Raw genomic sequence first — 109,885 nt, 5'->3', positions numbered from 1 at the left:
CTCGGCGACGCTGGTGCCGGCGATGGTCCCGGCCGCGGTGATGACCACCAGCGGGTGTGCGTCGTCGGGGGCGGGCAGCGCGTACCACGCCGAGGCGAGCTTGCTCTCCTGTTGCGCCGCAGTCGAATACGAACCGGCGACCGGAACCTTCGCGGGGTCCAGGCCGTAGGGCAGGGGCACCGTCGACCCGTTCACCCCGGGCCGGGACAGCTTGACGGGCCGGTTCCAGTCGTAGTCGGTGCCCGGCTGCGGATTGGTGATCCGAATCGCCTCGGCGATGATCTTCTCCGGAACCCCGTTGGGGGAGAAGCCCGTCGGCGTCGCGCCGCCCAGCGGGCCCAGCGGACCGTAGTCGCCGGGCATCGGCTGCAGGAATCCGGCGTTCGAATCCGGTTCCACCAGAACGTCGTCGGCGAGTCCGCAGCCGCCGGCGAAGGCCCGCACGTTGGCCCACCCGTTGGAGTAGGTCGGGTACTGGCGCACCACGCCGATCGCCATCGACGCGATGAACACGAACACCATGAAGCCCGCGGCGATCGGGATCGGCGCCGTGGTCAGCACCCGCACCAGGCGCGGTTCGCGGCGCGGCCGCACGTGCAGCCAGAACGCCCACAGCGCGGTCAGCACGAACAGCACGAAGAACACCGTGCTGACGCTCACTCCGCCCAACTGCGGCACCGAATTGTTGAACGGCGCACCGAAATTCGAGACGTACCACCAGCCGTTGGTGGACGCGAAGCACAGCGCCAGCACGAAGAACACCAGCGCCAGGAACGTCATCCGGTTGCGCGCCGAACGCAGCACCACCGGCGACACCATGACCGTGGCCAGCGCCGCCATCGCGCCGCCCACCGCGGCGAACAACCCGAAGTGGTGGATCCACTTGGTGGGGGTGAACATCAGGAAGAAGATCGTCGCGAAGATCACGCCCATCAGCCGCCACGCCGGCCCGCGGGCCACGCCGGGAACGCGCTTGCGGCGCAACATCATGAACAGCGACGGGAACAGGCACATCGCGGTGAACAGGAACGCCACCCGCCGCGAGATCGCGGCGTCGGTGGTCGGCAGGATCAGGTAGTAGTACCGCAGGTTCTCGGTGTACCACTCCTGGCTGGGCCCGATCGCGGTGCGAATCCTGGTGGCTTCCAACACCGTTGCCAATGTCTGATCGGCGAACACGACGGTCAGCACCACGGTGCCGGCCGCCAGCAGCGGCGCCACCAGCGGCCAGGTGCCGACCAGCGCGCGGCGCCGCATCAGGATGCGCAGGATCGGCCGGCCGCCGGCGACCAGCGCGGCCACCGCGATCAGGCCGGTCGGCTGGATACCGAGGGTGAACGCCGCGGTGGTGATGGCCAGCGCGGCCGGGGTCAGCCTGCCGGAGGTGATGGCCCGCTCGATCAGCACGTAGGTCACCAGCGCGCCGGTGGCGATCTGGCCCTCGGGGCGCAGCCCGTTGTTGAACGGCATCCACGCGGCCAGCAGCACGAAGCCGGCCGCCCACATCGCCGCCCGGCTGCCCGACACGGCGGGGCCCAGGCGCGGCAGCACTTCGCGGGACAGCAGCAGCCAGCACAGCAGCGCGCAGATCAGGTCGGGTAGCCGGATCCAGATGCTGGCGTCGCTGACGTGGGTCATCAGCGCCAGCACGTTGTAGTACCAGCCGAACGGATCCTCGGGGCTGCCGAACCAGCGGAAGTAGTTCGACATGTAGCCGGCGTGGTCGGCGACCCGGGCCATCGCCAGGATGTAGCCGTCGTCGCTGCTGTTGGCACCGATCACGTACCAGAGGGCGAAGCCGCCGACCACGACGCCGTCGACGGCGCTGACGGTGCGCCACCGCTCGGGGATCAGCCGGTGCATGCGGTGCCCGTCGAGGCGGTCCAGCCGCCACAGCGCGAGCAGCGCGATCACCGTCGACACGATCGCCAGCAGCATCGCGGCGAGCTTGAGCGCGCTGGGATGGCTGGTGAAGCGGGTGTCGATGGTCGCCGAGAACGTCAGCCCGGGGGGTGCGGGCCCGACGAGGTCGGTGAACACGCCGACGATCGCGGGCCGCAGGTTCGGGTCGGCGTATCCGCTGCGCTGCGGGGAGCCATCGGCCTGCCGGAGGCCGACGAAGTCGGCGAAGGTGCCGTCGTGCGAGGACGTGATGTCCAGGCGCTGGCAGCCGGGCCCGGCGACGCGGTCGCGGTTCACCGAGGCCACCACGACGTTGCGCACGATCACGTCGACCCGCGAGGAGGTGACGTTGACCAGCATCGCGTTCAGCGCGGCGTCGCGGCCCTGGGCGGGTGCGGTGCCCAGCAGCAGGCCGCCCTTGGCGGGCATGCCGCGCACCACCGCGCACGGGATCGAGGCGTTCAGCGTGACGGGGGCCTGCGAGATCAGCGGCGCGGTGACGTTCTCGAACCGGCCCTGCTGGGGCCAGTTCAGCGTCGCCGTGGTCTGCGTGACGGGCAGCAGCGGGGTGGCCACCGCCAGCACGAAGCCCAGCAGACCGGCGATCGTCGCGACCCAGCGCGCCATCTTCACGTCGTTCACGGCAGGGCCCTGATCGGTCCGCCGCGATTCCAGCCGAACACGCGGGTCGATCCTTCCTCGACGACGGCGTCGGGCGCCTGGTCACGCGGCACCACGCGGATATAGCGCTCCAGCGATCCCCAGTCGCGGTACCAGTCGCCGTTCAGGTACGTCGGGATCGTCGCGGTGCGCAGCAGCGCCTGGATGAAAAGGAACGGCCCGCCGTCCTGGGCCGACTGCCACTGGTTCGACGACGCCACCATCTGCTTGAAGTTCGGGATGATCCGGTACTGCGGCAGTTCGGCGATACCCAGGTGTTCGGCGAACGGCCGCTGGCACGGGAAGTTGGCGGCGGTGGCGATGTCCATCAACACCGGGGTGTCGGAGCCGAGGAACTGCTCGGCGGTCTGCAGCACCGGCACCCGCGGCGGGGTGAACCCGAACCACTGGTCCTCGGACAGGTTCGGGTCGTCGGCGACGATGCGCGCGACGTTGGCCTCCGGCGGCGCCGTGGTCAGCGGGAAGCGCAGGTTGCGCCACGCCTTCTGCTGGAAGATGTCGATCGGATAGACCTCATTGAGGGCCTGGTAGGACCCGTCTGGCCGGTGCACGCCCCACTGCAGCTTGAGGGACTGGCCGTAGTTGAACGAGCCGTCCTCCTCGTAGTACCAGATGGCGCCGGCGGCGGCGACGGTCACCAGCGGCCGGTCCGGGGTGCGTGGCGGCAGCTGGTACCAGGCCGAGGTGGCCTTGGCGGCCTGCTGGTTCTCGTCGTAGCTGCCCATCACCGGCGTGCGCTTGGGATCCAGGCCGAACGGCAGGAACACCCGAGATCCGTTCACGCCCTCGGGGCCGTAGCCGCCGCCGGTGCCCGCCGCGAAGCCGACGCCGATGTTCGGCTTGTCGACCGGGCCGTCGGAGTTCACGGTGCCGGGATTCGCGGCGACCGGTTCGGCCGGCTCGAGGGTATCGCTGATGCCGTTGGGGGTGAACCCGACCGGGTTCTCGCCGCCGAGCGGGCCGTACTTACCCCAGCGCTGACCGGGGACCGGCTCCAGCATGCCGGCGTTGGTGTCGGCTTCGACGAGGACGTCGTCGGCCATCGCGCAGCTGTCGTCGGACAGGCCGGAGCGCAGCGCCGAGATGTTGGCGGCCCCGGTGGTGTAGACGGGGTAGCGGCCGACGGTCGCCTTGAGCAGCGAGCCCAGCTCGAGCACCACCATGATCGTGGCGACGACGAGCAGCGGGGTGGAGGCGATCGCGCGGTTGCGGCCGGTGTCGGCGACCTCGGTGTGGCCGGCGTAGTCCATCCGGAAGTGCAGCCAGCCGGCGAGCAGGCCGCACGCGATGGCCAGCACCAGGAAGATCGTCGTCACCGGGAAGTGGGCGATCACCGGCTGCTTGTCGAACCACGGCACCCCGTAGTTGCCGACGTAGAACCAGCCGTTGATGCCGGAGGTCGCCCAGGCCAGCACGAACAGCAGCGCGGTCACGTACAGCGCCAGGTTGCGGCGGCTGTGCAGACCTACCCGGGCGAACGCGAACGCGGTGACCCCGCCCAGCGCACCCGCGAGCCCCGCGAAGGCGCCGAACTGCACCGCCCACTTCGTGGGGGTCAGCGTCAGCAGCAGCAGGCCGATCGCGGTGGTGCCGGCCAGCCGCCACACCGGGCCGCTGATGGCGCCGGGCACGCGGCCGCGCCGCAGCAGCACCATGATCAGGCCGAACAGGCACAGCAGCAGGACCAGCACCGCGAAGCGGCGGGTCAGCGAGCCGTCCACGCTGTCCTCGACGGTCAGGAAGTAGTACCGCAGGAACTCCTGGTACCAGGGGATGGTCGGCCCGACGACGTACTTGATGCGCACCGATTCGGCGACCGTGGCCAGCGTCTGGTCGCGGAACACGATGACCGACACCAACGACAGCGCGGCCACCAGCGGCAGCAGCGAGGCCGCCCGTCCGTCGACGCGACGGCGGGCGGAGACGATGCGGGTGATCCCGCGGGCGCCGACCAGCAGCGGTGCCAGCGCGACGAGGCCCTGCGGCGCCAGCGTGACCGAGAACATCGCGATCACGATCGCGACGGCGGTGGGCCAGAGCCGCCGCGTCCCCAGCGTCGACTCGACCAGCATCCACACCGCGACCACCGCGAACGCGATCAGCGGTTCGGGACGCAGCCCGTTGTTGAAGGGCAGCCACGCGGCCAGGAACACCACGCCGGCGGTCCACACGGCGACCTTGTTGGCGGCCACCCGCCGGCCCAGCCGCGGCAGCACGCACCGGGACAGGATCAACCATGTCGCGATGCCCGCGGCGGTGGCGGGCAGCCGCATCCAGACCCCGGCGGTGCTGATCGATGCGAGGTGGGCGAGCACGCTCTGGTACCAGTCGAATGGCGCCTCGGAGGCACCGAAGTAGCGGAAGTAGTTGACGCTGTAGCCGGCCTCGCCGGACACCCGCGCGATCGTCAGGTTGTAGCCGTCGTCGGAGGACTGCGCGCCGACGATGTGCCAGATCAGCAGGCCGCCGATCACACCGGCGTCGGCGATCCAGGTCGCCCACCCGGCCCGGCGGCGCTGCCGGGGCGGCCGCCGCCCCGACACCCGGTCCAGCAGGGCCAGCGCCACGATCGACCCGATCACGCACAGCACGCCGAGCGCCATCACGAGGGTCTTCAGTGCCGTCGGTGTGGTGATGAAGCGGGTGTCGACGTCGATGCGCGCGTTCAGGCCCGCATCCATCGGCACCCGCAGATCGGTGAACACCCCGGCCACCTGGGGCCGCTTGTCCAGGCCGAGCGTGCCGGCGGCGCCGGGGATCCCGACGAAGTCGGCGCCGACCGCGCCGACATTGGCCCACAGCCGCAGTGCGCTGCAGGCGCCGGCGTTCACCGCGGGGCGGGGCGCGACCGCGGCGACGGTGTCACGGAACGCGACGTAGACGACGTCGGCGTTGGCGCGCACGAACAGTCCGTTGCGCCCGGCGTCGATCCCGTTGGCCGGGATCGTCGAGAACACCAGCCCGCCGTCGGCGGGCAGGCTCGCCACCGCGGTGCAGGGGATCGTGACGTCGAGTGACTTCGGGGCGCCCGACACCAGCGGCGCGGTGATGCTGCTGACGTTGCCGTCGGGGTTGGCCGACTGCGGCCACAGGATGGTGGCGGTGCTCTGCCGCACGGGCAGCAGCGGCGCCAGCGCGCACAGGATGATTCCCAGGATCCCCAGAGTGCCCGCGGCGATCGCGACGAGACGGGAACTGCGGGCAGGCACGAGGCTCGATGGTAGACGGGTCTAGCTCAGCCGCAGCGGCGCCGGGCTCCACAGACCGCTACGCGTTGCCGAACCGAGATCGAGACGGGCGGCCTCGGCGCCGGGGTAGTACGGCGTGAGCTGCTGCAGGGCACCCCAGTCGCGGAACCAGTCGTACTTCAGGTAGGTCGGCACCGTGGTGGCGCGCAGCAGGAGCTCGGTGATGCCGAGCGGTCCGCCGCCGAGGTAGTCCATCACCGGTGAGTTGGCCTCGGCGCCGAAGCGGTCGGGCATGATCCGCCACTTGGGCACCTCGACGACGCCGTTGCGGTGCCCGAACGGGCGCTGGCACGGGAACGCCAGCCCGACCAGCCAGTCCAGCAGCACCGGATCCGAGGACCCCACGACGTCCTGCAGGGTGCGCAGCTGCGGAATGCGGGGCGGGGTCAGCGCGATCCAGTGCGACGGGCTCAGGTCGTCGTCGGTCGCGACCAAGCGCACCCGGGTGGCGTCGGCGGGGATCGCGCTGAGCGGCGCGCGCAGGTTCCGCCACGCCGGGGAAGCGCCGACGTCGGCGAAGCCGATGCTGCCGGCCGGGTCGTCACCGGTGGTGGCCCACTGCACCGCGACGTCGCTCGGGTCGAACCGGCCCGCCGCGGAGACCACCAGCAGCGAGTCGGAGCGGTCGCCCTCGCTCCAGCCGGCGGGCAGCTGATACCAGGCCGACCGCAGGAACGCCGGCTGCTGGATACCGCTGCGCCAGCTGCCCAGCACGGGGACGCGGGCGGAGTCGAGGCCGTAGGGCAGCCGCGCGCGGGAGCCGTTGATGCCCGCCGCGGCCGTCGTGCCGCCCTCGGTGCCCGCCTCGCTGCCGGTGACCGCGCCACTGTCGCTGTCGGCGAAGTTGTCCGAGCCGGGTTGTTCCATCACCGGGTCGGCGGAGACGTCCGACGGAATACCGTTGGCGCTGAAGCCTTCTGACCGCGCCGCGCCCAGCGAGTCGCGGACGGGCACACCGACGGGGGTCAGGATGCCGGCGTTGGGGTCCTGTTCGACCATGACGTCCTCGGCCATGCCGCACGTCTTCCCGGTCAGGGCTTCGAGGTTGGAGCGGCCGACCGTCCACGCCGGGTACTGGCCCGTCACCGCCAGGGTCAGCGACCCGACCTCGAAGATCACCAGCGCCCACGTCGCGATCGCCAGGGGCGCCCGCCCGATGCCCCGCCACCGCCGCGGCTCGTCCTCCGGGGCGCCGTCGCGGCCGGAGAAGTGCAGCCACGCGGCGACCAGCAGGGCGAGCACCGAGAAGCCGAGCAGGATCGTGGTGAAGCCGAAGTGCCACTCGGGGAACGAATTCGACCACGGCACACCGAAGTTCGAGACGTACCACCAGCCGTTGACGGTCGCGAACGACAGCGCGGCGATGAACAGCACGGCCGCGGCGAACACGGTGCGGTTGCGGCGTGAGCGCATCGCGGCGGCGGAGACCGCGACCGCGGCCAGCGCGCCGAGGGATCCGGCCAGCCCGGCGAACACCCCGAAGTGGTGCGTCCACTTCGTCGGGGTGAACATCATCGCCAGGAACGAGATGATCGTGATGCCGACGATGCGGCGGCTCGGACCGAGGGCGGTGCCGGGAATGCGGCCCTTGCGCAACGACATCGCGACCGACACGGCCAGCGCGAGCAGCAGGGTGAGCACCGCGAACCGGCGTGCCACCGAGCCGTCGGGGCTGGTGGTGAACAGCCGCGAGTAGCGGATGTGCTCGTCGAACCAGGCCAGGCTCGGGCCGACGGCGGACTTGAAGCTGCTGGCCTGCAGTTCGGCGGCCAGCGTCTGGTCGCGGAAGATCAGGAAGATCGTGACCGTGCCCGCGGCGGCGATGGGGGCCAGCAGCGCCCAGTATCCGAACCGCGAGACATGGGCGGCGACAATGGTTTTCAGCGGCCCGATGGCGACCAGCAGCGCGCCGACCGCGGCGATGCCGGTGGGGCCGGAGAACAGCGTCAACGCTCCGATGATGACGGCGATCGCGACGGGCAGCAGCCGGCTGGTGGCCACGCCGCGATCGCCGTCATCATCGGAGCGTTGACGCTGTTNGCGCGATGATCGGCTCGGGCCGCAGACCGTTGTTCAGCGGCAGCCAGAACGCCAGGAACAACCCGGCGGCCGTCCACGCCGCGGCGCGGCTGTGCTTGACCGCGGTGCCCAGCCGGGGCAGCACCTCGCGGCTGATCACCCACCAGCAGGCCAGCCCCATCAGCAGCGTGGGCAGTCGCATCCACACGCTGGTGGTGCTGACGTGCGCCCACAGCGCGAGCAGGTCGTAGTACCAGCCGAACGGCGATTCCGGGGTGCCGAACCAGCGGTAGTAGTTGGCCATGTAGCCGGCGTTCTCCGACACCCGGGCCATGGTCAAGATGTAGCCGTCGTCGGCGGTGTTGGCTCCGACGAAGTGCCACCACACCATCACCGCGGTGACCAGGCCGTCCAGCGGGGACAGCGACCACCAGCGCGGCGGCAGGAAACGCTTGTGCCTGCGGCCGTCGGCGCTGTCGAGCACGTGCAGGGCGCCCAGCGAGACGATCGTCATCGCGACCCCGACGATCATCGCGACGAGCTTGAGCAGCGTCGGGGAGGTGCTGTAGCGGGAGTCGACCGTCGCCGAGAACTGCAGGCCGGGCGGGGCGGGGCCGGACAGGTCGGTGAACACGCCGACGATCTGCGGGCGGAAGTCGTAGCCGCCGCGCTCGCCGCGCAGCGGCTCGCCGGCGTCGGAGGAGTCGGGGGGTTGGGTGAGGCCGACGAACTCGCCGGTCACCTTGTCGGCGTGGGCGGTGAACGTCAGCTCCCGGCAGGCGGGGCTGAGCACCTGGTCCAGCGGCGCGCTGACCACGGGGGTGTTGCGGACGATGACGAGCAGGTCGTTGTTGACGCGCTCGATGAGCAGTCCGCGGTCGACGGCCTTGGGTGCCTGCTTGGGCACGGTGGACAGCAGCACCGTGCGTCCGGGGCGGTCCAGGCCGGCGGCGGCGCGGCACGGGATGGTGATCTGCAGGTCGGTGGCCACGTAGCCGATCAGGGGGGCGTCGACGCTGGCGAGCACACCGTTCTGCGGCCAGTTCAGCTGGGCGGTGGTCTGGTTGACGGGCAGCAGCGGGGTGGCGATCGCCAGCAGGGTGCCCAGCAGGCCCGCGACGATCGCGATCAGTCGCGCGGTGCGGTGGTTGCCCCCTGTTCCCGGCTGCTTCACCACGGGGCTAGATGGTAGATGGCTTGCGGATGGCCAGCACGAACGGCCCGATGGTGGACACGTCGAAGCGCGGATCGTCGAACAGCGCGTCGTCGAGTGCGACGTGGTAGCGGCGCACGTTGGGCTGGTTCGGGTAGACGTCCTCGGCGAGGCGCAGCGTGTAGGTGTCGTTGGCGCCGCGGCGCATCAGGAACACCGTCGGCGGGGGCCAGGGCAGCGCGTCGAGCGCGGCGACGAACTGGTCGGCGTTCGTCAGCATGGACCAGCCCTCGATCGCGCCGGCGCGCTCGGTGAACTGGGCCAGCGGGTTGGCGTAGTGCGACGTCAGGCCCTGGAAACCGTAGTAGGGGTAGTAGGACAGGAAGCTGTAGTCGGCGGTCAGCACCACGGTTTCGTTGCGCGGGCGGCCGGTCACCTCCTGGATCTTCGCGTCGACCTCCCGGTAGTACTGCTCGGCGCCCGGGGGACGGCGGTCGGCCCGCTGACCGGAGCCGTCAGTGTCGGTGTAGGCGACGACGATGTCGGAGCGCAGCACGTCGGGGATGTCCTGGCTGAAGGTGACGGCACCGAGCGCGCCGACCGCGGTGGCGACGGCGATGACGCGGTGCGCGTTCGGGGCGGCGACGCGGGCGGCGAGGGCGCGGGCCGCCTCGATGAAGCCGAACGCCCCGGCGGCGGTCAGCAGCACGGTCAGCGTCGGCTGCAGCCGGAAGGACAGCAGCGTGGTGCCCACCAGCGTGGTCAGCATCGACAGCAGCGACCAGGCGTAGACGGCGAGCACGGCGACGGCCAGGCCGCCCGCGCGGGTGGAGCTGCGCGCCCGCACGACCAGCCACAGCGTGCCCAGCATGCACAGCGCGCCGAGCAGGGTGAACTGCAGCATCGGGAAGGACAACTGGGCGCCGTCGACGGGCAGGTAGTGCTGGGCGGTGCCCCGGTCCGCGGGGGTGCCCTTGGCGGCGGCGATCAGGTAGGGACCCCAGCCGATCAGGGCGATCGCCCCGGAGATCGCCGCGATGACGAGCAGTCGCAGCAGCGGATCGAATGCGCGGCGGGCGACGGCCAGCAGCACGGCCATGATGGTCAGCGTGAACGCGGCGTAGCCCAGCAGCAGGGTGTAGAACAGCGCGGCGCCGCCGAGGAAGACACCGACCGCGACGACGGCCGCCCATCCCCCGGCCCGCGTCTTGCCGCGCAGGCCGGACCAGGCCAGCACGAACACGGGCGGCAGCAGCACGGTGATGATGGCGGCGTAGGGCTCGGCGGGGGAGTAGGCGAGCGCGGCGGCGGCGGTGGCGGCCGAGACGACCAGTGCGTACTCGAAACGCACCATGGCGGTCCACAGCACGAGCGCGAGCACGATGGCGACGGTGATCGACAGGATCGACCACGGCTTGAACATCTCCCAGGCCGGGGTGCCGGTCAGCGCGGCCAGCCGGCCGCCGATCCAGAACCAGCCCGGCGGGTAGTACGGCGGCAGACCGATGTAGGTCATGTCGTGCAGGCTCGCCGAGTCCGTCAGCCGGGTCAGGTATTCGGTGCGGAACTGCTGGTCGACGGAGATGCCGAACAGGTAGAGCTTGGTGGCCCCCAGCGGCATCGCCAGCGTCACCACGGAGAAGGCGGCGAGGAAGAGCACCGCGCCGACACGGGCGAGAGTGCGGCGGCTGCGCCGCCACACCAGTCCGGCGGCGAGAAGGCCTGTCAGGCAGACGACTTGGCCGACGGTGGTGAGCGCGTGCAGCTGATTGGAGGAGTTGTAGGCGGGCCACTCGACGCGCGCGATCGCAGCCAGGCTGACCACCGCGACCAGAGCGGCGAGGACGGTCGCAACGACCATCTGGCCGAGCACGGCCAGGGCGCTGCGCATCAGATGGGCAGCTTGCGGAAGATCGGACGGGGGATGTGGCGCAGCACCATCATCACGTAGCGGAAGGCGCCGGGCGCCCAGACCAGATCCTTGCCCTTGGCCGAGGCGGTGACCGCGAGCTCGGCCACGTACTCCTTGTCGACGGTCAGCGGGGCTTCCTTGACGTGGGCGCTCATCCGGGTGCGGACCTGGCCGGGCCGGATGACGAGCACGCGAACCCCGTACTCGCGCAACGCTTCTCCCAGTCCCAGGTAGAAGCCGTCGAGACCGGCCTTGGTGGAGCCGTAGACGAAGTTGGACCGCCGCACCCGTTCGCCGGCCGCGGAGCTCATCGCGATGATCTGCCCGGAGCCCTGTGCGCGCATCTTCTCGCCGAGCAGCACGCCGACCGACACCGCCGCGGTGTAGTTGATGTCGGCGATCTGCACGGCCTTGCGCTGGTTCTGCCAGAGTTCCTCGGCGTCGCCGAGCAGACCGAACGCGACGATCGCGACGTCGACGTCACCGTGGGCCCAGGCCTTGTCGAAGACGGCGGGATGGCTGTCGGTGTCGACGGCGTCGAAGTCGATGACCTCCACCGCTTTCGCGCCGGCCTCCTGCATCTGGGTCTGCGCGGCGTCGCGAAGCGGGTCGCCGGGCATGCAGGCGAGGATCACCCGGGCTTTGGCGTTGCGCAGATAGCGTGCGCAGATCGCCAGCCCGATCTCGGAGGTGCCCCCGAGGAGCAGGATGGTCTGGGGATTGCCGGTGGCATCAAACACCATTTAGAGGAGCTCCAGTCGTCGAGCCATGTCGGAGGCGAAGACGCCGTCGGGATCGACCTTGCGGCGCAACGCGATCCATTCGTCGATGCGGGGATACATCGCGTGGAAGGTCTCGGCGGTGGTGCGGGAATCCTTGGCGGTGTAGAGCCGCCCGCCGAATTGCAGCACCCGCTGGTCGAGGCCGTTGAGGAACTCGTTGAGCCCTGCGGTGATCGGGAAGTCCACGCAGACGTTCCAGCCGGGAATCGGAAAGCTCAGCGGCGCTTGGTTTCCCGGTCCGAACAGCTTGAAGACGTTGAGGAACGAGTAGAACCCGGAGCGCTGGATGTCGACGAGGATCGCCTTGAACTCCTCGACGGCGTCGGTGGGGACGACGAACTGGTACTGGCTGAATCCGGAGGATCCGTAGGCGCGGTTCCACTCTCCGAACATGTCGAGGGGGTGGTAGAACTGCGTCAGGTTCTGGACCTTGCCACGGTAGGTGCCCGATTTGCGGTACCAGAGCTCGCCGATCGGCATGAACGTGTACTTGTTGGCCAGCCCGTTGGGGAAGATGTCGGGCAGTGTCAGCAGTTGCGGCGCATCGAATTTCAGCGGATTCTTCTGCAGTTTCGTCGGCAACTGGTCGAGCGTGGCCAGTGAGCCGCGGGAGATCGCGGCGCGGCCCAGCTTCGGTGGGGCGCTGATGGCGTCGAACCACGCGCTGGAGTAGGTGTAGTTGTCCTCGGTGCCGTCGCTGTGGAAGGCGATGGTCTCGTCGAGGCTGTGGGTGACGTCGCCGTCGGCGATGAAGTAAGCGGTCTCGGTGGGCGTCATCGCGATGGTGGCGCGCAGAATGATGCCGGTCAGTCCGTTGCCGCCGACGGTGGCCCAGAACAGGTCGCTCTCGGATCCGGTCGGGGTGAGCGTGCGGACCCGGCCGTCGGCGGTCAGCAGGTCCATCGAGCGGACGTGGTTGCCGAAGCTGCCGGCGCTGTGGTGGTTCTTGCCGTGGATGTCGCAGGCGATGGCGCCGCCGATGGTGACCTGGCGGGTGCCGGGCAGCACGGGAACCCAGAGGCCCAGGGGCAGCGCGGCGCGCATCAGCTGGTCGAGGTTGACGCCGGCGTCGACGTCGACGGTGGCGTCGTCGGTGTTGATCGAGTGGATGCGGTTGAGCGCATTCATGTCGATGACGAGGCCGCCGCCGTTCTGGGCGTTGTCGCCGTAGGAGCGGCCGAGGCCGCGGGCGAGGACACCGCGGTCGGTTTCCTCGGCGGCGCGGGTGACGGCCTGGACGATCACCTCCGGATCCGGCGTCGACAGCACCTGCGCGACCGTCGGGGCGGTGCGGCCCCAGCCGGAAAGGCGCTTGGTGGTGGTCGGGAACTCGGTGCGAAACATCGTCACAGAGGGTACCGCCTGCGGCGGTCCGGCTAGCGCAGCCGGAAGATGACCGCGCGCTGGACGATGAAGTTGATCACCGTCGCGGTGCCCTGCGCGATGACGAAGGCAACCGGCACGCGCCAAGGCTGGTCCTCGAACCGCATGTAGAAGACGTAGTTGATGCCGACCTGGACGGCGTAGGTGACGGCGTAGAGGGCGACCACCGCGATGAAGCGGGCGCGGCTCGGCGGCGCCTGGAACGTCCAGCGCCGGTTGATCAGGTAGGCCGTCGTCGTGCCGGCGATGAAGCTCAGGGTCTTGGCGACGTTGACGTGCAGCCCGGCGGCGAGCAGCGCGACGTACAGCCCGAAGTCGACGATCGCGGAGAGCCCACCGGTGACGACGAAGCGCCAGATCTGCGTCGTCAGGCTCAGCTGCGGTGACATCGGGGGCTCGGCCACCGGGGCAGCTTACGGGCTCTCGGTCACCGTTCGCTGCACGCGGCGGCCGGTGGCGGGCGCGATGCGGGCCACGCCGCGCAGCAGCCACGGGGTGCGCTTGGCGACCGTCGCCGCCGCGCGATCGGAGCGGCGCATGGTCTTGCGGGGTCCCGGGGTGGCCGCGGACACCAGGCGCGCTTCGGAGGATCCGGCGCCCGGACCGTGGCGGTCGACCGCGAGCAGCTGCCACGTGCCGGGCACGCCCTTGAGCTCGACGCTGCCCCGGTCCTCGAAGCCCGTGCCCGAGCCGACGACCAGATCCCGCACGGTGCGCGAGACGAGGATCTCGTCGGCGCCCGCCCGGTCGACGATGCGTGCGGCGATGTGTACGGCGATGCCGCCCACGCCGTCGTCGCCGAGTTCGCATTCGCCGGTGTGGATGCCGGCGCGGATCTGCAGGCCGACGCTGCGGGCGCCGTCCCGGAGGGCTTCGGCGCAGCGGATCGCCTGGGTCGGCCCCTCGAAGGTGATGAGGTGGCCGTCCCCGGTGCTCTCCACGACGGTGCCGCCGAAGCGCTGCGTCAGCTCGTGGGTGATCTCGTCGAACCGGTGCAGCAGCGCACGCCACCGCTCGTCGCCGATCGCGGCGGCCTGGCTGGTGGAGGCGACGATGTCGGTGAACAGCACGGTGCGCAGCGCGCGGCGGGTGAGGGCGGGGGCGGCGTGGGTGCCGGTGAGGAATTCCTCGACGGCGGCGAGGATGGTGTCGGGATCGCTGAGCCACGGGACGTGGTCCCGGCCGTCGACTTCGAGCAGCTGGGCGCCGGGGATGTGCGCGGCCAGGTAGCGGCCTTCCTGGACCGGGATGACTTCGTCGCGGGCGTGGATGACCAGGGTGGGCACGCTGATCGTGGGCAGAATGGCGCGGACGTCGGCGCGGAACGCCGCTTCCAGCGCCACGCGCGCCATGCCGGGGCTGGCGCTCATGCGTTCGACCATGCCCAGCTGGCGCGTGGACCGGACGGAGGGCAACAGTGCCTTGGTCGCTTCGCCGCTGCCCCATGCGGTGCCGGCGGCGTGTGCCCAGGACTGCCAGCGGGCGAGCTGGGGGACCGACGGCGTGAACTCCTCGCCCAGCTCCGGCACCAAGCGCGTCCGCAATTCGACCGGGTCGACCTCGAGATCGTCCCACCCGGTGAAGCCGAAGTACGCGAAGGTCCCGGTGAGGATGAGCGCCTGTGTGCGTTCGGGGCGGGTGGCGGCGAAGAAGATCGACGAGGGACCACTCTCGCTTCCCCCGAACAGCACCGCCTGTTCGAAGCCGACCGCGTCCATCACGGCCTCGATCTCGGCCGCCCGGTCGTCGAGGGTGCGCACGCGGGGCACCGGATCGGACACTCCGACGCCGGCTTTGTCGAACAGCAGCACGCGGCTGAACGTCGCGAGCCGTTCCATGAACGCGACGCATTCGGGCACCGTCCACACCAATTCGACATGGCTGACGAACGACCCGACGAACACGAGGTCGATCGGCCCGTTTCCGAACACCTGATAGGCCAGGCTCAGACCGCCGCAAGATGCGTACGACGTTTCCGGCACAGCCCTGACCATACGGTTTCCCGGACGTTGCGGATCGGCTTTGGCGCAGCCTCTCAGAAGGGTGGTGGGTCATCGCCGTAGTCGGGTTCGGGTGCACTGGCGGTGTTGTTTTGCCGAGTTTGGCGTCTGGCGTTGCGCTCGGCGGTGGCTTGCGCGTCGGCGTCCCGGTCGCGTTGGCGTTGGAGGGCGTTGAGTTCGCGTTCGCGGGTGATGCGGGCGGCGCGGTTCTGGGCGCGGGTGCGCCGTCGGGTGGGCATCATCAGGGACCGCCCGGGGCGGCGCGGCGGTGTGGGCCCCGCTGGTGGTGGGGGTCCGGTGGTGGTGTTCCACGACGGGAACAGCAGCGTCGAGAACGGTTTGGTGGTGTAGGTGTGGCCGGTGGGGGTGGTGACCCGCACCGTTCCGTCGGCGGCTTGGGTGTCGGTCCAGCTTTCCCAGAACGTTTTCACCAGATGATGTTGGCGGCAATAGCATTTGGTGTTCGAGGCGTGGGTGGCGCCGTGCGGGTAGGGCTGGGTGTGGTCGATGTCGGCGAACANAGATGATGTTGGCGGCAATAGCATTTGGTGTTCGAGGCGTGGGTGGCGCCGTGCGGGTAGGGCTGGGTGTGGTCGATGTCGGCGAACACCGCGGGCCGATCGCAGCCAGGGAAGCGGCAGGTCAGGTCCCGGGCGCGGACGAACCGCTCCAGCGCAGCCGAGGGGCGGTAGCCGGCGGTGGCGCCCAGGGCGGCCGGGTCGGTGAGGAACCGTACGGTGGCGCCGTGGGCGATCAACTCGGCCAGCAGCGGCGCGGGCACGACCGCACTGCCGAAGCCGGGGATCAACGCCGCGGTGCGGCGTGCTGGCTCGGGCGATGGGGGCGGCGCTGGTTGTGAATCCGGTNGAGGGGCGGTAGCCGGCGGTGGCGCCCAGGGCGGCCGGGTCGGTGAGGAACCGTACGGTGGCGCCGTGGGCGATCAACTCGGCCAGCAGCGGCGCGGGCACGACCGCACTGCCGAAGCCGGGGATCAACGCCGCGGTACGGCGCTGAGGCTGTGGCGAGGACGCGGGAGCGGGCTGAGGCGCAGGATCGGGCTCTGCCGCGGGCGTGGGTTCGCCGTGCAGCTGGGGGTCGGGGGTGGCGTCCAGGGCGCTGGGGTCGGCGATGACGGTGATCGTGAAGCTCGACCCGCGGCCGTCGTCGACCTGGGCGGCCGGGCAGCCCGAATTACCGCAGCGGCAGGTCAGCACGAACGAGCCCGCCGCCATCGCCCCCAGGGAGTCGGCGCGGCGCTGATCCATGGTGCGGGGGTCGTTCTCGCAGACCGAGTGGACCATCACCGACAGCCGGTGGGCCAGCGCCGCGGCATCGGGGGTGGCCAACTTCCCGAACGCGCTCGTCAGGCCGGTGCGGTCATCGCGGTCGCCGAGGGTGAACGAGCGGCCCGCCATCCCGGTGCGCAACCGCCGCACCGCATCTGGGTCGTATCTGTCGATCCACACGTCGATGGCGGTCTCGAGCTTCTTCTGCGACAGCAGCCCCCACTCCCGCACGGCGTCGACGAAGATGCCGTCCAACCGGGCCAGGACCGCGGGATCGACCACCAAGGCGGCCCGGAACACGATCGTCGTCACCAAAGACAGCGGCACCCGCCCGGCCGCCAGGAGCCGGCCCAGCCGGGGGAACCGGTCGCGCAGCGCCAACCCCAGGCTCATCTGCCCCGAGGCGCGTCCGGAGCTGATGTTGAGCGCACAGCCGATCTCCGCGGCCGCGGCGTCCCAGTCATCACAGGCCCAGCGGGCCCGCTGCGGGTTTTGGCGGCGCTCCCAGAACTCCACGATCGCGGCCAGCTTCACCGCCTCGGCCCGCGCCGCCGCCGCCCCGCACCCGACCACGATGTCGACCAGATCCGCATCGCCGGCGCCAGCCAGCGACGCGATCGGCGGCACCACGGAATCGTACATACGTTCGATTTTAGTGAGGCTGCAGAGCCTCGGTAGAAGAAAAACTGCCCCCTGTGGATAACCGGCCCCATGACGATGAAGCTGTGGACAACCGTCCCCCGCAACGCCCCGACGTGCTAAGGCCTGACCGGCGTGATGCAGCCGACACCGCCAACAAACGAATGGCCCAGCCCACCGGCTCCGACGAGTTGCAGGCATGTGTTTCTGCCAGTGGCCGTTCAATTTCTGCCACCTGACATGGAATGCGCCCATCCGCAGGTTTGAGAAATCAGATCACCAAGATCGAAAACCAAGAAGAGGGCAAGACCATGAAGAAGCTCACCATCACCACCGCCGCCGCTGCCGCCCTGACCGCCGGAGTTCTGGGCCTGGCCGCCCCCGCGCTCGCCGCCCCGACCGGTGGCAACGCCGCCGACACCATCAGCGCGCTGGAGGCCCAGGGCAACCGCGTCGTCGTGAACCGCCAGGGCAGCGCCCCGCTGGACGAGTCCTCGGTGGTCTCCGTGACCCGCGGCCCGATCGTGCGCACGGCCGTCCCGTTCGGAACGTCCAACGGCGACTCCAACCGCTCGGAGACCAGCCAGACGATCTACGTCACCGTGAAGTAAGCACCACAGACCAGAAGGGCGCCCCCACAAGGGGCGCCCTTCTTCATGTGCGGCGCAAGCGAACCAGCGGGATCGTCCGACTCCCGGCACGCACTTCGTAGTCGCCGTATCCGGCGTAGACGTCGAGCGCCTTGTCCCAGGCGTCGGCACGCCCGGCCGCGTCGGTGATCTCGCGAGCCTCGTAGGTCCCGCTGAACCGGCCGGCGAGCACCTCCACCCGCGGGTTGGCCGTGAGGTTGCGGTACCAGGACGGGTTGCCGGGCCTGCCGTAATTCGACGCGATCAGCACCAGAGAGTCCCCGTCGACGACGTACAGCAGCGGTAACGTCCGCCGCAGCCCGGTTTTCGCGCCGATCGTGGTCAGCAGCATCACCGGCACGGGATAGACGCTGCTGACCCGTCCGCCGCTGACGCGCAGCAGCGGCGGATCGACGAGCGGCGCGAGGCGCGTGACGTACCAGTAGCCCAGCGGAGTTCGGGCGAAGCGTTCCAGCGTGCGTTCGTACACGCTCATCGGACGCCGACCGGTCATAGCCGGACGCTACAGTCCGCTGGCCTCGAGAACCTCGCATAATGCCGAAACCGCTGCATCGAAGGCGTGCTCGGGCGGTGCGGCGAAACCGACGACGACGCCGTCGCGGTCGGCGACCTCGGATCGGGCATCGGGGTGACGCATGATCGACAGCCCGGTGAGCGCGATGCCGGCCTCGCCGGCGCGCCGCATCACCTCGGGCTCGGCCCCTTCGGGCAGGCTCACCAGCAGGTTGACCCCCCGCGGCCAAGCCGCTGATCTCGACGCGAAGCGGTGCCAGCGCGCCGACGAGCGTGTCCCGGCGGCGCCGGTACCGGGCCCTCATCCGCCGGATGTGCCGGTCGTAGTAGCCGCCCGCGATGAACTCGGCCAGCGTGAGCTGACCGATGACACCGACGGAGAACTGTTGTCCCCCAGCGGCTTCGACCACAGGGTCGACGAGGCTATCGGGCAGCGCCATCCAGCCCAGCCGCAGCGCCGGTGACAGACTCTTGCTGACCGACCCCAGGTAGGCCACCCGGTCCGGGTCCAGTGCCTGCAGCGCGCCGACGGGCTGGCGGTCGAACCGGAACTCACCGTCGTAGTCGTCGTCGAGCACGAATCCGCCTGTGCGCTGCGCCCATTCGACGACGGCCATCCGCCGCGACGGATGCATCGGCATCCCGAGCGGATTGTGGTGGGCCGGCGTCAGCAGCGCCGCGGTCACGTCCAGGCCGTCGAGGTCCTGCACCACCGCACCCCTGTCGTCCACGCTGATCGGCACCGTCGTCACCCCGGACGCGGCAAGCGCATCGCGGAACAGGAACAGCCCGTACGCCTCGACCGCAATGGGTCCGCCCAGGGCGTGCGCCAGCAGCAGGACCGCCTGTCGTACTCCGGCGCACACCACGATGGATTCCTCCGACGTGCGGACCCCGCGGGTGCGGGCGAGGTATTCAGCCAGGGCGGAACGCAATTCGATACTGCCGCGCGGATCGCCCATCCGTAGCGCATCGTTCGGGGCGGCGGACAGCGCTCGGCGCGCACACGTCAGCCACTGTCCTCGCGGAAACTCCGAGATGTCCGGCGAGCCCGGCATCAGATTGTGCACCGGGGCGACCCGCGCTCCCCGCGGGCGGGTGCGGGTCACCGGCCGGGTGGTGTTGAGCACCCAGGTACCCGCGCCCTGGCGGGAGCCGAGCCACCCTTCGGCGACGAGTTCGGCATAGGCGTCGGCGACCGTGTTGCGGGCCAGGCCGAGATCGGACGCCAGCGTCCGCGACGGTGGCAGCATCGTGCCCGGGGTGAGCCGGCCGGAGCGCACCGCGTCGCGCACGGCGGTGATCAGCAGGTCCTTCGCGCCGCGCGCGCCGGGGGTGACGGACCCGCGCAGTTCGAGGTGCAGATCGCGGGTCCCCGAATTGGCCCAGGAAACCATGGTCTGATTGAACCACCGCCATGGGTCTTTCGCGCCTAGCGTCGACGTCATGACACAGACCCTCATCACCCCGGCTCGGTTGAAGATCTACAAGAGCTCCCCGGAGCTCTACGACGCGATGATGACGTTGTCCACGGCAGCCGCCAAGGACGTCGAACCCGAACTCGGCGAACTGATCAAGATCCGCGCGTCGCAGATCAACCACTGCGCGTTCTGCCTAGACATGCACACCCGCGATGCGCGCAAGCTCGGGGTGGGCGAGCAGAAGCTCGACGTGCTCGCGGCGTGGACGGAGGCGGGCGACATCTTCAGCCCGCGTGAACGGGCCGCGCTGGCGCTGACCGAAGCGATCACGGTGCTCGGCGATCACGGGGTTCCCGACGACGTCTACGCCGCCGCGGCAGACGCGTTCACCGATCGGGAGCTGGGACAGGTCATCGCGATGGCCGTGACCATCAACGCCTGGAATCGGATCAACGCCGCCGTGCACACGCCGCCGCCGCGGCGCTGACCGAAGGGCCGAAGGTAGTGCCGTTGGACCCTACGAGCATCGGCAAAGGCCGACGACCATGAATTCATGGACGCGACAACCACACCGGTGACCGTGCTCACCGACGCACAGAGCTGGGACCTGCTGTCCGGGGTATCGCTGGGCAGGCTGGTCACGACCGTCGGCGGGTGGACCGAGATCTTCCCCGTCAACTACGTCGTCCAGCACAGAACGGTGCTGTTCCGGACCGCGGAAGGCACCAAGCTGCTCACCTCGGTGCTCAACGAGCACGTGGTGTTCGAGGCCGACGACCACACCGTGGCCGAGGGCTGGAGCGTGGTGCTGCGCGGCACGGCCAAGCCGCTGTCCACCACCGCGGAGATCGACGAGGCCGAACGCGCGGGCCTGTACCCGTGGGTCGCCACCCGCAAGCTCCGCTACGTGCGCATCATGCCGGACACGCTGACCGGTCGTCGGTTCGTGTTCGGCCCCGAACCCGACCACACCGCGCTCGTCAGCTGACCGTCATACCCAGTACGGCACCCGCGCCCGGTACTGGCGCATCGCCAGCGCGGCGAACAACCAGCCGAACGCGGTAAGGACGAGCACCACGATCCAGTGCCGCAGTTCCTGATCTGCGCCCAGCAGCGGGGCCCGCACGATGTCGAGGTAGTGCAGCAGCGGGTTGAGCTCGACGATCTTGGCCCACTGGCCGGCGCCCTGGGACTGCAGCGTCGCCTCGTTCCAGATGATCGGCGTCATGAAGAACAACAGCTGCACCAGGCTGTTCAGCAGCGGGCTGATGTCGCGGTAGCGGGTCGCGAGGATGCCGAAACACAAAGCGACCCAGACACAGTTGAGAGAGATCAGCGCCAGCGCGGGGATGAACGACAGGTCCGTCCACGTCCAGGGTTTGGGGAAGATGATCGCGATGATCACGAAGATGATGATGTTGTGCGCGAACAGGATCATCTGCCGCCAGACCAGTCGGTAGACGTGCACCGACAGCGGTGTCGGAAGTTGTTTGATCAGACCTTCGTTGGCGATGAACACCTCGGCGCCCTCGAGAATCGAGGCGTTGATGAGATTCCAGATGATCAACCCGAGCGTGACGTAGGGGAGATGTTCGGACAGCTCGAGTTTGAACAGCTTCGAGTACAGCCCACCCATCGCCACGGCGGTGGTGCCGGTGGCGATGGTGATCCAGAACGGGCCCAGCACCGAACGCCGGTAGCGCTGCTTGATGTCCTGCCACCCCAGGTGCAGCCACAGCTCGCGCTTACCGAACCCGCCGACCAGGTCGGCCCAGGCCCGGGTGAACGTCTTCGACTGTGCCGCGGCATCCGTGAACGTCATCGTCGCGCGAACCTCTCCCGTCGACCCAACCGCCGCAACCGGATCCACTCGGCGAAACCGCGCGGATCGCGCGTCGACACCAGGAAATACCAGCCGAACCGCAGCCATTCCTGCGCGACGAGTTTGCGCATCCCCGGCTGGGCCTGCAGATAGCCGCGGTTGCGGTAGGTGTAGAACCGTTTGGCCTCGTTGTCCGGATACTGGGTGTGCATCCGGCCACCCAGGATCGGCTTGAATTCCTCGGTGCCACAGGGATGCAGGTACACCGCGTCCAGGCAGGTGCCGAACGGCAACCCGGTGCGGACGAGACGGCGGTGCAGTTCGGTCTCGTCGCCGCGGATGAACAATCGCAGATCGGGCACGCCGACCGCCTCGATCGTGGTGGCGCGGAACAGCGCGCCGTTGAACAGGGACGCGATGCCCGGCAGCAGGTCTCCGTTACCGTCGGCACGCAATTCGCTCACCAGCCGCCGCCATTTCAGGCCGCGGCGCAGCGGGAAGGCCAGGCGATCGGGCTCGTCGAGGTTGCACACCATCGGCGACACCTCGGCCAGCCCGTGGCGGCCGGCGCAGGCCAGCAGCGTCGCCAGCACCTCGGCGTCCTGGGGCCGGCCGTCGTCGTCGGCGAGCCACACCCAGTCCGCACCGAGCGCGAGCGCATGCAGCATGCCGAGCGCGAATCCGCCTGCGCCGCCCAGGTTTCGCTGCGATCCCAGATACGTCGTCGGAATCGGTTGGTCGGCAACGAGATCGCGGACCCGATCGTCGTGATCGTTGTCGACCACGATCAGGTGGTCGGGACGTCTGCTCTGGGCGGCCACCGCATCGAGCGACTTCGCCAGCTCGTCGGGACGACGGTGGGTGACGACGACCGCGACCACGGTTTCACGGTTCATGCGTGTGTGCCGTCTCCTCGAGCACCTCGCGCACATGGCGGGCGGCGTCCTCACCCTCGTAGGCGCGGACCACCTCTTCGATCCCGCCCTCCATCCTCACGGTGCCGTGATCGATCCATATCGCGGTCTTGCACAGGCGTGCCAGGAACTCGTTGGAATGGCTGGCGAACACCAGGATGCCGGACCGCTCCACCAGCTGGGCCAGCCGGGTCTGGGCCTTCTTCAGGAAGTCGGCGTCCACGGCACCAATGCCTTCGTCGAGCAGCAGGATCTCGGGGTCGATGCTGGTCACCACGCCCATCGCGAGCCGCACCCGCATGCCCGTCGAGTACGTGCGCAGCGGCATCGACAGGTAGTTGCCGAGCTCGGTGAACTCGGCGATCTCGTCGACCTTGTCGAGCATCTGCTTGCGGGTCTGACCGAGGAACAGACCGCGGATGATGATGTTCTCGAACCCGGAGATCTCGGGATCCATACCGACCCCGAGGTCGAACACCGGGGCCACCCGGCCCTGCACCGTGGCCACGCCGCGGGTGGGTTCGTAGATGCCGGAGAGTAGCCGCAGCAGGGTCGACTTGCCCGCACCGTTGTGCCCGACCAGGCCGACGCGGTCGCCCATCTTCAGCGACATCGTGATGTCGCGCAGCGCCTCGATGACGACGACGTTGGAGTCGTTGCGTCCGATCGCGCCGCCGGCCTTGCCGAGGAACGCCTTCTTCAGCGAGCGCGTCTTGGCGTCGAAGATCGGGAACTCCACCCACGCGTTGCGCGTGTGGATGGAGGGCTCGGGAGAGCCACTAGGACTTGCCACGAACGCTCACAGGTACTGGCCGGTGCCGTGCCCGCCGCGCTGACCGGGCACCACCACGCCGGGGGGCAGCGCGCCCTGGCGCATCTGCTCGAGTTGCTGACGGGCCGCCATCTGCTGGGCGAACAGCGCGGTCTGGATGCCGTGGAACAGGCCCTCGAGCCACCCCACCAGCTGGGCCTGCGCGATGCGCAGTTCGGAGTCCGACGGCACCGCCTCTTCGGTGAACGGCAGCGTGAGCCGCTCGAGTTCGGCGCGCAGCTCCGGCGCCAGCCCGTCCTCGAGTTCGCGGATGCTGGTGCGGTGGATGTCGCGCAGCCGGCCGCGGCTGGCCTCGTCGAGCGGTGCGGCGCGCACCTCCTCGAGCAGCTGCTTGATCATCGTGCCGATGCGCATCACCTTGGCCGGCTGCTCGACGAGGTCGGTCAGCGACTTGCCGTCGGAGTCCTGGACGGCGTCGGTGGAGCCGTCGCCGATGATCTCGACGTTGTCGTCGTCGGTGCTGTCAGAAGTCATGGTCCTAGAGTGCCCCAGCGTTGCGTCGTCATTCCGGTCGGGCTCCGCGCCACTGGTAGATGCGCGCCTCGCCGTTGTCGTAGATCTTCTCCCAGGAGCGGGATTTGTCCAGCGACGCCAGACCGTCGGGCATCACGAAGCCCCGCACCACCGGCGTGCTCACGAGAAGGTAGCGGATGTCGAGCGCCTTGACGGCCTCGGCCACCCGCGGATCGGTGTCGGCGTCGTCGGCGTAGGCCCAGATGATGAACCGGTGGTACCCGGGGCCCTGCTGCACGGGGTAGTCGTAGTGGGTCCACAGCGGGTGCAGACCGGCGACCGCGTACATCCATGCGGTGCCGTCGGTGTTGGCGTTGGCCACCAGGGTGTCCCGCGCCCCGGGCAGCGACGCCAGGTGGGCGAACGCCTCGAGGTCCTTCCCATCGATGATCACCGAGTCGTACTTCTCGCCGAACAGGAACTCGTGCCGCGGGAGGTAGTGCACGGCCGACGCGACGCACCCCACCACCAGGACCGCACCGGCGGCGGCGTGCCGGTTGCGCGGACTGAGCCGGCTCATCCGCCCGACGACGGCGGCGACCGCGGTGTAGGCGGCGATGCCGGCCAGCGCGCTCAACAGCATGGTCACCACCGCCGACAGGCGGCGGGGGTCGCTGTAGAAGAGGTCGCTGAACTTGCCGGTGACCGCGCCGAACGGACCGCCGAACGGCGCCGACGAGTGCACGATCGCCACGACCAGCAGCAGCCACACCGGCACCGGCCACCACACCCGCCGGACCAGCAGGATCACCCCTCCGGCGGCGGCCAGCGCGATCAGGACCCACTGGATCGGGAAGTCGTTGAGATGACGGGTGTGCTGCACGACGGCATCGAACAGCGCCCTCTTCTTGCCCTGATGGGTGACGAAGGAGTGGCCTTCGATGATCTCGGCCTGCTGCAGGACGCCCAGGAACTGGGGCAGCAGCAGGGCGACCGCGGGCGCGCCGACGAGCAGCAGCGTGCCGGTGTCGGCGAGCCTCCCGCGGACCGGGTGGCGCAACGCCTCGACCAGCCACCAGGCGGCCACCAGCAGCACGGTGACGACGCCGCCGGTGATGTGTACCGAGAACACCCCGACGACGGCGAGCACGGCCATCGGGATGCGGTCGCGGTGGGCCAGCGTCGTGGTGGTGAGCACGAAGACGGGGACGGCGATGCCGTACGCAGCCAGGTTCGGCATGGAAGCGGTGTCGAACTCGACGTAGGGGACCGCGGTGAACGAAGCCGACAGCGCGGCGGCGGTGGCGGCCGCGCCCGCGGTGGGCCACGGGCCGGTGCGGGAGCGCAGCAGCTGCCAGGTCAGCACCGCGGCGCTGACGGGGAACAGCCAGCTCGACACCGCCACCGAGCTGACGGTGTACGCCGTCGCCGGCGCGGCGCCGGACACCTGGGCGAAGACGGCGGCCACCGCGTGGAACGTGGACGGGTAGTAGAGCGCTTCGTGGGTCTCGATGTTGCGCAGTTCTCCCATGTGCGTCGGGGAGGCCTGCCCGGTGTCGAGGATGAACCGGATGGTGTTGGCGTGCCAGACGGCGTCCCAGGTGCTGGGAATCGACTGCCAGTTCTCCAGTCCGCGGGCGGCGGCCAGCCAGATCAGCACCGCGCCGAGCAGCACGCCCCCGGCGACCAGCAGCCCGGCCCCGCGCGGCGGCACCGCGGTGTCGTCGGGCTCGGGCTGCGCGCCGAATCGGCGTAGCAGCATCCGCAAACACGTCACGGCGACCGCCACCACGACGACGGCCAGCAGTGCCGACGCCGCGTTCCATGGCAGGCCCAGCGCGCCGAACGGGACGATGGCCATGGCCACGGCGCCGTAGGTCAGGGCCGGGCCGACGGCGACGGCCGCGGGCCAGTGCAGCCCGCCGCACCGCGCGATGATTGCCCCGGGTCCCACCAGCAACAACAGCGCAAGGAGAACGCCGAACCCGAAGCTCACTCGACTAGTATGGCTGCCCAGATGACCCGTACCGGTCACGGCATGGGCAGCAAGAGCGAGGTCGGGCAACCGCTCAACCGTCCGAATCGGGCGGTGCGGCGAGGTTCCCTTGACGCACTAAGGTGGGCTGGCATGGCATACGACGTCGCCCGGGTGCGTGGACTGCACCCGTCGTTGGGCGATGGCTGGGTGCACCTCGACGCACAGCACGGCATGCTTCTGCCGGACACCGTGAGCCGGGCCGTCTCCACCGCGTTTCGCGGTTCGATGCCGACGGTGTCGAGTCCGCACCCGTCGTCGCGACGCAGCGCCGCGGTGCTGGCCGCGGCCCGCCAGGCAGTGGCCGATCTGGTCAACGCCGACCCGGGCGGGGTGGTTCTGGGCGCCGATCGTGCGGTGCTGCTGACCTCGCTCGCCGACGCCGCATCGGCCCGGGTGGGCCTGGGCTACGAGGTGGTGGTGTCGCGGCTCGACGACGAGGCGAACATCGCCCCGTGGCTGCGCGCGGCGAACCGCTACGGCGCGAAGGTCAAGTGGGCCGAGGTCGACATCGAGACCGGCGAGCTGCCGACCTGGCAGTGGGAGGGGCTGGTCACCCGGCCCACCCGGATGGTCGCGTTGGCTTCTGGCTCAGCGACTTTGGGGACGGTGAGCGAGCTCCGCGAAGTGACCAAGCTGGTGCACGAGGTCGGTGGCCTGGTCGTGGTGGACCATTCTGCGGCAGCGCCGTATCGGCTCATCGACATCCAGGAGGTCGAGGCCGACGTGGTGGCGGTCAACGCGCTCGCCTGGGGCGGTCCGCCGATCGGTGCGCTGGTCTTCCGCGATCCCTCGCTGATCGACGCGTTCGGTTCGGTGTCGCTCAACCCGTATGCCACCGGGCCGGATCGCCTCGAGCTGGGCACACATCAGTTCGGTCTGCTGGCAGGCGTGGTGGCGAGTATCGAATACCTTGCCGGCCTGGAGGATTCGGCCCAGGGCAGCCGTCGGGAGCGGCTGGAGGTGTCGATGCGGTCGGCGGCGGGGTACCTGAACGGGCTCTTCGACTACCTGTTGTCGTCGCTGCGCCTGCTGCCCGCGGTGATGGTGATCGGCAGCCCCGAGGTCCGCATCCCGGTGCTCAGTTTCGTGGTCGAGAACGTCCCCGCCGAGCGGGTCGTGCAGCGACTGGCCGACAACGGCATCCTCGCGATCGCCAATGCGAACTCCCGCGTGCTCGACGTCATCGGCGTCAACGACATCGGCGGCGCGGTGACGATCGGGCTGGCCCACTACAGCACCGCCGCCGAGGTGGACCAGCTGGTGCGGGCGCTCGCGTCGCTCGGCTGACAGCGTCAATCGCGAACGCGCAGAATCACTTTCCCGGACACGTCGCCGGACTCCAGCAGCTCGTGGGCAGCCTGGGCCTCGGCGATGGGGAACTCGGCGCCGATCACCGGCCGGACCTGACCGTCGGCGATCAACGGCCACACCTCGTCGCGCACCCGGGCCACGATCTCGGTCTTGCCGGCGGGACCGTCGACCGGGCGGGCGCGCAGTGCGGTGGCGAACACGCCGCCGCGCTTGGCCAGCAATTTGGCGATGTTGAGTTCCGCCGTGACGCCGCCCTGCATGCCGATGATCACCAGCCGGCCGTCGGCGGCCAGCGCATCGATGTTGCGGTCCAGGTAGGCCGCTCCCATGATGTCGAGGATGACGTCCGCGCCGCCCGCATCACGCACGGCGTCGACGAAATCCTCGTTGTGATAGTCGATCGCGATCTCGGCGCCGAGTTCGGCGCACAGTTCGAGTTTGTTGCGCGAACCGGCGGTCACCGCGACGCGACACCCGAGTGCGCGTGCCACCTGGATGGCATGCGTACCGATACCGCTGGCGCCGCCGTGGACGAGCAGCAGCTGGGACGGCTGCAGGCCGGCGGTCATCACCACGTTCGACCAGACGGTGCAGGCCACCTCGGGCAGGCCGGCGGCGTGTTCGAGGGGGACGCCGTCGGGTGCCGGCAGTACCTGACCGGCAGGAACCGCCACGTACTCGGCGTAACCGCCGCCTGCCAGCAAAGCGCAGACCTGTTGCCCCTGAGTCCAATTCGTGACGCCGTCACCGATCTGCTCTAGGAATCCCGACACCTCGAGCCCTATGATGTCGCTGGCACCAGGAGGTGGCGGATAGTTCCCGGCCGCTTGAAGGAGATCGGCCCGGTTCACGCCCGCAGCGGTGACCCGGATCAGGACCTCGCCGGGCGCGGGCGCGACGTCAGGGACGGTTTGCCAGGTGAGCCGGCCTGAATCGGCCACGATCGCGCGCATCCACGCAAGGGTACTACGCTGGGAAAAGTCCCTTACCTTTTACCTGTCAGCAATACCACGGTGCATCTAGTATGACCCCATGGAGGGGATCATCGGGGGGCGTACCGCCAGCGATACGCCTGGTCTTGACATCGCAGAACAACGGGCGTGGCAGAACTTTCTGGACGCCGCACTTCGCTTGTACGCCACCATGAATCGTTCTCTGGTGGACCGGCACAAGCTCACACTCAACGACGTTCGACTGCTCGACCTACTGGCCAGGTCCCCGTCGGGCGCCGCGCGGATGGGGGATCTCGCGGAGTCGTTGATGTCGCTGCCGAGTCGGGTGACGCGTCAGATCCACCGGTTGGAGAAGCAGGGTCTGGTCGGTCGGGGGGCCAGTCCGGACGACGGACGCGGTGTGCTGGCGCGGATCACGCCCGAGGGGCGCGAGGCGCTGGCGTCGGCGCTGCACACGTACGGCGCCGCGGTGCGCGCCCACTTCCTCGACCGGTTGACCCGCCCGCAGGTTGCGGCGATGGGGGAGAACTGCCGTCGGATCAGCGTCGGGCTGAAGTCGGGCACGCAGTCGGTCAAGGTGGGCCGCGTCTAGACTGTCCCGCGGTGGCGTGGCAGAGCGGCCTAATGCACTCGCCTTGAAAGCGAGAGACGGCTAACACCGTCCGGGGGTTCAAATCCCTCCGCCACCGCAGCAATTCACCCCCCGTGCAGCAAATCCGTTTACCACAAAGAGCGGATTGCTGCCGGGGAAAGGCCCGGTTCACCCGTCCTCCGATCGGTGGACATCGCCCTCCACCGGTGATTCCGCTCAATAGCGGATGTGAAAGGCGGGCAAACCCGTCAATATCGACGCATGACGACAGGAACGGCCACCGCCACCCAACCGCTGTGGCGGATCTCGATGTCCAGCTACGTCGGCTCTGCCGTCGAGTTCTACGACTTCTTCATCTACGGCACCGCCGCAGCGCTAATTTTTCCGACGGTGTTCTTCCCCGAACTCAGCCCGATGATGGCGACGACGGCATCCCTCGGCGCCTTCGCGGCCGCCTTTCTGGCCCGGCCGGTCGGTGCGGCGGTGTTCGGCCACTTCGGGGACCGGATCAGCCGCAAGCAGACGCTCGTCGTCACGCTGCTGTTGATGGGACTGGCCACCGTCGGTGTCGGCCTGATCCCCAGCACCGCCACCATCGGTGTCGCGGCGCCTTTGCTGCTGCTCTTCCTGCGGCTGGTCCAGGGCTTCGCGGTCGGCGGGGAATGGGCGGGTGCGGTGTTGCTGAGCGCGGAGAACGCGCCGCAGGACCGCCGCGGCTTTTACGGCATGTTCACCCAGCTCGGGCTCGGCACGGCGCTGGTCCTGGCGAATCTGGTGTTCTACGTCGTGCAGGCGGTGTTCGGGGAGGACCCGGGGTCGGCGTTCTTCGCGTGGGCGTGGCGAATTCCGTTCCTGCTCAGCGGAATTCTGATCCTCGTCGCCCTGTACATCCGGATGCACGTCAAGGATTCGCCGGTGCACACGGAGTCCGCTCACGTCGGCACCCCGCTGGCCGCCCTGTTCCGCCGGCAGGGTCGTCAGGTGTTGCTGGCCGCCGGTGTGGCGATCTGCGCGCCGATGCTCGTGTTCCAGGCCGGCACGTTCTTCACCCACTACGCGGCCGACCGGCTGGACTTCTCGTACGACCTCGTGCTGATGGTCGGTGTCATCGGCGGGTTGTGCGCGGTCGGCTTCGCGGCGCTCTCGGCGATCCTCAGCGACACCTACGGCCGGCGCCGCGTCGTGTCGCTCGGCTTTGCGCTGACCGCGCCGTGGGCGTTCGCGGTCTTCCCGCTCATCGAGACGGGCCACAAGCTCGTCTTCGGGGTGACGATCGTGGTGACCTACTGCCTGATCGGGTGGTGCATGGGGCCGCTGGCGGCGCTCCTGCCGGAGATCTTCGACCCCGAGTACCGCTACACCGGCGCGGCACTGTCGCACACGCTGGGGGCCATCGTCGGCGGCGCGCTGCCGCCCGTCGTCTCGCCGATACTGCTGGCGTCCTACGGCGGGTGGGCGGTGTCGGTGATGATGGGCGCCCTGGGGCTGGTCAGCCTCGCCTGCGTGCTCGCGCTGCCCGAGACGTCGGGACGGACTTTGGTGTGAGGCTCACTCGCCTTTGAAGTCGGGCGCGCGCTTCTCGAACATCGCGGTGATGCCCTCGGTGAGGTCCCTCGACGGCAGGAACGCGGAGTTCCACGCCGCGACGTAGCGCAGGCTGGCCGACACCGCTGCGGTGCGCTGTTCGTCGAGCACGTCCTTGACGCCGGCCACGACGAGCGGAGGGTTCGCGGCGATCTCGGCCGCGGTGGCCCGTGCGGCGGCCAGGGTGGCCTCGGCGTCGGGGTACACGTCGTTGACCAGTCCGATCTTCTCGGCACGAGCCGCGTCGATGTCCTTGCCCGTCAACGCCAGCTCACGCAGGTGCCCGTCCGACAGGATCAGCGGAAGCCGCGCCAGCGAGCCGACGTCGGCGACGATGGCGAGCTTGACCTCACGGACCGAGAACTTGGCGTCGGCGCTGGCGTAGCGGATGTCCACGGCCGAGATCAGGTCGACACCGCCGCCGATGCACCAGCCCTGGATCGCCGCGATGGTCGGCGTGCGGCAGTCCGCGACAGCGGTGATCGACTGCTGCATCGTCTTGAGCCGGGCGTGGAAGTCGGCGCGGGGTTTGGCCAGGGCGCCCTCGGCCATCATCGGCGACAGGGTGCCGCCCATCGCCGCCAGATCCAGGCCGTAGCTGAAGTTGCGCCCCGACCCGGTCAGCACGATCGCCCGCACGTCGGGGTCGGCGTCCAGTTCGGCGAAGACCTGGGGGAGTTCGGCCCAGAACGCCGGGCCCATCGCGTTGCCCTTGCCCGGCCCGATGAGCGTGACCTGCGCGATGTGATCGGCGATGTCGACGGTCAATGACTCATAGCTGCTGCCCATGGACCAAGAGGCTAGCCGCCTCGCCGCAGCGGGGGCTACGAGCCCATCAGGACGTCGCTCACCTTGGCGCTCGGCAGGAACTGGCATGCCGCGTCGGCCAGCAGTTGGCCCACGGTCTCGCCGTTGGGGCCCAGGGGGTTGCTGCCCTGCTCGAGGATCGCCCGCACCACCGCGACGCGGGTGGGCTCGTCGAGGCCGTTGTACTCCTCGCAGGTCATGCTGGTCGCGTTCGGCGGCGGCGGGACCACCGGAACGTCGGTGCCCCGGGTCGGCAGCGGGAGGTTGGGGATCGTGATGTCGGGCAGCCCCGGGATCGACGGGAGCCGGCTCGGCGCACTGGGCTCGGTGGTCAGCGGAGGCCCCGGCTGGGTGGTCTGCGCGACGGCGCCCTCGGTGGTGCGCTGGCAGGCCGTGGTCACGCCGAGCGCGATCGCCAGCCCGGCGAGCGCCGTCGTCGTCACCCGCACGCGCGTCTTCATCTCCGCCACGATAGGCGGCTACACCCGTTCCAGATAGAAGTACAGGTGGCGCGGCGTGCCGCTGCTGGTGTCCAGCGCACCTTTGCCGTTCATGATCCCGATCACCGCGTTGTCGTCGACGACCTTGAAGTGGTCGTGCACCGGCTTGCCGTCGTAGACCATCGAGGCCACCGTCTCCCCGCGGAACTCCTCCATCCAGAGGCTGGCCTCGCCGTTCATCGCCTCGGTGTTGGAGTACCTGGCGCCCTCGGCGTCCAGGCAGACCAGCGGCTTGGCATCGGCGGCCGAGACGAACGTCTTGCCGAACCAGTTGAGCCGCTTCATGAATCCGTTGGCCTTGTGGCCGGTGTCGAATTCGCCGCCCTTCCACTCGCCGATCATGAACTCGATGGTGGCGGGGGCGAGGGTGGCCCAGAACGCGTCGAGTTCGGCGTCGTCGATCCGGTCGGTGCGCTCGGTCAGCTCGGTGAAGGTGGTGCGGGCGTCGGTCATGCGCGTCCTGTCCAGGTGCGGGCGAAGGCGAGGAAGGCGTCGTTCTCGTCCGGTGCGGCGACGGTGACCCGCACGCCGTCCTCACCGTAGGGCCGGACGATGATGCGGCTGTTGGCGGCGTCGGCGGCGAACGCCGACGCCCGGCCGGGCAGCGGCAGCCAGACGAAGTTGGCCTGCGACGGCGGCAGTTCGTAGCCCGCCTCGCGCAGCGCCGCCGACACCCGGACCCGTTCGGCCACGACGGCGTCGGTGCGCTCGAGCAACTCGTCGGCGGCGTCCAGGGACGCGATCGCCGCGGCCTGCGAGACGCTGGTCGCGGTGAAGGGCACGTACACCTTCGACAGCGCGGAGACGATCTCCGGATCGGCGACCGCGTACCCGACGCGCAGACCGGCCAGCCCGTAGGCCTTCGAAAAGGTGCGCAGCACAACGACGTTGCTGTAGGCACGGACCAGGCCGAAGCTGTCGGGGACGAGACCGTCGCGGATGTACTCGATGTAGGCCTCGTCGAGCACGACCATGATGTGCGACGGGACGGCCTCGACGAACCGGGCCAGCGCCTCCGGGTCGACGACGGTGCTGGTCGGGTTGTTCGGGTTGCAGACGAAGATCAGCCGCGTGCGGTCGGTGATCGCGGCGAGCATCGCGTCCAGGTCGAAGGTGTGGTCGGTCAGCGGTACCTGCACCGGCGTGGCGCCGGCGGTGCGGACCTGCAGCGGGTAGATCTCGAAGCTGCGCCACCCGAACAGGACCTCGTCACCGACGGTGGACGTGATCTGGATCAGCTGCTGGCACAGGCTGACCGACCCGCAGCCCACCGAGATGTGTTCGGGCGCGACGTTGACGTGCTTGGCCAGCCGCTGCTTGAGCTCGACGTACCCGTTGTCGGGATAGCGGTTGATGCCGTCGAGGGCCTTCTCGACCGCGGCGCGCACGCTCGGCAGCGGTCCGTCGACGGTCTCGTTGCTGGCGATCTTGATGGCGCCCGGCACGGTCTTGCCCGGCGTGTAGGCGGGAAGATCGGCGAGTTCGGGGCGTAGACGGGCGGGCACCTGGAACAGTTTAGGGCCGCCTCCGATCTGCTTTGCTTCCCGCCGTGGGGCCTGTGTACTCTCATCGGCGCGGCGGTAAACGTCGGGAGGCGTGCCAGAGCGGCCGAATGGGACTCACTGCTAATGAGTTGTCCGCCTTAAAGCGGACCGGAGGTTCAAATCCTCTCGCCTCCGCGCACAACTGAACATGCACCACCCAAGCGCCCGTAGCTCAACGGATAGAGCATCTGACTACGGATCAGAAGGTTAGGGGTTCGAATCCCTTCGGGCGCACTCACTACCAGCATGAACGGCTCCCGCGGCACAAGCAACACGCCCGGGAGCCGCTACTTTCCCGCCACATTCATTCGCGGACGCCGGTGTACTCGTCCAGCACGGCCCGGACATCCGGCCCCTCGGTGTGCCGCTGTAGATAGTGCTTCTCTGTGGTCGCCAGCTTCGCGTGCGACAACTGCTGCTGCGCCTTCTCGGGGCCGAGGTTGTCCCGAACCACGGTGGCGACAGCTCGCCGGAACGTGTGTGGGGTGATCGTTGCTCGAAGATCCTCGGGGAGCGCGGCCCGTAGCGACCGGCGCATGTTGGACAGCGACACCCAACCCCCGTCGCGGTTGGCGAACACGGGGCCCTCGCCGGACGTGTGCGACTTCAGCTCCTCCAACGCATCGACCCCGACGCGGGGGAGCTTGACGGTGTGCTCGGGGGCACCGCCCTTCCGTCGATCCTGCCGGTGTAGCGGCTTCCCGACGATGCGGCCGTGGTCGATCAGCGTCCCTCGGATCGTGACTGTCGGCGGATCGCCGCCGACATTGCAATCTGACCAACGCAGCGCCAGCACCTCGTTGGGCCTCGCGCCGGTGGCCACCAACAGATCCACGAACGCCGGCAATAGACGGCCGGGGCGCGGACCCGGACCCTCCCGGTCGGCGTACTCCCGGAGGGCAGCCCGGACGCGCTCGAGATCCTCGGAACTGATCTTGCGCGTCACCTCCTTGGGTGCCGCCTTCGTGGGCTTCGTCTCCCGGATCGGGTTCACCGCGATCACGCCGAATCGGACGGCCATCGAGAACATGCCCAGCAAGATCATCCGCAGCCGCTTGGCCTGTGTTGTGGCGCCCATGCGCTGAACGTGTCCGTGGGCCACTGTCGTGTCGACTTCTCGAATGCGCAACGCGCCCAACTGGTTCGCTGCGTGCTTCGTCCACACCTGCCGGTACTGACCCGCCGTCTGCTCGGACACGCCGTCTTCGGCGGCCTTGGCCACAATCCAGATTTCGAATAGCTCCGACAGTGTGGTCCGCTCCGTGACCTCCTGTGTGGCTGCGACGGGCGGACGACGATCCTTGAGATGCCGCTGCAGTAGACGACGAGCATCCTCACCTGACTTGAGGCTGGACCGCTCAACGCGGCGGCGCTTCCCGTCAGAGTCACGGACATATGTTGTGGCATAGAAAGTTTCGCTGTGACTGCCATTAGGCGTTTTGGTCTTGACCACCCGCTCGGTGATCCTGCCGTGCTCGCCAGGCTCCATGCGCTGTCTAGGCATCGTCACCTCCGTTGACAGTGCCACCGGCATCTCGTATCTGATCGTTCAACTGATTGATTCGCAGCTCGGCATAATGGATCTCACGTTCGTACAGCTCGGCTCGCCTCTGGGCATCCGGGTCATCGTCGGGGCCTGTCGAAGAGGCTTTTCGAACCAGGTCGCTCAGAATCTTGCGCGCCTCGGACCGCTCCCTGGTCGCCCTGAGCACCTGCCCCAATGGGGCAGGCTCCGCCTTCACGTCACCGTCAAAGCTCCAGAAGAAGGTCCATTCGCCCCCAAACCATTCCATTCCTTTCTCGCTTGTGGCTGGGATACCTGGGGCGTACTGGACAATCCCGTCTGGCAAGTGGGGGAACAACAATGTCACCGGAGGGACGTTCAGTGCTGTAGCCAGCGCTAGCAGTTCGGCCACATCAACTTTCCCAGCTCGGCTGTTGCTCTCAATCTTTGAAATGGCCACCCGTGTAACGGGATAACCCACCTCCCTGGTCCGATCTGCAAGCTGTTGCGCGGTCAGCTTTCGGTCAGTGCGGCATTTCTTGACGGCGTCGCCAAACCTCTTGGCGAGGTCCAACTGCCACTTCTTGGCGGCTTCGTCAATGTTCGGCATTGCAACATTATTGCACGAGTCCGCTTGCATTCGGGAGCATCCGCGGTATGCTCCGTAAGGCACGGTGCAACCGCCCCGTGTGTCGCATAACGGAGCAGGATGGCAATGACTGAACAAATCACTGAGCGGCTGGCTCAGCTCCACAACGTAGAAGGCGTGATGCATCGGCTTGGCATCGGCCGATCCATGGTGTTCGAACTAATGGCGTCTGGACAGCTGCGGTCGGTGAAAGTTGGCCGCAGGCGGCTCGTTTCAGAGGCTGCGCTCGCGGAGTTTATCCGGGGGCTTGAAGTCGGTGGTGACGCCGCCTGATGCGGATCTACCCCGCCCATGAAGATCTCGGGCTCGATCCCGAGGCTGATCGGACCGAGGATCTTCGGCCCGGAAATAGCGACAGCGCCGGTGCTGGAACACCGACGCCGTCAGAAACCACTCGTCACCAGAAGTCAGAAAGGTCTCATACCGAATGATAATCCAAGCCCCCGGCCGCGCAATAGAGCACCTCAAAGAAGCGCGGATGTACGTCAACCGGATGATCCTGCCCGCCAGCGGCGAACTCCGAACACGGGCCACGCGGGTCGCCGACACCATCAGCGCGTTGATCAAGGAGATCGAGACGCTGGAAAAGAGCCGCAAATGATCAAGGCTGCGAACGCTTTCGACGACGCTGTGTTCCGAATCGACATGATTCGCACGGCGATCAACGCTGCCATCCGGGAGCTTCCCGAGGACGTCCCGATGTTCGCTTTAGTCGACGTGGTGAACGCGCTGTGGAATTTGCGCAACGCATCAGTGCTTCTCGACAAGGCCGCCGACGCGCTCGAAGCCGACACCGAGGCGGTGCAGCGATGAGCGACAACACAACCCGTTGCGGTCTCGACGGCTGCACATCACACGCGTGCCAAAGTCTCGGCAACCACATCTGGAAAGGCGAGGCCCGACTCACTGGCTGCCTACCAACCGCGATACCGCAGCGCACCCGCTATCTGAGCATTTGGGTCGATATCGATGACCGGGAACGAGTGCCGGACGAACTCATGATCGGCCTCTACAACGACCAGAACGGGGAAGGTGATGGGGTCGAGGCGTGGATGACCGTGGACGAGGCCGAGCAGCTGCACTACTTGCTTGGTAGCGCGATTCGGCGTCACACCGCCTACGGACGGGCTGTGCAGTGACTGCGTTGCATCGGGAGTGCCCGGCCTGCATGGCGCCCGCGCTCAATGTCGCATGCCCTATGTGTGCTGCCGCCCCGAACGAACCGTGCCGCAACCTTTTCGACGACGGTCGGCACATCGTTCATCCGCCGCACTGGGCTCGTGCACTCGCCGCGCAGGAGGGCAACGTGAAATGACCGAATACTCCCGCAGTGTGGACTGGTACACCGTTCACGAGTTCGTGGAGTCGACGCTGAAGGAGGTGGGGTCCTGGCCGATGGTCGGGACCCTGCCCTGGCGTTACCTCCCCAACGACGACCCCAGGAAGCTCGCGGCAATTTTCGACGCTGCCCGACATTGGGCGCTCCGCGTCGACATCGCGCAGCAGGCGATGGACGAGGCCGGACAGGCGATCTCGGCGGCCGAGAACTGGAGCGAAGTGGCCCAGCAAGTGCAGCGCCGGCGTGAGATCGACGCGCTTAGGAAGGCAGGATGAGCGACACCGTCAGCGTTTGGGCAGAGCGATCTGCTCGAGTCGAGTGGGCATCGAGTATCCGCCCCAAAAAGCAAGTGTGGTTGTGGGAAGACCGAATTCCCGTATCCACGGCATCCGCGCTGGCCGGTCGCGGCGGCACCGGCAAGACCACCTACGCGCTGCACATGATCGCGCAACTGTCCCGGGGCACCTTGCCCGGTCAGTATTACGGGGACCCAAGGCCATCGCTGATCTGGTCAGGTGAAGACGCCTGGTCGACGGTGATCGTGCCCCGCGCCATCGCGGCCGGTGCCGATCTCACCAAGGTGGGCCGGCTATACATCGCTTCGGAGGAGGCTGGTCAAACCAGCGAGGCCATTCCGAAGCTCCCGTTGGACACCGATCGGATGTGCCAGGCGATCAGCGACACCGGGGCCGTACTGGTCCTGCTCGACCCCATCGCCTCGACCATGACCGGTGACCTTCACCGGGAGGCTGATGTACGACAGGCGGTCGACGCGCTCGCCCGCGTCGCCGACAAGACCGGCGCTGTCATGATGTTCGTCCGCCACTTCGGCAAGGGCGGCGGCAACGCCTCGGACAAGATGTCCGGCTCGCATGCATTCCGTGACGCCGTCCGGTCGCTGTTCCTATTCGCCGAAGACGGCGACCGCGTCGTCGTCACCCAAGACAAGGGGAACTACGCCGCCAAGGGCGATGCGTCCTTCGCGTTCCGCCTGGACAGCGTGTCCGTCCCCACCGACGACGGAACCGCGGAAGTTGCCCGTGTCGTAGACCTCGGGGTGTCGGACACCTCGGTCTCCGATGTCATCAACCGCACCACCGACAGCGGCGAACACGACGACATCGCGGAGTGGCTGCACGCCTTCCTGGCTAACAACGCGGTAAAGGCAAACGAGGTGTACCAAGCGGCTCACGCCGCCGGCTACACGGTCGACCAAGCCAAGCGCGCCAAGAAACGTCTCGGCATCGCTGCCGTCCGACCCGTGAACCCGGGGCCATGGTTCTGGCAACTCCCTGACGACCAGGGAGCAGAGAGCACCGAGGGGGCAGGGAGCACCGAGGACACTCAGGAATCGTGCTCCCTGCTCCCTGTGAGGTCAGAGGCTCAAGAGCGCCCCGAAATCGGGGCAGGGAGCACAGAGCAGGTGAGCTGCTCCCTGCACCCGTCCACGGCGCTCACACCAGCTCCGCCGACGCCGCTTACGACGCGCAGACAAGAACTCCGTGGCCGTCGCACCATCCGCTTCCGTGGCCGCGAAGTTCCGCGTTGCCTCGTCTGCGCCAAACCCGTCACCGCCGGGCAAGGCGACACCCACCTCGGCTGCCTGAGCAAACAGGAGACGGCGTGAACCACCGCGTCGTCTTTCTGCCCCCCGACTACTTCACCAACCCCCCAACGAAAGCCGACACCATGACCGAACAGCCCGACGACACCAACTTCAAGGACGACAGGCGGATCTACTGGAATCAGCTACGAGCCATCGAACTCTGCCGGGCCGTCAGTCTCGACGACACCCGCACGGCCGACGCGCTCATCGCCGAGGTCGCCAACGACAACGACGAAGTCCACCTCGTCGCCGGACTCGCCCACGTCGCCGTCTCCCTGGCCCGCACCGTCGCCGAACAACACCCCAGCACCACAGAGAACCGCATCTGGGCCGCCCTCGAAGACCGCAGCCACACCGGCCTGGCCGCCACCCACGAGATCGTCCAGATGATCGAGGCCGAAGAACAGTGAGCAACACCCCGCACGACCTCTTCGCCGCCCTCGGACTGGCACCCGCCCTGCCCGGTGCCCGTTGTCGGGGAAAGCACCACCTGTTCGACGCACCATCCGAATTGGACCGCGAACCCACCGACGTCACGGCCGCCCGCCACGCCCAAGCCATCGAACTGTGCCGCCGATGCACGGCGCTGGCGAGCTGCACCACATGGTTCGACAGCCTGCCCAAATCCAAGCGACCGCACGGTGTGGTCGCCGGACAGATCAACACCAGATCCGCCGGCCGGCCGGCCGGCGCCACCCGGAAGGAACGATCCGCATGACCGACGACCAAGCCACCAGCACCGAGCCGGAAGACCCGCCCACCGCAGAATCCGCGGAAACCGCTCAGCCGGTGGAGAACACAACACCCGACGCCCCCGACACTGATGGAATCGACGCAGCGCCCGACGACGGTCTTACTCGCCGGGACCACCGCTACCGGGAGAAGCTTCGTGCCGCCGAAGCGGAACGAGACACGCTGCGGCAGAACCTCGAAACGATGCAACGCCGCGAGGTCGAGCGGCTCGCCGCCGACCATCTCACCAAACCCGCCGCCCTCTGGACCGTCGGCGTCGAACTGTCGACCCTCGTCGGAGACGACGGCACCGTCGATCCCGAACGCGTCCTCACCGCCACCCAGGACGCCAAACAACAACTCGGACTGGAAGACCCCAAAGCGAAACTACGTAGGGGGCCGGTCGTGTCGCGCGAAGGAACCTCCGTGCACTCCGGCGGCAACTCGGGCTCGTGGTCTGACGCATTCAAGCGGTAGACTCACAACAGAGCTGCCCCTGGTGGGGGCGCTCACCGGAACAGCGCGGGCCGCATCCGAGATCTAATCCGTCCTCGGCTGCGGCCCTTGCCGTTTGGCCGAGAAACCTCGAAAGCGAGTCTTCACATGGCCACCATCACCACCACCCTGTCCTCCAGCGGATGGTCCCCCGACGTCACCGAAGTAGCACCCGGTGACGCCGTCCCCGAAGCGTTGATCCTCCAAACCTCCACCGTCGCCGGTGATGTCGAAGGCGACGCGGTCGCCGTCCACTGCGTCTACGTCGATGACGCCGACGCCGGGTTCGTCCCGGAGGGCAGCGTGATCCCCGAGGACAACCCCGACCTGGCCCAGTGCACCGTCTTCACCGGCAAGATCGCCCAACTGGTCCGCCTCTCGCGCGAGCAGTACAGCCACATCAACACCTCCGAGCAGCTGTCGGTCAGCGTGCGACGCACCGTCACCCGAGCCGCCAACTCGGCCTACCTCGCGCAGCCCGCCCCGGTCGGCCCCGCCGTCACCCCACCCGCCGGCCTGATCCACATCCCCGGCCTCGTCGACTGCGGCACCATCGCCGCAGACCTCGACGCCCTCACCGACGGGCTCGCCGTACTCGCCACGAACTACAGCTCACCCACCCACATCCTGTGCGCCCCCGACGCGTGGGCGGCGCTGCAGCGACTCAAGACCGGCGACAACTACAACACCTCGCTGCTCGGCGCCGGAACCACAGAAGCACAACGGTTCCTGTTCAACCTGCCCGTCCTCGTCGACCCCGCCGTCCCCTCCGGAACCGGCCTCGTCATCGACCGCACCGCCATCGTGTCCGCAGTCGGCCCCGTCACCGTCGCCGTGTCCGATCAGGCCGCATTCAGCTCCGACAGCGTCCTGATCCGCTGCACCTGGCGCTTCGGCGCGAACATCGTGCGACCCAACCGGATCGGCCTGTTCTACCTCGACGGCGTCACCCACAACTACACCGTCAGCTTCGGCGGCGCATCCAGCGGCAATGCCACCCTCACCTGGCGCGGACGCACCACCACCACGATCGCGTCCAACGCCTCCAACTCCGTCGTCAAGGCCGCGCTCGTCGCCCTCGACGACGGATACGACGCATCCGCCTGGACCGTCACCGGATCGGCCGGCAACTACGTCATCACCACCCCGGCAGGCGGCGCGCTCACCGGCAACGGCAGCGGGCTCGTCGGCGGCACCGGCCTGACCATCACCTAGTTCGTCAGGCTCGCTGATGCCCTTCGCATCGACCACGATCCGCTCGCGGCGTCGCGCAGAAGTGCGGCGCCGCGACGGTGACGGACCCTGCGCCCTGCAGATCACCGCAGACTGCCAAGCCGTCGGCGGCGAGATCGACTACGACGCCAAGGCGCCTCACCCACGCTCATTCCAGGTCGACCACATCGTGTCCACCGTCGAAGCCCAGATCCTCGGCTGGTCCCAAACCGAAGCCGACGCACTCGACAACCTCCAAGCCGCCTGCAGTCAATGCAACCGCGAGAAGTCGACCGGCTTCAAGCTGGCGGCGCCGGGTCGTGAGACCTACTTGAATCCGCGGTTCGCATGCTGATTCGGACCCCAGGGGGAGTGACCCCACAACGCCACCCACGCCGCGCCTCGCGGTATAGGCCGATGTGTGTGTGGCCTACCCCCACCCCCTCCCCCCAACATCCTGAAAGGGGCCTCAGATGGCCGAATACGCCAGTTTGAACGCGGCGATGGCCGCCAAGGACGATCTGGGCGAGGCGGAGCTGCGATACCGGCTGCTGTCGGAGACGTTCGAGGCTGAGCCGAAGCTTCGGGGGAACTTGAATTCGGCGCTGGAGCGGGCGAAGGCCGAGATTGTGCGCCTGCGGGCGGCCAAGCAGACCTCGGGTCCGTCGCCGGTGGACGGCAAGGTGGTCGCGTTCGACCCCGAACGGTTCCGCAAGTCGGGGTCGTAGACCGGGTCGGGTCGGGTGTTAACGCCGAGCCTTTCGTCGGCGAAGGACGCGCCATGATCGGGTTGGTTGCCCGGGAGCGTGTACCTGCACCCTGCTCACCCTCCGGCGCGCAGCTACTCCTGGTCGAGGATGAACTGTCGCAGCGACTCGGGCCACGTCCAGGCGTACTCGGGGTTTTCGTCCCACTTCGTCCCGACAGGTCCGACCGGGCAGCGGGTGTCGATCAGCACCTGGACACCGGCGAGGCTGACGTCGTGTTGCTCACCGGCCCGTTGGGCGGCTTGCTTCACGCGTGACCGCTGTTCATCGTTGAGGCCGCCCCACCACTTCACCACGTAATCGTGGAGGGGAACACTCACGACTGCTCGCCGATCTGCGCGGCCTCGAGTTTCTTGACCGCCTCGTAGAGGGCGACGACCACAGCCTCGGACTGCTTGCCGTACTTCTTGGCGATGTCCCACACGCCGGCTGAGAGTGGGAGATCGTCGGGGCGGGGGCCGGGTAGGTAGTGCGTGGGCTGTCCGGCGTGGCCGATGGTCGTCGTCTGCATACTGATGTCAGTGCTCATGGCGGTGACTGTAACGCCGGACACCGACATTTAGTCGGAGCACTGAGTCGCCACTTTCCTGATACAAACGCGCCCAGATTCCCGCACATTCACCCGTACAGAGGCGGACGCGTAATTGGCAAAACGCGAGCTAAGAGCACATTTTGTCGGACGATTACGGATGTACCTGTACGGCATCCTCACGCCAGAAGGTTAGGGGTTCGAATCCCTTCGGGCGCGCTTCGTCTTCCTCCCGTCGAGCACGATGTCGACCGCCGCCTCGATGACATCGTCATCCGGCACGGCGCCGAACATCAGTGACGGGCACGCCACCACTCCGGCCAGCATCGAGATCGCCGCCTCCAGGCGGGCTCCCTCGAACGCCGCCTCGAGCATGCCGCGGATCGGACGCTGAGCTTCGCTGTTCAGGGCGTCGCGGATCTCGGCCATCGTCTCCACCGACGCCCACTGCGCCATCGCCGAGAGCACGCGGTCGAGATGCCGATCGACCACCGCCTGCCGGAACATCTTCAGTTCCCCGATCAGGTCGGCGCGCAGATCGCCGGTGGGCTCCTGGTGGGGGAGTTCGCCGATGGCGTCCAGGGCCGTCTTGAGCAGGTCGAACCGCGACGGCCAGTGGCTGTAGAGCGTCGTCTTCGAATAGCCGGCCAGTTCCGCGACCCGGGCATGGGTCAGCGCGTCGGAACCCTCGGTGACCAGGACGTCGAGCGCGGTCCGCGCGACGTCCGCGCGGGTGCGGATGACGCGGGAGTCTTCACCTGCCGCGGACTTCCTGCCGGTGCCGGCTGCCATGCGAGCAGTTCACCTCCAGCTGTCGCTCGACCTCGCGCTGTGCTGTCAACAAAGTTAACTTACGAACGGATTGTCCAAAAACGTCATAAATAAACACTAGTGAACGAATCGTTCAATACCGTACCTTCAGATCTGCCCCATCCGCTTCATCCACTCAAAGGTGAGAGATGATTCCTGAAGAACTGACCCAGGCCCAATTCGACACCGTCTACAACCTGCTGTCTCTGGTGATCGCGGCCCAGCTGTTCGGCGCGATCTTCCTGTTCGCCGTCCAGCCACGGGTGCTTCCCCGTTACCGCCAAGCGCTGGTGATGTCCGGAATCGTGTGCGGCATCGCGGCCTATCACTACTTCCGTATCTTCGAATCGTTCAAGGGCGCCTTCGTGACCGACGCTGCCGGGGGACGCGGAACCTACGTCCAAGCCCCCGGCCAATCGTTCAACGAGGGGTATCGGTACGTCGACTGGCTGCTGACGGTGCCGCTGCTGCTCGCCGAGCTCATCGTCGTGCTGGCACTGGCGCGCAAGTTGCGCAACTCGCTGCTCTACCGCCTCATCCCGGCCTCGGCACTGATGATCGCGCTCGGCTACCCCGGGGAGATCAGCTCCGACGACCTGACCCGCAACGTCTTCGGGCTGCTGTCCACGGTGCCGTTCCTGTACATCCTGTACGTGCTGTTCGTGGAGCTCACCCGCTCGCTGGACCGTCAGCCGGCGGCGGTGCGCAAGACCGTCAGCCGGATGCGGATCCTGCTGCTGGCCACCTGGGGTGTCTACCCGATCGCCTACATCGTGCCGCTGCTCGGCATCGACGGTGCGGCCGCGTGGGTGGTCAAGCAGGGTGGCTACTCGGTCGCCGACATCCTGGCCAAGGTGCTCTACGGCCTGTTGATCTACAAGATCGCGCGGCTCAAGTCGTTCGCCGACGACGCCGAGTTCGCCGACCGGGAGAACGAGGCGCACGAAGGGGTCGTGGTGGCCGGCAACGGCGCGGCCCCGGTCACGGTCGGGGTGGGCCGGAAGGGCACCACGGCGACCACGGCCTAGGCCGATGTCACACAGCGCGCTGTCGACTTCCGCGGTCTGGTCCCGCTGGCTGACGGTCGGCACCGTGCTGGCGACGGGCGGGCACCTGTTCGGGGTGCCCGCCCTGTCGTCGTCGCTCGCGCTGGTGATCGTCGGCCTCGGGTTGATCGCGGGCGTGCCGCACGGCGCGGTCGACCATCTGATGGCGACCCGCCTGGCGCGGGGACGGTCGCTGACCGCCGTCGTCGCGGCCTATGCCGGAGTGGCCGCGGTGGCGTGGGTGCTGCTGCGGTGGGCCGGCCCGGCGGCGCTCGTCGCGGTCGTCACGCTCAGCGCGGTGCACTTCGGGCTCGGCGAACTCGAGGTGAGCCGCCGGCTGACGGGCTGGCGGCCCGGTCGGCTGACCGCTGCGGCGACGGTCGTCGCCGGCTGCGGCGCTCTGGCGCTGCCCCTGGCCCGTTCCGGCGAGCAGTTCTCCGCGGTCGCGGCCGCCGTCTCACCGGGGCTGGCGCGGCTACTCGCCGCGGCGCCGCTGCAGATCGGCATCACGGTGGGGTGGATGGCGTGTGCCGCGGTCGCGATCGCCGCGGCGCTGCGCGACGGCCACGGCGTGATCGCGCTCGACCTCTGGCTGATCGGCGCGCTGGGCTTCCTCGCCCCGCCGCTGGTCGCCTTCGCGGTGTGGTTCGGCGGCTGGCATGCGCTGCGGCACGCCGCGCGACTGCTGACCGTCGAACCCGGGTGCGCGGCGCTGCTCGCCGACGGACACCGGCACGCGGCGGTGCACCGGTTGGCCCGACTGGCCGTGCTGCCGTCGCTCGCCGTGCTCACGGCGATCGGCGCTCTGGGCTGGTTCACCCTCGCGTCGCCGGAGCCGACCGAGGCCGTGGCCGAGGCGCTGCGGGTGCTGCTGGCCCTCACCGTCCCGCACATGGTGGTCGTGCTGTGGCTGGACCGGTCCTCCGACGTCGAGCGCGAGCCCGTCCCGAGCGGGTCGGCCAATCGCTGACCTCGCGCCGTCAGACGCTCATCGCGGCTCGTTCGACATCGAGCAGCTGCTCACCGCGCCGTTCCTCCTCGTAGGCCTTCCGGCCGCCACGCAGACCGAACAGACGTTTCGAGACCAGCAGATAGACGACAGCGGCCACGTTGATCACGAACGCGCCGACACGCGTGACGGTGACGCCCTTGGAGACCAGGTCGTACACCTCCAACGGCAGGAACACCGACGTCGCCACCACGGCGAAGTACTCACCCCACCGGACCATCATCCACAGCCCCAGTCCCTCGACGAATTCGAGCAGGGCGTATGCCAGGAGCAGGCAGAAGATCAGGGCGAGTGTGGAAGGCCTGGCGGTCAGTGCCTTCTCCAACTCGTGCACGAGGGTCATCTGGTCGACCTTGATCCCCGACGCCCGCACCAGAGGCAGGTCCCGCTCGACGGCGGCCTGGATCGAGCCCTGGGCACCGCGGAACGTCCAGACAGCCCATGCGGCGAGGCCGATCAGCAGTGCGCGAAACCAGCGCTCCACCGCCAGCACCCGCACGATCACTGCCTGTCGCAGCGCCTTCCCGCGCAGCACCAGAGGCGCCTGGTCGGCCGGGCCCCGGCCGTGCGGCGGCCCGACGGCGAACGCCCCGCAGCGCAGGCAGCGCCAGACCTCGCCCAAGCCGGTTGTTCCGCTGAGCCGGTCGGCGAGCGCCGCGTCGTCGGGTGCGTACGTGACATGACCTCGGACTGCGCAGGCGACGAGTTCCCACGTGGATGCCGACATCCCCTGATCCTCGCGCCCGGCGCGCCTGTCGGGCGGCGAAACACCGGCGGACTTGCTGAAGAGTCGCTGAGCTAGCGACTTTCGGCCCTACTCGCCGGGGCGGTGGCGTTGTTGACTGCGCACGTGGCGATCGTCGAGAAGCCGGAAACCCTGGTTGCGCGCAGGCCGTTCCCCGCCCGGTTGGGCCCCAAGGGCAACCTGATCTACAAGCTGGTCACGACCACCGATCACAAGCTGATCGGGATCATGTACTGCGTCGCGTGCTTCGTGTTCTTCATGGTCGGCGGTTTGATGGCGCTGTTCATCCGCACCGAGCTCGCGGTGCCGGGTCTGCAGTTCCTGTCCAACGAGCAGTACAACCAGCTGTTCACCATGCACGGCACGGNGTTTGATGGCGCTGTTCATCCGCACCGAGCTCGCGGTGCCGGGTCTGCAGTTCCTGTCCAACGAGCAGTACAACCAGCTGTTCACCATGCACGGCACGGCGATGCTGTTGTTCTACGCGACCCCGATCGTGTTCGGCTTCGCAAACCTGGTGCTGCCGCTGCAGATCGGCGCGCCTGATGTGGCGTTCCCTCGGCTGAACGCACTTTCTTTCTGGCTCTTCCTGTTCGGGGCCCTGATCGCGCTGGCGGGTTTCATCACGCCCGGCGGCGCGGCGGACTTCGGGTGGACCGCGTACTCGCCGCTGACCGACGCCGTCCACTCGCCCGGTGTCGGCGGCGATCTGTGGATCTTCGGGCTCGGGGTGGGTGGTCTGGGCACCATTCTCGGTGCGGTCAACATGGTGACGACGGTGGTGTGCGTGCGCGCCCCGGGCATGACGATGTTCCGGATGCCGATCTTCACCTGGAACATCATGGTGACCTCGATCCTGGTGCTCATCATCTTCCCGATCCTCACGGCCGCCCTGTTCGGCCTGGCCGCCGACCGGCATCTGGGTGCGCACGTGTACGACCCGTCCAACGGCGGAGCCATGTTGTGGCAGCACCTGTTCTGGTACTTCGGTCATCCCGAGGTATACGTGATCGCGCTGCCGTTCTTCGGCATCGTCAGTGAGATCTTCCCGGTGTTCTCACGCAAGCCGCTGTTCGGCTATACGACGCTGATCTACGCGACGCTGGGCATCGCGGCGCTGTCGGTGGCGGTGTGGGCGCACCACATGTACGCCACCGGTGCGGTGCTGCTGCCGTTCTTCTCGTTCATGACGTTCCTGATCGCGGTCCCGACGGGCATCAAGTTCTTCAACTGGATCGGCACGATGTGGAAGGGGCAGTTGACCTTCGAGACCCCGATGCTGTTCTCCGTCGGGTTCATCGTGACGTTCCTGCTCGGCGGCCTGTCGGGCGTGCTGCTGGCCAGCCCGCCGCTGGACATGCACGTGACGGATTCGTACTTCGTGGTGGCACATTTCCACTACGTGCTGTTCGGCACCATCGTGTTCGCCACGTACGCGGGCATCTACTTCTGGTTCCCGAAGATGACGGGCCGGCTGCTCGACGAGCGGCTGGGCAAGGTGCACTTCTGGTTGACGTTCATCGGGTTCCACACCACGTTCCTGGTGCAGCACTGGCTCGGTGACGAGGGCATGCCGCGTCGCTACGCCGACTATCTGCCGACCGACGGGTTCACCACGCTGAACATCGTCTCGACGATCGGGTCGTTCATCCTCGGCGTCTCGATGATCCCGTTCGTCTGGAACATCTTCAGGAGTTGGCGGTACGGCGAGCCGGTGACGGTGGACGATCCGTGGGGTTATGGCAATTCGCTGGAGTGGGCGACGTCATGCCCGCCGCCGCGGCACAACTTCACCGAGCTGCCCCGGATCCGTTCGGAGCGGCCGGCGTTCGAGCTGCACTACCCCCACATGGTGGAGCGGATGCGCGCCGAGGCGCACGCCGGACGTACGCACGGTCCCGACGACGGCGACGTGACCCGCCTCGACGTGGCGGACGTGCGCACCTGAAACTGGTGCGTCTCGCCGTGCTGGGGCCCGATTAACATGTCCGGTGATGTCCGACACCGGGGGAGCCAGCGACGTCGCGGCCGCATGGGCGGCGCTGACCGCGGATCCACACAACGAACACGCGATGCGGCTCTACACGCTCGCGCTGAGCCGGCAGGGCCGGACCGCCGACGCACTGACGATGGCGTGGCGGATGCTCAGCGAACACCCGCTGTCGGCGTCGGCGCAGTACACCTACGCCGGCCTGTTGCACGAGTCCGGGCAGGGCGCCCAGGCGTTGGCGGTGGTCAACGAGGCGCTGCGACTGGACTCGTCGAACGCGGACGCGCTGGTGTTACGCGGCGACATCTATCGGTCGACGTGGGGCGCGGCGGCTGCCGAGGCGCAGTACCTGGAGGCGTTGAGGCTCTCGCCGAATCATGCTCTGGCAACACACAATCTGGGTGTCAGCAGGCTGCGGTGGGGAACGCTGACGCAGGCGGTGCGCGGGTTGTTGGCATCGGTGCGACTGGAACCGGCGTTGAGGCCGTTGGCGATCGACAACATCGGCCTGGCAGTGACCCGGGTCCTGCGGATGGCGACGGCGTCGGTGGTGTTCCTGGCGGTCGCGCTGATCGTGGTGATGGCCGCGCACGATGACGCGCTGCCGACGGTGATCCCGCGGATCGTAGCGGGGGTGCTGGGGGTGGCGCTGGCGGTGCCGTTGGTCTGGGTGGTGCGGACGGTACCGGTTCCGGTGCTGGCTTGTGTTGTGCGGCAACGACTTCTGCTCGGTGTGCGGGCGACTTTCGTGGTACTCGCGGTGGTGCTCGGAGTGGTGACGGCGGGGGTGGGGTCGAACCCGGTGTCCGATGTGGCAGGCACGCTGCTGCTGTTCGGGGTGTTCGGCCTGACGGTGCTCGGCTGGGTGACGGGCTCGTAGCCGCGCGAGCGTTGCGCGACGAGTGTGAAGCTGTCGTCACGCTCGGTACCGAACGTGAAGGTACCGGCACTGTCGGCTTAGGGTTGATCACCCGCCATGAAGAGTCTGCGTGGCCGCTGATCGCCAGAATCAAAGAGTTGGGTCTCGAACCTCGATCAGCACAAGACCGTGGACAGACATTCCCGGGGCGAGGAATCCCGCTGGCCGTCTAGCCTCCAATGTCTCACCCCGCCAACTGGTTCTCGACGCCGCGGGTGTTCGCCAGCCGGGCGGAATCGACCACCACCTCGTAAACGCCTGATTCGACCAAGCCGGCGCCCACCCGGCGGGCACTGTCGGGGTCATCGGTGAGCAGGAGGAGTTCAGCGGTTCTCCCCGACGTTCGTACGATGCGGACGGGGATGCCGTCGAGTTCTGCCGTGTAGACGCGCTCGAAGATCTCGGTATCGGTCAGCGGCACGCTCGCTGACCACACATTGGGGCGGACGGGCTGAAACCCAGGCAGGCCTTCGTCGTTGATGGCTGTCAGTTGGACGCTTTCTTGGACGACATCGGCGAAGAATTCACGACCGCGCCAACGCGCAAGTGTTCCGACCATCGGGCTCGGGGGGCGCCACTGCTTCGCGTTGAGCCAGCCGCGGGCAACCCCTTCGTATCGGGAGAGAACCTTCTGCTCGCCGTCGGATCGAAGGCGCCAGTACTCAGATCCGTAGGGATATCGGGCTCGGCTCATGGTCCAGACTCGTGCGAGAGAGTCGCCGCGAAGGAAGCCGTTCGAGAACGTGGGCCACGGGCGCGGTGCGTCGCTGGGTGGTCGCAACGATGCGAGACGGGGTTGCTCGAAGCGGACGACGTCGACGAACTGTGGCGCTCCCTCCACACCGTAGGCGGCCAGAAGTTGTTGTGGGGTGCGTAGATCGGCGACCGTCACGGCATCTGTGACGAAGCCGCCGACCTGGTCGTCCCCGGTTTCGACGATGGCCGTTGCGAGGGCAGAGTTGAGCAACTTCTGTAGTACGAGCCGTTCAGGCACGACGGGTTTCCTCCACCTCGATGCTGTCGAAGTCCTCAGGTGCGAATAATCCTGTCCACCCCATGTATTGGTCACCGTCCAAACCGATCGCCTGCGCAACCGCAGGTGAGCCGAGGAATGTGACTCTGATCCGACCGTCGGGCATACGCTGACGCAACGTCACCTGATGTCCCGCAATTGTCCCCGTCACTCGGCGGTGAACGATTTCGTCCAGTGACGATCGGGGAACCTTGACCCACGGTTCTCGACGGCCTTGCCCAACCGAGGACTCACCGAATTCGAACCCTTCGGGAATGTCCTGTCCCGGTGAAGCACGCAACGCGACCCAGTCGTCACCGCTGAATGCGATGGGAAGTTGTCGACCTCGATACGTGGCCATAGGGCCACTCACTGGCACTTCATTCATGATCGCCCCTGCGGTATCCAATTGTTGCCTTGGAGCACGGCCACCAAGCGTTGCGTTCCATCATCGAGAACCTCCCACATCTCAGCGCCGTCTCGCATGGTGATCTCCTCGGCGACATACTCTGGAATGACATCGTCGCCTGACTTCGTGAATCCGTTGCCGGTGAATGGCTCATCCCAAGAGTCGAAATGTTCGTCCCCTCCCATGGAGGACTTTCTCGGCACCTCGTACGACCAGTCGTATTCAGCGTCGGCCTGGAAGCGGATGACGTGAGTTCCGGGATCGTGTTGTGCGAACGGCGAATCCCTGTAATCCAGACGAAGGTGGTCGTAGATCTCCGCCGGCGTTGAGAGGTGTGCGGTGTCGCCGGCCACCGTGACCGCCCCCCGTACCGCGCTGGCCTCGAATCCGGCGTCGCCGCGGATGTAGTCGTCGGCTCGGCTCTGTGCAAAATTCCCATCGGCATCGAAGAAGCCCGGCGGGATGACCTTCTGCATCACGGTGTCAGCTGTGGGTGCGGGCAGCGCGTCGCGCACGGTGTTCAGCAGGTGGCGTTGATCCGGTGTCAGGGCATCGGTGGGGGTGTTGACCAGATCCACGAAGTCACTCTTGCTCACACCGTGTGCTGCGAGCGCCTCGTCTACGCGGTGGTTGTCCATGAGCTGCTCGGGAGCGAAGGACGTCGTGTGACTACTGCCGTCCATCAGCGAGTACACCCGTGAATGCTCATCTCCGGAGCCCCCGTTGTGCGGGGAATGTGAGTCGTTGCCGTTGGTTCCTGGCTCGTCGGGTGAGCCAGGATGTTGCCCGTCTGAGGCCGGGCTTCCCACATCGTGGCTGCCGGGAGCGTCGGACGACGAGTGTTCGGGGACTCCTGAGAACTGGGGCTGTCCACCGTCGTGAGTACCTGCCGACGCGGTTCCTTCCGCCGGTCCGCCGACTGACGGAGGCTGGCCCGGTGACTCGGGTGCAGGGCTCGGCGAAGCCGTAGTCGACCCCGATCGAGGAGCCGCTTCCGTGCCTGATACGCCCCTTCCCGCCTGATCTACCGGTGCCCGCGGGCCGGCGCCACCTTCCGCGCCGGAACCGGACGGCCGTCCTCCGGAAGCGGGTGGCTCACCGGTGCGCGCAGGCCCGCCGCCTGAGGGACCTCCGCCCGAAGGAGCCGCACCCGCACCCGGCGTGCCCGGCCCGGCACCTCCTGGAATTCCCTCGGGCCGCACCGGCGGTATGCCCCCCGGTGCTGTGGGACGGAACTCCGGAACCCGCGGTGTCTCAATCGGACTGGGCGTCCCTCGCGTCCAGCTGCCGAGCTCACGGACACCGGGCAGTCGGCCCTCCTCCAGCACGCGGCGGCTCAGGTTCAGTCCCTTGGCGACGCTGCCCGTCTTCGACAGCGCACCGCCGGGCACGAACAGCGACCCGATGTTGAACGCGGCCTCACCGGCGGCGCGGCCGGGATGATCGCCGGACCACTTGTCCCACGCCACGAACTCCTTGCCCATGTTGGCCAGCACCCCGGGCAGGGACGACGGGTCCTTGGCCACCGACAGGGCCATCTCGGCCATGCCCTTCCACGTGTCGGGGTCGGCCATCGCGACCACCCCGGACACCGTGCCGATCAGCCCGGTGACCGCACCCACCTGCACGTCGGTGTAGAACGTGACCGCGTTGGCCAGCGCGTTGCCCGCCCGGTCGCCGAAGTGCTCCACCAGGATCGGGCGGATCCACTTCTGGAACGCCGTCGCCGCGTCACCGATGAGCACGGTCAGCTCGTCGAGCAGTCCGACGATGCCCTTGACCTGCTGCTGGAAGTTGTGCAGCACCGTGCCCACATCGTGGGCGACCTCGCGCAGGATGTCGTCGCCCTCGCCGGTGAGGAAGCTGGTCACCGTGTCCCACAGACCGTCCAGGGACAGCCGGTCCAGCAACCGCCGGATGGCGTCCTGGGTCTCCTGGACACCGGACGCAAAATCCGTGATGGACTGCGCCACCGATGAACTCACGTCGGCCAGCGAGGAGATCGCCGTGCCCAGACTCTCCAGCGCGGTCGTCATCGCTGCGCGCTCGGGGATCTGCTGGGCGGCGACGGCAGCCTTGATGCCGGTCAGCTGCGGCTCGATCAACGCGAACCCGGTGGCGAAGTTGCGCCATTGCGTCGCGGTCACGCCCATCATCGCCGCGTTGCCCGACGGCCACGTCATCGCGATCCCCGCCACCGGGCCGAGCCCGGGAAGCACCTGCAGCAGCGGCTGGATCAGATACCACTTCGACGGTGGGGGCACGGTGACACCGTTGGGTCCCGGCGGCACGTGCGCGGGCAGCGCCTTGCCGGGGTCGCCGCCGACGCCGCCCGACGGCCCGGCGCCCCCGATGGTCGACGCGGCGTCGGCGTTGCGGTAGTTGAAGCCGCTCGCCTCCAACAGCATTCCCACCGACGTGAAGGCGTTCGCCGCGTCGGCGACCGCGGAGGTGAACTCGCCGGCCTGACGGCCGTACTTCATGCCGAAGTTCAGCCCCGCCGCATCCATGCCCGACGAGATGCCGCCGCCCAGCGCCGCGCCCAACGCATCCGACAGCCGCGCCAGCTGGCCGCCCAGCGCCCCGGTCTGTCGACCCGCGGCGATCAGCGCCTCCGGATCAACCTCGATGCGCACCCGCAGCCCCTCCAGCGGTCACGTCTGCCACATCTGTCCGTTCTTGGTGACCGCGTCGGTGTAGTTCTTGTGCGCCGCGTCGGCGACCTTCTGCAGCGCCGACAGGGCCTCCTTCATCTGCTCGGCGCCGTCGTCCCACTGCTGCTGGGCCTGGGTCTGCGCGTCCGACCCGTCGCCCTGCCACGACCCGCGCAGAGCCGCCATCGTGTGCTCGATGTCGGCGAGGATCTCGGTGACGTCCCGGCCGAAGTCCTCCATGTGGGTGATCGCCGCACGCAGCTGGGCGAAATCCACCACGAGTGCGGTCATCGGTTCCGGTCTTCCGGTTCCCGGTCCGAGGGCTCGGGCGGCTCCTGGCCGCTCTGGATCGCACCCTCGACCATCTGGGTCACCTGTCCAGCCACCTCCCCCGCGATCTGGGTGGCCTGCGCGACGAGCCCGCCGAGCTGACCGGGCACCGACCCCGCAGACTGGCCCGCCGACGACAGCTGGTCGAGGTTCATCTGCTGCGCGAGGTCGGCCACGGGCGCCGGCAGCCCGGCACTCGGCGCGCCCGGCACACTGCCGCCGCCCCCTCCGCCACCGCCCGGAGAGCCCCCGCCCTGCATCGTCGCGCCCAACGCCTCGCCGGACTGCTCATCGGTCTTGGCGTACTCCTTGCCGGCGAGGTTCAGCAGGTCGGCCATGGTCTGCAGGCCGCGGATCACCTGACCCGCGCCGGTGTGCCACTGATCCCACGCCGGCCCGTACGCCGAGGCCGCATCGCCTTTCCAGCCGGACTCCAGCAGTTGCCGGGTCTCGAGGTCCACCCCGGACAGGCCGTCCTGCAGCCGCTGACCGGCATCACGCAGGCGCTCCGCCGCCGCCTGCAACTCCGACACCACCACCTCGACCGAACGCCCCACGCGAAGCAGCCTATGGGGCCGCGCAGGGGGGTCCGTGCGCCAATTTCGCGCGGCCCGGACGTCTTTAGTCTGGTGACGTGCGCCTTCTGCTGATCGCCGACACGCACGTCCCGAAGCGGGCCCGCGACCTACCGCCGCAGGTGTGGGACGCGGTGGACGCCGCCGATGTGGTGATCCACGCCGGGGACTGGGTGGAGCCCGGACTGCTCGACGTGCTCGAGACCCGCGCCCGGCGCCTCGTGGCCTGCTGGGGTAACAACGACGGCGACGAACTGCGCCGCCGGCTGCCCGAACGGGCCGACGTCGAACTCGGCGGGCTCCGCTTCACCGTGACCCACGAGACCGGCGGCGCCGCCGGCCGCGAGGCCCGGATGGCCAGGGCCTACCCCGACACCGACGTGCTGGTCTTCGGGCACAGTCACATCCCGTGGGACACCACCGCGGAAACCGGTCTGCGGCTGCTCAATCCGGGTTCGCCCACCGACCGGCGCCGCCAGCCGCACTGCACCTACATGACCGCGACGGCCGCCGACGGCGCGCTGACCGACGTGGAACTGCACCGGGTGCCCCGCCGTGAGTGACCGGCCGGCCACCGTCGACGACGTCCACGCGATCGCCGCGGGGATGCCGCACGTCACCACGATCGTGGGCCCGCGGGCGGGCAACCCGATCTACCAGGTGGGCGGGAAGTCGTTCGTGTTCTTCCGGACCCCGCGACCGGACGCCGTCGACCCCGACACCGGCGAGAAGTATCCCGACGTGATCGTGATCTGGGTCGAGTCCGAGGCCGACAAGCTGGCGCTGACGCAGGACCCGGACTCACCGTTCTTCACCACGTCGCACTTCGACGGGCACCCGTCGGTGCTGGTGCGCGCGAGCCGGCTCGGTGAGATCGGGGTGACCGAGCTGCGCGAGCTGATCCAGGACGCCTGGCTGTCCCGGGCGTCGAAACGGCGTGCCGCGCAGTGGCTCAGCCGGGACGGGTGACGTTGTCGTGCTCGGCTCCGCAGACGAACAGCGCGAGCCGGGCCGGGACGTCACCGGGGTTGCGCCACCGGTGCCGGGTGCCGTTCTGCACCACCGTGTCCCCGGGCTGCAGCGTCACCTCGGCGCCGTCGTCGAGTTCCAGGATGACGGTGCCCTCGAGCACCACCTCGAAGTCGATGGTGTCGGTGGTGTGCATGCCGGGGTCGTCGAGTTCCATGTAGCCGAGGAGCCCGGGCAGCTTCGCCTCCCCGTCGGCGATCGCCTCCTCGGTGGTGAGGTCGTCCGTCCTGGCCGTCGCGGTGCCCGGCGGCAGCGTGAACATCGAGAACCGGAACCCGCCGATCGGCGGAAAGTAGGTGCGCCAGTTCGGCATCGACCCGTCGTCGGGGAAGTGCGGGGTCTCGTCGCCGCCCCAGAGCATGGTGAACTCGGATCCGGGCAGCAGGACCGGCGTGCGCGGCGCGACCGTCTCGTCGCTGACGAACACCGACTTCCCGGACGCATCGTGGCCTGTGACGACTCGGCGGACATCCATCGGTCCAGTCAACCACCGGATGCGGTGTCGCCGTGGCAGTCTCTGCGGAATGGAGCACAAGCCACCGACCCCGACGATCGAAGCCGCCCACCGCGCGCATCTGGGGAGCCTGCCGTTCGACGACACGCGAGACTTCGCCGACGCGGACCGCGGCTTCATCGCCGCACAGCAGCCCTGCGTGATCACCGCCGCCGACGGCCGCGTCGTCTGGGACAACGACGTCTACGACTTCCTGCACGGTGACGCGCCCACCACCGTGCATCCCAGCCTGTGGCGGCAGTCCCAGCTGGTCGCCAAGCAGGGCCTCTACGAAGTGGTCGAGGGCATCTATCAGGTGCGCGGATTCGACCTGTCCAACATCACGTTCGTCGAGGGCGACACCGGCATCGTCGTGATCGATCCGCTGGTGTCGACCGAGGTCGCGGCCGCGGCCCTGGCGCTCTACCGCCGGCACCGGGGGGACCGCGCCGTCGTCGCGGTCATCTACACCCACAGCCACGTCGACCACTTCGGTGGTGTTCTCGGGGTGACATCCCAGGCCGACGTCGACGCAGGGAAGGTCGCGGTGCTGGCGCCCGAGGGCTTCACCGAACACGCGGTGCAGGAGAACGTCTACGCCGGAACCGCGATGGCGCGGCGCGCCGGGTACATGTACGGCGCCGTGCTCGAGCGCGGACCGCAGGGGCAGGTGGGCTGCGGGTTGGGCCAGACGCCGTCGACGGGCGAGGTCGCGATCATCGTGCCGACGGTGGACATCCGCGAGACGGGGGAGACCCACACGATCGACGGGGTCCAGATCGAGTTCCAGATGGCACCGGGCACGGAGGCGCCGGCCGAGATGCACTTCTACTTCCCGAAGTACCGCGCGCTGTGCATGGCCGAGAACGCCACGCACAATCTGCACAACCTGCTGACGCTGCGCGGTGCGCTGGTGCGCGACCCGCACGGCTGGGCCGGCTACCTCACCGAGGCGATCGACACCTTCGCCCACCGCGCCGACGTCGTGTTCGCCTCCCACCACTGGCCGACATGGGGGAAGGAACGCATCGTCGAATTCCTGTCGCTGCAACGGGATCTGTACGCCTACCTGCACGACCAGACGCTGCGCCAGCTCAACCAGGGCTACACCGGTATCGAGATCGCCGAGACGTTCGCGATGCCACCCGCGCTCGAGCGGGCCTGGCACGCGCACGGCTACTACGGCTCGGTCAGCCACAACGTCAAGGCGGTCTATCAGCGCTACATGGGGTGGTTCGACGGCAACCCCGGGCGGTTGTGGCCGCATCCACCCGAAGCCATCGGCCCGCGTTACGTCGCGGCGATGGGTGGCCTCGACCGCGTCGTCGAGCTGGCACAGCAGGCCTTCGATGACGGCGACTTCCGATGGGCGGCAACGCTTCTCGATCATGCGGTCTTCACCGACGAGAACCATCAGGGTGCCCGGCAGCTCTACGCCGACACCCTGGAGCAGCTGGCCTTTGGGTCCGAGACCGCGACCTGGCGCAACTTCTTCCTGGCCGGCGCCACCGAACTGCGCGACGGCAACTTCGGCACCCCGACCACGACGTCGACCACGATGGCCGCGCAGCTGTCGCCCGAGCAGATGTTCGATGTGCTGGCCATCAGCGTGAACGGGCCGCGGGCCTGGGATCTCGACCTCGCGATCGACGTCACCTTCGAAGACACCGCCACCAACTACCGGCTGACGCTGCGCAACGGCGTGCTGGTGTACCGCAAGGTCGACGCCGACGAGCAGACGGCGCAGGCCACGATCCGGCTGGCGACCAAGGTGCGGCTGCTCAGCCTGGCAGCCGGCGACGCCACATCACCGGGCGTCGAGATCACCGGCGACGCCGAGGTACTGACCGCGCTGGTCGGTGTGCTGGACAGGCCCGATCCCGGGTTCGACATCGTCACGCCGTGACGAGGTCTATCGTTGCGTCCACCAGAGGGCCCTGAACGTGCGAGTGCTGGGTTATGACGACTGTTCCGACCGCTTGCCGGCATTGCGGAGTCGAGCCGCGGAAGAACGCCCGATTCTGTGACAACTGCGGCGCCCCGATCACTCGGCCGTCGGGCGCTGAATACAAGCAGGTCACGGTTCTTTTCGCTGACGTGGTCCGGTCGATGGAGATCGCGGGGGCGCTGGGCCCCGAAGCGCTGAGAGAGTTGATGACCGAATTGGTCGACACCTGTGGCGCAGTGGTTCGTCGCTATGGCGGTGATCTGAATCAGTTCACCGGTGACGGAATCATGGCCTTGTTCGGCATACCGAATGCACTCGAGGACCATGCCCGCCGCGCATGTCTTGCCGCCCTGGACATCCAAGCCGAGGCCGCACGCATGGATTCGACGGTCTTGGACCGCGCGGGGATGGTGCTGCGCTTACGGATCGGACTCAACTCCGGCCTCGTCATCGCCGGTGATGTCGGTTCGGCTCCGGTCGCCTACACGGCCATGGGGGGCCATGTGGGGATGGCGCAGCGCATGGAGTCTGTCGCCGGACCCGGCGGCGTCATGCTCAGCGAGTCGACTGCCCGACTCGTCGAAGGCGATTTTCACCTCGGCCCCCGAGAGCTCGCACGCATCAAGGGCTCCGACCAACCGGTTCCCGTCCACCGACTCCTGTCTGCGGTGGTCGAACGTGAAATGACCCGACGACGTTCGCGCCTTGTCGGGAGAATGTCCGAGAATCGTTGCATCGCAGGCGTTCTCGAAGATGCGCGCGATCGAGTCGGCGGCGTCGTCACAGTGCAGGGGACACCGGGCGTCGGTAAGACCCGGTTGGTCCAGGAATCGATGAGCGCCGCGACGCAGCGCGGATTCGATGTCTTCTTCACCTACTGTGAGTCACACGCACGCGAGATCTCGTTCAATGTGATCTCGCGTCTGCTGCGAGCAGTGTTCGCAATCGGCGGCGTCGAACCGACTGCGGCGCGATCGATGGTTCGTGCGGACATCGACGATGCCGACGACCAGGATCTGTTGCTGCTGTACGACATGCTCGGAATCGGCGAGACGGACATGCCGCTACCCGACGTCAGTCCCGATGCGCGGCGGCGACGGCTCATCGACTTGATGAGCAAGATCTCGCTGGCCAGGTCACGACCCACTGTCTACGTGATCGAAGACGTCCACTGGATCGATGAGGTCAGCGAATCCATGCTTGCGGAGTTCGGTCGAGCGATCATCCGGGCGAAGGCGACGATCCTGATCACGTATCGCCCCGAGTACCGGGGAGCCTTGTCCCGGATCGACGGCGCGACGACGATAGAGCTCGCCCCGCTTCCCGATGTGGACACACAGGAGTTGGTCAGAGAACTCCTCGGTGCGGATCCCTCGGTCGACGGACTCGTGGCGGTCATCGTGCACCGTGCGGCGGGAATCCCGTTTTGTGCCGAGGAGATCATCCGCGATCTTGCGGAGCGGGGCGAGATCGCGGGAACCTCGGGCAACTACACCTGCGACCGGGAAGTCGACGATGTGCAGGTGCCGGCCACGCTGCAAGCCGCTATCGGTGCCCGGATCGATCGGCTCGACGCGACTGCCAAGCGCACGCTCAACGCCGCGGCGGTGATGGGTGTGCGGTTCCGCGCGGATCTGGTTGAGCGCCTCGTGGGCAGTGCCGACTGGAAACCGCTGGTCGAAGGTCAGCTCGTCGATGTGCTTCATGGTGCGGGCGATGGCGAGTATGCCTTCCATCATCCCCTCACGCAGAAGGTGGCATACGAGTCGCAGCTCAAGTCGGCGCGCTCGGAACTGCACCGACGTGCGGCGGTCATCATCGAACAGACGGATGCGGCAGCCACCGGTGAAGGCGCCGCCGCGATCGCCACCCAGTACGAGTCGGCCGGCACCTGGAAAGAGGCATACACCTGGTCGATGCGCGCCGCGGAATGGTTCGGAGCGCGCGACATCCGAGCCTCGCGCGGCGCTTGGGAGCAGGCTGCGCGGATCGCCCACAAATTGCCGAACGGTCACGCAGATGCTCTGGCGATGAGGATCGAGACTCGGGCACTATTGTGTGGCACAGCTTTCCGCGTAGGAGGCGATCCCGAATCCACGGGATTCGAGGAGTTGCGCAGCCTGACGTCGCAGGCGAACGACAAGCGGTCGCTGGCCGTCGGAATGGCGGGCTATCTCAACACTCTCACCTTCAATTCGCGTCACCAGGAGTCCGCAGAGACGGCGTCCGAACTCGCCACACTGCTCGAGTCGATCGGCGATCCGACCATGACCGTCGGCCTTCTCTACGGCGCAGCACAGGCGAAGTGGGAAGCCGGGCAAGCGATTGAGAGCCGACGGCTCGCGCAGCGCATCATCGACCTGGCTGACGGCGACCTCGAGATGGGCAACCTGGTGCTCGGTTCCCCGCTTGCGTGGGCCACCTCGCTACGGGGAGTGTCATCGATGGTGTTGGGTCAGCCTGGGTGGCGCACCGATATACAGCGCGGGATCGCAATGGCCCGATCGTTCGACGCGGCCACGAGGATCGTGACACAGCTGTACCGGTTTTCCGGCGCCGTCGCGCACGGTGCAGCACTTCCCGATTCGAGCGACATGTCCATGACGGAGGAGTCTGTGGAGGTCGCGAAGCAGTCGGGTGATAATGCCGCACTTGCCTTCTCGTACATGAACCGGGCAATGTGTCTGCTACATACGCCCGAGAACCATGGTTCGGTCGGGATCGAGGCGCTGCAGACGGCGCGCGAACTGATAGTGCGCGACAGGCTGACTTTCACGTTGCGTCGGCTGTGCGATATCGAACTGGCGCGTGAGCGGCTCGAGGCGGACGACCCTGATGGGGCGCTCGACCTCGCCAAGGGCGTGCTTGACGAGCAGTTCACCAGCGGCGAGATGGCGTACCGTGGTCCTGCCACGTCGGTGGTCGTCGAAGCGTTGCTGCGTCGCGGCCAGCGGCACGATCTCGAGACGGCTCGAGGAGCGATCGAACGATTGTCGATGGTGCCGACGGATGTCGGATTCGTTCTGCATCGCCTTCCTGTTCTTCGGTTACGGGCGCTGCTGGCGAGGCAGACGGGAGCAGAGGGCGAGTACCGCGATCACCTGGCCCGGTATCGGCAGATGGCGGCCACGTGTGGCTTCGACGCCCACATCGCCGAGGCCGCCCGAATGCCCTAGGGCATCCCGCCGTCGGCGCGGACGATCGATCCGGTGGTGAAGCTCGACGCGTCCGACATCAGGAACAGAGCGGCGCCGACGATCTCGCTGGGCTGACCGGCGCGCTGCAGCGCGAAGTGCCGGAAGGGGTTGTCTCCGGACAGGTTCCACGCCGCGCTGATATCGGTGAGGAACGGGCCGGGCATCAGCGTGTTGACGCGCACCGTCGGACCGAACGCCTTGGCGAGTCCCTCGGTCATCGCGTTCAGCCCCGCCTTCGACGCGGCGTAGGGGAGGAACGACGGGTCCGGCCGCAGCGATCCGTGTGTGCTGACGTTGATGATCGAGCCGCCGCCGGCGGCCACCATGCGCTCACCGACCAGAGCCGACAACCGGAACGGGCCCTTGAGATTCAGATTCATCACCGCGTCGAACAGCTTCTCGGTGACATCGCCGAGCGTGTCGTAGAGCGGCGACATGCCGGCGTTGTTGACCAGCACGTCGACCCGGCCGAACCGGTCGTAGGCGGCGTCGACCAGGCCGTCGAGCTCGTCCCACCGGCCCACGTGCACCGCGTACGGGAACGCGGCCCGGCCGGTCTCGGCGGCGATCTCCTCGGCGGTGGCCACGCACGCGTCGTACTTACGGCTCGCGATGACGACGTCGGCGCCGCACCGCGCCGCCGCGAACGCCATCTCCCGTCCCAGACCGCGGCTGCCGCCGGTGACCAGCACCACCCGGTCGGTGAGATCGAACAGCGAATCGGCATAACCTGACACGCGCCCTATGGTGGCACGGTGCAACTGCTTCTGGTCCGACATGCGCTACCACTGCGCAGCGAGCCCGGGGAGGGCTCGGATCCCCGACTGTCCGACGAAGGTGCCGCGCAGGCGGCGCGGCTGCCCGATGCGCTGGCCCGCTTCCCGATCACCAGGCTGGTGAGCAGCCCGCAGGTGCGGGCCATCGAGACGGGCCGGCCGCTGGCCGACAAGCTCGGGTTGCCGATCGAGGTGGACGACCGGCTCGCCGAGTACGACCGCGACCTCCCGCACTACATCCCGATCGAGCAGATCGCGAAGGAGAACCCGCAGGAGTTGCAGCGGCTGATCGACGGCCATCTCCCGAGCGGCGTCGACGAGGACGCCTTCCGCGCCCGCATCACCGCCGGCATCGACGACCTCGTGCAGGCGGCCGACCACGACGACACGGTCGCGGTGTTCAGCCACGGCGGTGTGATCAACGTGCTGCTGCACGCGATCCTGGGCACCGAACGGCTGCTGTCGTTCCACGTCGACTACGCATCGGTGACGCGGCTGCTGTCCTCGCGCACCGGACGGCTCTCGGTCGCGAGCGTCAACGGCACCGAACACGTATGGGACTTATTGCCCCGGAACCACCGGTGGTAGACAAGTTCCCGTGACTGACCTCGAGGGCCTCGATCTGGCCGCCCTGGACCGGCACCTGCGTGACTCCGGGGTGCCTCGCGACGGCGAACTCCGCGCCGAGCTCGTGTCCGGCGGCCGGTCGAATCTGACGTTCCTGGTCTTCGACGATGCGTCGAAGTGGGTGCTGCGGCGGCCGCCGCTGCACGGGCTGACCCCGTCGGCGCACGACATGGCCCGCGAGTACCGGGTGGTGGCGGCGCTGGCCGACACGGCGGTGCCGGTCGCCCGCGCGGTGACGATGCGCAACGACGACTCCGTGCTCGGTGCGCCGTTCCAGATGGTCGAGTACGTGCCGGGCCGGGTGGTGCGCCACACCGGCCAGCTCGAGGCGCTCGGCGGCAGGGACACCATCGAGGCGTGCGTCGACGCGCTGATCGGGGTGCTGGCCGACCTGCACGCGGTCGACCCCGACGCCGTCGGACTCGGCGACTTCGGCAAGCCCACCGGGTACCTGGAGCGCCAGGTGCGGCGCTGGGGGTCGCAGTGGGAACTGGTCAAGCGCCCGGACGACCCGTGCGACGCGGACGTCAAGCGGCTGCACGCCAAGCTCGCCGAGGCGGTCCCCGCGCACAGCCGGTCGGCCATCGTGCACGGCGACTACCGCATCGACAACACGATCCTCGACGCCGACGATCCGACCCGGGTGGTGGCGGTGCTGGACTGGGAGATGTCCACGCTCGGCGACCCGATCAGCGATGCGGCGCTGATGTGCGTCTACCGGCATCCCACGTTCCATTACGTGCACGCCGACGCGGCGTGGGCCTCGGAGCTGATCCCGGACCCGGATGCGCTGGCCGAGAAGTACGCCCGCGCCGCGGGGCAGGATCTTCACGACTGGGACTTCTACATGGCGCTGGCCTACTTCAAGCTCGCGATCATCGGCGCGGGCATCGCCTACCGCTCCCGCGAGGCCGGCGTGACCGACGAGACGGACAAGGTCGGCGAGGCCGTCCCTCCGTTGATCGCTGCAGGGTTGGCGGAGCTGGCCTAGGCTGGGGTTTCGTCGCAGCTCACCCTGGGTAGAGAAGCGCGTGCCCCAAACGATCGCCCCGCCCGCTCACCATCGCGACCCGACAAGAAGGCCCACCGCCATGAAACGTGATGTCGGCGCGGAGCTGGACGTGGAGATCACTGCGCCCACGACGCTCGAATTCCAGATCGCCGTCGCCCCGCAGTCGGGCGTCGAGATCACCGAATCCCTGTCATTCGTGTTGGACGGCAAGGAGATTCCCTCGGGTGACATCAAGGAGATCGCGGGTGAACACGGCAACCGCATCCACACGCTCGAGGTCGCCAAGGGCAATCTGAAGGTCAGTTACTCGGCCAGCGTCGTCGGGCAGGCGGACCCGCCGCCGCTGCGCGACATCGATTTCTCGACCTATCTGCGGCCCAGCCGGTACGCCGAGGCCGACAAGTTCTTCGGTTTCGCCGCGACGGAGTTCGGTGATCTTGCCGACACTGCCACGATCCTCGAGAAGGTGTCCTCCTGGGTCGGGTCCCGGCTCAACTACGTCCCCGGCTCCAGCGATCCGATCGACGGAGCGGCCGACACGCTGCTCGCCGGCGAAGGTGTCTGCCGCGATTACGCGCATCTCGTGGTCGCGCTTCTGCGGGCGGTGAACGTGCCCGCGCGGCTGGTGTCGGTGTACGCGCCGGGGTGCCAGCCGATGGACTTCCACGCCGTGGCCGAGGCGTTCGTCGACGGTCAATGGCGGGTGGTCGACGCCACCCTGCTGGCGCCGCGCCAGTGCCTGGTCCGCATCGCCACGGGACGCGATGCCGCGGACACCGCATGGCTCGACAACCACAAGGGCGCGATCACGGTGAACAACATGACCGTCACCGCGACGGTCGACGGCGATCTGCCGCGCGACTCGATCGACCAGTTGGTGTCGATCCAGTGAGACGGCTACACGCCGCCCTTGAGGTTCTTCTTCGCCGCGCGGCGTAGCTGGAAGATGCGTACCGCGCCGACGGCGACCGTCAGCAGTCCGCCGGCCACCGCCGCGAACAGGATGGCCACCCCCAGCGGCAGGCTCCACTGCCAGCCGAGGAACTGGAACGCGGCCGACTCGGTGTTCTGCGCGATGAAGATCAGCAACACGATGAGGATCAGGAAGCCCAGCGTCAGCGCCGACCACAGCGCTGCGGCGCGGGTGCGGTGGACGGCCGACTTCGCCGGGGACGCGGTCCCCCCCGCCGGGGTGGCGGGCGCGTCGAACGGCGGCGGCGGTGGTGGTGGCGGCTCGGCCGACGCGAAGGGGTCGCTGGACATGGCTCCATCTTTGCCCTTTGCGGCTTCGAATGAAACATGCAGGGTGATCGCGTTAGGGTCACGAAAGTTTCCGCGACCTGGAAAGGACGTCCGGCGTGACTAGCTCCCGAAAGCCAGCCCGAAAGTTCCGGTGGTTCCGATGGCGCGCTGTGCTGGTGCTCGTCATGGCGGTGACGGTGGCGGCCTGCGGCAGCTCCAATCCGCTCGGCGGCGGCGAAGTCTCCGGTGATCTGAAGTCGATCAAGGTGGGGTCGGCGGACTTCACCGAGTCGAAGATCATCGCCGAGATCTACGCCCAGGCACTCGAGGCCAACGGCTTCACGGTGTCGCGTCAGTTCGGGATCGGCAGCCGCGAGACCTACATCCCCGCGGTGCAGGACCACTCGATCGACCTGATCCCCGAGTACACCGGCAATCTGCTGCAGTACTTCGACGCCAAGAGCGCGGCGACCACCCCCGACGCCGTGTTGCTCGCACTGTTCAAGGCGCTGCCCGGTGACCTGTCGATCCTCACTCCGGCCCCCGCGGAGGACAAGGACACCCTCGCGGTGTCCGAGGCGACCGCGCAGCGCTGGAACCTGAAGTCCATCGCCGATCTCGCGCAGCATTCCGCCGAGGTGAAAGTCGGTGCGCCGTCGGAGTTCCAGACCCGCCAGACCGGGCTGGTCGGACTCAAGGAGAAGTACGGTCTGGACGTCGCGCCGGCCAACTTCGTCGCCATCAGCGACGGCGGCGGCCCGGCGACGGTGCAGGCGCTCACCGGCGGCACGGTCACCGCGGCCAACATCTTCTCCACCTCGCCGGCGATCGAGCAGAGCAAGCTGGTGGTTCTCGAAGACCCGAAGAACGTGTTCCTGGCCGCGAACGTGGTCCCGTTGGTCGCCTCGCAGAAGATGTCGAGCGACCTCAAGACCGTGCTCGACGCGGTCAGCGCCAAGCTCACCACCGAAGCGCTGATCCAGATGAACACCGCGGTGGAGGGCAACCAGGGCATCGACCCCGACGAAGCGGCGGGAAAGTGGATCGCCGACAACGGCTTCGACAAGCCCGTACAGAAATAGGCAGCCGTGATCACCTTCACCAACGTCACGAAGAAGTACCCGGACGGCACCGTCGCGGTCGACGACCTCACGCTGGAGGTGCCCGAGGGCACGCTCACCGTGTTCGTCGGGCCGTCGGGCTGTGGCAAGACGACCTCGATGCGGATGATCAACCGGATGATCGAGCCGACCTCGGGGACGCTGACGGTCAACGGGGAGGACGTCACCAAGGTCGACCCCGTCAAGCTGCGGCTGGGGATGGGTTACGTGATCCAGAGTGCCGGCCTGATGCCGCATCTGCGGGTGGTCGACAACGTCGCGACCGTGCCGGTGCTGCGCGGCGAATCCCGCCGCACCGCACGCAAATCCGCGCTCGCGGTGCTCGAGCGGGTGGGCCTGGACCCGGCGTTGGCCAACCGCTATCCGGCGCAACTGTCCGGCGGGCAGCAGCAGCGCGTCGGGGTGGCGCGGGCGTTGGCCGCCGACCCGCCCATCCTGTTGATGGACGAACCCTTCAGCGCGGTCGATCCGGTGGTCCGCGACGATCTGCAGGCCGAGATCCTGCGCCTGCAAAGCGAATTGCGTAAGACGATCGTGTTCGTCACCCACGACATCGACGAGGCGATCAAACTCGGCGACCGGGTCGCGGTGTTCGGCCGCGGCGGCGTCCTGCAGCAGTACGACGCCCCCGCCCGGCTGCTGTCCAATCCCGCCAACGACGACGTCGCCGGCTTCGTCGGCGCCGACCGTGGCTACCGGGGGCTGCAGTTCTTCCACGCCACCGGCCTTCCGCTGCACGGGATCCGGCACGTCGGCGAACCCGAGATCGACGCGCTGTCGCTGGCGCCGGGCGACTGGGTGCTGGTCACCCGGCCGGACGGCACTCCCTACGCGTGGATCAATGCCGAGGGTGTCGAGTTGCACCGGTCGGGAAGCTCGCTCTACGACAGCACGATCGCCGGCGGCTCGCTGTTCCGGCCGGACGGCACCCTGCGGCTCGCGCTGGACGCGGCGCTGTCCTCCCCGGCCGGACTCGGGGTCGCCGTCGACGACGGCGGCCAGGTGATCGGCGGGGTGCGGGCCGACGACGTGCTCGAGGCGCTGGACACCCAACGCACCGCCCAGCAGGCGGTTCCGGCGGGGCAGGAGCGCAGCGACTCGGGGGAGAAGAGTTAGCGAATGCGGTATCTGTTCACCCACCTCGACGACCTGTGGGCGCTGACGGTCATCCACCTGAGGCTCTCGCTGATCCCGATCGTGCTGGGGTTGGTGATCGCGGTGCCGTTGGGCGCGCTGGTGCAGCGCACCACGGCGCTGCGCCGTCTCACGACGGTGACGGCGAGCATCATCTTCACCATCCCGTCCCTGGCTCTGTTCGTGGTGCTGCCGCTGATCATCCCCACCCGGATCCTCGACGAGGCCAACGTCATCGTCGCGCTGACGCTGTACACGGTGGCGCTGCTCGTGCGCGCCGTGCCCGAAGCGCTGGACGCGGTGTCGCCCGCAGTGCTCGACGCCGCCACCGCCGTCGGCTACAAACCGCTCACCCGGATGCTGAAAGTCGAACTGCCGCTTGCTGTTCCGGTGCTCATTGCCAGTCTGCGGGTGGTGGCCGTCACCAACATCTCGATGGTGTCGGTGGGCTCGGTGATCGGCATCGGCGGTCTGGGCACCTGGTTCACCGAGGGCTATCAGTCCAACAAGAGTGACCAGATCGTGGCCGGCATCATCGCGATCTTCGTGCTGGCCATCGTCATCGACACGCTGATCATGCTGGCCGGCAAGGCACTCACACCCTGGACCAGGGCGCAACGCGGACCCGCCGCGAAGAAGGGGGTGCCCGCGTGAACTTCCTGCAGCAGGCGCTGTCGTTCATCTTCACCGCGGCCAACTGGGGCGGCCCGGCCGGGCTGGGCACCCGCATTCTGGAACACCTGCAGTACACCGCCGTCGCCACGCTGTTCTCCGCGCTGATCGCGATCCCGATCGGAATGCTGATCGGGCACACCGGCCGCGGCACCTTCCTCGTCGTCACCGGGGTCAACGCGCTGCGGGCACTGCCGACGCTGGGGGTGCTGCTGCTCGGCGTGCTGTTGTGGGGACTCGGGCTGGTGCCGCCGACCGTGGCGCTGATGCTGCTCGGCATCCCACCGCTCCTGGCCGGCACGTACGCCGGCATCGCCAACGTCGATCGGGCGGTGGTCGACGCCGCCCGGTCCATGGGGATGACGGAGTCGCGGATCCTGCTGCGCGTCGAGACACCCAACGCGATGCCGCTGATCCTGGGCGGACTGCGTACCGCGACACTGCAGATCGTCGCGACGGCGACCGTGGCGGCCTACGCCAGCCTGGGCGGGCTGGGCCGCTACCTGATCGACGGCATCAAGGTGCGCGAGTTCCACATCGCCCTGGTCGGCGCGCTGATGGTGACCGCGCTGGCGCTGATCCTGGACGCGGCGCTGGCCTTCGCGGTCTGGGCGTCGGTGCCCGGCAGCGGGCGGCTGCGGGGCAACCGTTCGATGCCCCAGCCGTTCCTCTCCGACGAGGTGGCACTCGAATCGCAGCCCACTTCGGGAGCCCGCCACGAACGAGGCAGGGCGTCGCCTACGGTAGAGCCATGAGTGAAGCCGATCGCTCTGATGCGACCTCCTTCCCTGCCGTGCTGACCTGGCGGGCGCCCGACGAACCGCGGATGGAGTCGGTGCGCGTGCAACTCTCGGGCAAACGCATCAAGGCCTACGGCCGGGTGGTTGCGGCTGCCACTGCCGCGCACCCCGCCTTCAGCGCCTCCTATGACCTCGTCACCGACGAGGTCGGCGCGACCAAGCGGTTGTCGATGACCGTCACGCTGGCCGAGCGCGAGCGGCAGCTCTCGATCGCCCGGGACGAAGAGAACATGTGGCTGGTGCAGGAACACACCGGGCAGACCAGCCGCTCGGCCTACGAGGGTGCGCTGGACGTCGACGTGATCTTCAGCCCGTTCTTCAACGCGCTGCCCATCCGTCGCACCGGCGTGATGCCCGGCAGCGGTGAGTCGATCACCGTGCCCGTGGTCTACCTGCGGGTGCCCGACCTGTCGGTCGACGTGGCGCACATCAGCTACTCCGCCTCCGACGACGGCATCAAGCTGCATTCACCTGTCGCGCAGACCACCGTCACGGTCGACGCGAACGGCTTCATCCGCGACTATCCCGGTTTGGCAGAGCGGATCTGATCACCCCGCCGGCCCGTCCGGCGGCGGCCAGTTCGTCGCGCCAGCCGTGCGCGCCGACCGCGATCCCGACGATGTCGGGCCGGCTGAAGCTGTCGTAGCGCGCCCGGGCGGAATGCCCGGCCTCCACGAGCTGGGCCACCGACCGATGGTGTGCCAGCTGGTCGCGGGCATGGGTGAGCAGCCGCAGACTCTCGTCGAGGACGGGGAGCAGTTCGTCGGCGTTGGCCTCGCACATCGCGCGCACCAGGTTCGGCGCCGTCGCCGCGACCCGGGTGCCGTCGCGGAAGGAGCCCGCCGCCAGCGCGAACGCCAGCGGGACCTCCCCGGCGGTGGCGGCCAGCGCCTCGGCGAACAGGTGGGGCAGATGCGAGATGGTCGCGGCGGCCCGGTCGTGTTCGTCCGAGCGTGCCGGGACGACGACGGCGTGGCAGTCCAGCGCCAGCGCGGTCACCTCTGTCCAGACCTCCGGGTCGACGTGGTCGTCGACGCTGACCACCCACGGCGCATCGACGAACAGCCGGGCGTCCCCGGCCGTCCAACCGGACTGCGCGGTGCCCGTCATCGGGTGGCCCCCGACGAACCGGTCGAGCAGTCCGGCCCGGCCGACCTCCTCGAGGACGGCGCCCTTGACGCTCGTGACGTCGGTCAGCGGGCAGTGCGGGGCGGTGGAGCGGACGTGCGCCAGCATCAGGCCCAGGGCCGGCACGGGTACCGCCAGGACGATCAGGGCGCCGGTCTCGGCGGCCCGCGTCAGCGCCTCGTCGAGACGGGTGGTGGCGTCGTACCCGTCGAAGCGGGCGGCCTCGACGCCCTCGACCGACCGGTTGTAGCCGAACACGTCACGCCCGGCGGCCTGCGCCGCCCGCATCAGCGAGCCGCCGATCAACCCGAGACCGACGACGCAGACCGGTGTCTTCCTCACCCGTTCAGGTTGGCATATGACATGGTCAAGGCCATGGCAGGGGACTACGGTTACCTCTCATGGCAGCGCAGCGTGCACAGGCTCAGGAGCGGTCGGCGGATGTCCCGGACGGCTTCGCGGTGGCGGTGGTGCGCGAGGACGGCACCTGGCGGTGCACCGCGTTGCGGCCCGAAGCGCTGACCAGCCTGTCGGCCGCCGAAACCGAGCTGCGCGAACTCCGCAGTGCCGGAGCGTTTTTCGGACTTCTGGACATCGACGACGAATTCTTCGTGATCGTCCGGCCCGCCCCGTCGGGCACCCGGCTGCTGCTCTCGGACGCGACGGCCGCACTGGACTACGACATCGCGGCCGAGGTACTCGAAAAGCTTGATGCCGAGTTCGACGAGGAGGAGCTGGAGAGCGCCGACCCGTTCGAGGAGGGCGATCTGGGCGTGCTGTCCGACATCGGGCTGCCCGAGGCGGTGCTCGGTGTGATCCTCGACGAGAGCGACGACCTGTACGCCGACGAGCAGGTGGGCCGCATCGCCCGCGAGATGGGCTTCGCCGACGAGTTGGCCGCGGTGCTCGATCGATTGGGCCGGTGACCGACGAGGACCTGATCCGCGCCGCCCTGGCGGCCGCCGCCACCGCGGGACCCCGCGACGTGCCGATCGGCGCGGTGGTCGTCGGCCCCGACGGGACCATGCTGGCGCGGGCGGCCAATGCCCGCGAGGAACTCGGCGACCCCACCGCGCACGCGGAGATGCTGGCGCTGCGCGCGGCCGCCTCGGCGCTGGGCGACGGATGGCGGCTGGAGGGCGCGACGCTGGCGGTGACGGTGGAGCCGTGCACGATGTGCGCCGGCGCCCTGGTGATGGCCCGGGTGGCCCGCGTCGTGTTCGGCGCGTGGGAGCCCAAGACCGGTGCGGTCGGCTCGCTGTGGGACGTGGTCCGCGACCGGCGGCTGACGCACCGGCCGCAGGTTCGCGGCGGAGTGCTGGCCGAGCTGTGCGCGGCGCCGCTGGAGGAGTTCTTCGCCCGCCAACGGTGACGGGCCCGGCAGCTGCTGGTGTGCGCCCAGATCGTGATCCGTCGCGCACGGGCGCTCTGAGCGCACACCAGAGCCGGTTTGGGTCAGGAGCCCTCGCTCGGTAAGCTGCCACACGGTGGCGTGTCCGAGCGGCCTAAGGAGCACGCCTCGAAAGCGTGTGACGGGTAACCCCCGTCCGAGGGTTCAAATCCCTCCGCCACCGCCATAACCGCCCTCCTGTTCGCGCAGGCAAGGGCGGTTTTGTCGTCACGACCGCTCCGGGCCGCCCAGCGCGGCCTCGCGGTCCGCAGCCGAGAACGCGGCCTCCTCGCCGCCGCGTGTGCGTCGCACCATCTCCCTGGCCGAGCTCATCACGGCGACCGTGGATTCGTAGTGGGAGTCGTCGTAGGTGATCGAGTTCTCCGCGCTGAACCCCATCCGGGCGCCCACCTCGACCGCGTCGATGTTCGCGCCGATGAACAGGAACGTCCACTGCCACTGATCCCGTTGGCCGGTGATCAGATCCTTCACCGCCTGCCAGGTCCACTCGTGGCTCGCGTTCTCCATGCCGTCGGTCATGATCACGCAGATGACGTGACCCGGCCGCTGCTCCTCGGGCAGTGCGGCGAGGCGGGCGCCGACCTCGGTGACGAAGCGGCCAACGGCGTCGAGCAGGGCCGTCATCCCGCGCGGTTCGACGACCAGATCGGGAACCTCGTCGATCGGGGTCGGGGCGTAGAGCACCTCGTAGTCGGTGTCGAACTGGGCGAGCGTCATCTGGCACTGCCCGGGCAGCAGGCGTTGCTCGTTGATCAGTTCCCGCCAGCCGTCCTCGGTGGCCCTCTTGGAGGTTTCCATGGAGCCGGAGCGGTCCAGCAGTGCAGCGATCAGGGTCTTGTCGGGGTCGGTCATCGAACGCCTCTCATGCGGAAGTGATGAATGTCCGGCGTTCGTGTGCGGACCGACGGCGCGCACGCCGTGTGTCGCCACCGGCATCGAGGGGTCGGAACCGACCTCGACGTGGGATGGCCGGGCGTCTCTCGCAGAGCCCCGAACCACCCCCATCATAGCCTCTGATCAGCAGTTTTGGCATGCAGAACAGCCCGCCACCCCAACCTGGGCGACGGGCTGACCGCAGAAGTCTTCTACTTCTTGAAGGCGTCCTTCACGTTCTCGACCGCGTCCTTGAGGCTGGACTTGGCCTGGTCGGCCTTGCCTTCGTTCTCGGTGCTCTTGTCACCGGTCACCTTGCCGAGACCCTCTTTGGCCTTGCCGCCGAGGTCTTCGATCTTGTTGCTGGCCTTGTCGTCGGCGCCCATGTGCGTGGTCCCTTCGCTCTCTCGCATCCGGCCCGGAGATCGGGCCGCATGCGAGGGGAGTACCTGAAGGGCCGACATCTGAAACACGTCTCAGGTACTCCACAGAAAGCAGTAGCGCACTACTGCAGCCATTCCGCCGCGCCGCGGCCAGGCTGAGAGCTGCGAACCTGGTGCGCAGCCGCAGAGGGGACGGCTGCGCACCAGGGTTCACGGTGACGTCCTGGCGGCGTCGCGGGTGGCACGGTCAGGCAGGAGCGCTCCAGCCTGCTCCACCGTCAGGGCCGAATTCAGAACCGCGGCTTCCAGCACGGCCTCGAGCTGGTCGAGGCCGATTCTGTGGAGGTCATCCCGGCGGTCGCCACCGAGTAGGCCCAGGGACCACAGTTGGTCGAGCATTCCGGTCATGAAGGAGTCACCCGCACCGACGGTGTCCACCACCCGTACCGGACGGGCTTTCACTCGCACCGACCCTGCTGCGGACACCGCGAACGCTCCGTCCCCACCCATGGTGACCGCCACCAGCGCGGGACCCTTTGTCGACCAGCGCTGCGCCACCTCTTCCGGCGTGCTGTCGGGGGCAAGCCATCGCAGGTCCTCATCGCTGGCTTTGACGACATCGCTGCGTTCCACGAGACGCTCGATCTGCGCCGTCGTCTGCTGCGCGTCAGTGACCAGTGCGGGGCGTACATTGGGGTCGAAAGTGATTGTCGCCGAACCACGGAAGTGCTCGACGAGATCGGCGACGGCCCGGCACCCGGGTTCGAGGACGGTCGCGATCGAGCCGGTGTGCAGCACCAGTGGCGCATCAACGTCGGGCGCGCCACCCAGCCGCCAGTCGATGTCGAACGTGTAGGTGGCCGCGCCGTCCGCGTCGAGCAGCGCCCGCGCCACCGGGGTCCGGTTCGCCGCGACGCTGCCCTCCAGCAGATCCACGCCGGAGGCTGCCACGTAGTCGGCGATCAGACGTCCGCGGCTGTCATCGCCGATGTAGGTCAGGAAGTCGACGTCGCGCTCCAGCCGCGACAGGCCCACTGCCACGTTCAGAGGGCTTCCGCCGACATGTTCGGAGGTCGCCTGACCCTCGCGTTCGACGATGTCGATCAGCGCCTCACCGATGACCAGCGCGCGGCTCATCAACGGTCCTGGCGAAGCTGTTCGAGAGTCGCTCGCGCACCGTCGGTATGCAGCGCGTTCAGCGCCCATCGGTAGGCCTCGACGAAGCGGGGTTGCTGCGCGAGATCGCCGAACACATCCGCGTTCTCGATGAACGCCAGCGGATTGTCCCGCTGCGATCGGGCGATCGGGATCAGGGAGTCCGCGAGTTGATCCACCACCTGGATCGCGTCGCCCTGCTCGTCGACCCCCTCGGCGTAGCGTGCCCAGCTCGCCACGATGGCCGCCGAGAGGCGCACCGGCCGGTCGCTGTCGAGGTTGGCGCGGATCACCGGCAGCAGCCACTTCGGGATGCGGTCGGAGGAATCGGCGCACAGCCGCGCGATGGTGTCCCGCACCCCCGGATTGGCGAAGCGTTCGATCAGCGTGCGTTTGTAGTCAGAAAGATCGATGCCCGGCACGGGTTTGAGGGTTGGGGTCGCCTCCGAGTCCATGTATGCCAGAAGGAACTCGGCGAAGAGCGGATCGCCGGCAGCCTCGTGGACGAGCCGGTAGCCGGCCAGGTATGCGAAGTAACACAGGCCCTGATGGCCGGCGTTGAGGAGGCGCAGTTTCATCAGCTCGTAGGGTGTGACGTCGGAGACCATCAACACGCCGACCTCTTCCAATGGCGGCCGGCCGTCGGCGAAGTCGTCTTCGAGCACCCACGCGGTGAAGGGCTCGGCGACCACCGGCCATTGGTCTTCCAGGTCGTAGTCCTGCGCCAGCGCGGACACGACCTCAGGCGTGGTGACCGGCGTGATGCGGTCGACCATCGAGTTCGGGAACTTCGTGTGCTCTGCCATCCACTCGGACAGACCCGGATGAAATCTGTCGGCGTACTCGGTGAACGCCCTGCGGGCGATGTCACCGTTACCTTCGATGTTGTCGCACGACACGATCGTCGGCGACGCGATGCCGCGCGTGCGGCGTCGCGCCAGTGATTCGGTGACCAGGCCGAAAACCGAGAGCTCAGTGGCGTTCTCGATCTGGTAACCCCCTTCGGTGATGGTCAGCGAAACCATCCTTGTGGTGGGAGCCGCCAGTAGTTCGATCACGGCCTCGGGGTCGTCGGGGGCGTAGCGGAAGTCCAGGATGGAGCCGACCACGCGCACGTCTCGGGAACCGTCGGGATTCTTCAGGATCAGCGTGTAGAGGCCGTCCTGTGCCTCCAGCGCCTGCTTCATCCGCTGGTCGGCGGGCATCACCCCGACTCCACAGATTCCCCATTCGCGCGCCAGACCGCGCTCCAACAGCTGGTCGACATACATCGCCTGGTGTGCCCGGTGAAATCCGCCGACGCCGAAATGCACGATGCCGACGCCGATCTCACTGCGGTCATAGGTCGGGCCCGCGACGGGGAGGTGGGCAAGCGTTGAGCGGTTGAGTTTCATCAGATCGCCACCACGGCCTTGACGCTACCGGGGATGCGGTCGGAGTCGAGAGCCTCCGCGGTCTTCTCGAGTGGGAATCTGCTGGTCACCATCGCGTCGAGATCGACCAGACCGCGCTCGACGAGCGCAATCGCCGTTGGCCATGTGTTGGAGTAACGGAACACTCCGGTCACCACGAGCTCTCGGTTCTGGATCAGCTGGGTGGGAAGTGTCATCGTCTCCGCGCCCGAGCCGACCAAGACGACTGATCCGGCCGGGCGCACCGTCGACATCCCTGCCATGACCGCCGCGGGAGCTCCCGACGCATCGATGAACGTGTCCACTCGCAGATCGGCGAGATCGTCGGTGGTGGGATCGACGGCCGCTGTCGCCCCGAAGTCGCGAGCACGCTGACGGCGCGATTCGTCGAGATCTGTCACGACGATGTCGGTGGCGCCGTAGGCGCGGGCGACCTGGGCCACGACGATGCCGATCGGTCCCGCGCCCGCGATCAGGACGCGTGAACCCCCGGTCACCCCGGCCTTGCGTACCGCGGCGATCCCCACCGACAGCGGTTCGCACAGTGCCGCGGCCTCGTCGCTGATCGTGTCGGGCACAGGGTGGGCGAAGGCGGCTCCGATCGTCACGTAGTCGCAGAGCGCTCCGTCCACCGGGGGTGTGGCGAAGAAACGCATGTGCGGGCAGAGGTTGTATCGGCCGCTGCGCGTTTCGGGGCTGTCCGGGTCGGGCTTCTGGGGCTCGATCGATACGCGTTGACCACGCCGCGAGAAGGGAACACCGTCGCCGACGGCAACGATGGTGCCTGCGGCTTCGTGGCCGAGAACGAGCGGCCCGTCGACGACGAAACTCCCCACCCTGCCGTGCCGGTAGTAGTGGGTGTCGGACCCGCATACGCCCACGGCTGAGACGCGGACCAGCACTTCTCCGCTCGCCGGGGCTGGAATCGGCCATTCGTGGATTTCGATCACACCGGGTTCGATGAGCACCGCGACTCGCATCTGCTCGCCAGAAGAGATTGTTGTGTGCGTCACATTCATCATGCTAACGTGATGAGCATAATAACGCACCCCTGAGCATTTGCTCAGGGGTTACGCCTCCGGAAAGCGATCCATGGCTCGAGCGATGACCAACGGCAGCGGTACCGGCCCGCACCTGCCGCAGGGTCGGTCGAAGGAGCGCTCGCCCGACGATGTGCGACTGGCATTGCGGGCGGCAACCCTCTATTACCTGGACGGACTGACCCAGGCAGAGGTCGCCGCCCGGCTGGGCGTCTCGCGACCCACCGCGGGTCGTCTCATCGCCAGGGCGAAAGCCGACGGACTGGTTCGTATCGAGGTCGTCGTGCCGCCGGCGGTCAGTGACGATCTCCACGCCGCGGAAGAGCGAGAGTTGGAAAGGACATTCGGCCTGACCGAGGTCGTCATCGCCGGCCGCGGCGTCGACATCGGACCGTTGTCGAGTCCGGCCAGTTTCGCCAGCGTCGGCCGGGCCGCCGCAGCGCTGCTGACGAGAAGGTTGACGCCCACCGACACCATGGGATTCACCTGGGGGCCCGAACAGGTCGCGGTCGCCACGGCGTTGACGCCCGGCGTGGCGACCTGCCGCGCGGTGGTTCAGTTGGACGGAGCCATCTCGACGATCACCTACCAGACCGGTGCCGACTACATCCTGGGTCACTGCGCTGACGCACTGCGTGCGGAGGCGATCCGCCTCCCCGCACCCCTGTACGCCGATCCGTCGACGGTCGCGTCCCTTCAGCAGGATTCGGTGATCTCTCGCACCCTGCTCACCGGCCGCCGAGCCGACTTGATGCTCTTCGGTGTCGGCGCCGTCTCGACATCGACCACCCTGTTCGAGGGCAGTTTCCTCGACACCAGAATGCTGGACGAATTGGTGGCACTGGGTGCGGTAGGAGAAATCGGCGGCCGATTCTTCGACTCCGAAGGTGCCCCGGTGGAAACCGAGCTGCTGCAGCGGGTGATCTCGGTGCCGTTGGAGGACATCCGTAGTTGCCCCAAGACGATTCTGATCGCCAGCGGCGCCGCCAAGCACGCGGCAGCTCTCGGCGCCCTGCGGGGTGGGCTGGCCCGGTTTTTGGTTTGTGATATCGACTGTGCCCGTTGGCTACTCAGCCATGACAAGTGAGGTGAAGGTGAAGATACTACGAAGAGCCGTACGCCGACTGGCCGTCTGTATGACGGCGTCCGGCCTGGTGTTGACCGCCGGATGTTCGGGTGCAGGAAGTCTCGGGGCGTCGGACAACGAGGTGACGATCGCTCTGGTGTCGAACTCGCAGATGACCGACGCGCAGAAACTGGCGCCGGAGTTCGAGAAGGAGAATCCCGGCGTCAGGCTGAAGTTCATCTCGCTGTCGGAGAACCAGGCCCGGGCCAAGATCACCATGTCGACCGCGATGGGGGGAAGTCAGTTCGACGTCGCGATGATCAGCAACTTCGAGACGCCGCAGTGGGCGAAAGACGGCTGGCTGCTTCCCCTCTCGGACTACGCGAAGAACACGCCGGGATACGACGAGGCCGATTTCATCCCGTCCCTGCGCGAATCGCTGTCGTACGAGGGCAAGATGTACTCGGTCCCCTTCTACGGTGAGTCGTCGTTCCTCATGTACCGCAAGGACATGTTCGAACAGGCCGGCATCACCGTCAATCAGGATCCCAGCTACCAGCCGACCTGGCCGGAGGTCGCGGAGTGGGCCAAGACCATCAAGGCCAAGCAGGTCTCGGATGCCGGTATCTGCCTGCGCGGCAAGCCGGGTTGGGGTGAGGTGCTCGCGCCACTGGACACCGTGATCAACACCTTCGGCGGTCGTTGGTTCGACGAGAAGTGGAACGCTCAACTCAACAGCCCCGAGGTCAAGAAAGCGGTCAATTTCTACGTCGACACCATCAAGCAGTCCGGCGAACTGGGCGCTTCATCAACCGGTTTCCAGGAGTGCGCCAACCTCTTCGGTCAAGGCCAGACGGCGATGTGGTACGACGCGACCTCCGCGGTGTCGGTGCTCGAGGATCCCAAGACCTATCCGGACCTGGTGGGCAAGATCGGCTACCTGCCGGCACCGATCGTCGAGAAGCCCAATTCGGGATGGCTCTACACCTGGGCACTGGGTATCCCGAAGGCCGCCAAGAATCCTGACGGCGCATGGAAGTTCATCTCGTGGATGACCAGCAAGGACTACATGAAGTTGGTCGGCGAGAAGCTGGGATGGGCCCGTGTCCCGCCCGGCAGCCGGACCTCCACCTACACGGAGCTGCCGGAGTACGAGGCCATCTCGAAGTCCTACGGTCCGTTGACGTTGCAGTCGATCACCAACGCGTCACCGGACAAGCCGACGGTGCAGCCGGTTCCGTACACGGGCGTGCAGTTCGTCGGCATCCCCGAGTTCCAGGATCTGGGCACGCGGGTGAGCCAGCAGATCAGTGCGGCGATCGCCGGCCAGATATCGGTCGACGAGGCGCTCAAGCAGTCACAGCAATACGCCGAGGTCGTCGGCAAGAGCTACCAGGAGAAGTGATGACTCTTACTGCTGATACGAAGTCGGACGCCACTGCGGGCGCAGTCGCCGAACGGGTCCGCAAGATCCGTGAGCGCCAGGACACCGGCGTGAGTCGCGCCGAGGGTTGGCGCAGGCGGGGACCGCTGCTGCCCGCGCTGATCTTCATGATCGCCGTGACGCAGGTGCCGTTCCTGTTCACGCTGTACTACTCGTTGCTGTCGTGGAACCTGGTTCGGCCGGGGTCACGCCAATTCATCGGGCTGGACAACTACGTCGCCGTCGTCAAGGACAGTCAGTTCTGGTCGGTGGCGGGAAACACCGTCATTCTGATCGTCGGGGTGGTGCTCATCTCAGCGCTGTTCGGCCTGTTGATCGCTCTGCTTCTGGACCGGGCGTTCCGGGGCCGTGGCGCCGTCCGCACACTGTTGATCACCCCGTTCCTGATCACCCCCGTCGCGGGCGCGCTGATCTGGAAGACGACCATCCTCGATCCCAACAACGGCATCCTCAACTGGGTGCTCTCCCTTGTGGGGCTCGGCCCGGTCGACTGGATCGGTCAGTTCCCGCTGACGATGGTGATGGTCGAATTGATCTGGCAGTGGACGCCGTTCATGATGCTGTTGATCCTGGCCGGTCTGACATCGATGCCGCGTGACCAACTCGAGGCGGGCCGGGTCGACGGAGCGACCGCATTCCAGCTCTTCCGCGAGTTGACGCTGCCCCACCTACGACGCTTCATCGAGTTGGGCGTAGTGCTCGGCGCGGTCTACCTGGTCAACACGTTCGATGCCATCTTCATGATGACCCAGGGTGGGCCCGGCGTGGCCAGTGCGAACCTTCCGTTCTACATCTACCAGCGCGCGTTCCTCGGCTTCGACATGGGCCAAGCCGCCGCGATGGGGGTGGTGGTCGTCATCTTCACGATGATCATCGCCAGCTTCGCGCTCCGGTTGATCTTCAAATCGTTCTCCGGCAAGGAAGAGGCTGCTTGATCATGACCACTACTGCTGAAAGAGCCACGGCAACAGGCCAGGCCGTTTCGGAGCGAAAGAAGAAGGCGAAGAAGTTCAGCCCGTGGGGTGTCGTCGCCTGGCTCGTCGGGATCGGATTCTTCTTCCCGGTGTTCTGGATGGTCCTCACCTCGTTCAAGCCCGAGAGTGCTGCTGCGACCAATCCACCGACGTTGTTCTTCACCCCGACGCTGGATCAGTACGGTGCGGTGTTCTCCCAGGGCATCGGACCCGCCATGCTGAACTCGGTGTTCGCCACCGGCATGTCGACGATTCTGGTGCTGCTGTTGGGCGTGCCGGCCGCGTTCGCGCTGTCCCTGCGACCGGTCCGCAAGACGTCGGATGCGCTGTTCTTCTTCATGAGCACCAAGATGCTGCCCGTCGTCGCGGCGATCCTGCCGCTGTACGTCATCGTGTCCAATCTCGGCCTGCTGGACAACATCTGGGCGCTGGTCATTCTCTACACGTCGATGAACCTGCCGATCGCGATCTGGATGATGCGTTCGTTCTTCCTCGAAGTGCCGGGCGAGCTCCTCGAGGCCGCCAGTCTGGACGGCGCCAGCCTGTGGCGGTCGGTGCGCGAAGTGATCCTGCCGTTGGTCTCACCCGGCATCGCTGCCACTGCGCTGATCTGCGTGATCTTCGCGTGGAACGAGTTCTTCCTCGCGGTGAATCTCACCGCCGTCAACGCCCAGACGATGCCGGTGTACCTCGTCGGCTTCATCGCCGGCGAGGGCCAGTACTGGGCCGTGCTGTCGGCAGCCGCGACGATGGCCGCCCTTCCCGTGATCCTGTGCGGATGGTTCGCACAGAACAAGCTGGTGCGCGGACTCTCGTTCGGCGCGATCAAGTAGACCCCTTCCCCTGACCCTGAAACTCCCGAGAACAGAGAGCTAGAGACATGGCATCGATCACCTACAAGAACGCGACCTGCATCTACGAGGGCTCCGACAAGCTCGCCGTCGACAACTTGAATCTCGACATCAAAGACGGTGAATTCGTCGTCCTGGTGGGGCCGTCCGGCTCCGGCAAGAGCACCGCGCTGCGGATGCTCGCCGGCCTGGAGGACATCGACGAGGGCGCCATCGAGATCGGCGGCAAGGACATGACAGGCGTGCCGTCGAAGGACCGCGACATCGCGATGGTGTTTCAGAACTACGCGCTGTATCCCAACAAGACGGTCGCCGAGAACATGGGCTTCGCACTCAAACTGCGAGGCGTGCCTGCCGACGAACGGCGCCGGAAGGTCGAGGAAGCCGCCAAGGTGCTCGACCTCACCGAGTTCCTCGACCGCAAGCCCGCCAAGCTCTCCGGCGGTCAGCGGCAGCGTGTCGCCATGGGCCGCGCGATCGTTCGTGAACCGCAGGTGTTCTGCATGGACGAGCCCCTGTCGAACCTCGACGCCAAGCTGCGCGTGCAGACCCGCACTCAGATCGCCGCGCTGCAGCGGCGGTTGGGGACCACGACGGTCTACGTCACCCACGACCAGGTCGAGGCGATGACGATGGGCGACCGGGTCGCGGTGCTCAAGGGCGGCAAACTTCAGCAGTTCGCCGCGCCGAACGAGCTCTACGATCGTCCGGCGAATGCCTTCGTCGCGGGCTTCATCGGATCGCCGGCCATGAATCTGTTCACCGCGTCGGTGGTGGACAACGGTGTCCGGGTCGGCGACTCGGTGTTCGAACTCGAGCGCGATCAGGTGTCGATCCTCTCGGGCACAGGGCTCACGGAGGTCACCGTCGGAATACGGCCCGAGCAACTCGAAGTCACCGAGTCCGGTGGTGTCGAGGTCGTCGTCGACCTGGTCGAGGATCTCGGCAGTGAGGCCTTCGTCTACACGCACGCGGGTTCGGGCTCGAGCGGTGTCGAACTGGTGGCACGCTGCAATCCGCGTACGGCGCCCAGGCTGGCCGATACGGTCCGCCTTCGTCGGCATCCGGAGGGCGCGGTGCACCTCTTCGATCCGAAGTCGGGCGAACGTCTCAACTGACGTGCGTGCGCTTCGGAGGGCTGGAGCGAAGCGACCCGAGATCCGCGCCTAGAGGAGTCCGCGGACCTGCTCGCTGAGCGCGACCCCGAGATCGTGGTTGTTCTGCTCGGTGAAGTGCACGCCGTCGACGCCGTCGGTGGAGATCACCGAGCCGGCGTCGAAGAACGGCACCTTCACGAAACTGGCCATCGCGCTGTACACCTGCGCCAGCTGCGCCGTCTTCTCCTGGCTGCCGCCGAAGATCAGCTGGAACCACGGATGCGGGGTCGGCGCCAGCGCAGGCGGCGCCATCACCAGCACCTGCGGTGCCGGGTAGGCGGTGCCGACCCCGCCCGCACTGGTCAGTACCTGCGTCACCAGAACCGACATCCCGAGCGCGATGTCCAGGGGGGTGCGGTGGAAGTTCGCCTTGGTGTCGTTGGTGCCCAGCATGAGGATCACCAGATCCAGCGGCAGATGGCTGGCCAGACACGATGGCAGGTACGCCGCCCCGTTCAGCCGGGGGTCGGTCGGGTCGTCGATGTTCGTGGTGCGGGCCGACAGACCTTCCTCGATGACGACGTGTCGGTCGCCCAGCTGGTCGGCGAGCACTCCGGTCCACCGTCGGTCGCGCGGGAACCGCTCGGTGGGCATCCCGTCGGCGACGGGCACCCAACCCCAGGTCAGCGAGTCACCGAAGCAGAGAATCCTCTTGTCCGGCATGGCGATTCACTCGTCGTCGGGAACGGTGTAGAAGGACTCGCCGTCCTCGGGGGTCCCGTCGATCTGCCCGAGGGTGCGGCGGTCGGGTCGCACCTCGTCGGGCGCGCCGGCAGGCAGCACGTCGGGCACCTCGGCGGCCAGCTTCTCGTCGAGGGTCTCGTCCTCTTCGGCCTCGATCCACTCGTCGGGCGGATCGACGACGGTGTCGCCGTCGTCGTTGCGCACCTCGTCGGAGTCGAGGGACTCGCTCGGTCCGAGGGTGTTGTCGGGGCCTGCGTCGTCGTAGTCGCCGTCACTGTCCATGCCCGAAAGTCTGCCCTACGCCGACGAGCACTGATGGTCACCTGCGGATGTCAGGTGCGTGACCACCCCGCGGCCGGCCTGTTTTGCCCGGTACATGGCGCGATCGGCCGACGTCATCAGGTTTCGGCGGTCCTCGCCGCTGCCGGTGGTGACCCCGACGCTCGCCGAGATGGTGATCGTCAGCGCGCCCACCGTGAACGGGGTCGCCAGCGCCTCGACGATGCGCTCGGCGATGCCCACCGCCGTCCGGTGGTCCGGCAGGCGCAGGCACAGCACCACGAACTCGTCCCCGCCCATCCGGGCCGCGAAGTCCTGCGGGCGGATCGAGCCACGGATGCGGTCGGCGACGATGGTCAACAACTCGTCGCCGACCTCGTGGCCATGGGTGTCGTTGACGGTCTTGAAGTCGTCGAGGTCGATGAACAGCAGACCGTTGCAGTCCTCCAGCTCCCCGTCGTCGTGGGTCGACGCCAGGTGCGCGTCGAACGCGACCCTGTTGGCCAGTCCGGTCAGCGGATCGTGGGTCGCGGCGTGGCGGAGTTCATCGTAGGCGAGGCGACGGGCCGTGACGTCCTGGAGGTGGATCAACAGGCGGGCGCCGTCATCGGTGTCGCCGCGCAGCACCATCGTGGTGCGGTGCCCCCACATCGCCGTACCGTCCGGACGCAGATACCGGCATTCCGACTCGTGCGCCGTCAGCGCACCGCTGAGCAGCTGCGCACTGCCGTCCGGGCAGGTGTCGTCCGGGTGGACGAACTCGTCGACGCGGTGCCCGAGAAGCTGATCGGACGCGCAACCGAGCATCGAGCACAGCGCTTCGTTGACCTGTTCGAGGACCCCGGTGCCGTCCGACACCGCGATGCCGATCGGTGAGTTGGCCACCACCGACTGCACGAGCTGCACGGCCGCATCCCGATCCTGTTCGGCCTTCACCCGCGCCGTCACGTCCCGCCACGAGGTGCGCAACTGGGCCGGTGCCCCGTCCGCATCGCGCACCAGCTGCCCGGCGACCTCCATCGACCGGTAGCGGCCGTCGCTGTGCCGCATGCGCACCAGCATCGGCGCCGGCGCCGCCGCGGCGGGATCGAACCACTCGGTGGCTCGTGCCGTCGACTCGTCGTCGGGGTGCATGAACGCGTACGCGGTCCGGCCCACGAGGTCTTCGGGCGAATACCCGAGGATCGTCTGCACGGCCGGCGACACCCACAGGAACGTCGTGTCGACGAGCTGCCAGGCGACGACGTCGGGAGCGTGGTCGACCAGGAAGCGGTACAGCCGCTCGGATTCGGCCAGCCGGAGCTCGGTGGCCTGCTGACCGGACACCACGGCGAAGCGCACCACCACGTTGCGGGCGGCGCCGTCGACGACGTTGAACGGCACGCTGTCCACCCGCAGCCAGACATGTTCGCCGGCGCGGTCGCGGCCGGGACGGTGCACGCCGAGCACCGCGCCGCGCACCGGTCGGCCGGTCGCGAGGGCCTGAAGCGCGGGATGGTCCTGCGGCCGGAGCGCCACGCCGTGCACGTCGACCGCGGCCCACCGGGGGTCCGCCGAGTCCCGGCCCAGCATCTGAGCCAGCGACAGCCCCAGGATGTCCTCGGCTTCAGGGGTGGCCGCCTCGATGACGCCGTCTGCGGACTGCACGACCAGTCCGGCCACGTCGCCGGGTCCGACCGTCAGTCCCACCGCCCCTGCTGCCGCCACGGCGCGTGCCGCCTCGTCAGTCACCCTTACTGAGTACACCCCGGACCGCCTCCGCGTTTCGTTGACACCGCAATGACGTGCCGGCGACGGTGATTTGTCATCGGTCCGTAAGAACCTGCCGGCCGCGGGTGCCGGCGGTGCTACCGTCCGCGGGGTGTATCGGGTGATCCAGTGGGGCACAGGCGCTGTCGGGACCGAGATGCTGACCGCGATCCTCGATCGACGTCGCGACGATCTGCACCTCGTCGGGGCCCGGGTCTACTCCGAGGACAAGAACGGCGTCGACGTCGGCGTCCTGGCCGGACGGGACCCGGTCGGTGTCGCGGCCACCACCGACGTCGACGAGATCCTCGCGGTGGACGCCGACTGCGTGCTCTACACGCCGCGCACCGCGCGGGTCGACGACGTGTGCGCGCTGCTGGCCAGCGGCAAGAACGTCGCCACGACCGCCTTCATGTTCCATCCGCGCCGCATGGCGCCGGCCGACCGGGACCGGGTGCTCGCCGCCTGCGAACGGGGCGGCACCTCCGTGCACGGCAGCGGGCTGAACCCCGGCAATCTGTCCGGAGTGCTTCCGCTGGCGTTGTCGGGCATGAGCCGGCGGATCGAGAAGATCACGCTGTGCGAACGAGCCGACTGGTCGGTCTACGAGAGCACCGGAATCACGTTCGACAACATGGCTTTCGGGCAGCCGGTCGAATCGATCAGTCCGACGGCCACGGAGTTCCTGGCGTTCAACAGCTCGATCTTCGTCGAGCAGGTGTGGATGATCGGTGACGCGCTCGGAGCGGACCTCGACGATGTCACCGCGACCGTGGAAGCCGTTGCCGCACAACAGGAGCACCAGATCTTCGAGCACCGGCTGGACGCGGGCACCACCGCCGGTCAGCGCTGGAACTGGGTCGGCCGCCGCGCCGGTGTGCCCCGCGTCGAGATCGAGACGCTGTGGACGGTCGGTGGCGAGTACCCCGGCCACTGGCCCAGCCCCCGGCACGGCTGGACGCTGACGATCGAGGGCGACCCGTCGATGCAGGCGCACTTCGTCTCGCTGGCCAGCTTCAGCCGTCCGGCGAGCATGGCCGAGCACGTGCGGTCGGCGAACGTGGCCACCGCCATGCAGGTGCTCAACGCCGTGCCCGAGATCTGCCGGGCCCCGGTCGGTTTCGCGACGACGGCCACGCTGCCGCTGGTCCGCAACGCGCGGGCCTTCGACACTCAGCCGTAGAACATCACCCAGTAGTCGGCAGTCCACGCGCCGCCGGAGCACTTCAGTGGCACGCCGTCGGGCGTCTGCGCCACGCCCGTCGCGTCGCCGCAGGGGGAGCGCAGCAGGCGCACCCCGGTCAGGGGCGGCGACGACACCCACGCTCCCTTCGAGCTGCACGCCAGCGTGTTGCCGCCGGCGTCCAGGCCGAAGTTGTACCGGGTGCCCTGGTTGCACTCACCGCCGGCATGGACACCCCGGTCCACGTACGGAACACAGCCCGCGTCGTCGCACGCCCCGGGGGACGCCGCGGCGGAGCCGACACCGAGTCCCAGCAACGGAGCGACGAGCAGACCACCCGCGAACGCGACCACACCACTGCGCTTCATGGGCACGAGCCTAGAGCGTCGCCCCGCGATCATGAGCGGAGTTTGCCGGCATTGCCGCGACATCGGCCCGCAGCGCGTAGGGTGACCGACCATGAAGGCGCTGGTGGGTGCGGTGACGGGGGTGGTGCTCGGGGTGGGCGCGCTAGTCGGCCCGGCCCCGGCCGGCGCCGACACGGTGGCCTACCTGGTGAACGTCACGGTGCGGCCGGGGTACAACTTCCCCAACGCCGACGCCGCGCTCGGCTACGGACACAGCATCTGCGACCGGGTGGCGGCGAAGACGAGCTACGCCGATCTGGTCAACCAGGTGAAGGCCGACTTCCGCACCGCCGACTACTACCAGGGCGCCTACCTGATCAATCAGGCCGTCAACGAACTGTGCCCCGCGCAGATCTGGCAGCTGCGGCAGTCGGCCGCCGGCTACATCCCCAGCTAGGGGCAGCTCACCTCGATCTCGAACGGCTTGTTGACCGGCTGCATCGGGTTGGCCATGTCGACGCCCGTGGCGGTGCCGGAGATCTTGTAGGTCTTGTCGTTCTTCTCGACCTTGGCTTCGCCCTGTCCGGCGCCACTCTGGTAGCCCAGCGTCACGCCGTTGACGTTGCCCAGGCCCACCGACACCACCGAGGGGCTGTCGCCGGAGCTGACGACGGCGCCGATCCCGGTGCTGGCGTTGCCGATCGCGATGTTCGTGTTGCCGCCCATGTCCGAGCACACGACGTTGCCCTGGATCTCCTGATCTTTGCCGTCGATGGTGACGGTGGTCTTGCCCTGGGCTGCGGCGGCCGACGAGGTCTCCCCAGAGGTCTCGGACTTCTTCTCCGAGGAACAGCCCGACAGGCCGGCGATGATGATCGCTGCGCCGCCGACGGCGACCAGGATTTCACGCTTCACCACGGTTCTCCTTTTGTGTCGTGTGATCCGTCAACACCGGCGGATCATCTCCAGCAGTATGGGTGGCGCCCTCGCCCGGGTTAGCCAAATTACGAAAATGTGACGAGCGCGGAAGGTGGCTGAGATGAAGACGTTGCGAACACCGGAGGACCGCTTCGCCGATCTGCCCGGCTTCGGCTACCCGCCGCGCTACGCCGACATCCCCGACGGTGACGGCGCCACCCTGCGCATCGCATGGGTGGAGGACGGGCCCGCCGACGGCGACCCGGTGCTGATGTTGCACGGCGAGCCGACGTGGTCCTACCTGTACCGACGGATGATCCCGATCCTCGCCGCGGCCGGGCACCGCGTCGTCTGCCCCGACCTCGTCGGCTTCGGCCGGTCCGACAAGCCCACCGAGGTCGAGGACCACAGCTACGCCCGCCACGTCGGGTGGATCCGCGCTCTCGTCGTCGACGTACTCGGGCTGCGGGGCGCCACGCTGGTGGGCCAGGACTGGGGCGGGCTGATCGGGCTGCGCGTGGCCGCCGAGAACCCGGACGTGTTCGCGCGCATCGTCGTCGCCAACACGGGGCTGCCGACCGGCGACCACCCGATGCCCGAGGTCTGGTGGAACTTCCGGCGGTCGGTGGAGGCGAACCCGCAGTTGCGTGTCAGCGACTACCTTCGCGCCGGCTGCGTGCGCCCGGTCGACGACACCGTGTGCGCGGCCTACGACGCACCGTTCCCCGACCCGACCTATCTGGCCGGTCCGCGGGCGATGCCCCTGCTGGTCCCCACCACCCCCGACGATCCGGCCTCGGAGGCCAACCGCGCGGCGTGGAAGGCGCTGACCGGCAGGACGACGCCGGTGCTGGTGGCGTTCAGCGACGGCGACCCGATCACCGGCGCGATGGCGCCGATCTTCTCCGCGGCACTGCCCGGCGCGGCCGGGGTGGAGCACCCGGTGATCGGCGAGGCCGGTCACTTCCTCCAGGAGGACGCCGGCGAGGAACTCGCGGCGGCGATCGTCGCGTTCCTCAGCAGGACACCCTGATCGCGAAGGTGCCCGACGTGCGGAAGCTCGGGTTGTCGGTGGCGAAACCGTCCGCGGTGCCCGTGATGTCGTAGGTGCGGCCGCTCATCGTCACCGCAGCCTTCCCGCCGAGCCCTTCGTTGTAGCTGCCGGTGAACCCGCCGAGGTCGCGGATCCCGACCGCGCGCACCGTCAGCGCGTCGGCGTTCGACACCACGGCCGAGACGCCGCTGCCGGCGTCGCCGGTGCTGATCGTCATCATCGTGCCCGCGGGTGTGCACTGCACGGCTTCGGTGGTGCCGACGTCCTGACCGTTGACGGTCACCTGCGCGGTGCCCGCCACGAGTTGGTCGGCCGGCGGTCGATAGTCCGGCGGCGACGACGAACAGCCGGCCACCGCCGCGAGGGCTGCTGCGCCCACCATGGCGGCCGAGGCTCGTCGGATCATCACAATGGGAGAATCTACGACGTGGCGGCCCCCGATATCAGCGATCCGTTCTTTCGAGTGGAGGCAGAGCTGCCCGGGAGCCTGGGCCGCGCCGGTGTGATCAACACGCCGCACGGGGACATCGCCACCCCGGCGTTCATCGCGGTCGGCACCCAGGCCACCGTCAAGGCGGTACTGCCGGATTCCATGAAACAGCTTGGTGCACAAGCCATCCTGGCGAACGCCTATCACCTCTACCTGCAGCCCGGGCCCGACATCGTCGAGGAGGCCGGCGGGCTGGGCGCGTTCATGAACTGGCCGGGGCCCACCTTCACCGACAGCGGCGGATTCCAGGTGATGTCGCTGGGCGTCGGGTTCAAGAAGGTGCTGGCGATGGACACCGCCCGGGTGCAGGCCGACGACGTCATCGCCGACGGCAAGGAGCGGCTCGCTCATGTCGACGACGACGGGGTGACGTTCCGGTCGCATCTGAACGGGTCGACGCACCGGTTCACCCCCGAGGTGTCGATCGGGATCCAGCATCAACTCGGTGCCGACATCATCTTCGCGTTCGACGAGCTCACCACGCTGGTGAACACCCGCGGCTACCAGGAGAGGTCGGTGCAGCGCACCCACGAGTGGGCGGTGCGCTGCCTGGCCGAGCACCGCCGGCTCGCCGCGCTGCGGCCGGACAGGCCGGCACAGGCGCTGTTCGGGGTGGTGCAGGGCGCCCAGTACGAGGACCTGCGGCGGCAGGCCGCGCGCGGCCTGACCGAGATCGTCGACGCGCACGGGAACGGCTTCGACGGCTACGGCATCGGGGGCGCGCTGGAGAAGCAGAACCTGGCCACCATCGTCGGCTGGGTCAGCAGCGAGCTGCCCGCCGACAAACCGCGCCACCTGCTGGGCATCAGCGAGCCCGACGATCTGTTCGCCGCCGTCGCCGCGGGCGCGGACACCTTCGACTGCGTGTCGCCGTCGCGGGTGGCGCGCAACGCCGCGGTGTACACCCACACCGGCCGGTTCAACATCACCGGATCGCGCTACCGCCGGGACTTCACCCCGATCGACCCCGAGTGCGACTGCTACACCTGCGCCCACTACACCCGCGCCTACCTGCACCATCTGTTCAAGGCCAAGGAGATCCTGGCCTCGACGCTGGCCACGATCCACAACGAGCGCTTCGTCGTCCGTCTCGTCGACGACATCCGCGCGGCGATCCTCGCCGGCCGGTTCGACGACCTGCGCGACCACGTGCTGGGCCGGTACTACGGTGTCTCCGAGGCGACCTCCGCACCATCCTCCGCACAATAGGGAGATGACCACCGCGACGGCGCAGGCACTGCTGATGCAGCTGCTCGATCCGGCCCACCGCGCCGATCCGTACCCGCTGTACGGCGCGATCCGGGAGCGCGGCCCGCTGCAGCTGCCCGACAACAACCTGACGGTGTTCTCCTCCTACGCCGACTGCGACGAGGTGCTGCGCCATCCGGCGGCCTGCAGCGACCGGCTCAAGTCCACGGTCGCGCAGCGGGCGATCGCCCAGGGCGCCGCGCCCCGCCCGCTCGGGCCGCCCGGCTTCCTGTTCCTCGACCCGCCCGACCACACCCGGTTGCGCCGCCTGGTGAGCAAGGCGTTCGTCCCGAAGGTGGTCAAGGCGCTCGAACCCGACATCGCCGGGCTGGTGGACACCCTGCTCGACGAGGCGGCGAGCCCGTTCGACGCGATCAGCGGGTTGGCCTACCCGCTACCCGTCGCGGTGATCTGCCGTCTGCTCGGTGTGCCGGTCGAGGACGAACCCCGCTTCCGCGCGGCGTCGGGACTGCTCGCCCAGTCGCTCGACCCGTTCCTCACCATCACCGGGGCGGCCGGCGACGGCGTCGAGAAACGGCTGCAGGCCGGTCTGTGGCTGCGGGACTACCTGCGCGAGCTGATCGCCCGCCGACGACGCGAGCCGGGCGAGGACCTGATGTCGGCCCTGATCGGTGTGGAGGAGTCCGGGGACGTCCTGACCGAGGACGAGATCGTCGCGACGTGCAACCTGCTGCTGGTCGCCGGCCACGAGACCACGGTCAACCTCATCGCCAACGCGATCCTGGCGCTGCTGCGCCACCCCGCCCAGTGGGCGGCGCTGGCCGCCGACCCCGGCCGCGCCGCCGTGGTGATCGAGGAGACGTTGCGCCACGACCCGCCGGTGCAGCTGATCGGCCGCGTCGCGGGGGAGGACATGACGATCGGTGGTGTGCGAATTCCGCAGGGGGACAACATGTTGCTGCTGCTGGCCGCCGCCCATCGCGATCCCGAGACGGTCGAGCGGCCCGATGAGTTCGACCCGGACCGGCCGGCGATCCGCCACCTCGGGTTCGGCAAGGGGCCGCACTTCTGCATCGGCGCGCCGCTGGCCCGGCTGGAGGCCACCGCGGCGCTGACCGCGTTGACGGCGCGCTTTCCCGGCGCGAGCCTGGCGGCCGACCCCGGCTACAAGCCCAACGTCACGCTGCGGGGCATGACGGAGTTGCCGATCACGTTGTGACGCAGGCTAGCTCAGCGCCTCGATCACTTCCCGGGCGGCGCGCTCACCGGCCTCGACCGCACCCTCCATGTAGGCGCTCCACTGCGTCGCGGTGTCGGTGGACGCCCAGTGGATGACGCCGATGGGTTCGGCGAGGGCGGATCCGTAGGTCGTCCACACCAGCGGCCCGCAGTTCGCGTTGTAGCAGCCGCGGGTCCATTGACGGCTGCCCCACTCGCCGTCGACGTAGGCCACCGGACGGGCGGCCTTGTCCCCGTAGTGGCGTACCAGTTCCGCGGTGAGCGCGGCCCGCCGCTCCTCCTGCGACCAGTGGCCGTGGGTGCGCGCCTGCTCGCCCTCGAGGAACATCAGGATCACCCCGTGGTCGTCACCGGGCAGGCAGGTGTCGTTGGACATCCGGGCGGGACCGACGTCGGAGATCAGCTGCCCGTTCAAACCGTCTGTCCGCCAGAAGGGTTCGTCGTAGACGAAGAACGCCTTCATCGCCGCGGAGTTCGGCATCCGCTGGGTGAGCTGGTCGCGGTAGCCGGACAGCGGCGGGTCGTACATGATGCGCCCGGCCAGCATCGGGGAGATCGCGACGATGACGCGCCGCCCGCGGGCGACCCGCCCGCCGCGGCACCGCACGGTCACGCTGTCGGCGGTGTGCTCGATCTCCTGCACGGGCGCGTCGAGAACCAGATGGCTTTCGACCAGCGCCGCCAACCGGTTCGGGATCTCGGCGGTGCCGCCGACGAAGCGGGTGGTCTGCGCGCCGCCCTCGGACTCGGCGAACAGTTCGGCCGTGACGCCGCATGTCTGGATCGTGAACAGCAGGTGCAGGAACGACACCTCGACGGTCGGCACCGCGAGGATCCCCACGGTGCAGATCTCGAGCAGCGTCCGGGCGACCGGGGACAGGCCCTGCCCGTCGTACCAGGCGCCCGCCGTGATCGCGTCCCACTCCTCGGCGCGCGGCGCCCGCCACGGCGCCTCCGGCGGTACCTCGGCCGCGAGTTCGTCGAGCAGTCGCAGCACCTTCGTGAGCTCGGTCAGCTCGTTGCCGAAGCGGCGGTGAAAGTCGTTCTGCCGCAGCACCGGCGCCCCGGCCAGCTCGTAGGACGTCTCGCCCTCGTCGTACTGCGGGTAGGTCTCGACGCCGAGTTCGTCTGCCAGCGCGAACATCCGATGATGGGTGTCGCCGATCCACTGGGCACCGATCTCGACGGGCAGGCCGGGCAGCACCTCCTCGGTGAGGATCCGCCCGCCCACCCGCTCGTCGGCTTCCAGGATCAGCGGGGTCAGACCCGCCGCGAGGACGGTGCGGGCCGCGATCAGCCCGGAGATGCCGGCACCGACGATGATGACGTCCGCCTCGTGTGCTGCCATGCAGCACACCCTCTCACGGGGCCCGCTACAGCGGGTTGAGAATTCTCTGCAGGAACTGCCGGGTGCGCTCGTGCTGCGGATCGCCGATCACCGCTGCGGGCGGGCCCTGCTCGAGGATCACCCCCTGGTCGGTGAACAGCACCTGGTCGGAAACGCCCCGGGCGAACTGGATCTCGTGGGTGACGATCACCAGGGTCCAGCCCTCGACGGCCAGATCGCGGATGACGGCGAGGACCTCACCGACCAGCTCGGGGTCCAGCGCGGAGGTCGGTTCGTCGAACAGGACCACCTTCGGTCTCATCGCCAGCGCGCGGGCGATGCCGACGCGCTGCTGCTGGCCGCCGGACAGCTGGAACGGGTACTGGTCCCGCTTGTCGGCCAGCCCGACCTGTTCGAGCAGCTGCGCCGCCTCGGCCTCGGCCTCCTCGCGGGGCCGCTTCTGGGCGATCACCGGTCCTTCGGTGACGTTCTGCAGGACCGTCTTGTGCGGGAACAGGTTGTGCGACTGGAACACGAAGCCGCTCTGCGCCCGGTATCGCCGGAGCTGATCCTTGGTGACGGGGCCGGAGAAGTCGATCTCGACGTCACCGACCGCGATGACGCCCGCATCGGGGGTGTCGAGGGCGTTCAATGCCCGCAGCAGCGTGGTCTTCCCCGACCCGGACGGACCGATGATCGTGGTCGCCGAGCCGCGGGGCACGGTGAACGAGACGCCCTTGAGCACCTCGAGCGGCCCGAAGGACTTGCGCACGCCGTCGGCGACGATCCGGTTCTCGGGGTGGTCAGGGGTGGGCTGCTCGGTCACTTCGCCACATACCTCTCCAGTCGGCGTTCGATCCGGGCCTGACCGAACGACAGCACCAGGCAGATCACCCAGTAGTACACGGCCGCCGTGCCGTACAGGGCGAAGAACTCGAACGTGGGTGCCGCGATGATCTGCGCCTGTCGCAGGAGTTCGGTCACCAGGATCGTCGACGCCAGGGAGGTGTCTTTGACCAGCGAGATCAACGTGTTCGACAGCGGCGGCACGGCCACCCGGGCGGCCTGGGGCAGGATGATCCGGCGCAGCGTGCCCGTGTAATCCAGCCCGATGGTCTGCGCGGCCTCCCACTGGCCCTTCGGGATGCTCTGGATCGCCGATCGGATGATCTCGGCGGCATAGCCACCGACGTTGAGCGAGAACGCGATCACCGCGGCGGGGAACGGATCGATCCTCACCCCGAACTGCGGCAGCGCGAAGAACACGATGAACAGCTGCACCAGCAGCGGCGTCCCGCGGATCACCGAGATGTAGAACCGGGCGACGTTGCTCGCGACGATGTTCGACGACAGTCGCGCCAGCGCCACCGCCAGCGCGATCACCAGTCCGAGCGCGAAGCTGATCACGGTGAGCGGGATCGTCATCGTCAGCGCGGCCCGGGCCAGCGGCCAGAGGTTCTCGCCGATCAGTTGCCACGTCGATCGCGGCGGTGCCGAACCGGCCGCCTCGGGGGCGCCGGAGGCGTTGGCGTTGAGGTACTTCTGCGAGATCTGGGCCAGGGTGCCGTCGGCGCGCAGTTCGTCGAGCGCGGCGTTCAGTTCGGGCAGCAGCCCGCTGTCCTTGCGGGCGGCGAAACCCTGCTCGCTCTTCTCGCCGACGGTGCCGGCGATCTTGACCGAGGAGTCCTTGGTCTCGGCGAGATAGGCGTACACCGCGATGCTGTCGTTGATCACGACGTCGACGCGGCCCTGGCTGAGCAGCGTGATCGCCTGCGTGAAGCCCTCGACCGACTCGACGCGGGCGCCGGCCTTGCGGGCGACCTCCGACCAGTTGCTGGTCGCGTTCTCGGCCGCGACCTTGCCCTTGAGGTCGTCCAGCGAGGTGATGGAGTTGTCGTCCGCGCGGGTGACGATCACGCCCTCGCCGATCGAATATGGCTGGGAGAGATCGTATTTGGCCTTGCGCTCGTCGTTGATCGTCACTTCGTTGGCGACCACGTCGAACCGGTTGGCCTCCAGGGCGGCGAACATCGAGTCCCACGGTGTCTCGACGAACTCCACGGTGACGCCGATCTTGTCGGCGACGGCGCGGGCCACGTCGACGTCGTAGCCGACGAGCTGGCCCGTCGCGGCGTCGTGGTAGGAGAACGGGGAGTAGACGCCCTCGGTGCCGACGCGCAGGACGCCGGCGGATTTGATGGGGGTGTCACCCCCGCCGGAGGAGCCGGCGCAGCCGGCGAGGATCAGCGCCGCGAGGAGGAGGATCGCCGGCAGCGTGCGGCGTAGTCGATGCACCGGCCGCACGCTAGCAACACCGGCCGACGATCAGAAGGGTTCTGCTCACCCGGGCAGGTATACCCACGGGCCGCGGGGCAGACGCGCCGGATCGAATTCCGGCAGCATCCCCTCCACCGTGTGCGCGGAGAACCCCAGCGAGTCCGCGATCTGGGCCAGCGCCCGGTCCACCCCGATCTCGGCCAGGGTCACCGCCCCGTCCCGCTTGGCCAGCCGTGCGCCGTCGGCATTGAGGACCAGCGGCACGTGCGCATAGATCGGCTCCGGGTGCCCGAGCAGCCGCGCGAGGTACGCCTGGCGCGGCGATGAGGACAGCAGGTCGTCGCCGCGCACCACCTGGTCGATGCCCGAGGCGGCGTCGTCGACGACCACCGCGAGGTTGTAGGCCGGCACCCCGTCGCCGCGGCGCACCACGAAGTCGTCCACCAGACCGGTGTAGTCACCGTGCAGCACGTCGTGCACGGTGTGGGTCGACGTGTCGGTGCGCAGGCGCAGGGCCGGCGGGCGTCCCGTCTCGGCGCGCCGTCGTGCACGCTCGGTGTCGGTGAGGTCGCGGCACGTTCCTGGGTAGGCTCCCTCGGGGGCGTGGGGAGCGCGCGGCGCCTGCGCGATATCCCTTCTCGTGCAATAGCATTCGTACAGCATCCCGCGGTCGATCAGCGTGTCCACCACGGTGTCGTAGCGCTGCGGGTGATCGGTCTGGCGGGTGGCCGGCTCGTCCCAGGTGACGCCGAGCGCGGCCAGGTCGGCGAGTTGGCGGTCGGCGATGTCGGTGTGGGTGCGGTCGTCGAGGTCCTCCACGCGCATCAGGAAGCGCCGGCCCGTGGAGCGGGCGAACAGCCAGGCCAGCACCGCGGTGCGCAGGTTGCCGATGTGCAGATCCGCCGACGGGCTCGGCGCGAACCGGCCTGCGCCGCCTGCGATCGTCACGAACCCACTCTGTCAGACCGCCCGCCGCCCCTGACTCTGCAGCGCGACAGAGGCCTCCGCCACCGACGCGGCCACGCCGATTCCGCGCCCCTGGGCGGTGACGGCCAGCCGGGTGCGGTCGCCGCGGAACAGGTCGCGGGAGAACTCGCACGGGGTGTCGTGCTGGTCGTAGGCGATCCGCGTGATCAGCAGCAGCGCGGACTTCGGTTTGATGCCCAGCAGCGTGGCTTCCTCGGGCGTCGCGTTGACCGCTTCAATGCGTTCGTCGGCGCGGGCGGCGACCAGTCCGTACTGCGTCTCCAGGATCTCGTAGAGCGAGCCGCCGAGTTGCTGTTCCAGCAGACCGGGGAACGCGTCGGCGGGAAACTGCGCCAACTCCAGCGAGATCGGCGACCCGTCGGCGAGCCGGACCCGCTGGATCTCGATGACGAAGTCGTCGGCGGCCAGGCCGAGCGCGTTCTGGGTGGTGGCGTCGGGCGCGCCGATCTTGGTCGACAGCACCCGGGTGCCCGCGACGTAGCCCTGGCTGGCCAGGAACGCGGGCACCCCGACGACGTCAGAGAGGCTGCGCTGCACCTGGGCGTGGCTGATGAAGATCCCGCCGGCCCGGCCGATCACCCGGTCGATGAGACCTGCCTCCTCCAGCGCGGCGAGCACCTGGCGCAGGCTCGAGCGGCTGGTGCGGTACCGCTCGGCCAGTTCCCGCTCGCTGCCCAGCTTGGCGCCGGGGACGCCGGCGTTGATGTCGGCCACGATCCGGCGCCGCAGGTCCTCGGTTTGCGTGGGCACCGGACCTCCTGGGCTCATGGCAATTGGTACGACCAAATTCAGGGTACGTGTCCGTCAGAGGTCGGCAAGCGCCTCGGCCGATTCGGGCAGGATCTGGCCACCGTCGACGATCAGTGACTGGCCGGTGATGAAGGCGGCTTCATCGGTGGCGAAGAACAGCGCGGCGTTGCCGACGTCGGCGACGGTGCCGAGGGTGCCCGTGGGGATCGCGGCCTTCATCTGGTTCATGTACTGCTCGCCCATCTCGACCAGACCCTCGGTCAGGATGTTGCCCGGCAGGACCGCGTTGACGGTGATCTTCTTGCGCGCCAGTTCGATCGCCGCGGTGCGCAGGAACCCCAGTTGCGCGGCCTTACTGGCGCCGTAGTGCGACCAGCCGGGAAAGCCGGTGACGGGCCCGGTGATCGAGGACGTGATGATGACGCGGCCGTGGCCGCTGGCGGTCAGCGCGTCGATCGCGGCCTGCACGATGTAGAAGGTGCCCTTGACGTTGGTCCCGAGGACCTGGTCGAGATCTTCGGGGGTCATGTCGGCCAGCGACGCCGACGGGAAGATGCCGGCGTTGGCGCACACGATGTCGAGTCCGCCGTTGCGTTCGGTCGCGGTGGCCACCACGCGCCGGCAGTCCTCGGGGCTGGCCACCTCGGCGGCCACGCCGGTGACGGTGCCGGCCAGCCCCGCCAGATCCGCCACCGTGCGCTCGATGTCGGACTCGGTGCGCCCGGTGATGACGACGTTGATGCCGGCTCGCGCGAAGGTCTCGGCGATCCCGCGTCCGATGCCCTTGCTGCCGCCGGTGACGATGGCCGAGCGGCCCTGCAACGAGGTGAACATGACGAACCTTTCGGTGGATGATTCAGGCGGTCAGCAGGTGACCGTCGGAGGACAGGTACCGCTCGGCGAGCGTGCAGCTGCCCGCGGCGTAGGTGACGGAAATGGCCTGCGATTCCCGGGAATGGCTGTGTGTGCCCATCCAGGCCAGCAGCAGCAGCCGCCGCAGCAGCACGAACGAGGCCAGCATGTCCTCGTCGGCCGCGGCCAGCTCGCGGCGGGTGCGGTACCCGGTGACCCAGGCATCCTGCCATTCCGGCACCGACGGGTGGTCTTCGAAGAACGACACGGCCGTTCCGAAATCGTAGAAGTACCAGCCGAATCCGCAGTCGTCGAAGTCGATGACCGTGATGGTGTTCCCGTCGACGAGCAGGTTGGCCAGCCGCAGGTCTGCGTGAACGAGACCGAACGTGTCACTGCCCGTGCCGTATTCGGCGAGCCGGCGGCCCAGCAGCTGCTCGGCGCGGCCAAGCACCTGCGCCTCGTGCTCGCCGACGCCGACCGCGTCGCGCCAGCGGCCCCAGCGCGGGGACGCCCCCAGGCTGTGTTCCCAGTCCCAGGCGAACCGGCTGAAGGCCGGCGGGCGCCGCCAGCTGCGGGCGTGGTCGTGCAGCGCCGCGGTGATGGACCCCAGCGTGTGGAAGTCCGTGCTCGTCAGCGTGTTCTCGTCGGGTTCGGCGCCGGGCACCATCTCGAAGTGCACCACATGACGCTCGGCGCCGTCGTGGTCGACGGTGACCACGCGGCGGCCGTCGTGCGCCGGGATCACGGTCGGCACGGTGATGTCGCTCTCGCGGCGCAGCGCGTCGAGCCACATCAGCTCCGACTCGATCTGGTCGACCCGGTGGTAGTTCTTGCGGTGCACCCGCAGGATGGACCGGTGCCCGCAGCCGGGCTCCTCGACGGCGTAGGTGGCGTTCTCAGACAGGTTGAGCAGTCGCAGCGCCGAGCCCTGGGGCAGGTCGAACGCCTCGAGCGCTTTCTCCGCCACCGCGCGGTCGTCGCCGACGTCGCCGCTCAATGGTCCCGCCCCTCGATCGACTCCAGCACCGTGGTGATCGCATCACGTGCAGTCACCACATCGGCGGTGCTGCCGCTGATGTAGAGGCGGCCCGCGGCGCCGATCATCTGGACGTCGACCAGTGTCAGCCCCGGTGCGGCGCGCTCGGCCTCGTTGGCCGCCACCGCCGCGAACAGTGCGGGCGTCATCTCGTACACCAGCAGCGACTGGCCGGGTAGCACCATCGACGCCTGCCGGTTGCGGTTGAGGATCACCGCGTGCTGATCGGTGATGTCAGCGATGACGTCGTGGTAGAGCACCCGCGGCCGCAGTTGGTCGGCCGCGGAGTTCTTTGTGCCGTTCAGGATCGCCTCGCCGGCCCGTCGCACGTCCTCGAGATCGCTGGAATGGATCTCGAGCACCCCGAACTGGCGCTCCACGTACAGGATTCCGGGCTGGATACCCGGAACCTCCCGCAGCGCCAGATCGATGACCCGCTCGATCGCCAGCGCCGGGGACACCTCGACGATGAGGGCGTGCTCCCCGGCGTACGGCGGATAGCCGCGTGCCCGCGTGGGCGTGCCGAGGTAGGCGGCGAACTGCTGCTGCAGGTCCTCGACGAGCAGGTAGACGCGGATGTCGGTCCGTGTCGGTGCGTCCGTGACGGCCATCTCGCGAGACTACTGGGCGGAGACGGAGAAGTGCGCGCCGAGCTCGCTGTGCGGGCGCGGGATGACGTGCACGCTGATGAGTTCTCCGACCTGCGAGGCGGATTCGGCGCCCGCCTCGGTCGCGGCCTTGACGGCGCCGACCTCACCGGTGACGATGACGGCCACCAGACCGTCACCGACCTGCTGGCGATCGGTGATCGTCACGTTGGCGGCCTTGACCATCGCGTCGGCAGCGGCGAGCGCCGCGACGTAACCCTTGGTCTCGATCATTCCGATCGCGTTGCTGGCCATGGTTTCTCCTTTTGTGTCGGTTGACTACAGGTTGTCGGGCCGGATACCGGGTGGCTATCCGCTTGCGTCGATGGAGCCGATGATCAGTGCGTCGACAGGCGGCGGGGTGCCGGTGAACCAGCTCGCCGCCACGGAGCCCTGGGTGACGAGAACGTGCTCGCCGACACCGCTGCCCAGCACGTCGAATGCGACGAGCCGGGACCCGGAGCCGTCGACCTCCACTTCCAGGAAGGCCCCGGCCGGGATGCCGTCGATGCGGCGGGTCGACCAGACCTGGCCGACGACCGTGCCACGAATCATGTGCGCTCCTTGTGGATCGTCACGCCCAGTGCGCGGGCGCGCTCGCGGGCCAGGGGGGTCAGCACGGCCCGTGGGCCGAGCACCAGGGCCGCGCCGGACGCGGCGATGTCGGCGATCTGCCGTTCGGTGACCGCGCCGCGTTCGACGCGTCGGCTGCTGCCGGGCCCCGGCCGGCCGGTGCCGGCGAGCCGGAACGACAGCCGGCCCTGCCGCAGGTCGGCGCGGGTCTTCGGATTCTCGAACAGCCGCAGCAGGTTTCGGACGAACACGTCGAGATCCCGGTCGGAGGCGATCCGCACGGTGTCGACCCGCGACCTCTCGTCGGCGGCCAGCGGCCCGGTCGCGACGGGGCCCACCGGGGCCGGCGGAGGGGGAGCCGGCGGAGGGGGAGCCGTCGCGACCGGGGCCGGGTTGGAGAGGTCGCCCACGGCCTCGCGGACGACCTCACGGACCAGTTGCCGCAGCGCGTCGCGATCGATGCTCACGGCACGCTCCGGGCCAGTGCCTCCTCGGCCGCTGAGGCGGCCTGGCGGATGTCGGATTCGCTGCCGGACAGGTACACCCGGCCGGTCGCGCCGATCATCCGGAAGTCGACGACCTTGATGTCGGCGGCCTTCTCGGCCTCGTTGGTCGCCAGGATCGCGTAGGACGCGGGGGACACCTCGAGGACGTAGAGGGTCTCGCCGGCCAGCACCATCGATCCGATCTTGTTGCGATTGATCAGGAATGCGTGCTGGGCGTCGATGCTGGAGATGATGCGCGAGGCCAGGATCTGCGGCGGGGTCGCAGAGCCGGGGTCCCGGTCGAGTTCGGCGAGCGCGGCGTCGGCGGCGGCCTGCACCGCGTCGGTGTCACCGTGGAACTCCAGGTAGCCGAACTGGCGCTCCACCACCAGAATGCCGGCCTGGACCTCGGCGTGCTTGACCGCGACGTCGGTGACGCCCTCGATGTCCAGACCCGGGGCCACCTCGATGATCTGTGCGGCGACACCGGCGCGCGGCAGGGCGCCCTTGATCCAGGTGCCCAGATACGACATCGTCTGCGGCTGGAGCCGATCGATGAAGATGAACGAACGCAGTTCAGCCACGGGTCACCGCCTGATCAGTTGAGCGAGTTCTTCGGCCACCAGCGCACGCAGCTCGGCGCGCAGCGCCTCGATCCCCGGATCGGCGGCACGGCGAGCAGCGGGTCTGCCGGCGGGCGCCGGCGGCGCGGACGCGGAGTCGTTGGACGCCCGCGGGTAAGCGGGCACCGGCCCGTCGGGTGAGCGCCACGGCGACAGGCCGGCGAAGTTCGGCATCGTCACGCCGGCGTCGGCGTTGTAGGCGATCCGCGTCCAGTTCATCAGGTTCTCGGGCTGCAGGTTCTCCCCGATCGAACTGCGCCCGACGAAGCCGGTGCCGATCGTCATCGACGGAGCGAGGTTGGTCTCCAGACCCGAACTGCCGGTGCTGTTCCCGACGTTGACCGACACGCGCAGCACCGGCACGGTGGCGGCGAACTCGGTGATCACCGAGGCGTCCTCGCTGTGGATGGCCGCCGAGTGGCCGGCCCCGGCGATGCGCACCACCGCGCGGGCGGCGCGGATGCCGCGCGGCGCGTCGGCGACGGCGGTCATCCCCAGCACCGGGCTGAGCTTCTCGTGCGTCAGCACCTCCTCGCCGACGACGTCGGTGAACGGGGCGATGAGCACCCGGGTCTTGGGAGTGACCCGCACACCGAGGCGCTCGGCGATCCACGCCGCGTCCCGGCCGACGACGTCGGTGTTGAGCTGGCCCTCGGGAAACATGAACTCCCGCAGGCGCTGTGTCGCGTCGGCATCCAAGATGTGCGCGCCGTGACGGGTGAGCGCCGAGGTGAGCTTCGCGGCGATGGCGTCCTCGGCGATCAGCACCGACTCGTTGGTGCACAGCACCGAATTGTCGAAGGCCTTGCTGGCGACGATCCGGCGGGCGGCGGCGTCGACGTCGGCGCTCGCGTCGACGAAGACGGGCACGTTGCCCGGTCCGACGCCGAGGGCCGGGTTGCCCGAGGAGTAGGCGGCCCGTACCACCGCGGTGCCGCCGGTGGCGACGATGACATCGGTGCGCTCGTCGGACATCATCGCCTCGATCAGCGGCAGCGAGGGATCCTCGATCACCGACACGATGCCGTCGGGCGCACCGGCCGCGACGGCCGCATCGGCAAGCACCCGGGCCGCGTCGGCTGAGCACTGGCGCGCCCTGGGGTGCGGGGCGACCACCACGGCGTTTCGGGTCATCAGCGCGAGGAGCACCTTGAAGTACACCGTGGCAACGGGATTGGTGGTGGGGCACAGCGCCAGCACCACACCCGCCGGGCGGGGGATCTCGACGATCTTGCGGGCGGTGTCGATCCGGGGCGACACGTAGTCCTGGCCCCGGTAGAAGTCGACGATGCCGCGCGAGCAGGCGCGGTTCTTGACGACCTTGTCCTCGACCACACCCATCTGCGTCTCGGCGACGGCGGCCGCGGCGAAGCGCTCGGCGTTGCGGTGGCCGGCGTCGGCCACCGCGTCGACGATGCGCGCGACCGCCGCGTGGTCGTACTCGCCGTAGGCTGCCGCGGCGAAGCGCGCCCGCTCGAGCAGCTGGCCGGCGTGGGGTACCGCACTTGTGCTGGTCACTGCTATCTCCGTCCGGTCGCGGCCAGCTTCGCCCGTCCCACGGCCACCTCGACGCGGTCGAGCACGTCCTCGCAGAGGTCACGGTTGAGCAGCAGGCCCGGTTTGAATTGCAGGACACGGGGATCCAGGGTCGAGAAGATCGCCCACACGCCGTTCTGGTAGAGCTCGCGCATCACGAACTTCGCGCCCTCGGGATGATCGAACTCCAGACCGATCACCACCCCGTTCTGGCGGATGCCGACGAACCACTCGGGGTGGTCGGCCTGGATGCGGGACAGGCCGCGGGCGAAGATGTCGGCGATGTAGTGCACCGACGAGCGGACCTCGGGCCTGCTGGTGATCTCCAACGTCTTGATGGCGGCGACGCAGCCGAGCTCGGCGCCGCCGAAGGTGGAGATGTGGCCGAACCCGTCCTGTTCGAGCCACTGCGCGGCGCGGTCGCTGAGCAGGGCCGCGGTGATCGGGTACATGCCGCCGGAGAGTCCCTTGCCGGTGACCATGATGTCGGGTTCGATGCCGTGCTTGGTGATCGCCCACATCTCACCGGTGCGCATCAGGCCGGTCTGCACCTCGTCGGCGATGTACAGCGCGTCGTAACGCACGCACAGATCCTTGACCGCCTCGAGGTAACCCACAGGGGGAAGGGGGAATCCGTAGGTGGCCGGGATCGTCTCCATGATCACCGCCGCGACGTCGCGACCGCGCAGCGCCTGCTCCATCGCGTCGGTGTCGCCGAACGGCACCTGGACGAACTCGTCGGGCCGGTCGGCCAGGAACAATTTGGCGAAACGGTCGTCGCCGGTGGCGACGGCGAGGCCGGTGTGTCCGTGGTAGGCCTTGACGATCGAGACGATCTTGCGTCGCTGCATGGCGTGGCGGGCGCTCTTGAGCGCGATGTCGATGGCCTCGCCGCCGCCGGACCCGAAGGCCACCTTGCTCAGCGACGCCGGGGCGGACTCGATGAGCTTCTGCGCCAGTGCGGTGCGGGCGACCGAGGGGAAGTGGTGGTTGCCGACGTCGAAGTACTGCATGCCTTCGGTGATCGCCTGCACCAGTTCGGGATTGCGGTGGCCGAGGTTGTAGGTCCCGCCGTTGAGGTGCATGTCGATCAGCCGGCGCCCGCTCATGTCCCACAGGAAGTAGTCCTGCCGGCGGTCGATCACCAGGTCGACTCCGGAGTCGGTCCAGAACTGCGTCTTGTCCGGGTTCCAGTACTCCTTGGCGCGTTCGAGCACCTGTGCCTTGGAATCGAACGAGAACGTGCCGTAGTCGTACACGGGACTCCCTGTCGTGAGCTCGGCCGGGTGTGACCAAAAGCTAAACGGTAGGACCATTTATGTCAACAGCGACCAATTGGGTCTTGCGCAGACCTATTGGTAGTGCCAATATGGCTGAGGTTTACCCATTGTGGTCTATACCACAGTGACCGGCCTCCGTGAGCTGGTCCTCCTTCATCCGGAAGGTGTTCGTCAATGACAGAAGACTCCGCAACCGTGGCCCCGCGCCCGACCACCACCGACTCCGTGCAACGGCTCAAGCGCAACGCCGTCGGCACGTTCGGGGTGATCTTCATGGCCGTGGCGACCGCCGCGCCGATCACCGCGATGGTCGGCAACGTGCCGATCGCCGTCGGTTTCGGCAACGGTGCGCACGCACCGGCCGGCTATCTGGTCGCCACGATCGTGCTGGGCCTGTTCGCGATCGGTTACGCGACGATGGCCAAGCACATCACCTCCACCGGCGCGTTCTACGGCTACATCTCGCACGGCCTGGGCCGCGTCATCGGGATGGCCAGCGGGCTGATCATCACGATGGCCTACATCGTGTTCGAGGGCTCGCTGATCGGCATCTTCGCGTTCTTCTTCCAGAACCTGTTCGACAGTCAGTTCGGCATCCACGTCCACTGGCTGATCCCGGCCCTGCTGATGCTCGCGTTGAACTGCATCCTGACCTACTTCGACGTCAACCTGACCGCGAAGGTGCTCGGCGTCTTCCTGATCACCGAGATCGTCATGCTCTCCCTCGGTGCGCTCGCCGTCGCCGTGAAGGGCGGCGGCCCCGACGGTTTCGCGGTCGGGCAGATCCTCAACCCGGTCGGCGCCTTCCAGCCCGCCGCCATCGCGGGCGCCAGTGCCGGACTCGGCCTGTTCTTCGCGTTCTGGTCGTGGGTGGGCTTCGAGTCGACCGCGATGTACGGCGAGGAGTCCAAGGACCCGAAGAAGATCATCCCGCGCGCCACCATGATCGCGGTGCTCGGCGTCGGCATCTTCTACATCTTCGTGTCCTGGATGGCGATCGCCGGCACCGGCCCGCAGAAGTCGATCGAGCTCGCGCAGAGTGCCGACACCAGCTCCGAGATCTTCTTCGGCCCGGTGCGCAGCACCTACGGCGAGTGGGCCATCACGCTGTTCAACATCCTGCTGGTGACCGGATCGTTCGCGTGCGGCATGGCGTTCCACAACTGCGCGTCGCGCTACCTGTACGCCATGGGCCGTGAAGGGCTGCACGAAGGCCTGCAGAAGACGCTGGGCGCCACCCACAAGCACCACGGATCGCCGCACATCGCGTCGTTCGTGCAGACGGGGATCACGCTGGTGCTGATCCTGGCGTTCTTCGTCGCCGGCATGGACCCCTACATCCACATGTACACACTGCTCGCGATCCTGGGCACGATGGCGATCCTGATCGTGCAGGCGCTGTGCGCCTTCTCCGTCGTCGCGTACTTCCACTTCCACAAGAACCACCCCTCCAGCGCGCACTGGTTCAAGACGTTCCTGGCTCCGCTGATCGGCGGGATCGGCATGCTCTACGTCGTGTACCTGCTGTGGGAACACAAAGACGCGGCGGCCGGCGCCGCATCCGGCACGTTGCTGTTCAAGCTGACACCATGGATCGTGGTCGGACTGTTCGCGCTCGGGGCGGCCATGGCGCTGTACTTCAAGTTCAGGGACCCGGGCCGGTACGAGCTGATCGGCCGGATCGTGTACGAGGACAACGAAGTACGGGACTGACAGTCCGCGAACAGGAGGCCTTCGTGGCAGACGAGCTGGGCCGATTCCGGGTACTGAACTCGAAGCCGGTCAACCTCGACGGGTTCAGCGTCCCGGACGCCCGGCTCGGTCTGGTCGCGATGAGCAGCCCCCAGGACCCCTTGCCCTCGCTGGTGACGCGCGGGGGCGAGGTCGTCGAGCTCGACGGCAAAGGCGCCGGCGAGTTCGACGTGATCGACGAGTTCATCGCCCGCTACGGCATCGATCTCGCGGTCGCCGAGGAGGCGATGGCCCTCGACGACGTGACGCTGGCACGGATGGCGGTCGACATCAACGTCCCGCGGGCGGAGGTGGTGCGGCTGATCGGCGGCACCACCCCCGCCAAGCTGGCCCGGGTGATCGCCCTGATGTCGCCGGTCGAGATGCAGATGGCGATGGCCAAGATGCGCGCCCGCCGGACCCCGAGCAACCAGGCCCACGTCACCAACCAGCTCGACGACCCGCTGCTGATCGCCGCCGACGCGGCCAGCGCCGTCGCCTACGGGTTCCGCGAGGTCGAGACGACGGTGCCGGTCCTCGGCGACGCCCCGTCGAACGCGGTCGCACTGCTGATCGGCTCGCAGGTCGGCACCCCGGGCGCGATGGCGCAGTGCTCGATCGAGGAGGCCCTGGAGTTGCGCCTGGGTCTGCGCGGGCTGACCAGCTACGCCGAGACCATCTCGATCTACGGCACCGAGCAGGTGTTCGTCGACGGCGACGACACCCCGTTCAGCAAGGCGATTCTCACCTCGGCGTACGCGTCACGGGGACTGAAGATGCGGGTCACCAGCGGCGGCGGGGCCGAGGTGTTGATGGGCGCCGCGGAGCAGTGCTCGATCCTGTATCTGGAGTCGCGGTGTGTGTCGCTGGCCCGGGCGCTCGGATCGCAGGGGGTGCAGAACGGCGGCATCGACGGCGTCGGTGTGGTCGCGTCGGTGCCCGAAGGCATGAAGGAACTGCTCGCCGAGAACCTGATGGTGATGATGCGCGACCTGGAGTCGTGCGCGGGCAACGACAACCTGATCTCCGAATCGGACATCCGCCGCAGCGCCCACACCCTGCCCGTGCTGCTGGCCGGTGCCGACTTCATCTTCTCGGGCTTCGGGTCGATCCCGCGCTACGACAACGCCTTCGCGCTGTCGAACTTCAACTCCGACGACATGGACGACTTCCTGGTCCTGCAGCGCGACTGGGGCGCCGACGGCGGCCTGCGCACCGTCTCCCCGGACCATCTCGAGGCGGTGCGCCGCCGCGCCGCCAAGGCGGTTCAGGCGGTGTACCGCGACCTCGGCCTGGCCGACTACGACGACGCGCGAGTGGAGCAGGTGGTGGCGGCCAACGGTTCCCGCGACCTGCCTCCGGGCCACCCCAAGATGGTGACCGAGGCCGCGGCGTCCATCGAGGCCAAGCAGTTGACGGTGTTCGACGTCATCGCCTCGCTGCACCGCACCGGCTTCACCGACGAGGCCGAGGCGATCACCACCCTGACCCGGGAACGGCTCAAGGGTGACCAGTTGCAGACCTCGGCCATCTTCGACGAGCAGTTCCAGGTGCTGTCCAAGCTCACCGACCCCAACGACTACAGCGGTCCGGCAACGGGTTACGCGCTGACCGACGCCCGGCGAACCGAGATCGACGGGATCCGGCAGGCGCGCAGCAGCGCCGAGCTGACCGCCGACCAGGAGGAGCACCGCGGTCATCTCGTCGTGACCGACGTCGAACCGGCCCGGCAGGGAAGCGATCCCCGCGAGGTGTGCATCGGGCTGTCGCCGGCCTGGGGCCGCAGCGTGTGGCTGAGCCTGTGCGGGCTGACCATCGGCGAGGTGCTGCGGCAGATCTCGGCGGGCCTGGAGGAGGAGGGCTGTGTCGCGCGCACGGTGCGGGTGCGCTCCACGATCGATGTCGGCATGATCGGGCTGACCGCCGCGCGGCTGTCCGGCTCGGGCATCGGAATCGGGCTGCAGGGCAAGGGCACCGCGCTGATCCACCGCCGTGACCTGGCCCCGCTGGCGAACCTCGAGTTGTTCAGCGTGGCGCCGCTGCTCACCGCCGCGCAGTATCGCGAGCTGGGCAAGAACGCGGCCCGGCACGCCAAGGGGATGGCCCCGGTGCCGATCTTCACCGGAGGCACCGACGAGTCGATCTCCGCCCGGTACCACGCCCGCGCCGTCGCGCTGGTGGCCTTGGAACGGGCGGCGTGCGAACCCGGTGAAGCCCCGGTGACGGTGAAGGTGGAACTGCCATGACCGACATCACAGTGGACATCACCGTGGACAACGCCGTCGACGGCAAGCTGGGGCTGGCGGATCTGCGGATGGACCCGGCCGCGCTGGATCGGCAGGCCGCCGTCGCTGAACGGGGCGGCAACCCGCAGCTCGCCGAGAACTTCCGGCGCGCAGCCGAACTCGCGACGATCGACGACGAAGAGGTGATGGCGCTCTACGAGGCGCTGCGTCCCCACCGGTCGACCGCCGCCGAGCTCGAGGTGCTGCGCACCTCGCTGATCGACCGCGGTGCACCGCGCTGCGCGGCCCTGGTGGAGCAGGCCGCCGCCGCCTACGCCCGCCGCGGCCTGCTGCGTTGATCCGCACGGTCGCCGGCATCGACGTCGGCAACCACACCACCGAGATCCTGCTGGCGCGGGTGGACGGCGGCGGCGTCAGCACCGTCGCGCACGGGCAGGCGCCCACCCGGGGCCGTAAGGGCAGCCCGGAGTCGCTGCACGGCGCGGCCGCTCTGCTGCACAGGATCGAGGTCGACGCCGGCCTGCGCGCCGACGAGTTGTTGTTGTCGGCGCTGCGGCCCGTGGACACCGCGACCGCGCCGATTCCGCCGGCCTACTCTCCGTCGTCCCCGGTGCGCAGCCTGCGCCGCCCGGATGCGAGCACGCCGGCCGGTGCCGGTCACGGGGTCGGGCGCCACGTGCGTCTGACCGATCTGGCGGCCTCTGCGACCGGGGAGCCCGTGGTCGTGTCCGTCGACGCGGTCACCGACTTCGAGGTGGCGGCCCGGGAGATCGGCGCGGCGGTCGACCGGGGTTGGCGGATCGTCGGCGTGGTCGCGGCGCAGGACGATGCGGTGTTGATCCGCAACCGGATTCCGATCGACGTGCCGGTGGTCGACGAGGCCGACGTCGAGGGTCTGGCGCCGGGTGCGCTGATCGCGGTGGAAGTGGTCGAGGAGGGCCGCGCGTACCGGGCGATGGCCGATCCGATCGCGCTGTCCGCGGCGCTGGGCCTGCCTGTCGAGAGCCTGCACGAGGTCGCCGACTTCTGTCGGGAACTGGCCGATTCGGCGGCCATCGCGGTGACGCCCCGCACCGACGCGTCCGCCCCGCCCGATGCCGACGGCGATCACGTCGACATCCGCGCCGACGGCCGGACGGTGCGGTACACGCCCGCCCAGGCGCACGCGGTGCTGCGCCGCTCGGCGCCCGGCATCGTCGAACACGTTCGGCTGCAGTCGGTTCCGACCGCGGCGCAGGGCCTGGCCGTGCACGACGCGTTCTTCACGAACCTGGCGGCCATCGACAGCGGCGCGTGGCTGCGGCGCGGCGTCGCGGACGCGCAGGGCACCGTCGTCGCGTTGCTGGCCGCCGAGGAGGCTGCCGACGCGGCGGACACGCTGAGCGAGTTGACGGGGCGGCCGGCCCGCACGCTGAGTTCGGAACCGCTGGCCGCGGCGTGGGGTGCCCGCACCACGCCGGGCTTCCCGCCCGGATCGATGGTGTGCGATATCGGCGGCGGCACCGTCGATCTCATCGGCGACGAGAAGACCGTCGTCGCGGCAGGGGCGGGGGAGTCGATCACCGTCGCGATCGCCCGCGTGCTCGGCATCCCCCAGGCGCTGGCCGAGACGGTGAAACGCACACCGGCGGTGCGGGTGGAGGGCCCGCACGTCGCGCACGAGGAGGACGGGCGGCGGGTGTTCCTGAACTCGCCGGCGGCGTCGGACGCGATCGGCCGACTGTGCACGCGCGGCAGTGCGGGCCTGGTGCCGTTCTCGAACAGGCTCGCCGCCGAGGAGTGGCGCAGCCTGCGGTTGGCGATCAAGCAGGAGACCGTCGCGGCGAACATCGCGCGGTGCCTGACCGCGTTCGACGATCCGCCGGATGCGTTGGTGCTGGCCGGCGGTGGCGCGCTGGACGACGAGTTGATGCGCACGGTCTCCGAGGCGCTGCGGCCGCTACGGGTGGTGGTCGGGCGCGCCGACATCGACGGCGTGCACGGGCCGCGGTTCGCGGTGGCGCGCGGGCTGGTCGCTATGTTCGCGCAGCAGTAGGAAGGCCCGCGATCGCGTGCGCGATGTGACCTCGCCAGTGTGCCGGTTCGATGCGGTGCACCGCGGAGTCACCCTGAAAAGCGCTGGAGATCAACACATCCGGGGAGAGCTCGGCGAGTGTCCGCAGGCTCTCGGCGATCTTCTCCGCATCGCTGGACGTGTGGAAGCTGTCGATGTAGCCGGCCCACCACCCGCCCTGTTCGGTGCGCACCAGAGTGTCGCCGGTGAACAGGTAGCGGCCCTCGGCGCCGGGCACCAGGTAGCAGACGCTGCCCGGGGAATGGCCCGGGGTCGGGATGATCTCGACGCCGTTGGTGTCGGTGTAGCGTCCCGTCACCGGTACGTCGACATGGGCGTGTCTGGTGATGTCGGCGAGATCCCCAGCAGGGGCGTGCAGGGTGGACTCGAAACGCTCGGCGATGCGCGCGAGCATGGGCCCGGCCTCGTCGCGATGGCTGAGGTAGTGGTGGGTGACGCCGCCGAGGCGGTCGAGTCCGTCGAAATCCGCCTCGCTGGCCGGGGAGTAGAACAGGATGTTCGCCGGCGTCCAGAGGTAGGCGTGGGTGGTCAGCCCCGGAAACGGTGAGTCGGTGCGGGTTTCGTAGAGATCGCTCAATACCTGTTTCATGCCTTCAGGCTGCAACCTCAACGATGCTTCAGGTCAAGAACCTCTCGCGAGCAGACGCAAAGTCCTGCGAATCTCGGCCAAATGGCGCGAGTTTGCGTCTGCTCGCGGGGCTCAGGTCAGAGGTCGGCGAGCTGGCGCACCGCCGGCGCCATGGCGTCGATCCACGCCGCCGGGGAGCCGTCGGTGGGCGTCACGATCACGGTGTCCACACCGAGGGCCGCGTAATCGGCCATCGCACGCACGAATTCGTCGCGAGTCTCCGGGGTCGGCCGCGGGTTGTTCGCCATGATGGTCTTGCGGATCGACCCGTAGTCGCGGCCGGCGTCGTCGCAGTGCCGGCGCAGCACCTCCAGCTTGTGCGCCACGTCGTCGGGTGAACTGGCGAACAGGTTGCACGCGTCGCCATAGCGGGCGACCAGGCGCAGCGTCTTGCGCTCCCCGCCGCCACCGATCATCACCTTCGGCTTGTTGATCGGCTGGGGTGAGCACAGCGTCTCCGCGAGCTGGTAGTGCCTGCCCTGGTACGCCCCGTTGTTCTGCGGGTCCCACATCTGGTCGCAGATCTGCAGAGCCTCCTCGAGGCGCTCGAACCGCTCGGCGATCGGCGGGAACGGGACCCCGAGTCCCTGGTGTTCCCGTTCGAACCAGGCGGCGCCGATGCCGAGGACGGCGCGCCCGCCCGACAGCACGTCGACCGTCGTCACGATCTTGGCGAGCAGGCCCGGATGCCGGTAGGTCACCCCGGTGACGAGCAGCCCCAGGCTGATCGTCGACGTGTGTGCGGCGAGGAAGCCCAGGGTCGTGTAGCCCTCCAGCATGTGTGCCTCGGCGGGCAGGCCGGTGGGCTCGATCTGGAAGAAGTGGTCCATGAACGACAGCCAGGTCGCCCCGGCCTCCTCCGCGGCAGCGCCGACGCGGGCCAGCTCAGGGGCGATCGCGGTGGTTCCGCCGTCGATGTCGAAGATCGGTACGTGTACTCCGAGGTCCATACTCGGCTACAAGACTGTGCCCGGCGTCACCATTCCCGTTTGGCGGCAACTCGGCGTCGACGCCGGGAACTGCCACCCGCTATTGCCGTGCCATCGCCACCCGCAGCGCCTCCTCCGGCGAGACGTGGTGGTTCTCGGCGACGGCGGCCTCGGCGATCGCGAGCTGCACGCCCTTGACCCGCCCCGTGAACGCGGTCTGGCCCGCGCGGTAGTCGGGGGAGACCGCCGACCCGGAATCGAGTCCGACGTCGCAGCCGTCGTCGGCGGAGAAGACCATCGCCAGTGTCGCCTCGACCTCGCCGGTGCCGACCTCGGCGCCGTCGACGTACAGCCGCACCGTGCCGCCGCCGCCCAGCCCCTCGCCGCGGTAGTCGAACTCCATCCGCACCTGATGATCTCCGGCCGGCAACGGACCCTCCGACTCGGCGAAGAAGTGCTTGATGCCGCCGAGGTTGTAGCAGTACTTCAGCTTGCCGTCGTGGGCGTAGAGACTCCATCCGCCGATGCTGGCG

The 109,885-nt window shown here is 68.5% G+C and carries 113 protein-coding genes, 4 tRNA genes and 3 pseudogenes (2 of these 120 running past the window's edge); 55 read left to right on the top strand and 65 right to left on the bottom strand.

Annotation, left to right across the window (positions count from 1 at the left end):
- From MCHLDSM_RS23360 to MCHLDSM_RS40560, 10 genes and pseudogenes are all read right to left on the bottom strand, one after another.
- Positions 1–2,529, bottom strand: partial view of an arabinosyltransferase domain-containing protein gene (locus tag MCHLDSM_RS23360; protein WP_048472898.1) — the 5' portion only. 624 nt of this gene lie to the left of the window's left edge; the window shows 2,529 of its 3,153 coding nt (coding positions 1–2,529); the start codon lies at positions 2,527–2,529; its stop codon lies beyond the left edge, outside the window.
- Positions 2,530–2,540: 11 nt separating this feature from the next.
- Complete coding sequence (locus MCHLDSM_RS23355; RefSeq protein WP_048472219.1) at positions 2,541–5,792, bottom strand: arabinosyltransferase domain-containing protein; 3,252 nt, start codon at positions 5,790–5,792, stop codon at positions 2,541–2,543.
- Positions 5,793–5,813: 21 nt separating this feature from the next.
- Positions 5,814–7,870: pseudogene (locus tag MCHLDSM_RS39740) on the bottom strand (arabinosyltransferase C-terminal domain-containing protein); the annotation flags it as partial.
- Position 7,871: 1 nt separating this feature from the next.
- Positions 7,872–9,027, bottom strand: a 1,156-nt coding sequence (locus tag MCHLDSM_RS39735) for an arabinosyltransferase domain-containing protein (RefSeq protein WP_234714169.1), incomplete at its 3' end; no start/stop codon positions are given.
- A 4-nt stretch (positions 9,028–9,031) separates the two neighbouring features.
- On the bottom strand, positions 9,032–10,894 hold the full coding sequence (locus MCHLDSM_RS23345) for a galactan 5-O-arabinofuranosyltransferase (protein ID WP_048472218.1): 1,863 nt from the start codon (positions 10,892–10,894) through the stop codon (positions 9,032–9,034).
- A complete protein-coding gene (locus tag MCHLDSM_RS23340) occupies positions 10,894–11,658 on the bottom strand; it encodes a decaprenylphospho-beta-D-erythro-pentofuranosid-2-ulose 2-reductase (protein WP_048472217.1) in 765 nt (254 codons plus the stop codon). The genes MCHLDSM_RS23345 and MCHLDSM_RS23340 overlap by 1 nt, the downstream gene beginning before the upstream one ends.
- On the bottom strand, positions 11,659–13,041 hold the full coding sequence (locus tag MCHLDSM_RS23335) for a decaprenylphosphoryl-beta-D-ribose oxidase (protein ID WP_048472216.1): 1,383 nt from the start codon (positions 13,039–13,041) through the stop codon (positions 11,659–11,661).
- 32 nt (positions 13,042–13,073) lie between these two features.
- Positions 13,074–13,469, bottom strand: a complete 396-nt coding sequence (locus MCHLDSM_RS23330; RefSeq protein WP_048472897.1) for a GtrA family protein — start codon at positions 13,467–13,469, stop codon at positions 13,074–13,076.
- Between the two features lie 24 nt (positions 13,470–13,493).
- Positions 13,494–15,062 carry an adenylate/guanylate cyclase domain-containing protein gene (locus MCHLDSM_RS23325; protein WP_048472215.1) on the bottom strand — a complete coding sequence of 523 codons (1,569 nt, stop codon included), beginning with the start codon at positions 15,060–15,062 and terminating at the stop codon, positions 13,494–13,496.
- 885 nt (positions 15,063–15,947) lie between these two features.
- Positions 15,948–17,008: DUF222 domain-containing protein (locus MCHLDSM_RS40560; RefSeq protein ID WP_412178263.1), on the bottom strand; the 1,061-nt coding region annotated here is incomplete at its 3' end.
- 308 nt (positions 17,009–17,316) lie between these two features.
- Here MCHLDSM_RS40560 and MCHLDSM_RS23315 point away from each other — a divergent pair.
- Positions 17,317–17,616 carry a hypothetical protein gene (locus MCHLDSM_RS23315; RefSeq protein ID WP_048472896.1) on the top strand — a complete coding sequence of 100 codons (300 nt, stop codon included), beginning with the start codon at positions 17,317–17,319 and terminating at the stop codon, positions 17,614–17,616.
- 43 nt (positions 17,617–17,659) lie between these two features.
- Here the strand turns inward: MCHLDSM_RS23315 and MCHLDSM_RS23310 are convergent, their stop codons facing one another.
- Both MCHLDSM_RS23310 and pdxR read right to left on the bottom strand, forming a co-directional pair.
- Positions 17,660–18,148, bottom strand: coding sequence for a nitroreductase family deazaflavin-dependent oxidoreductase (locus MCHLDSM_RS23310; RefSeq protein WP_082169046.1), 489 nt, complete (start codon positions 18,146–18,148; stop codon positions 17,660–17,662).
- Between the two features lie 9 nt (positions 18,149–18,157).
- Positions 18,158–19,565, bottom strand: a pseudogene (gene pdxR / locus MCHLDSM_RS23305) (MocR-like pyridoxine biosynthesis transcription factor PdxR).
- Positions 19,566–19,614: 49 nt separating this feature from the next.
- Here pdxR and MCHLDSM_RS23300 point away from each other — a divergent pair.
- Positions 19,615–20,076, top strand: coding sequence for a carboxymuconolactone decarboxylase family protein (locus tag MCHLDSM_RS23300; protein ID WP_048472213.1), 462 nt, complete (start codon positions 19,615–19,617; stop codon positions 20,074–20,076).
- A gap of 66 nt (positions 20,077–20,142) precedes the next feature.
- The gene (locus tag MCHLDSM_RS23295) at positions 20,143–20,577 is read left to right on the top strand and encodes a pyridoxamine 5'-phosphate oxidase family protein (RefSeq protein WP_048472212.1); all 435 of its coding nucleotides are present in this window, start codon (positions 20,143–20,145) and stop codon (positions 20,575–20,577) included.
- Between the two features lie 3 nt (positions 20,578–20,580).
- Here the strand turns inward: MCHLDSM_RS23295 and wzm are convergent, their stop codons facing one another.
- The 5 genes from wzm to MCHLDSM_RS23270 are packed head-to-tail and all read right to left on the bottom strand — an operon-like array spanning position 20,581 to position 25,606.
- On the bottom strand, positions 20,581–21,411 hold the full coding sequence (gene wzm, locus MCHLDSM_RS23290) for a galactan export ABC transporter permease subunit Wzm/RfbD (protein WP_048472211.1): 831 nt from the start codon (positions 21,409–21,411) through the stop codon (positions 20,581–20,583).
- A complete protein-coding gene (glfT1, locus tag MCHLDSM_RS23285) occupies positions 21,408–22,307 on the bottom strand; it encodes a galactofuranosyltransferase GlfT1 (RefSeq protein WP_048472210.1) in 900 nt (299 codons plus the stop codon). The genes wzm and glfT1 overlap by 4 nt, the downstream gene beginning before the upstream one ends.
- Entirely contained in the window at positions 22,297–23,118 is an 822-nt protein-coding gene (wzt, locus tag MCHLDSM_RS23280; RefSeq protein ID WP_048472209.1) for a galactan export ABC transporter ATP-binding subunit Wzt/RfbE, read from the bottom strand. The genes glfT1 and wzt overlap by 11 nt, the downstream gene beginning before the upstream one ends.
- Positions 23,119–23,124: 6 nt before the next feature.
- On the bottom strand, positions 23,125–23,631 hold the full coding sequence (locus tag MCHLDSM_RS23275) for a bacterial proteasome activator family protein (RefSeq protein WP_048420120.1): 507 nt from the start codon (positions 23,629–23,631) through the stop codon (positions 23,125–23,127).
- A gap of 28 nt (positions 23,632–23,659) precedes the next feature.
- Positions 23,660–25,606 (bottom strand): DUF6541 family protein, encoded by a 1,947-nt coding sequence (locus tag MCHLDSM_RS23270; RefSeq protein ID WP_048472208.1) that lies wholly within the window; start codon positions 25,604–25,606, stop codon positions 23,660–23,662.
- A 132-nt stretch (positions 25,607–25,738) separates the two neighbouring features.
- Here MCHLDSM_RS23270 and MCHLDSM_RS23265 point away from each other — a divergent pair, with 132 nt between their 5' ends.
- Entirely contained in the window at positions 25,739–26,935 is a 1,197-nt protein-coding gene (locus tag MCHLDSM_RS23265; RefSeq protein ID WP_048420118.1) for a cysteine desulfurase-like protein, read from the top strand.
- Positions 26,936–26,940: 5 nt separating this feature from the next.
- On the opposite strand, the gene MCHLDSM_RS23260 is transcribed toward MCHLDSM_RS23265, so the two are convergent.
- Positions 26,941–27,912 carry an NAD(P)H-quinone oxidoreductase gene (locus MCHLDSM_RS23260; protein WP_048472207.1) on the bottom strand — a complete coding sequence of 324 codons (972 nt, stop codon included), beginning with the start codon at positions 27,910–27,912 and terminating at the stop codon, positions 26,941–26,943.
- Positions 27,913–27,991: 79 nt separating this feature from the next.
- Here MCHLDSM_RS23260 and MCHLDSM_RS23255 point away from each other — a divergent pair, with 79 nt between their 5' ends.
- The 3 genes from MCHLDSM_RS23255 (at position 27,992) to MCHLDSM_RS23245 (ending at position 30,049) form a co-directional block, all read left to right on the top strand.
- A complete protein-coding gene (locus tag MCHLDSM_RS23255; protein WP_048472206.1) occupies positions 27,992–28,504 on the top strand; it encodes a MarR family winged helix-turn-helix transcriptional regulator in 513 nt (170 codons plus the stop codon).
- A 10-nt stretch (positions 28,505–28,514) separates the two neighbouring features.
- A tRNA-Ser gene (locus MCHLDSM_RS23250) sits at positions 28,515–28,601 on the top strand.
- Between the two features lie 164 nt (positions 28,602–28,765).
- Positions 28,766–30,049 carry an MFS transporter gene (locus MCHLDSM_RS23245; RefSeq protein WP_048472205.1) on the top strand — a complete coding sequence of 428 codons (1,284 nt, stop codon included), beginning with the start codon at positions 28,766–28,768 and terminating at the stop codon, positions 30,047–30,049.
- 3 nt (positions 30,050–30,052) lie between these two features.
- On the opposite strand, the gene MCHLDSM_RS23240 is transcribed toward MCHLDSM_RS23245, so the two are convergent.
- The 4 genes from MCHLDSM_RS23240 to hisC are packed head-to-tail and all read right to left on the bottom strand — an operon-like array spanning position 30,053 to position 32,900.
- Positions 30,053–30,877, bottom strand: coding sequence for a crotonase/enoyl-CoA hydratase family protein (locus tag MCHLDSM_RS23240; protein ID WP_048472204.1), 825 nt, complete (start codon positions 30,875–30,877; stop codon positions 30,053–30,055).
- A 35-nt stretch (positions 30,878–30,912) separates the two neighbouring features.
- Positions 30,913–31,356, bottom strand: a complete 444-nt coding sequence (locus tag MCHLDSM_RS23235) for a hypothetical protein (protein ID WP_082169045.1) — start codon at positions 31,354–31,356, stop codon at positions 30,913–30,915.
- An 18-nt stretch (positions 31,357–31,374) separates the two neighbouring features.
- Positions 31,375–31,848 (bottom strand): DUF4334 domain-containing protein, encoded by a 474-nt coding sequence (locus tag MCHLDSM_RS23230; protein ID WP_048472202.1) that lies wholly within the window; start codon positions 31,846–31,848, stop codon positions 31,375–31,377.
- The gene (gene hisC / locus MCHLDSM_RS23225; RefSeq protein WP_048472201.1) at positions 31,845–32,900 is read right to left on the bottom strand and encodes a histidinol-phosphate transaminase; all 1,056 of its coding nucleotides are present in this window, start codon (positions 32,898–32,900) and stop codon (positions 31,845–31,847) included. The genes MCHLDSM_RS23230 and hisC overlap by 4 nt, the downstream gene beginning before the upstream one ends.
- 85 nt (positions 32,901–32,985) lie before the next feature.
- Here hisC and MCHLDSM_RS23220 point away from each other — a divergent pair.
- Together MCHLDSM_RS23220 and MCHLDSM_RS23215 are read left to right on the top strand one after the other, a co-directional pair.
- Positions 32,986–33,074 (top strand) — tRNA-Ser (locus MCHLDSM_RS23220).
- Between the two features lie 26 nt (positions 33,075–33,100).
- Positions 33,101–33,173: transfer RNA gene (locus MCHLDSM_RS23215), tRNA-Arg, on the top strand.
- Positions 33,174–33,243: 70 nt separating this feature from the next.
- On the opposite strand, the gene MCHLDSM_RS23210 is transcribed toward MCHLDSM_RS23215, so the two are convergent.
- Together MCHLDSM_RS23210 and MCHLDSM_RS35125 are read right to left on the bottom strand one after the other, a co-directional pair.
- Complete coding sequence (locus MCHLDSM_RS23210) at positions 33,244–34,443, bottom strand: tyrosine-type recombinase/integrase (protein ID WP_048472895.1); 1,200 nt, start codon at positions 34,441–34,443, stop codon at positions 33,244–33,246.
- Positions 34,436–35,053, bottom strand: coding sequence for a helix-turn-helix domain-containing protein (locus MCHLDSM_RS35125; protein ID WP_053083068.1), 618 nt, complete (start codon positions 35,051–35,053; stop codon positions 34,436–34,438). Before MCHLDSM_RS35125 ends, MCHLDSM_RS23210 begins: the two co-directional genes overlap by 8 nt.
- 105 nt (positions 35,054–35,158) lie before the next feature.
- On the opposite strand from MCHLDSM_RS35125, the gene MCHLDSM_RS23200 reads away from it, so the two are divergent.
- The 12 genes from MCHLDSM_RS23200 (at position 35,159) to MCHLDSM_RS23155 (ending at position 41,204) form a co-directional block, all read left to right on the top strand.
- Positions 35,159–35,365, top strand: coding sequence for a helix-turn-helix domain-containing protein (locus tag MCHLDSM_RS23200; RefSeq protein ID WP_048472200.1), 207 nt, complete (start codon positions 35,159–35,161; stop codon positions 35,363–35,365).
- Positions 35,366–35,519: 154 nt separating this feature from the next.
- On the top strand, positions 35,520–35,693 hold the full coding sequence (locus tag MCHLDSM_RS38210) for a hypothetical protein (RefSeq protein ID WP_156455014.1): 174 nt from the start codon (positions 35,520–35,522) through the stop codon (positions 35,691–35,693).
- Entirely contained in the window at positions 35,690–35,905 is a 216-nt protein-coding gene (locus MCHLDSM_RS23195; protein WP_048472199.1) for a hypothetical protein, read from the top strand. The genes MCHLDSM_RS38210 and MCHLDSM_RS23195 overlap by 4 nt, the downstream gene beginning before the upstream one ends.
- Positions 35,902–36,231 carry a hypothetical protein gene (locus MCHLDSM_RS37835; RefSeq protein WP_131722683.1) on the top strand — a complete coding sequence of 110 codons (330 nt, stop codon included), beginning with the start codon at positions 35,902–35,904 and terminating at the stop codon, positions 36,229–36,231. The genes MCHLDSM_RS23195 and MCHLDSM_RS37835 overlap by 4 nt, the downstream gene beginning before the upstream one ends.
- Positions 36,232–36,403: 172 nt before the next feature.
- Positions 36,404–36,706 (top strand): DUF2742 domain-containing protein, encoded by a 303-nt coding sequence (locus MCHLDSM_RS23190; RefSeq protein ID WP_176579638.1) that lies wholly within the window; start codon positions 36,404–36,406, stop codon positions 36,704–36,706.
- Positions 36,703–38,058 (top strand): AAA family ATPase, encoded by a 1,356-nt coding sequence (locus tag MCHLDSM_RS23185; RefSeq protein ID WP_082169042.1) that lies wholly within the window; start codon positions 36,703–36,705, stop codon positions 38,056–38,058. The genes MCHLDSM_RS23190 and MCHLDSM_RS23185 overlap by 4 nt, the downstream gene beginning before the upstream one ends.
- Positions 38,055–38,447, top strand: coding sequence for a hypothetical protein (locus MCHLDSM_RS23180; protein WP_048472198.1), 393 nt, complete (start codon positions 38,055–38,057; stop codon positions 38,445–38,447). The genes MCHLDSM_RS23185 and MCHLDSM_RS23180 overlap by 4 nt, the downstream gene beginning before the upstream one ends.
- Positions 38,444–38,755 carry a hypothetical protein gene (locus MCHLDSM_RS23175; protein ID WP_048472197.1) on the top strand — a complete coding sequence of 104 codons (312 nt, stop codon included), beginning with the start codon at positions 38,444–38,446 and terminating at the stop codon, positions 38,753–38,755. Before MCHLDSM_RS23180 ends, MCHLDSM_RS23175 begins: the two co-directional genes overlap by 4 nt.
- Complete coding sequence (locus tag MCHLDSM_RS23170; RefSeq protein ID WP_048472196.1) at positions 38,752–39,246, top strand: hypothetical protein; 495 nt, start codon at positions 38,752–38,754, stop codon at positions 39,244–39,246. Before MCHLDSM_RS23175 ends, MCHLDSM_RS23170 begins: the two co-directional genes overlap by 4 nt.
- Positions 39,247–39,372: 126 nt before the next feature.
- Positions 39,373–40,479, top strand: a complete 1,107-nt coding sequence (locus tag MCHLDSM_RS23165) for a phage major capsid protein (protein ID WP_048472195.1) — start codon at positions 39,373–39,375, stop codon at positions 40,477–40,479.
- A 16-nt stretch (positions 40,480–40,495) separates the two neighbouring features.
- On the top strand, positions 40,496–40,831 hold the full coding sequence (locus MCHLDSM_RS23160; protein WP_048472194.1) for an HNH endonuclease signature motif containing protein: 336 nt from the start codon (positions 40,496–40,498) through the stop codon (positions 40,829–40,831).
- A gap of 118 nt (positions 40,832–40,949) precedes the next feature.
- Positions 40,950–41,204 carry a hypothetical protein gene (locus MCHLDSM_RS23155; protein WP_048472193.1) on the top strand — a complete coding sequence of 85 codons (255 nt, stop codon included), beginning with the start codon at positions 40,950–40,952 and terminating at the stop codon, positions 41,202–41,204.
- 113 nt (positions 41,205–41,317) lie between these two features.
- On the opposite strand, the gene MCHLDSM_RS23150 is transcribed toward MCHLDSM_RS23155, so the two are convergent.
- The 3 genes from MCHLDSM_RS23150 to MCHLDSM_RS23140 form a co-directional block, all read right to left on the bottom strand.
- Positions 41,318–41,563, bottom strand: a complete 246-nt coding sequence (locus MCHLDSM_RS23150; protein ID WP_060937557.1) for a hypothetical protein — start codon at positions 41,561–41,563, stop codon at positions 41,318–41,320.
- Complete coding sequence (locus MCHLDSM_RS23145; protein WP_234714168.1) at positions 41,560–41,772, bottom strand: hypothetical protein; 213 nt, start codon at positions 41,770–41,772, stop codon at positions 41,560–41,562. Before MCHLDSM_RS23145 ends, MCHLDSM_RS23150 begins: the two co-directional genes overlap by 4 nt.
- A 192-nt stretch (positions 41,773–41,964) precedes the next feature.
- Positions 41,965–42,564, bottom strand: a complete 600-nt coding sequence (locus MCHLDSM_RS23140; RefSeq protein ID WP_053083065.1) for a TetR/AcrR family transcriptional regulator — start codon at positions 42,562–42,564, stop codon at positions 41,965–41,967.
- Positions 42,565–42,731: 167 nt separating this feature from the next.
- Between MCHLDSM_RS23140 and MCHLDSM_RS23135 the strand changes: the two genes are divergently transcribed.
- Both MCHLDSM_RS23135 and MCHLDSM_RS23130 read left to right on the top strand, forming a co-directional pair.
- Complete coding sequence (locus MCHLDSM_RS23135; protein WP_082169041.1) at positions 42,732–43,610, top strand: bacteriorhodopsin-like; 879 nt, start codon at positions 42,732–42,734, stop codon at positions 43,608–43,610.
- A gap of 4 nt (positions 43,611–43,614) precedes the next feature.
- On the top strand, positions 43,615–44,598 hold the full coding sequence (locus tag MCHLDSM_RS23130) for a beta-carotene 15,15'-dioxygenase, Brp/Blh family (protein ID WP_048472191.1): 984 nt from the start codon (positions 43,615–43,617) through the stop codon (positions 44,596–44,598).
- A 10-nt stretch (positions 44,599–44,608) separates the two neighbouring features.
- Here MCHLDSM_RS23130 and MCHLDSM_RS23125 read toward each other — a convergent pair whose 3' ends face one another.
- Positions 44,609–45,364 carry a DUF2127 domain-containing protein gene (locus MCHLDSM_RS23125; protein WP_048472190.1) on the bottom strand — a complete coding sequence of 252 codons (756 nt, stop codon included), beginning with the start codon at positions 45,362–45,364 and terminating at the stop codon, positions 44,609–44,611.
- 123 nt (positions 45,365–45,487) lie between these two features.
- Here MCHLDSM_RS23125 and MCHLDSM_RS40555 point away from each other — a divergent pair.
- From MCHLDSM_RS40555 to MCHLDSM_RS23115, 3 genes and pseudogenes are all read left to right on the top strand, one after another.
- Positions 45,488–45,749, top strand: a pseudogene (locus MCHLDSM_RS40555) (cbb3-type cytochrome c oxidase subunit I); the annotation flags it as partial.
- Between the two features lies 1 nt (position 45,750).
- Positions 45,751–47,330 (top strand): aa3-type cytochrome oxidase subunit I (gene ctaD / locus MCHLDSM_RS23120; RefSeq protein ID WP_234714167.1); only part of this gene is annotated, 1,580 nt, incomplete at its 5' end.
- A 46-nt stretch (positions 47,331–47,376) separates the two neighbouring features.
- A complete protein-coding gene (locus MCHLDSM_RS23115; protein ID WP_048472189.1) occupies positions 47,377–48,252 on the top strand; it encodes a tetratricopeptide repeat protein in 876 nt (291 codons plus the stop codon).
- A gap of 223 nt (positions 48,253–48,475) precedes the next feature.
- Here the strand turns inward: MCHLDSM_RS23115 and MCHLDSM_RS23110 are convergent, their stop codons facing one another.
- The 5 genes from MCHLDSM_RS23110 to MCHLDSM_RS35120 are packed head-to-tail and all read right to left on the bottom strand — an operon-like array spanning position 48,476 to position 53,253.
- A complete protein-coding gene (locus MCHLDSM_RS23110; RefSeq protein WP_048472188.1) occupies positions 48,476–49,285 on the bottom strand; it encodes a hypothetical protein in 810 nt (269 codons plus the stop codon).
- Complete coding sequence (locus MCHLDSM_RS23105; protein ID WP_053083064.1) at positions 49,278–49,664, bottom strand: hypothetical protein; 387 nt, start codon at positions 49,662–49,664, stop codon at positions 49,278–49,280. The genes MCHLDSM_RS23110 and MCHLDSM_RS23105 overlap by 8 nt, the downstream gene beginning before the upstream one ends.
- Positions 49,665–49,687: 23 nt before the next feature.
- Entirely contained in the window at positions 49,688–52,348 is a 2,661-nt protein-coding gene (locus MCHLDSM_RS23100; protein WP_053083063.1) for a hypothetical protein, read from the bottom strand.
- Between the two features lie 18 nt (positions 52,349–52,366).
- Positions 52,367–52,657 (bottom strand): WXG100 family type VII secretion target, encoded by a 291-nt coding sequence (locus tag MCHLDSM_RS23095; RefSeq protein WP_082169040.1) that lies wholly within the window; start codon positions 52,655–52,657, stop codon positions 52,367–52,369.
- Complete coding sequence (locus MCHLDSM_RS35120) at positions 52,654–53,253, bottom strand: WXG100 family type VII secretion target (RefSeq protein WP_053083062.1); 600 nt, start codon at positions 53,251–53,253, stop codon at positions 52,654–52,656. Before MCHLDSM_RS35120 ends, MCHLDSM_RS23095 begins: the two co-directional genes overlap by 4 nt.
- Before the next feature lie 77 nt (positions 53,254–53,330).
- Between MCHLDSM_RS35120 and MCHLDSM_RS23085 the strand changes: the two genes are divergently transcribed.
- Both MCHLDSM_RS23085 and MCHLDSM_RS23080 read left to right on the top strand, forming a co-directional pair.
- Positions 53,331–53,834: a metallophosphoesterase family protein gene (locus MCHLDSM_RS23085; protein ID WP_048472186.1), complete on the top strand. Its 504-nt coding sequence runs from the start codon at positions 53,331–53,333 to the stop codon at positions 53,832–53,834.
- The gene (locus tag MCHLDSM_RS23080; protein ID WP_048472185.1) at positions 53,827–54,240 is read left to right on the top strand and encodes an MmcQ/YjbR family DNA-binding protein; all 414 of its coding nucleotides are present in this window, start codon (positions 53,827–53,829) and stop codon (positions 54,238–54,240) included. The genes MCHLDSM_RS23085 and MCHLDSM_RS23080 overlap by 8 nt, the downstream gene beginning before the upstream one ends.
- Here the strand turns inward: MCHLDSM_RS23080 and MCHLDSM_RS23075 are convergent.
- Positions 54,224–54,775, bottom strand: a complete 552-nt coding sequence (locus MCHLDSM_RS23075) for a cupin domain-containing protein (RefSeq protein WP_048472184.1) — start codon at positions 54,773–54,775, stop codon at positions 54,224–54,226. The two genes, MCHLDSM_RS23080 and MCHLDSM_RS23075, sit on opposite strands and share 17 nt — an antisense overlap.
- Positions 54,776–54,824: 49 nt before the next feature.
- Between MCHLDSM_RS23075 and MCHLDSM_RS23070 the strand changes: the two genes are divergently transcribed.
- The gene (locus MCHLDSM_RS23070; protein ID WP_048472183.1) at positions 54,825–56,699 is read left to right on the top strand and encodes an alkyl/aryl-sulfatase; all 1,875 of its coding nucleotides are present in this window, start codon (positions 54,825–54,827) and stop codon (positions 56,697–56,699) included.
- A 53-nt stretch (positions 56,700–56,752) separates the two neighbouring features.
- Positions 56,753–59,917, top strand: a complete 3,165-nt coding sequence (locus tag MCHLDSM_RS23065; RefSeq protein WP_082169039.1) for an ATP-binding protein — start codon at positions 56,753–56,755, stop codon at positions 59,915–59,917.
- Here MCHLDSM_RS23065 and MCHLDSM_RS23060 read toward each other — a convergent pair.
- Positions 59,914–60,717 carry an SDR family NAD(P)-dependent oxidoreductase gene (locus MCHLDSM_RS23060; protein ID WP_048472181.1) on the bottom strand — a complete coding sequence of 268 codons (804 nt, stop codon included), beginning with the start codon at positions 60,715–60,717 and terminating at the stop codon, positions 59,914–59,916. The genes MCHLDSM_RS23065 and MCHLDSM_RS23060 overlap by 4 nt on opposite strands.
- Between MCHLDSM_RS23060 and MCHLDSM_RS23055 the strand changes: the two genes are divergently transcribed.
- From MCHLDSM_RS23055 to MCHLDSM_RS23045, 3 genes are all read left to right on the top strand, one after another.
- On the top strand, positions 60,694–61,302 hold the full coding sequence (locus tag MCHLDSM_RS23055; RefSeq protein WP_048472885.1) for a histidine phosphatase family protein: 609 nt from the start codon (positions 60,694–60,696) through the stop codon (positions 61,300–61,302). The two genes, MCHLDSM_RS23060 and MCHLDSM_RS23055, sit on opposite strands and share 24 nt — an antisense overlap.
- A 10-nt stretch (positions 61,303–61,312) precedes the next feature.
- The gene (locus tag MCHLDSM_RS23050) at positions 61,313–62,332 is read left to right on the top strand and encodes a phosphotransferase family protein (protein ID WP_048472180.1); all 1,020 of its coding nucleotides are present in this window, start codon (positions 61,313–61,315) and stop codon (positions 62,330–62,332) included.
- A gap of 100 nt (positions 62,333–62,432) precedes the next feature.
- A complete protein-coding gene (locus MCHLDSM_RS23045) occupies positions 62,433–63,245 on the top strand; it encodes a transglutaminase-like domain-containing protein (RefSeq protein ID WP_048472179.1) in 813 nt (270 codons plus the stop codon).
- A gap of 5 nt (positions 63,246–63,250) precedes the next feature.
- On the opposite strand, the gene MCHLDSM_RS23040 is transcribed toward MCHLDSM_RS23045, so the two are convergent.
- Positions 63,251–63,616, bottom strand: a complete 366-nt coding sequence (locus MCHLDSM_RS23040; protein ID WP_048472178.1) for a LapA family protein — start codon at positions 63,614–63,616, stop codon at positions 63,251–63,253.
- A gap of 164 nt (positions 63,617–63,780) precedes the next feature.
- Here MCHLDSM_RS23040 and MCHLDSM_RS23035 point away from each other — a divergent pair, with 164 nt between their 5' ends.
- Genes MCHLDSM_RS23035 through MCHLDSM_RS23015 form a run of 5 tightly spaced genes read left to right on the top strand, consistent with a single transcriptional unit; the run spans position 63,781 to position 67,870 of the window.
- Positions 63,781–64,677, top strand: a complete 897-nt coding sequence (locus tag MCHLDSM_RS23035) for an ABC transporter substrate-binding protein (protein WP_048472884.1) — start codon at positions 63,781–63,783, stop codon at positions 64,675–64,677.
- Between the two features lie 6 nt (positions 64,678–64,683).
- Positions 64,684–65,832 (top strand): ABC transporter ATP-binding protein, encoded by a 1,149-nt coding sequence (locus MCHLDSM_RS23030; protein ID WP_048472177.1) that lies wholly within the window; start codon positions 64,684–64,686, stop codon positions 65,830–65,832.
- Positions 65,833–65,835: 3 nt separating this feature from the next.
- Positions 65,836–66,504, top strand: a complete 669-nt coding sequence (locus tag MCHLDSM_RS23025; RefSeq protein ID WP_048472176.1) for an ABC transporter permease — start codon at positions 65,836–65,838, stop codon at positions 66,502–66,504.
- On the top strand, positions 66,501–67,277 hold the full coding sequence (locus tag MCHLDSM_RS23020) for an ABC transporter permease (RefSeq protein ID WP_048472175.1): 777 nt from the start codon (positions 66,501–66,503) through the stop codon (positions 67,275–67,277). The genes MCHLDSM_RS23025 and MCHLDSM_RS23020 overlap by 4 nt, the downstream gene beginning before the upstream one ends.
- Positions 67,274–67,870 carry a putative glycolipid-binding domain-containing protein gene (locus MCHLDSM_RS23015; RefSeq protein WP_048472174.1) on the top strand — a complete coding sequence of 199 codons (597 nt, stop codon included), beginning with the start codon at positions 67,274–67,276 and terminating at the stop codon, positions 67,868–67,870. Before MCHLDSM_RS23020 ends, MCHLDSM_RS23015 begins: the two co-directional genes overlap by 4 nt.
- Here MCHLDSM_RS23015 and MCHLDSM_RS23010 read toward each other — a convergent pair.
- Positions 67,833–68,792: a prephenate dehydrogenase gene (locus tag MCHLDSM_RS23010; protein WP_109788918.1), complete on the bottom strand. Its 960-nt coding sequence runs from the start codon at positions 68,790–68,792 to the stop codon at positions 67,833–67,835. The two genes, MCHLDSM_RS23015 and MCHLDSM_RS23010, sit on opposite strands and share 38 nt — an antisense overlap.
- A gap of 59 nt (positions 68,793–68,851) precedes the next feature.
- On the opposite strand from MCHLDSM_RS23010, the gene MCHLDSM_RS23005 reads away from it, so the two are divergent.
- The 3 genes from MCHLDSM_RS23005 (at position 68,852) to MCHLDSM_RS22995 (ending at position 70,027) form a co-directional block, all read left to right on the top strand.
- A complete protein-coding gene (locus MCHLDSM_RS23005; protein ID WP_048472173.1) occupies positions 68,852–69,376 on the top strand; it encodes a tRNA adenosine deaminase-associated protein in 525 nt (174 codons plus the stop codon).
- Positions 69,373–69,822 (top strand): nucleoside deaminase, encoded by a 450-nt coding sequence (locus MCHLDSM_RS23000; RefSeq protein WP_048472172.1) that lies wholly within the window; start codon positions 69,373–69,375, stop codon positions 69,820–69,822. The genes MCHLDSM_RS23005 and MCHLDSM_RS23000 overlap by 4 nt, the downstream gene beginning before the upstream one ends.
- Before the next feature lie 114 nt (positions 69,823–69,936).
- Positions 69,937–70,027: transfer RNA gene (locus MCHLDSM_RS22995), tRNA-Ser, on the top strand.
- A gap of 41 nt (positions 70,028–70,068) precedes the next feature.
- On the opposite strand, the gene MCHLDSM_RS22990 is transcribed toward MCHLDSM_RS22995, so the two are convergent.
- From MCHLDSM_RS22990 to MCHLDSM_RS22970, 5 genes are all read right to left on the bottom strand, one after another.
- Positions 70,069–70,713, bottom strand: coding sequence for a vWA domain-containing protein (locus tag MCHLDSM_RS22990; RefSeq protein ID WP_048472882.1), 645 nt, complete (start codon positions 70,711–70,713; stop codon positions 70,069–70,071).
- A gap of 233 nt (positions 70,714–70,946) precedes the next feature.
- Positions 70,947–71,120 (bottom strand): CsbD family protein, encoded by a 174-nt coding sequence (locus MCHLDSM_RS22985; protein WP_043413411.1) that lies wholly within the window; start codon positions 71,118–71,120, stop codon positions 70,947–70,949.
- Between the two features lie 207 nt (positions 71,121–71,327).
- The gene (locus MCHLDSM_RS22980) at positions 71,328–72,254 is read right to left on the bottom strand and encodes a carbohydrate kinase family protein (RefSeq protein ID WP_048472171.1); all 927 of its coding nucleotides are present in this window, start codon (positions 72,252–72,254) and stop codon (positions 71,328–71,330) included.
- Entirely contained in the window at positions 72,254–73,666 is a 1,413-nt protein-coding gene (locus MCHLDSM_RS22975) for a mannitol dehydrogenase family protein (protein ID WP_048472170.1), read from the bottom strand. Before MCHLDSM_RS22975 ends, MCHLDSM_RS22980 begins: the two co-directional genes overlap by 1 nt.
- Entirely contained in the window at positions 73,666–74,664 is a 999-nt protein-coding gene (locus MCHLDSM_RS22970; RefSeq protein ID WP_048472169.1) for an NAD(P)-dependent alcohol dehydrogenase, read from the bottom strand. Before MCHLDSM_RS22970 ends, MCHLDSM_RS22975 begins: the two co-directional genes overlap by 1 nt.
- 124 nt (positions 74,665–74,788) lie before the next feature.
- Here MCHLDSM_RS22970 and MCHLDSM_RS22965 point away from each other — a divergent pair, with 124 nt between their 5' ends.
- Genes MCHLDSM_RS22965 through MCHLDSM_RS22945 form a run of 5 tightly spaced genes read left to right on the top strand, consistent with a single transcriptional unit; the run spans position 74,789 to position 80,177 of the window.
- Positions 74,789–75,811 carry a sugar-binding transcriptional regulator gene (locus MCHLDSM_RS22965; RefSeq protein ID WP_048472168.1) on the top strand — a complete coding sequence of 341 codons (1,023 nt, stop codon included), beginning with the start codon at positions 74,789–74,791 and terminating at the stop codon, positions 75,809–75,811.
- Between the two features lie 49 nt (positions 75,812–75,860).
- Complete coding sequence (locus MCHLDSM_RS22960; RefSeq protein ID WP_048472167.1) at positions 75,861–77,195, top strand: ABC transporter substrate-binding protein; 1,335 nt, start codon at positions 75,861–75,863, stop codon at positions 77,193–77,195.
- Complete coding sequence (locus tag MCHLDSM_RS22955; protein ID WP_048472166.1) at positions 77,195–78,169, top strand: carbohydrate ABC transporter permease; 975 nt, start codon at positions 77,195–77,197, stop codon at positions 78,167–78,169. Before MCHLDSM_RS22960 ends, MCHLDSM_RS22955 begins: the two co-directional genes overlap by 1 nt.
- A gap of 2 nt (positions 78,170–78,171) precedes the next feature.
- Entirely contained in the window at positions 78,172–79,041 is an 870-nt protein-coding gene (locus MCHLDSM_RS22950) for a carbohydrate ABC transporter permease (RefSeq protein ID WP_048472165.1), read from the top strand.
- A 47-nt stretch (positions 79,042–79,088) separates the two neighbouring features.
- Positions 79,089–80,177: an ABC transporter ATP-binding protein gene (locus tag MCHLDSM_RS22945; RefSeq protein ID WP_048472164.1), complete on the top strand. Its 1,089-nt coding sequence runs from the start codon at positions 79,089–79,091 to the stop codon at positions 80,175–80,177.
- A 48-nt stretch (positions 80,178–80,225) separates the two neighbouring features.
- Here the strand turns inward: MCHLDSM_RS22945 and MCHLDSM_RS22940 are convergent, their stop codons facing one another.
- Genes MCHLDSM_RS22940 through MCHLDSM_RS22930 form a run of 3 tightly spaced genes read right to left on the bottom strand, consistent with a single transcriptional unit; the run spans position 80,226 to position 82,910 of the window.
- Complete coding sequence (locus MCHLDSM_RS22940; protein WP_048472163.1) at positions 80,226–80,879, bottom strand: SGNH/GDSL hydrolase family protein; 654 nt, start codon at positions 80,877–80,879, stop codon at positions 80,226–80,228.
- 6 nt (positions 80,880–80,885) lie between these two features.
- Positions 80,886–81,182, bottom strand: coding sequence for a hypothetical protein (locus tag MCHLDSM_RS22935; RefSeq protein WP_048472162.1), 297 nt, complete (start codon positions 81,180–81,182; stop codon positions 80,886–80,888).
- Positions 81,183–81,197: 15 nt separating this feature from the next.
- Complete coding sequence (locus tag MCHLDSM_RS22930; protein WP_131722682.1) at positions 81,198–82,910, bottom strand: sensor domain-containing protein; 1,713 nt, start codon at positions 82,908–82,910, stop codon at positions 81,198–81,200.
- Between the two features lie 175 nt (positions 82,911–83,085).
- Here MCHLDSM_RS22930 and MCHLDSM_RS22925 point away from each other — a divergent pair, with 175 nt between their 5' ends.
- Positions 83,086–84,111: an NAD(P)H-dependent amine dehydrogenase family protein gene (locus tag MCHLDSM_RS22925; RefSeq protein WP_048472881.1), complete on the top strand. Its 1,026-nt coding sequence runs from the start codon at positions 83,086–83,088 to the stop codon at positions 84,109–84,111.
- Here the strand turns inward: MCHLDSM_RS22925 and MCHLDSM_RS22920 are convergent.
- A complete protein-coding gene (locus MCHLDSM_RS22920) occupies positions 84,102–84,479 on the bottom strand; it encodes a hypothetical protein (protein WP_048472160.1) in 378 nt (125 codons plus the stop codon). The genes MCHLDSM_RS22925 and MCHLDSM_RS22920 overlap by 10 nt on opposite strands.
- Positions 84,480–84,570: 91 nt before the next feature.
- Here MCHLDSM_RS22920 and MCHLDSM_RS22915 point away from each other — a divergent pair, with 91 nt between their 5' ends.
- Positions 84,571–84,915: a DUF732 domain-containing protein gene (locus MCHLDSM_RS22915; RefSeq protein WP_048472159.1), complete on the top strand. Its 345-nt coding sequence runs from the start codon at positions 84,571–84,573 to the stop codon at positions 84,913–84,915.
- On the opposite strand, the gene MCHLDSM_RS22910 is transcribed toward MCHLDSM_RS22915, so the two are convergent.
- Positions 84,912–85,373, bottom strand: a complete 462-nt coding sequence (locus MCHLDSM_RS22910; RefSeq protein WP_048472158.1) for a lipoprotein LpqH — start codon at positions 85,371–85,373, stop codon at positions 84,912–84,914. The genes MCHLDSM_RS22915 and MCHLDSM_RS22910 overlap by 4 nt on opposite strands.
- Before the next feature lie 124 nt (positions 85,374–85,497).
- Between MCHLDSM_RS22910 and MCHLDSM_RS22905 the strand changes: the two genes are divergently transcribed.
- Positions 85,498–86,409, top strand: a complete 912-nt coding sequence (locus MCHLDSM_RS22905) for a haloalkane dehalogenase (RefSeq protein ID WP_048472157.1) — start codon at positions 85,498–85,500, stop codon at positions 86,407–86,409.
- Here the strand turns inward: MCHLDSM_RS22905 and MCHLDSM_RS22900 are convergent.
- Positions 86,393–86,836 (bottom strand): lipoprotein LpqH, encoded by a 444-nt coding sequence (locus MCHLDSM_RS22900; RefSeq protein WP_048472880.1) that lies wholly within the window; start codon positions 86,834–86,836, stop codon positions 86,393–86,395. The two genes, MCHLDSM_RS22905 and MCHLDSM_RS22900, sit on opposite strands and share 17 nt — an antisense overlap.
- A 57-nt stretch (positions 86,837–86,893) precedes the next feature.
- On the opposite strand from MCHLDSM_RS22900, the gene tgt reads away from it, so the two are divergent.
- Complete coding sequence (gene tgt, locus MCHLDSM_RS22895; protein ID WP_048472156.1) at positions 86,894–88,129, top strand: tRNA guanosine(34) transglycosylase Tgt; 1,236 nt, start codon at positions 86,894–86,896, stop codon at positions 88,127–88,129.
- A 4-nt stretch (positions 88,130–88,133) separates the two neighbouring features.
- Positions 88,134–89,348 carry a cytochrome P450 gene (locus MCHLDSM_RS22890; protein WP_048472155.1) on the top strand — a complete coding sequence of 405 codons (1,215 nt, stop codon included), beginning with the start codon at positions 88,134–88,136 and terminating at the stop codon, positions 89,346–89,348.
- Positions 89,349–89,354: 6 nt separating this feature from the next.
- Here MCHLDSM_RS22890 and MCHLDSM_RS22885 read toward each other — a convergent pair whose 3' ends face one another.
- Genes MCHLDSM_RS22885 through MCHLDSM_RS22815 form a run of 14 tightly spaced genes read right to left on the bottom strand, consistent with a single transcriptional unit; the run spans position 89,355 to position 101,723 of the window.
- On the bottom strand, positions 89,355–90,716 hold the full coding sequence (locus tag MCHLDSM_RS22885; RefSeq protein WP_048472154.1) for a flavin monoamine oxidase family protein: 1,362 nt from the start codon (positions 90,714–90,716) through the stop codon (positions 89,355–89,357).
- 25 nt (positions 90,717–90,741) lie between these two features.
- Complete coding sequence (locus MCHLDSM_RS22880) at positions 90,742–91,521, bottom strand: amino acid ABC transporter ATP-binding protein (RefSeq protein WP_048472153.1); 780 nt, start codon at positions 91,519–91,521, stop codon at positions 90,742–90,744.
- Complete coding sequence (locus MCHLDSM_RS36575) at positions 91,518–92,990, bottom strand: ABC transporter permease subunit (RefSeq protein WP_201780400.1); 1,473 nt, start codon at positions 92,988–92,990, stop codon at positions 91,518–91,520. Before MCHLDSM_RS36575 ends, MCHLDSM_RS22880 begins: the two co-directional genes overlap by 4 nt.
- Positions 92,991–93,035: 45 nt before the next feature.
- A complete protein-coding gene (gluQRS, locus tag MCHLDSM_RS22865) occupies positions 93,036–93,920 on the bottom strand; it encodes a tRNA glutamyl-Q(34) synthetase GluQRS (RefSeq protein ID WP_082169034.1) in 885 nt (294 codons plus the stop codon).
- A gap of 12 nt (positions 93,921–93,932) precedes the next feature.
- Positions 93,933–94,709 (bottom strand): GntR family transcriptional regulator, encoded by a 777-nt coding sequence (locus tag MCHLDSM_RS22860; protein WP_048472152.1) that lies wholly within the window; start codon positions 94,707–94,709, stop codon positions 93,933–93,935.
- 54 nt (positions 94,710–94,763) lie between these two features.
- Positions 94,764–95,543: a 3-oxoacyl-ACP reductase FabG gene (fabG, locus tag MCHLDSM_RS22855; protein ID WP_048472151.1), complete on the bottom strand. Its 780-nt coding sequence runs from the start codon at positions 95,541–95,543 to the stop codon at positions 94,764–94,766.
- Between the two features lie 22 nt (positions 95,544–95,565).
- Positions 95,566–96,561 carry a phosphotransferase enzyme family protein gene (locus tag MCHLDSM_RS22850; RefSeq protein WP_048472150.1) on the bottom strand — a complete coding sequence of 332 codons (996 nt, stop codon included), beginning with the start codon at positions 96,559–96,561 and terminating at the stop codon, positions 95,566–95,568.
- The gene (locus MCHLDSM_RS22845; protein WP_048420068.1) at positions 96,558–97,211 is read right to left on the bottom strand and encodes a microcompartment protein; all 654 of its coding nucleotides are present in this window, start codon (positions 97,209–97,211) and stop codon (positions 96,558–96,560) included. The genes MCHLDSM_RS22850 and MCHLDSM_RS22845 overlap by 4 nt, the downstream gene beginning before the upstream one ends.
- Positions 97,212–97,220: 9 nt before the next feature.
- The gene (locus MCHLDSM_RS22840) at positions 97,221–97,502 is read right to left on the bottom strand and encodes a BMC domain-containing protein (protein WP_043413363.1); all 282 of its coding nucleotides are present in this window, start codon (positions 97,500–97,502) and stop codon (positions 97,221–97,223) included.
- A gap of 54 nt (positions 97,503–97,556) precedes the next feature.
- On the bottom strand, positions 97,557–97,802 hold the full coding sequence (locus MCHLDSM_RS22835; RefSeq protein ID WP_048472149.1) for a EutN/CcmL family microcompartment protein: 246 nt from the start codon (positions 97,800–97,802) through the stop codon (positions 97,557–97,559).
- Entirely contained in the window at positions 97,799–98,287 is a 489-nt protein-coding gene (locus tag MCHLDSM_RS22830) for a hypothetical protein (RefSeq protein ID WP_048472148.1), read from the bottom strand. Before MCHLDSM_RS22830 ends, MCHLDSM_RS22835 begins: the two co-directional genes overlap by 4 nt.
- A complete protein-coding gene (locus tag MCHLDSM_RS22825) occupies positions 98,284–98,889 on the bottom strand; it encodes a BMC domain-containing protein (protein ID WP_048472147.1) in 606 nt (201 codons plus the stop codon). The genes MCHLDSM_RS22830 and MCHLDSM_RS22825 overlap by 4 nt, the downstream gene beginning before the upstream one ends.
- Positions 98,890–98,892: 3 nt before the next feature.
- Positions 98,893–100,446 carry an aldehyde dehydrogenase family protein gene (locus tag MCHLDSM_RS22820; protein WP_048472146.1) on the bottom strand — a complete coding sequence of 518 codons (1,554 nt, stop codon included), beginning with the start codon at positions 100,444–100,446 and terminating at the stop codon, positions 98,893–98,895.
- A 2-nt stretch (positions 100,447–100,448) separates the two neighbouring features.
- Positions 100,449–101,723: a class-III pyridoxal-phosphate-dependent aminotransferase gene (locus MCHLDSM_RS22815; protein WP_048472145.1), complete on the bottom strand. Its 1,275-nt coding sequence runs from the start codon at positions 101,721–101,723 to the stop codon at positions 100,449–100,451.
- Between the two features lie 195 nt (positions 101,724–101,918).
- Here MCHLDSM_RS22815 and MCHLDSM_RS22810 point away from each other — a divergent pair, with 195 nt between their 5' ends.
- Genes MCHLDSM_RS22810 through MCHLDSM_RS22795 form a run of 4 tightly spaced genes read left to right on the top strand, consistent with a single transcriptional unit; the run spans position 101,919 to position 107,756 of the window.
- Positions 101,919–103,457: an APC family permease gene (locus MCHLDSM_RS22810; protein ID WP_048472144.1), complete on the top strand. Its 1,539-nt coding sequence runs from the start codon at positions 101,919–101,921 to the stop codon at positions 103,455–103,457.
- Between the two features lie 23 nt (positions 103,458–103,480).
- Positions 103,481–105,721, top strand: a complete 2,241-nt coding sequence (locus MCHLDSM_RS22805) for a propanediol/glycerol family dehydratase large subunit (protein ID WP_048472143.1) — start codon at positions 103,481–103,483, stop codon at positions 105,719–105,721.
- Positions 105,718–106,059 (top strand): diol dehydratase small subunit, encoded by a 342-nt coding sequence (locus MCHLDSM_RS22800; RefSeq protein ID WP_048472142.1) that lies wholly within the window; start codon positions 105,718–105,720, stop codon positions 106,057–106,059. The genes MCHLDSM_RS22805 and MCHLDSM_RS22800 overlap by 4 nt, the downstream gene beginning before the upstream one ends.
- On the top strand, positions 106,056–107,756 hold the full coding sequence (locus MCHLDSM_RS22795) for a diol dehydratase reactivase ATPase-like domain-containing protein (RefSeq protein WP_048472141.1): 1,701 nt from the start codon (positions 106,056–106,058) through the stop codon (positions 107,754–107,756). Before MCHLDSM_RS22800 ends, MCHLDSM_RS22795 begins: the two co-directional genes overlap by 4 nt.
- Here the strand turns inward: MCHLDSM_RS22795 and MCHLDSM_RS22790 are convergent.
- From MCHLDSM_RS22790 to MCHLDSM_RS22780, 3 genes are all read right to left on the bottom strand, one after another.
- Positions 107,737–108,384, bottom strand: coding sequence for an MBL fold metallo-hydrolase (locus MCHLDSM_RS22790; protein WP_048472140.1), 648 nt, complete (start codon positions 108,382–108,384; stop codon positions 107,737–107,739). The genes MCHLDSM_RS22795 and MCHLDSM_RS22790 overlap by 20 nt on opposite strands.
- 116 nt (positions 108,385–108,500) lie before the next feature.
- Complete coding sequence (locus MCHLDSM_RS22785; protein ID WP_048472139.1) at positions 108,501–109,373, bottom strand: LLM class F420-dependent oxidoreductase; 873 nt, start codon at positions 109,371–109,373, stop codon at positions 108,501–108,503.
- Between the two features lie 79 nt (positions 109,374–109,452).
- Positions 109,453–109,885 carry the final stretch of an arylsulfatase gene (locus MCHLDSM_RS22780; protein WP_048472876.1) on the bottom strand. It continues 1,928 nt past the right edge of the window, so 433 of the gene's 2,361 nt are visible here — the last part of the coding sequence; the start codon falls outside the window, past its right edge; its stop codon occupies positions 109,453–109,455.

The sequence above is a fragment of the Mycolicibacterium chlorophenolicum genome (assembly GCF_001044235.1).
In the GTDB taxonomy this organism is placed as follows: domain Bacteria; phylum Actinomycetota; class Actinomycetes; order Mycobacteriales; family Mycobacteriaceae; genus Mycobacterium; species Mycobacterium chlorophenolicum.
The sequence above is the reverse complement of the archived record's forward strand: the minus strand, read 5'-3'. Positions and strand labels throughout refer to the sequence as shown.

What these genes read in the sequence shown, in the direction of transcription:
- MCHLDSM_RS22840 (WP_043413363.1), bottom strand. Translation starts at nt 97,502, where the DNA reads ATGGCCAGCAACGCGATCGGAATGATCGAGACCAAGGGTTACGTCGCG.
- MCHLDSM_RS23025 (WP_048472176.1), top strand. Translation starts at nt 65,836, where the DNA reads ATGCGGTATCTGTTCACCCACCTCGACGACCTGTGGGCGCTGACGGTC.
- MCHLDSM_RS22975 (WP_048472170.1), bottom strand. Translation starts at nt 73,666, where the DNA reads ATGAAACTCAACCGCTCAACGCTTGCCCACCTCCCCGTCGCGGGCCCG.
- MCHLDSM_RS22970 (WP_048472169.1), bottom strand. Translation starts at nt 74,664, where the DNA reads ATGCGAGTCGCGGTGCTCATCGAACCCGGTGTGATCGAAATCCACGAA.
- MCHLDSM_RS23300 (WP_048472213.1), top strand. Translation starts at nt 19,615, where the DNA reads ATGACACAGACCCTCATCACCCCGGCTCGGTTGAAGATCTACAAGAGC.
- MCHLDSM_RS23140 (WP_053083065.1), bottom strand. Translation starts at nt 42,564, where the DNA reads ATGGCAGCCGGCACCGGCAGGAAGTCCGCGGCAGGTGAAGACTCCCGC.
- MCHLDSM_RS23335 (WP_048472216.1), bottom strand. Translation starts at nt 13,041, where the DNA reads ATGTTTCGCACCGAGTTCCCGACCACCACCAAGCGCCTTTCCGGCTGG.
- MCHLDSM_RS23105 (WP_053083064.1), bottom strand. Translation starts at nt 49,664, where the DNA reads ATGGCCACGTATCGAGGTCGACAACTTCCCATCGCATTCAGCGGTGAC.
- MCHLDSM_RS23310 (WP_082169046.1), bottom strand. Translation starts at nt 18,148, where the DNA reads ATGACCGGTCGGCGTCCGATGAGCGTGTACGAACGCACGCTGGAACGC.
- MCHLDSM_RS23045 (WP_048472179.1), top strand. Translation starts at nt 62,433, where the DNA reads ATGAAACGTGATGTCGGCGCGGAGCTGGACGTGGAGATCACTGCGCCC.
- MCHLDSM_RS23190 (WP_176579638.1), top strand. Translation starts at nt 36,404, where the DNA reads ATGACCGAATACTCCCGCAGTGTGGACTGGTACACCGTTCACGAGTTC.
- MCHLDSM_RS22965 (WP_048472168.1), top strand. Translation starts at nt 74,789, where the DNA reads ATGACCAACGGCAGCGGTACCGGCCCGCACCTGCCGCAGGGTCGGTCG.
- MCHLDSM_RS23255 (WP_048472206.1), top strand. Translation starts at nt 27,992, where the DNA reads ATGGAGGGGATCATCGGGGGGCGTACCGCCAGCGATACGCCTGGTCTT.
- MCHLDSM_RS23070 (WP_048472183.1), top strand. Translation starts at nt 54,825, where the DNA reads ATGGAGCACAAGCCACCGACCCCGACGATCGAAGCCGCCCACCGCGCG.
- MCHLDSM_RS23015 (WP_048472174.1), top strand. Translation starts at nt 67,274, where the DNA reads ATGAGTGAAGCCGATCGCTCTGATGCGACCTCCTTCCCTGCCGTGCTG.
- MCHLDSM_RS23115 (WP_048472189.1), top strand. Translation starts at nt 47,377, where the DNA reads ATGTCCGACACCGGGGGAGCCAGCGACGTCGCGGCCGCATGGGCGGCG.
- MCHLDSM_RS22980 (WP_048472171.1), bottom strand. Translation starts at nt 72,254, where the DNA reads ATGAGCCGCGCGCTGGTCATCGGTGAGGCGCTGATCGACATCGTCGAA.
- MCHLDSM_RS22960 (WP_048472167.1), top strand. Translation starts at nt 75,861, where the DNA reads ATGACGGCGTCCGGCCTGGTGTTGACCGCCGGATGTTCGGGTGCAGGA.
- MCHLDSM_RS23200 (WP_048472200.1), top strand. Translation starts at nt 35,159, where the DNA reads ATGACTGAACAAATCACTGAGCGGCTGGCTCAGCTCCACAACGTAGAA.
- MCHLDSM_RS23195 (WP_048472199.1), top strand. Translation starts at nt 35,690, where the DNA reads ATGATCAAGGCTGCGAACGCTTTCGACGACGCTGTGTTCCGAATCGAC.
- MCHLDSM_RS23060 (WP_048472181.1), bottom strand. Translation starts at nt 60,717, where the DNA reads ATGTCGGACCAGAAGCAGTTGCACCGTGCCACCATAGGGCGCGTGTCA.
- MCHLDSM_RS35125 (WP_053083068.1), bottom strand. Translation starts at nt 35,053, where the DNA reads ATGCCGAACATTGACGAAGCCGCCAAGAAGTGGCAGTTGGACCTCGCC.
- MCHLDSM_RS23245 (WP_048472205.1), top strand. Translation starts at nt 28,766, where the DNA reads ATGACGACAGGAACGGCCACCGCCACCCAACCGCTGTGGCGGATCTCG.
- MCHLDSM_RS23210 (WP_048472895.1), bottom strand. Translation starts at nt 34,443, where the DNA reads ATGCCTAGACAGCGCATGGAGCCTGGCGAGCACGGCAGGATCACCGAG.
- MCHLDSM_RS23095 (WP_082169040.1), bottom strand. Translation starts at nt 52,657, where the DNA reads ATGACCGCACTCGTGGTGGATTTCGCCCAGCTGCGTGCGGCGATCACC.
- MCHLDSM_RS22890 (WP_048472155.1), top strand. Translation starts at nt 88,134, where the DNA reads ATGACCACCGCGACGGCGCAGGCACTGCTGATGCAGCTGCTCGATCCG.
- MCHLDSM_RS23295 (WP_048472212.1), top strand. Translation starts at nt 20,143, where the DNA reads ATGGACGCGACAACCACACCGGTGACCGTGCTCACCGACGCACAGAGC.
- MCHLDSM_RS22985 (WP_043413411.1), bottom strand. Translation starts at nt 71,120, where the DNA reads ATGGGCGCCGACGACAAGGCCAGCAACAAGATCGAAGACCTCGGCGGC.
- MCHLDSM_RS23265 (WP_048420118.1), top strand. Translation starts at nt 25,739, where the DNA reads ATGGCATACGACGTCGCCCGGGTGCGTGGACTGCACCCGTCGTTGGGC.
- MCHLDSM_RS22955 (WP_048472166.1), top strand. Translation starts at nt 77,195, where the DNA reads ATGACTCTTACTGCTGATACGAAGTCGGACGCCACTGCGGGCGCAGTC.
- glfT1 (WP_048472210.1), bottom strand. Translation starts at nt 22,307, where the DNA reads ATGAACCGTGAAACCGTGGTCGCGGTCGTCGTCACCCACCGTCGTCCC.
- MCHLDSM_RS23240 (WP_048472204.1), bottom strand. Translation starts at nt 30,877, where the DNA reads ATGGGCAGCAGCTATGAGTCATTGACCGTCGACATCGCCGATCACATC.
- MCHLDSM_RS22845 (WP_048420068.1), bottom strand. Translation starts at nt 97,211, where the DNA reads ATGGCCGTCACGGACGCACCGACACGGACCGACATCCGCGTCTACCTG.
- MCHLDSM_RS23130 (WP_048472191.1), top strand. Translation starts at nt 43,615, where the DNA reads ATGTCACACAGCGCGCTGTCGACTTCCGCGGTCTGGTCCCGCTGGCTG.
- MCHLDSM_RS23315 (WP_048472896.1), top strand. Translation starts at nt 17,317, where the DNA reads ATGAAGAAGCTCACCATCACCACCGCCGCCGCTGCCGCCCTGACCGCC.
- MCHLDSM_RS23035 (WP_048472884.1), top strand. Translation starts at nt 63,781, where the DNA reads ATGGCGGTGACGGTGGCGGCCTGCGGCAGCTCCAATCCGCTCGGCGGC.
- MCHLDSM_RS22800 (WP_048472142.1), top strand. Translation starts at nt 105,718, where the DNA reads ATGACCGACATCACAGTGGACATCACCGTGGACAACGCCGTCGACGGC.
- MCHLDSM_RS22835 (WP_048472149.1), bottom strand. Translation starts at nt 97,802, where the DNA reads ATGATTCGTGGCACGGTCGTCGGCCAGGTCTGGTCGACCCGCCGCATC.
- MCHLDSM_RS23160 (WP_048472194.1), top strand. Translation starts at nt 40,496, where the DNA reads ATGCCCTTCGCATCGACCACGATCCGCTCGCGGCGTCGCGCAGAAGTG.
- MCHLDSM_RS22905 (WP_048472157.1), top strand. Translation starts at nt 85,498, where the DNA reads ATGAAGACGTTGCGAACACCGGAGGACCGCTTCGCCGATCTGCCCGGC.
- MCHLDSM_RS22925 (WP_048472881.1), top strand. Translation starts at nt 83,086, where the DNA reads ATGCTGACCGCGATCCTCGATCGACGTCGCGACGATCTGCACCTCGTC.
- MCHLDSM_RS23040 (WP_048472178.1), bottom strand. Translation starts at nt 63,616, where the DNA reads ATGTCCAGCGACCCCTTCGCGTCGGCCGAGCCGCCACCACCACCGCCG.
- MCHLDSM_RS23125 (WP_048472190.1), bottom strand. Translation starts at nt 45,364, where the DNA reads ATGTCGGCATCCACGTGGGAACTCGTCGCCTGCGCAGTCCGAGGTCAT.
- MCHLDSM_RS22915 (WP_048472159.1), top strand. Translation starts at nt 84,571, where the DNA reads ATGAAGGCGCTGGTGGGTGCGGTGACGGGGGTGGTGCTCGGGGTGGGC.
- MCHLDSM_RS22810 (WP_048472144.1), top strand. Translation starts at nt 101,919, where the DNA reads ATGACAGAAGACTCCGCAACCGTGGCCCCGCGCCCGACCACCACCGAC.
- MCHLDSM_RS22945 (WP_048472164.1), top strand. Translation starts at nt 79,089, where the DNA reads ATGGCATCGATCACCTACAAGAACGCGACCTGCATCTACGAGGGCTCC.
- MCHLDSM_RS22885 (WP_048472154.1), bottom strand. Translation starts at nt 90,716, where the DNA reads ATGGCAGCACACGAGGCGGACGTCATCATCGTCGGTGCCGGCATCTCC.
- MCHLDSM_RS23260 (WP_048472207.1), bottom strand. Translation starts at nt 27,912, where the DNA reads ATGCGCGCGATCGTGGCCGATTCAGGCCGGCTCACCTGGCAAACCGTC.
- MCHLDSM_RS22940 (WP_048472163.1), bottom strand. Translation starts at nt 80,879, where the DNA reads ATGCCGGACAAGAGGATTCTCTGCTTCGGTGACTCGCTGACCTGGGGT.
- MCHLDSM_RS23075 (WP_048472184.1), bottom strand. Translation starts at nt 54,775, where the DNA reads ATGGATGTCCGCCGAGTCGTCACAGGCCACGATGCGTCCGGGAAGTCG.
- MCHLDSM_RS23185 (WP_082169042.1), top strand. Translation starts at nt 36,703, where the DNA reads ATGAGCGACACCGTCAGCGTTTGGGCAGAGCGATCTGCTCGAGTCGAG.
- MCHLDSM_RS22935 (WP_048472162.1), bottom strand. Translation starts at nt 81,182, where the DNA reads ATGGACAGTGACGGCGACTACGACGACGCAGGCCCCGACAACACCCTC.
- MCHLDSM_RS22790 (WP_048472140.1), bottom strand. Translation starts at nt 108,384, where the DNA reads ATGAAACAGGTATTGAGCGATCTCTACGAAACCCGCACCGACTCACCG.
- MCHLDSM_RS38210 (WP_156455014.1), top strand. Translation starts at nt 35,520, where the DNA reads ATGATAATCCAAGCCCCCGGCCGCGCAATAGAGCACCTCAAAGAAGCG.
- MCHLDSM_RS23165 (WP_048472195.1), top strand. Translation starts at nt 39,373, where the DNA reads ATGGCCACCATCACCACCACCCTGTCCTCCAGCGGATGGTCCCCCGAC.
- MCHLDSM_RS23330 (WP_048472897.1), bottom strand. Translation starts at nt 13,469, where the DNA reads ATGTCACCGCAGCTGAGCCTGACGACGCAGATCTGGCGCTTCGTCGTC.
- MCHLDSM_RS23005 (WP_048472173.1), top strand. Translation starts at nt 68,852, where the DNA reads ATGGCAGCGCAGCGTGCACAGGCTCAGGAGCGGTCGGCGGATGTCCCG.
- MCHLDSM_RS23135 (WP_082169041.1), top strand. Translation starts at nt 42,732, where the DNA reads ATGATTCCTGAAGAACTGACCCAGGCCCAATTCGACACCGTCTACAAC.
- MCHLDSM_RS23145 (WP_234714168.1), bottom strand. Translation starts at nt 41,772, where the DNA reads ATGAGCACTGACATCAGTATGCAGACGACGACCATCGGCCACGCCGGA.
- MCHLDSM_RS23065 (WP_082169039.1), top strand. Translation starts at nt 56,753, where the DNA reads ATGACGACTGTTCCGACCGCTTGCCGGCATTGCGGAGTCGAGCCGCGG.
- fabG (WP_048472151.1), bottom strand. Translation starts at nt 95,543, where the DNA reads ATGTTCACCTCGTTGCAGGGCCGCTCGGCCATCGTCACCGGCGGCAGC.
- wzm (WP_048472211.1), bottom strand. Translation starts at nt 21,411, where the DNA reads ATGACGTTCACGGATGCCGCGGCACAGTCGAAGACGTTCACCCGGGCC.
- MCHLDSM_RS23170 (WP_048472196.1), top strand. Translation starts at nt 38,752, where the DNA reads ATGACCGACGACCAAGCCACCAGCACCGAGCCGGAAGACCCGCCCACC.
- MCHLDSM_RS22785 (WP_048472139.1), bottom strand. Translation starts at nt 109,373, where the DNA reads ATGGACCTCGGAGTACACGTACCGATCTTCGACATCGACGGCGGAACC.
- MCHLDSM_RS22920 (WP_048472160.1), bottom strand. Translation starts at nt 84,479, where the DNA reads ATGAAGCGCAGTGGTGTGGTCGCGTTCGCGGGTGGTCTGCTCGTCGCT.
- MCHLDSM_RS22990 (WP_048472882.1), bottom strand. Translation starts at nt 70,713, where the DNA reads ATGACCGACCCCGACAAGACCCTGATCGCTGCACTGCTGGACCGCTCC.
- MCHLDSM_RS22950 (WP_048472165.1), top strand. Translation starts at nt 78,172, where the DNA reads ATGACCACTACTGCTGAAAGAGCCACGGCAACAGGCCAGGCCGTTTCG.
- MCHLDSM_RS23275 (WP_048420120.1), bottom strand. Translation starts at nt 23,631, where the DNA reads ATGACTTCTGACAGCACCGACGACGACAACGTCGAGATCATCGGCGAC.
- MCHLDSM_RS23155 (WP_048472193.1), top strand. Translation starts at nt 40,950, where the DNA reads ATGGCCGAATACGCCAGTTTGAACGCGGCGATGGCCGCCAAGGACGAT.
- MCHLDSM_RS23230 (WP_048472202.1), bottom strand. Translation starts at nt 31,848, where the DNA reads ATGACCGACGCCCGCACCACCTTCACCGAGCTGACCGAGCGCACCGAC.
- MCHLDSM_RS37835 (WP_131722683.1), top strand. Translation starts at nt 35,902, where the DNA reads ATGAGCGACAACACAACCCGTTGCGGTCTCGACGGCTGCACATCACAC.
- MCHLDSM_RS23235 (WP_082169045.1), bottom strand. Translation starts at nt 31,356, where the DNA reads ATGAAGACGCGCGTGCGGGTGACGACGACGGCGCTCGCCGGGCTGGCG.
- MCHLDSM_RS23345 (WP_048472218.1), bottom strand. Translation starts at nt 10,894, where the DNA reads ATGCGCAGCGCCCTGGCCGTGCTCGGCCAGATGGTCGTTGCGACCGTC.
- MCHLDSM_RS23340 (WP_048472217.1), bottom strand. Translation starts at nt 11,658, where the DNA reads ATGGTGTTTGATGCCACCGGCAATCCCCAGACCATCCTGCTCCTCGGG.
- MCHLDSM_RS22900 (WP_048472880.1), bottom strand. Translation starts at nt 86,836, where the DNA reads ATGATCCGACGAGCCTCGGCCGCCATGGTGGGCGCAGCAGCCCTCGCG.